The following is a 115343-nucleotide window of genomic DNA, read 5'->3' as shown; positions in this document are numbered from 1 at the left end:
GTCGCCGTGCCGACACCCGGCGTGCGCCCGGGCGCACTTGCGACCGGCCACCGTGTCCCCTGGGATGAGGTGATGACCACGACGACGGACCTCGCCCTGCTCCTCGACGACATCCGCCGCGTCGACGACCGCCTGCGGGACGTGCTCGACGGCCTCACCGACGACGCCGTGCGCGGACCGTCCCGCCTGCCCGGCTGGACCCGGGGGCACGTGCTGGCCCACCTCGCGGGCCTCGGCGCCGGGGTCGCGCGCCAGCTCGAGCACGCGGTGCACCACCAGGAGCGGGTCGACTTCTACGACGGCGGCCGGGCCGGGCGCGACGGCGCGATCGAGGCGGGCGCGGGGGAGTCGGCCGCGCACCACGCCGACGCGGTCCGCGCGACCGTCGACCGGGTCGAGCACGCGCTGGACCGGGTGGGTCCCGAGCTGCTCGACGAGCGCACGGGCTACCGGGACCGGCCGGTGTCGGCGGTCGTCCGGCTGTGGTGGCGCGAGGTCGAGATCCACCTCACCGACCTGGACCTCGGGCCCGACGTCACGCAGTGGTCCGCCGGGTTCCGGGCGCACCTGCACGAGTACCTCGTCGACCGCGTCCCGGCCGGCGTGCGGCTCGACCTCGCCCCGACCGACGTCGACGAGCGCAGGGCGCTGGGCGAGGGCGACGTCGTCACGGTGCGCGGCGCGGCGAACGACCTCGCGGCCTGGCTCGCCGGACGCGAGCCCGCGGGCGCGCTCTCGGCGGAGCGCGGCGGCGTCGTCGTCGCGCTGCCCGAGCTCGAGCCCTGGCCCTGACCGTGTGGGGCCGGCCGGGGCCGCGCGTCGGCGCGCCGCGGTCGCCCGTGGTGCCGCGCGGTCGCGTGCGGCGTCTACCGTGACGCCATGCCCGAGCAGACCCCGCTGACCCTCGTCGAGATGTGGACCGACGGCGCGTGCAAGGGGAACCCGGGCCCGGGCGGCTGGGGCGCGTGGATGCGCTCGGGCGAGCGCGAGCGCGAGCTGTGCGGCGGCGAGGCCACCACGACCAACAACCGGATGGAGCTCACGGCCGTCATCGAGGGCCTGCGCGCCCTGACGCGTCCGTGCGCGGTCACGCTCCACGTGGACTCGACCTACGTCATGCACGGCATGACGCGCTGGCTGCCCGGCTGGAAACGCAACGGCTGGGTGACCGGCGCCAAGGCGCCCGTGAAGAACAAGGACCTGTGGCAGGCGCTCGACGCCGAGGTGCGCCGCCACGAGGTGGCGTGGGTGTGGGTCAAGGGCCACGCCGGGGACCCGGGCAACGAGCGCGCCGACGCGCTCGCCAACCGCGGCGTCGAGGTGGCGCGAGGCGCGGCGGCCGCCGTCTGAGGGACACGGGCGTACCGGCACGCGAGACGCAACGTCCCGGAACTTGATACGCGCGCCGGGGTGCGGGTTACTGGACGGGTGACCACCGACGTCTACACCCACGGGCACCACGAGAGCGTGCTGCGCTCGCACCGCTGGCGGACGGTCGACAACTCGGCCGCCTACCTCGTGCCCCTCCTCGAGCGCGGCCAGCGCGTGCTCGACGTCGGCTGCGGCCCGGGCACGGTGACGACGGACCTCGCCGAGCGCGTCGCGCCGGGGACCGTGGTGGGCGTCGACAGCTCGGCCGCGGTCATCGAGATCGCGCGCGCCTCGGCCGCCGACGTCGCGGGCGTGGAGTTCCGGCAGGGCGACGCGATGGCGCTGCCGTTCGACGACGACGCGTTCGACGTGGTGCACGCGCACCAGGTGCTCCAGCACCTGTCGGACCCGGTGAGCGCGCTGCGCGAGATGCGCCGCGTGACGCGGCCCGGGGGCGTCGTCGCGGTCCGCGACGCCGACTACTCCGCCATGACCTGGTACCCGGCGAGCTCGGGCCTCGACGAGTGGATGACGCTCTACCACGAGGTCACCGAGGCCAACGGCGCCGAGGCCGACGCCGGGCGCCGGCTCCTCTCGTGGACGCGCGCGGCGGGCTTCGACCCCACGGGCATCACGACCGGCGCCGACGCCTGGTGCTGGGCGACCCCCGAGGAGCGCTCCTGGTGGTCCGGGGTGTGGGCCGAGCGCGTGACGTCCTCGGCCTTCGCCCGCCAGGCGGTCGCGTACGGCCTCGCCGACGACGTCGCGCTCGAGGTCCTCGCGGACGCCTGGCGCGCCTGGGGCGACGCCGAGGACGGCTGGTTCGCGGTGCTCCACGGCTGGGTGCTCGCGCGCGCCTGAGCGCCCTGGCCCCGGGCGGCGCGGCCGCGCGGTCAGGTCACGGGCTGCGGCTGCGGCGCCGGACGACGGCCCTCGGGCACGACGGCGTCGGCCACGGTCCCCGAGAGGACGTGCAGGGCGAGCTCGAGCGGTCCCCGGCCCACGAGCGACCGCCACGCCCACGTCGCCGCGAGCGTCACGAGCACGAACGCCACGAGGACGGCGTTGCTCGGCGACCAGACCACGGACGACCCCAGGACGGCGATCGCGACGAGGTGGCCGCAGTACGCCGTGAGGGCGAGCGCGCCCGTCGCCGCGAGCGGCGCGACGACCGCGGGCACGCGGCGGGCGACGACGAGGCAGGCGGCCAGGAGCACGAGCGCGACGCCGACGTTCCCCACGACCTCCGGTGTCGTGTTGGCGTGCGGCTCGATCGACACGAGCGCGCGGCCGAGCGTCAGGCGCGGGTCGAGCGCCGACGTCGCGAGCGCGCCGACGCCGTAGCCGGCGACGCCGAGCACCAGCCCAGCGAGCGCGAGCCTCGCGGGCGTCCCGCGCGCGGCCAGGTCCGTGCGGCCGAGGGCGACCCCGACGAGCAGGTAGGCCATCCACACGACGGCCGGGTAGTGCACGCCGAGCAGCACGTCGAGCGCCTGCGGGAGGCGGGGGATCCCCGCCGCGCGCGTCTCCTCGCCGACGGCGGCCCAGACCACGGGCCCGACGAGCGCGAACGCCGCCGCGGCGGCCAGCAGGGTGGCGCGACGCCAGCGCAGCGCGACGGTGACGAGCGCGAACATCACGGCGTAGGTGGGCAGGATGACCGCGACCGGCGTCCCGAGGCCGATGAGCACGACCCCCAGGGGCCACAGCGCGACCGCCCGGACGAGCACACGTGCGCGCGCGTGCGCGAGGCGCGGGCCCTCGAGCGGACGGGGCCCGCCGCTGAGCAGGGCGGCCGACACGCCCGCGAGCAGCGCGAACGTCGCGGCCGAGCGGCCGTCCGCGACGACGAGCCATCCCGAGGGCGACCAGAAGGGCGGCGCGTCGTGGCCGACGTGCGCGGTGAACATCCCGAGCACGGCGAGCCCTCTCAGGAGGTCGACGCCGACGACGCGCTGCACAGCGGAAGCCTAGGCGCCGCCGTTAGGGTGACGGCGTGCGCATCGCGAGGTTCACGACCGGCGGGGATCCCCGCTACGCCATGGTGGACGGTCCGGAGGGCTCCGAGGAGCTCGTCGTCCTGACCGGAGACCCCATCTACATGCCGGTGCAGCCGACCGGCGAGCGGGTCCCGCTGTCCCGCGACGACGTGCGGCTGCTGGCACCCGTCATCCCGAGGTCGAAGATCATCGGCGTCGGCCGCAACTACGCCGACCACGCGGCGGAGATGGGCAACGAGGTGCCGAAGGCGCCGCTGCTCTTCCTCAAGCCGAACACGAGCGTCATCGGGCCGGACGACCCGATCACGCTCCCGGCCTGGACGCAGGACGTGCACCACGAGGCCGAGCTCGCCGTCGTCATCGGCAAGGTCGCCAAGAACGTCTCGCCCGAGCGCGCGCTCGACCAGGTGTTCGGCTTCACGGTCGCCAACGACGTCACGGCGCGCGACGCCCAGCGCAGCGACGACCAGTGGGCGCGCGCCAAGGGCTTCGACTCCTCGTGCCCGCTGGGTCCGTGGGTCGTCCCCGGGCTCGACGTCGAGGACCTCGCCGTGCGCGCACGGGTCAACGGCGAGACGCGCCAGGACGGCCGGACGTCGCAGCTGATCTTCGACGTGGCCCACCTCGTCTCGTACGTCTCCGAGGCGTTCACCCTGCTGCCGGGCGACGTCATCCTCACGGGCACGCCCGCCGGCGTCGGGCCGATCGTGCACGGCGACGTCGTCGAGGTCGAGGTCGAGGAGATCGGCACGCTGCGCAACCCGGTGCTGCGCCGGGACTGACGCCCGGGACCGGCGTCGGGGCGGGGACGGGCGCCGCGGCGCGAGGGCCCGGCGGCCCGCCACTACGCTGGCGGGACCATGCCTGAGAACCTCGCGACGCCGTCCGCCCCGTCCTCGTCCGCCACCGGCACCGCGGTCCGCGTGCGCTTCTGCCCGTCGCCGACGGGCACGCCGCACGTCGGCCTCATCCGGACCGCGCTGTTCAACTGGGCGTACGCGCGGCACGTCGGCGGCACCTTCGTCTTCCGCATCGAGGACACGGACGCGGCGCGCGACAGCCAGGAGAGCTACGAGCAGCTGCTCGACGCCATGCGCTGGCTCGGGCTCGACTGGGACGAGGGCGTCGAGCTCGGCGGGCCGCACGAGCCCTACCGTCAGTCGCAGCGCCTCGACGTCTACGCCGACGTCGCGCGGCGCCTGCTCGAGGGCGGCTACGCCTACGAGTCGTTCTCGACGCCCGAGGAGGTCGAGGCGCGGCACCGGGCCGCCGGCCGCGACCCCAAGCTCGGCTACGACGGCTTCGACCGCGACCTCACCGAGGAGCAGCGGGCCGCCTACCGTGCGGAGGGCCGCGAGGCCGTCCTGCGCATCCGGATGCCGGAGGACGACGTCGTCTTCACCGACCTCATCCGCGGCGAGCTGAGCTTCAAGGCTGGCTCCGTCCCGGACTTCGTCATCGTGCGCGGCAACGGGCAGCCGCTCTACACGCTGACCAACCCCGTCGACGACGCGCTCATGGGCATCACGCACGTGCTGCGCGGGGAGGACCTGCTGTCCTCGACGCCGCGCCAGGTCGTGCTCTACCGCGCGCTCATGGCCCTCGGCGTCGCCACCGTCGAGCCCGTCTACGGGCACCTGCCGTACGTCATGGGGGAGGGCAACAAGAAGCTCTCCAAGCGCGACCCGGAGTCCAACCTCTTCCTGCACCGCGAGCGCGGGTTCACGCCCGAGGGCCTGCTCAACTACCTCGCGCTGCTCGGCTGGTCGATCGCGCCCGACCACGACATCTTCTCGGTGGAGGAGATGGTGGCCGCGTTCGACGTCGCCGACGTCAACCCCAACCCCGCGCGCTTCGACCTCAAGAAGGCCGAGGCGATCAACGCGACGCACCTGCGCCTGCTGGCGCCCGACGACTTCCGCGGACGCGTCGTGCCCTACCTGCACGCGGCGGGCCACCTCTCCGCGGCCCGGTACGAGGACCTCGACGCGCGCGAGCGCGCCGTGCTCGACGCCGGCGCCCCGCTGGTCCAGGAGCGCATGACGCTCCTCGGCGAGTCGGTCGGCATGCTCGGCTTCCTGCTCGTCGCCGACGCGGACCTCGTGGTCGAGGACGACGCGCGCGCCGCGCTGCGGGACGACGCGGCGGCGGTGCTCGACGCCGCGACCGCGGCGCTCGAGCCGCTCCCCGCCGACGGGTTCACGACCGCGGCGACCCAGGAGGCGCTCACGGCCGCGCTCGTGGACGGGCTCGGCATCAAGCCGCGCTTCGCCTTCACCCCGCTGCGTGTGGCGCTCTCGGGCCGTCGCGTGTCGCCGCCGCTGTTCGAGTCCATGGAGATCCTCGGGCGGGACGCGACCCTCGCCCGGGTAGCGTCGCTGCGCGCGTCGCTCTGAGGCGGGCGGCACGGTGACCGCCGTCGACGGCGTGCTCTTCGACATCGACGACACGCTCGTCGACACGCGCGCGGCGTTCGGCGCCGCGCTCGCGGCGGTCGCCGAGCGGTACCTGCCGCACGTGGGCGCCGACCAGCACCCCGCGCTGCTCGCGACGTGGCGTGCCGACGCGAACGGTCACTACGCGCGCTACACGCGCGGCGAGACGGGCTACGCCGACCAGCGCCGGGTCCGCGCGGAGGAGCTCCAGGAGGCGTTCGGCGGGGCTCCGCTCGGCGCCGACGGCTACGACGCCTGGAACGCCGTGTTCGAGGAGGGCTTCGCGCGCGCCTGGTCCGCCCACCCCGACGCGCACGACGTCGTGCACGCGCTGCTGGGCTCCGGTCTCGCCGTGGGCGCGCTGTCGAACGCGTCGGTCGCCTACCAGACGAGCAAGCTCGAGCGCGTCGGCCTCGACGCGACCGTCCCCATGCTCGTCGGCGTGGACACGCTGGGCGTCGGGAAGCCGGACCCGCGGGTGTTCCTCGAGGCGTGCCGGCGCCTGGGGACCGAGCCCGACCGCACGGCCTACGTGGGCGACGAGCTCGACGTCGACGCGCGGGCCGCCGTCGCCGCGGGTCTGCTGGGCGTCTGGGTCGACCGGCCGGGCCCGCGCCGCGTCCCGGTGCCGGACGACGACGTCGCCGCCGCCCGCGCGGCCGGCGTCCGTGTCGTGGCGTCGCTCGCCGAGCTGCCCGCAGCGCTCGGGCTCACGGCCTCCTGAGTGCGCTGAGCGCGCGGGCCGGCCGGACGGGGGCCGCGCCGCCGTGCCTCAGCGGCCGACCCAGAGCACGACGGCCGCGGTGAGCGCCACGACCACGATGAGGCCGCGCAGCAGGGGCGCGGGCAGCCGCCGGCCCACGCGCGCGCCGATGACCCCGCCGACCGCCGACCCGACCGCGACGAGCCCGGCGATCCGCCAGTCGACGACGCCGCCGACGACGAACACGGTCGCCGAGACGAGGTTCGCCACGCCCGCGAGGACGTTCTTGGCGCCGTTCGCGCGGTGCAGGTCGGTCGTCCAGCCGATGCCGAGCAGCGCGAGCAGGACGACGCCCTGCGCCGCGCCGAAGTAGCCGCCGTAGACCCCCGTCGCGGCGACGCCGAGCGCGAGGCCCGCCGTGAGGGGCAGCGTGACGGCGCCCCGCGCGCCGCCGTCGGCGGGCGCCACGGCCGTCGCGCCGACGTCGGCACCCGCGCGGGCCGCCTCCCGCTCGGCGGCGCGGCGCCGGACGACGGCCGCGACCCGGGGCTGCACGGCCGCGAGCACCGCCGCGAGCACGAGCAGCCACGGCACCACGGCCGTGAACGACTCCGCCGGTGCGACGAGCAGCAGCAGGCCTCCTGCGACGCCGCCGATCGCGGAGAGCACGGCCATGCGGCCGACGACGCCCCACACGCCGCGCAGCTCGCGCCGGTATCCCCAGGCGCCGGTCACCGACGCGGGGACGAGGCCGACCGTGTTCGAGACGTTGGCCGTGAGCGGCGGGACGCCGAGCGCGACGAGCAGGGGGAACGTGATGAGCGTCCCGGCACCGACGACCGTGTTGACCGTCCCGGCGAGGACTCCCGCGACGAGCACGAGGACGAGGTCGAGCCCGCCCACGTCAGCGCCCCGCCGCGTAGGCCTGCATGCCGCGCGGCGTCGCGGCCGCGCGGAGGAGGCCGCCGTCGCGCGCGACGGCGGTGAGGCGGCCCAGCGACCAGGGCCCCGTGACGGTCACCTCGTGGCCGCGCCGGCGCAGGTCGTCGAGCACGTCCGTGCCCAGCCGGTCCTCGGCGTGCAGGCCGCGCAGCTCGAGGTCGCGCGGGGCGAAGGAGGAGACCAGGTGCGTCGTGTGCCACGTGGGCGCGTCGACGGCCTCCTGCAGGCCCTGCCCGTAGACGAGGTGGCGGAGGAGGAAGGGCACCTGCCACTGGTCCTGCTGGTCCCCGCCGGGCGTGCCGCACGCGAGCTCGGGCACGCCGTCGCGCAGCACGAGGGTCGGGCTGAGCGTGGTGCGCGGGCGGCGGCGCGGGCCGAGCGACGACGGCAGACCCTGCTCGACCCAGAACATCTGCGCCCGCGTCGAGAGGGCGAAGCCGAGCCCGGGGACCACGGGCGAGCTCTGCAGCCACCCGCCCGACGGGGTGACCGACACGACGTTGCCCGCCGCGTCGACCACGTCGAGGTGGCACGTGTCCCCGCGGGACGCGCCGTCGGGCCCGACCGCGGGGTCCGTGCGCGCGAAGGTCGGCTCTCCGACCCCGGTGGGACGCGCGCCCGCGGGGACCGCCCCGGTGCGCGCGCGGGCCAGGGCGTCCAGGGCCTGGCGCGCCAGGCGCGGCTCGGCCCCGTCGGGGCTGCCGGGGCGCAGCGCGTCGGACGCCGTCGGGCCGACGAGGGCACGGCGCTGCGCGGCGTAGCGCTCCGACAGCAGTGCGTCGAGCGGGACGTCGGCGTGGTCCGGGTCGCCGTACCAGGCGTCCCGGTCCGCGAGCGCGAGCTTGGCGACCTCGACGACGGTGTGCACGAGCTCGGCGGAGCCCGGCCGGGTGTCGGCCAGGTCCATGCCCTCGAGCACCGTGAGCTGCTGGAGGAGGGCTGGACCCTGGCCCCACGGTCCGGTCTTCGCGACCGTCCGGCCGGCGAACTCGACCGTGGCGGGCTCCTCCTCGCGCACCCGCCATGCCGCGAGGTCGTCCCCCGTGAGGAGGCCGCGGTGCGGCGTGCCCGTCGAGTCCATGACCGCGGTCGCGCAGAAGTGGTCGACCGCCTCGGCGACGAAGCCCTCGTAGAACGCGGCCCTGGCCGCCTCGATGCCCGCCTCGCGGGTCGGCTGCGCGGCCGCGACCCCGGCGAGCCGCTCGAGCGTCGTCGCGAGCTCCTCGTTCCGCAGGACGGCGCCGGGTGCCGGCACCTCGCCGCCCGGGAGGTAGACCGCGGCCGACGTCGGCCAGTGCTCGGCGAGGAGGTCGCGGACCGCGCGGATCGTCGCGGAGGCCTGGGCGAGCAGGGGGTGCCCGTGGCGGGCGTAGCCGATCGCGAAGGCCAGCACGTCGGGAACGCCCCACGTCCCGTACCGGGCGAGCAGGTCCATCCACGTGCCGAAGGCCCCGGGCACGACGGCGGCCAGCAGCCCGGTGCCGGGGACGGCGTCGAGCCCGAGTCCGGCGACGACCTCAGCCGTGGCGGCGGCGGGGGAGGTGCCCTGCCCGCAGAGCACGAACGGCGCGCCGCCCGCGGCGCACCCGATCACGGGGACGTCGCCGCCGAGGCCGTTGAGGTGCGGCTCGACCACGTGCAGCACGAGCCCGGTGGCGACGGCCGCGTCGAACGCGTTGCCGCCGCGCTCGAGGACCGCCATGCCGCTCGCGGTCGCGAGCCAGTGGGTCGAGGCCACCATCCCGTGGGTGCCGACGAGCTCCGGGCGGGTGGTGAAGGCGGTCACGCCCGGCATCGTCGCACGCGCGACGCGGCCCGGCCGCCCGACGCCCGGGCCGCCGACCGTCCGAGCCCGGCGCCCGTCCAGGGCGGGCGCGGGACCGGTCGGGCGCCACCCGCGTTTGGACCTGCGGCGGGCGCTCGGGTAGTGTTCCCCGCCGGTACGAGGTCTGCCTGGCCGCTCCGCGAGGGGCGTCGGGATGGTGGGCCGGATACCCCCATGGGGTATGGTGTAATTGGCAGCACGAGTGATTCTGGTTCACTTAGTCTAGGTTCGAGTCCTGGTACCCCAGCGTTGATCAGCGGTCCGTCAGGACCACCGGTCAGCATGTTGTAAGGTATCGACGTCCTCGCACCGACAGGTGTCCAGGACGGTCCAGGCCCCCATCGTCTAGTGGCCTAGGACGCCGCCCTCTCACGGCGGTAACAGGGGTTCGAATCCCCTTGGGGGTACAGCGGAAGGCCCGGTCACCAACAGGTGACCGGGCCTTCGTCGTCCCACCGCGCGACCGACGCCGCCCGCCCGCACGCGTCGGCACTCCCTCGTCCGCCGAGGTCGCTGGTTCGCGTCGGGGGGGGGGGGGACAACCCCCCCCCCGGCCCGCCACCCCCCCCCGCCACCCCCGGGGGGGGGGGGGGGCCCGCCGGGGTGTGGTGTCACCCCCCCCCGGCGGGGCCCCCCCCCCCCCCCCGCGCCGGGGGCGGGGAGGGTCGGCGGCCGCGCGGCGCCGGCCGCGGACCGTCAGGGGTAGAGGCCGCGGGTGCGGTGGGCCTGGGCGACGCGCTGGACGCCGATGAGCAGCGCCGCGTCGCGCAGCGAGACGTGCTCGCGGCGCGACACCTCCGCGACCGCGTCGTACGCGTGGAGCATGCGCTCCTCGAGCCGCTGCTCGATCTCGGCCTCGGTCCACCAGTACGCCTGCTGCGCCTGCACCCACTCGAAGTAGGACACGATGACGCCGCCCGCGTTGGCGAGGATGTCCGGGACGACGACGACGCCGCGGTCGCCGAGGATCCGGTCCGCCTTCGCCGTCGTCGGGCCGTTGGCGCCCTCGACGACCCAGCGCGCCTTGACCTGGTCGGCGTTCTCGTGGGTGAGCACGCCCTCGACCGCGGCGGGCACGAGGACGTCGACGTCGAGCGTGAGCAGGTGCTCGTTGTCGAGCTCGTCCGCCTCCGGGAAGTCGACGACCGAGCCCGTGCGGCGCACGTGGTCGAGCAGCCGCGGCACGTCGATGCCGCCGCTGCGGTGCAGCCCGCCGTACTGGTCGGACACGGCGTCGACGCGCGCCCCGCCCTGGGCGAAGATCGCCGCTGCGTGCGAGCCGACCTTGCCGAAGCCCTGGACCGCCACGCGCACGTCGGACAGCTCGAGCCCCTGCTCGCGCAGCGCGGCGGTGGTCGAGTGCACCACGCCCTGCGACGTCGCCGTCGCCCGCCCGAGCGAGCCGCCCACCTCGAGCGGCTTGCCCGTCACGACGCCGGGGATGGTGTAGCCCTGGTTGACCGAGTAGGTGTCCATGACCCACGCCATGGTCTGGGCGTCCGTGCCGACGTCGGGCGCCATGATGTCCCGCTCCGGGCCGATCATGGGCATGATCTCGCTCGTGTACCGCCGCGTGACGCGCTCGAGCTCAGCCTGCGAGTAGTTCCGCGGGTCGATCGCGACGCCGCCCTTGGCGCCGCCGTAGGGCAGCTCGACGACGGCGCACTTCCACGTCATCCACATCGCGAGCGCGCGCACCTCGTCGACGTCGACGCTCGGGTGGTAGCGCAGGCCGCCCTTGCCCGGGCCGCGGGAGACGTTGTGCTGGACCCGGAACCCGTGGAAGAGCTCGGTCGAGCCGTCGTCGCGCCGCAGGGGGATCGCGACGTTGATCTCGCGCCGGGGCGTCGCGAGCATCGCGTGCATGCCCTCGTCGTAGCCGAGGCGCCGGATCGCGCCCGAGAGCTGCGTCTGCGCGGTCGCGAGCGGCCCCGCGTGGGTGGGGCGCGCGGAGTCCGGCGCCACGTCCGGGACGCCGCTCGAGAGCGCCGGGTCCGGCTCGTCGTCCGGCTCGGGCGAGCGGCCCGGGTCCGGGTGCGGACCGGCCGCGGCGGGATGGGGGTCGACGACGGTGTCGGCCATGGGTGAGCCTCCAGCAGTGCGGGTGCGGCCTCGTCGCCGCGGTGGCGTGCCCGCCTGGTCGCGGGGCGCCGCCCTCACTCTGTCATCCGGGGCCGGGTGGCGTCGTCCCGGCACGCGTCACCCGACGTACTCGAAGTGCCAGTACTCGGGGTTGGACCCGCCCTGCCGCGCCCACGACGGCGCGACCCAGCCGTACGCCGGACCGTTCGCGACCAGCCAGTCGTAGCGCTCGGAGCCGAACGCGTAGGCCTGCCACTCCCAGGTGTCGAAGGCGAGCCCCGTGCCGTGGTTGGACGTGCCCGGCCGCGCCGCGATCGAGCCGTAGGCCTCGCGCATCTCGACCTGGTCCTCGTAGCTGCGGTACGTCATGTCGATCGCGATGTTCTCGCCGAACTGCGCGCGGAACGCCTCGTTGAGCGACGTGAGGGCGGCGGCCGCGCCCGGGCGGAGCCACTGCTGGTTGCCCTGGGAGTCCTGGCACCAGCCGAGCGGGCTCAGCTGCGAGGCCGGGATGCGCCCGTTGCTGCCGTCGCCCGTCTCCGACGGCGTCGACGTGTAGAACGTCGGGCCGTCGTTCTTCGGCGGCTCGTACGACGCCGGCCCGCCGCAGTCCGGCCCGGCGCCGGTGCTCGGCGGTCCGCCGAGCGTGCGTCCGGAGCCCGCCCCCGTGCCGGGCCGGGGCGCGGCGGCGGCGGCCTCCTCCTCGGCCCGGCGCGCCGCCTCCTCCTCGGCGACGCGCGCGGCCTCGGCCGCGAGCCACTCCTGCTGGGCCTGCGCGACGGCGGCGGCCGCCGCGTCCATCGCCGCGACCGCGGCGTCGAGGTCCGCCGCGACCGGGACGTCGAGCAGGTCCGCGTCGCCGTCCGACGTCGTGCCGGCGGGCGCCGTCGCGAGGAGCGCGCGGACGGCGTCCATCGCGGCGACGAGCGCGACCCGCACCGCGTCGTCGGCGACCTGCGCGGCAGACCCCGCCAGGACCGCGTCCGCCGCCGTGAGCTGCACCTCCGCCGTCGCGACCGACGCCGCCCACGCCGCCGCCGCCTCGCGCTCGGCGCGCCCGCGCTCGGCCTGCTCCCGCGCGGCCCGTTCCCGCTCCGCGCGCTCCTGCTCGGCCGCGAGGGTCGCGGCGGCGGCCTCCCGGCGCTCGGCGGCGTCCGCGGCACGCACCTGCACGACGGCGATCGCGACGCCCAGGGCGAGCACGGCGACCACCGCGGCCGCGCCCGCCAGGCGGACGCGGCGCGGGAGGTCGCTCAGACGGCGCAGCACCGCGACAGTGTCACCGCCCGTGCCGGCGGATGTCGACCGGCGCCCGGGGGCGTGCCTCAGTGCGGCCCGGCGAGGGCGTCGATGCGCGCGACCTCCTCGTCGCTCAGCGCGAGCCCGACCGCGGCGAGGTTCGCCTCGATCCGGCCCTCGTCCGTCGACTTCGGGATGACGACGACCCGGTGGCGCAGGTGCCACGCGAGCACGACCTGCTGGACGGTCGCGCCCTTGGCGCCGGCGATCTCGGCGAGCACCGGGTCGTCGGCGTCGGTCCGCTTGAAGGGGCTGTAGCCCTCGAGCGCGACCTCGCGCTGGGCGTGGCCCGAGACGAGCATGGGGTCGTGGTCGGCCGGGCTCCACGGGATCTGGTTGATCGCCGGCGCCTCGTCGGTCGCCTCGATCAGCTCGTCGATCTGGTCGAGCGAGTAGTTGCTCACGCCGATCGCGCGGACCTTGCCCTCGTCGCGCAGCTCGCGGAAGGCCTGCCAGGTGCTCGGGGTGGCCTGCTTGTGCGGCGGCCAGTGCACGAGCCACAGGTCCACGTACTCGGTGCCGAGCAGGCGCAGGCTCGCCTCGAGCGTCTCGCGCTCGCGACCCGCCGCGTCGGGCGGCAGCTTGGTCGTGACGAAGACGTCCTCGCGGTCCACGCCGGCCGCGGCGATGCCGCGGCCCACCTGGTCTTCGTTGCCGTAGCCGGTGGCCGTGTCGACGTGCCGGTAGCCGACGTCGAGGGCGTGGCGCACGGCGCGGTAGGCGTCGTCGCCCTCGGACTGCCACGTGCCGAGGCCCAGCAGGGGGATGGGGATGTCGCCGGTCGGGGTCCGCAGGTCGATGGTCGGGGTCGATGGCGTCGTCATCCGGCCAGTCTGCGGGACCTCCTGCCCACGCGCACACGGTCCCCGGCGCGTGAGGCTGGGGTCAGCGGCGCCGGACGGCGCCACTGCCACCCACCGGGCCGCAGGCCCGGACCGCCGACCGGGAGATGGTCACCATGCGCGTCCTCGTCGCCGTCGCCTCGCGGCACGGCTCGACCCGGGAGATCGGCGACGCCGTCGCGGAGGCGCTGCGCGACGCGGGCCACCGCGCCGAGGTGAGCGACCCGGACGACGTGGAGGACCTCGACCACGACGCCGTCGTGCTCGGCTCCGCGGTGTACGTCGGCCGGTGGTCGGCGTCGGCGCGGGCCTTCGTGGACCGGCTGGCCACGGCCGCGCCCCGGCCCGTGTGGCTGTTCTCGTCGGGCCCGGTCGGGCGCCAGCCCGTGCCCGCCGACGACCCGGAGGAGGTGCCCTCGCTCCTCGTGCGTCTCGGCGCGCGCGAGCACCGGACCTTCGCCGGGCGCCTCGACACGGGCGGCCTCAGCCTCGCCGAGCGCGCCGTCGTCGCGCTCGTCCGTTCCGAGGCCGGCGACTACCGGGCGTGGGCCGACGTGCGCGCGTGGGCCGAGGGCATCGGCGCCGAGCTGCACCGCGAGGAGGTCCGCCGGCTCTGGACGGGGCCGCTCGCGCGCTCCTGACCGTCAGGCGTCGACGAGGCGTCCGTCCGCGAGCCGCAGCGTCCGGTCGGCCATGGCCTGGAGCGTCGCGTCGTGCGTCGAGACGATGGCGGTCATGCCCTCGGCGCGCACGACGGTGCGCAGCAGCGCCATGACGGTCGCACCGGTCTCGGCGTCGAGCTGGCCGGTCGGCTCGTCGGCGACGAGCAGCCGGGGCGAGTTCGCGAGCGCGCGCGCGATCGCGACGCGCTGCTGCTGACCACCCGAGAGCTCGGCCGGGCGCTGCGCCGCGTGCCGCGTCAGGCCCACGAGCTCGAGCAGGTGCGCGACCCGCTCCTCGCGCTCCGCGGCGGGTGCGCGGCGCAGCCGCAGCGGCAGGCCGACGTTCTCGGCCGCCGACAGCATGGGCACGAGGCCGAACGTCTGGAAGACGAACGCGAGCCGGTCCCGGCGCAGCGCCGTGCGCGCGCGCTCGTCGATCGCGCTCACCTCCGTGCCGTCGACCACGACGCGGCCCGCGGTCGGGCGGTCCAGGCCGCCGACGCAGTTGAGCAGCGTCGTCTTGCCCGAGCCCGAGCGGCCCACGAGCGCGACGAGCTCCCCGCGGGCCACGGTGAAGCTCACGTCGCGGAGCGCGTGGACCTCGCGCGCGGCGCTCGCGTACGTCCGGCCGACGCCCTCGACGACGACCATCGGCGCGTCGTGGGCACCGGCCGTGCCCGTGCTGCCGGCCGTCCCGGTGATCCGGTCCGTGCGCTCCCGGGCCCCGTTCCCCTTCCCGGTGACGGTCGGCGTCCCCGTCATCGCGTCCCCTCCTCGGCGTGCGTGGCCCTGTTGCCCGGGACCGGGGACGACGTCGCCCCGGCGGCGCCGCGCGCGCGGTCCGGGCGACGGCCGTCCGGCCAGATGCCCACGTGGTCGGCCTCGAGCTCGAGCCGGACGCGGTCGCGCAGCCCGAGCGCGCTGCGGTAGTCGGCGGGCAGCTGCAGCCGGCCGACGCGGTCGAGGACCGCGTACTCCTCGGCGATGACCGCGGAGACGCCGTGCTCGTCGACCTCGGTGCGCCGCACGACCTCGGACGCCGTCCGGCCGTCGCGGATCGCGACCGTGCGCTGCACCTGCGTCGAGACGCCGGCGTCGTGCGTCACGACGACGACGGTCGCGCCGAGGTCGGTGTTCGCGGAGCGCAGCGCCGCGAAGACGTCCTCGCCCGTCGCCGAGTCGAGCTCGCCCGTGGGCTCGTCCGCGAAGAGCACCTGGGGCCGGTTGGCGAGCGCGACGGCGATCGCCACGCGCTGCTGCTCGCCGCCCGAGAGCTCGCCCGGCCGGCGGTCCGCCTTCGCGCCCATGCCGAGCGCCTCGAGCAGCTCGGTCGTCCGGCGGCGCCGCGCGCGGGCCCGCGTGCCCGAGAACGCCATCGGCAGCGCCACGTTCTCGGCGGCAGAGAGGTAGGGCAGGAGGTTGCGCGCCGTCTGCTGCCAGACGAACCCGACGACGCTGCGCCGGTAGGTGAGGCGGTCGGACGCCGTCATGCGGAGCAGGTCCCAGCCCGCGACGCGCGCGCGACCCGCGGTGGGCACGTCGAGGCCGGAGAGCACGTTGAGCAGCGTCGACTTGCCGGAGCCGGACGCGCCGACGACGGCGATCATCTCGCCCGGGTGGACGAGCAGGTCGAGGCCCTGGAGCGCCTGCACCTCGATCTGCTCGACCTGGTAGATCCGCACGAGGTTGTCGCACACGACCAGCGCGTCGGCGCCGTACTCGTGGTGCGACCGCTCGGCGGGCCGGGGCTCGGGCCCGTCCGGCGACGTGGGCGCGGTCGCGTCGCGCTGCGCGGTGGTGGTCATCCCGTCTCTCCAACCCTGAGGACCTCGCTGAGCCGGTCGCGTCGGTGCGCGAGCACCTCGGCGAGCACGGCGAGGACGAGCAGCAGGGCCGCGCCGGCGGCGAGACCCCCGATCACGTCGGCGTCGACCGTCGGCGCCGGGACGACGAGGCCGCCCGCGAGGACGTCCAGGCCCAGCGCCGGGGCGAGCACGAGCACGACGAGCACGCCCGAGAGCGTCCCGCCGAGCAGGGCGGCGAGCACGACCGGCGCGAGCTCGGCGAGCGCGAGCCACCACCCCAGCCGCGGGCTCATGCCGAGCGTGCGCAGCATCGACAGCGCGCGGCCGCGCTCGCGCGCGCCGGCGAGCACGGTGGCGACGAGCGCGACGGTGCCGAGCACGCAGACCGCCGCGACCGCGAGCACCATGAGCCGCTCGACGCCCGCGAGGAGCGCGCCCCCGCGGCGGGCCTCGAGCCACTGCGCACGGGTCGTCACGGTCTCGGGCGGGACGCCGAGCGCGGCGACGGCCGCGGCGGTGCCGTCGCCCACCACCCACACCGTGTCGGCCTCGGGTGCCGCTTCCGCGCGCGCCGCCACGGCCTCGAGGTCGACGTACACGTACGGCCCGTCGAGGTAGCCGGCGGGCCCGCCGCTCACGGTCCCCACGACCTCGACCGGGATGTACGAGGCGCCGAGGTAGAGGGCGGTGCCGTCCCCGACGACGCGCGCGGCGAGGTCGGGGTCGACGAGCGCCGGCACGGGGCCCGACGTGCCGGCGGCGCCGCGCAGCGCCTCGAGCGCGTCGGCGTCCCGCGCGGCCGACGCCGCGAGCGCCTCGTCGTCGCGCGCCCCGGCCGCCGCGGCGAGCAGCGCGCCGTAGCCGTCGTCGACCGCGAGCACGGTGACGTCCGCGGCGTCGGTGCCGAGGGAGAAGGACACGCCGCCGGTGACCTTGGCCGAGGCGACCGTGGCGCCGGGCAGGTCGCGCGCGTCGTCGACGCGGTCGAGCGGCACCGCGAGGCCCGTGTCGTCGACGCGCGCGTCGGCGCCGACCCGGTCCCAGCTCGCGTCCTCCTGCCCGGCGCGCACCGTGCCCACGAGCAGGCCGCCCGCGACGGCGAGGCCCATGCCGAGCGTCAGAGCGAGGAGCGGCAGGGGAGCGACCGCCCGCTGCGCGCGGACCGCGCCGAGCAGACCGAGGACGCCCCGCGTGCGCGCGCCGAGCGCGCCGGCGGCGCGGACCGGCCACGGGTAGACGCGCAGCACGTGCAGCGTGACCGCGAGCGCGACGAGCACGGGCCCGGCCGCGAGGAACGGGTCGACGCCGTCGGTGGTGCCCTGGAGCAGGCCACGGCCGCGCAGCGCGACCGTCGCCGCGGCGGCGAGCACCACGACGCCGGCCTCGACGACCAGCCGCCGCACGCGCCGTCGCCGCGCGAGCTGCGCGCGGTCCTGGCGGTTGGCGGGCTCGCGCCGGCCGGTCCAGGCGCGCCGGACGAGCCACGTGGCCTGGGCCGGTCCGGCGAGGAGCGCCACCCCCGCGACGACGACGAGGGGGGTGACGTCGTCGAGCGGGCCCGGCACGAGCAGCGCGGCGGCGAGGAGGCCGGTCGCGACGCCCGCGGCCGTGACGACGAGCGACTCCACGAGCACGCGCAGGCCCACGGCCGGGGCCGAGGCGCCGCGCGCGCGCTCCAGGTGGAGCACGGCGCCGCGGCGCACGACGAGCAGGCGGGCCAGCAGGACGAGCACGACGCCGGCGACGCCGACGACGCCCGAGATCATCACGGACATCTGGGCCAGCGCGGCGCGCGCCTGCGGCGGGTAGGACGCGAGGGCGTCGTCGAGCCCGGTCCGCAGTGTCACCGGCCCGGGTGACAGCTCGCCGGCGTCGGCGCGCAGGGCCGTGAGCTCGGCCGTCACGGCCTGCGCGCGCGCGACCGTGAAGGCCGCGGGGTCGACGTCGAGGCGCACCCGCCCCTCGAAGACGCTGCCCCAGGTCATGAGCCGGTCGACGCCGTCGGGCGCGGCGAGCGCGGTGAGGCGCGTGAAGGCGGACCGGTCGGACCGTTCCCCGCGCGCGACGGGGGACCACGTCTCGGGCACGGCCTCCCAGGCGACGTGCCCGGCGTCCGCGGGCGCCACGACGCCGACCACAAGGAGGCCGGCGGCGGCGCGCTCGTCGGCCACGAGCGGCCCGAGCGGCGCTGCGACGGTGAGCCGCGTGCCGACGTCGAGCGCGGCCGCGTCGGCCGCCGCGGCGGACACGACGACCTCGACCGGGGCGTCGGCGGCCGCACCGGGGACCCGCTCCGCCGGCAGCGCGCCCGCGACGAGCTCGAGGCCCGCGGGGACCAGGGCGACCGCGAGCTCGACCTGGCCGTCGGGGTCGTCCGCCGGGTCGGGCACGCCGTCGCGCGCGAGGAGGGGCGCCGGGGGGCCGACGAGCGTCGGCGTGGCCGCGTCGACGACCGCCGCGAGGCCGGGCGGCAGGCGGTCGGTGAGGTCCTGCGCCCAGGCGGCGAAGGGCTCGGTCCCGGCGAGGGCGGGCGTGAAGCCGCCGCCGGGCGCGCCGACCGAGGACCGCACGTCCACGGCGCTCGCCGCGCCGGCGGCGGTCACCGCGTCCTGGACGCCGGCGTCGACCGTGCCGGCGACGACGCGCGGCCCCCCGACGGCGAGCAGCGTGCTCAGCGCCACGAGGGTCGCGAGCGCGAGGAGCAGGCCCGCGTCCTGCCGCGCGCGACGTCGCCCGAGGAGCGCCGCCGACGCGGTGAGCGAGCGCACGCGGGTGCCGACGCCCGGACGCCCGGGCGGCCCGGCCGCGTGGCGGCTGCTCATCGCTCGTCCCCCAGACGCATGACGGCGGCGGGGTCGGCGGACCGCTGGGTCCGCGCGACCACGAGGACGACCACGGCGAGCACGGCGACCACCTCCAGGGCGAGGAGCGCGACCTGGTCCCACGGGACCGTGACGCGCACGGTGGGCACGGGTCGCGTGCCGGTCGCCGACACGGCCACGAGCGGCCCGACGAGGTGTCCGAGGAGCGCGCCGAGCCCCGTGCCGAAGCCCGCCCCGAGCGTGCACAGGAGCAGCGACTCGAGCCCGACGACGGTCGTCAGGCGCCGGCGCGACAGGCCGATGGCGCGCAGCTGGGCGAACTCGACCGACCGCGCGCGCAGCGAGACGGTCGCGTGCACCGCGAAGCCCACGGCCGCCAGCAGCGCGGCCGCCAGGGTCACGAGCCACAGCGCGGCCTGCGTCGCGACCCGCTGCGGGTGCTCCTGCATCGCGGCGGTGACGTCGACCTGCGCGACGGCCCGGCTCGCGCCGGGCTCGCCCGTCGCGGTGGGCGGCAGGCCGGCGAGGTAGGCGGGCACGTCCTCGGGTGCGACGTCGACCCACCACTCGTCGACGGCGGGCGCCGCCGCACCGGCCCGCACGAGGGCTCGCGTCAGCTGGTGGTGGTCGACCACGACGGACTCGTCGCGCACGAGCGTCGGCACGCGCGGGACGACGTCGGCGACGACCACGGGGACGAGCGCGCCGTCGACGACGAGCTGGAGCCCCTGACCGGGCTCGACGTCGAGCTTGCCCGCGAGGCCCGAGGACAGGACGACGGGCAGGGCCGCGGCGGGCGCCCAGCCCGACTGCGTCACCGACGCCACGCCGAGGACGAGGTCGCTGAGGCGCCCGGAGAGGCGGAACCCGGCCTGGGCGCCGTCGGGCGGGCGGTCCGACGCGAGCTCGAGGGTCCGCGCGGTCGACGACCACCCGAGGTCGGCAGGGACGTCGAGCGGCGCGACGGCCAGCCCGAGCGACGCGAGGTCGAGGGTCCGCCCGGTGCGGTCGACCGCGGCGCCGTCCGGCGCGTCCCGGTCCCCCGCGGGTTCCGGCCCCGCTGGCGCGTCGGACGCGCCGGGCGCCGCCGTTGCCGCCGCGGGCGTGAGCGCTCCCAGCTCGCCGAGCGCGAGGGAGACGTCGAGCTCGGCGAGCGTGACGTCGAACACCGCGCGCGGGTCGGGCGCGAACAGGCTCGCCTGCAGGCCGACGAGCCGCAGCGGCTCCTGCGGGCCCACGACCGCGCGGGAGGACGCGGACCCGGGCTCGCCCGCGGCGGCGGCGTCGTCCGGCTCGGCGCCCGGCAGGAGCGCGTCGACCTGGCGCGCGCGGCCGTCGACCGGGACGGTGCCGAGCTCGACCGTCGAGAGCAGTCCCGTCGCGTCCTCGAGCACCAGGCGCAGGGACGCGGCGACGGGCAGCGGCGTGGCCGCGTCACCCACCCGGACGACGCCCGTGAGCCCGCGCAGGTCGGGGGGCAGGTCCACGCCCGTGGCCGCCGGCACCTCGGCCGCCAGGGCCGCGATGCGTGCGCCCGACACGGCGCCCATGCGACCGCGGTCGAGCGTGGCGCGGCTCGCCGCGGTCAGCGCGAGAAGGTGCACGGGACGGCCGTCCGGCGGCCCCGCGAAGGTCGAGGCGTCGAACGGCGCGAGCTCGGCCTCGCGACGCGCGACCGGCTGGGGGACCGCCGCGACCCCCGGGACCGTGAGCGCGGCGGCCTGGCCGGCGGTCGGCGCCTCGTCCTGCACGACGACCGCCGCGCCCGTCGCGAGCTGCGCCTGGTCGGCCTGCGACTGCCGCCAGGTCGCGAGGAAGGTCTGGCTGAAGGTGCCCACGGCGAGCGCGAGCGTGAGCAGCAGCACGGCCGCCGTCGCACGCGTCGTGCGTCGGCCCACCTCCCACGCGGCGAGCGGGCCGACGACGCCGCGACCGCGCGCGCCGATCCGCTCGGTGAGCCGCGACGCCGCGGGCAGCAGCCGCAGGCACAGGAGCGCGCCCGCGAGCAGGACGACGGCCGGGCCCGCCACGAGGACGGGGTCGACGACGAGGGTGGCCCCCTCGCGCGCGACGGGGCTGCGGTAGCCCTGCAGCTGGGCGTACGCGACGCTCGCCAGCACGACGAGCACGACGTCCAGCCCCGACCGCGCGAGCACCGCGCGCCGGTCCGGCCGCGCCCGGGCCTGCTCGCCCTCGAGGAACGTGCCGGCGCGGCGCAGGAGGGGGCTCACGAGCACGACGGCGACGAGGAGCGCCACGGCCGCCGCGGTGAGCCAGGCGGCCGGGGGCAGCCCGGGGTCCTGCGTGACACCCGCGGCGACCATCGCGGGGCGGCCGGCGAGCAGGAGGTGCACCTGCCGGGCGAGCGGCGGGCCGGCCGCCGCCACGAGCAGGGCGACGAGGGCCGCCTCCGTGGCGGCCAGGCCGAGCAGCTGGCGTCCTCCCGCGCCGCGGGCGCGCATGAGGTTCTGCTCGCCCGCCCGGGCCTCGGCGAGCAGCCGCGCGGTCTGCAGCAGCGCGGCGACGGCGAGCACGACGAGCAGCAGGCCGACGACGAGCACGCTCGCGCGCGTGACGACGACGGCCGTCGCGACGTCCCGCACGAGGTCGGCGAGCGGCGTCGTGAGGCGGACCTGGTCGCCGACGTCGCCCACGCGGGCGACGCCGCGCTCGCCCGCCGAGGCCAGCCGGTCGAGCAGCGGGACGACGTCGGCCACGGCCACACCCGCGAAGTCCGGCGTGTACCGCACGGTGAGGCGCGCGAGCTCGACGCCCGCGGCGTCGAGCGCACCGGGCGCGGCGACGAGCGGCCCGTACGCGTCGGTGACCACGCTGCCGCCGGTGCCCGGCACGACGAAGTCGGGGTCGTGCTGGCGGCCGTCGAGCTCGTCCGCCGACCAGGTCGCCGTGCCGGCGCCGCGCGGCTCGAACACGCCCGCGACCTCGACCTCGAGGCGCTCGTCGACCTCGTCGGCGGGGCCCACCTCGAGCCGGTCGCCGAGGGCGAGCCCCAGGTCGGCGGCGAGGGCGGCCGGCACGGCGACGGGCACCACGCCCGGCGTGGCGGGCGACGCGGGCCACGTGCCCGCGGTGAGGGCGGCCGCGTCCTCGACGCCCTCGACGTGCCCGAGGTAGACGATCGCGGGGATGTCGTCGGCGCGCGGGAGCCGGTGCAGGACGGACTGCTCCACGCCGCGTCCCACGGCCGGAGCCGGCGCCACGAGCGCGGCGACGGCTCCGTCCGCGGCGGTGTGCGCCTCGGCGGCGGGCACCGTGAGGCCCTCGACCGTGACCCGCACCTCGGTGCGCGCCGGGTCCGCGTCCCGGAGCGCCCCGCGGACACCCTGCTCCTCGGTCGAGACGAGCAGGAGAGCGAGGGCGGTGAGCGACGTGCCCACGAGGAGCGCGACCACCGCGACGACGGCGAGCAGGCGCCACTGGGTCGCCGACCGGCGCAGCGCGGTGCGCACGCGCCACGGGCGCAGGTCGCCGCTCACGCGTCCCCGCGCACGCCGCTGGCTCGCATCGTCACCTCGTCGTGGTGCGTCGGACGAGCGTGCCGCAGGCACCCTCGCCCGGGCGGTGGTGACCGCCCGCGACGATGATGCCCGAGCGCTGGTCACGCTCCCACCGTCTGTCCGTCCTGTGGCCGAATCGTGACGTGCGGGCGGACCTCAGGGTCCGGGGCGCGGTCGGGCGGGCGCGGTCGAGCGGCCGCAGCCCTCGCGGCTCAGCGCCCGGCGGCGGCCCCGGCGACGACGGCGACGGCGACCACGAGGCAGCCGACCAGGCCGAGCACCGGGACCGTGCGCGCGAGGCCGCGTCGTCCCGGGAGCGTCAGCGCGGCCGCGTGCGCGACCGCGTAGTAGACGAGGACGCAGCCCGACGAGAGCGCGATCGTGGCGGTGAGGTCGAGCGTCGCGGTGGCCGCGGTGGCGCCGAGGCCGACGAGCCCCTGGGCGACGACGGGCCGGGGCTCGGCCGCCGGCCCGTCGAGCCGCGCGAGGCGGCGCGGCAGCACGCCGTCGCGCGCCATGGCCAGCGCGGTGCGGGACAGGCCCAGCAGCACGCCGAGGCACGAGGCGAGCGCGGCGAGGGTGGCGACCGCGACGACGAGCGCGGGCGGGACGCCGACGGCGGCCGCGGCGTCCGCGACGGGACGCGCGGCGACCGCGAGACGCTCGAGCCCCAGCGTGCGCACGAGCGCCGCGCCGACGAGCGCGTACGTGACGAGCACGACGGCGAGCGCCACCGCGATCGCCCGGGGCAGCGTCCGTGCCGGGTCGCGGACCTCCTCGCCGAGCGTGGCGACGCGCGCGTAGCCCGCGAACGCGAAGAACAGGATGCCTGCGGCGCCGAGCACGCCGAGCGCGTCCGGGCGGACCAGGTCTCCGGCGGCGGGCGCCGTCGCGGCCGCACCGGCGAACGACCGCGCCGCGACGACCGCGAGCGTCGCGAGGACGACCACCGAGACGGCCAGCGTCGCCCGGGCGCCCCGGCGGGCCCCCGCGCACGCGGCCGCCGTCAGCGCGACCACGACGCCGACCGCGAGGACGCGGCGGTGCTCGGGCCAGGCGTAGCCCGCGGCCGTCGTCGCGATCGCGGCGGCGCTGAGCGACTTGCCGACGAGGAACGCGGCGCCCGCGAGCGTCCCCGCGGCGGGGGAGAGCCGCGCGCGGCCGTAGGCGTACGCGCCGCCCGACGTGGGCAGCACGGCCGCGAGCCGCGCCGAGGAGTCGGCGTTGAGCCAGGCGACGACGGCGGCCAGGAGCAGGGCGACCGGCAGGGCCGGCCCGGCGGCCGCGGCCGCGGGCGCGAACGCGACGAAGACGCCCGCGCCGAGCATCGAGCCGACGCCGACCGCGGTCGCGTCGAGCAGCCCGAGACGGCGCGCGAGCCCGGGTCGGGGGTCCGTCATCGGGCGGGTCCGCTCAGGCCGACTCGCGGACGACCACCTCGGCGCCGAAGATGCGCGGCTCGAAGGAGGTGGCCTGGCCGGAGATCTGGTCGAGCAGCAGCTCGCCCGCGACCCGGCTCATCTCGACGACCGGGTTGCTCATGGTCGTGAGCGGGGGAGCGGTCGAGGCCGCGACCCCCAGGTCGTCGAAGCCGATGACCTTGATGTCGCCCGGCACGGTCAGCCCGCGGCGCGCGAGCACGCTCAGCGCGCCCGCCGCCATGAGGTCGGAGGCCGCGAAGACGCCGTCGATGTCGGAGTACGCGTCGAGCAGGCGCTCCATGGCGGCGGCACCGCTGGCCGACGTGAAGTCGCCCCGGACCATCGCCTCGTCCGAGAGGCGGGCGTCCTGGAGCGCCTGGCGCCAGCCCGCGAGGCGGTCGACGCCCGCGGCCATGTCGAGCGGCCCCGCGATCGTCGCGATCCGGCGGCAGCCGCGCGCGATGAGGTGCTCGGTCGCGCGCCGGCCGCCGAGGTAGTTGTTGACGTCGACGTACTGCATCGGGCGCGGCGCGGCCCACGGCCGGCCGACGAAGACGCACGGCAGGCGCGACTCGGCGAGGACCGAGTCGAGCGCGTCGTCGCGGTGGTGGGACACGATGACGGCGCCGTCGACGTGGCCGTTGCGCAGGTAGCGGCCCGTGCGCTGCGCCTCCTCGCCCTTGCGCGCGATGAGGAGGATGAGCTGGATGTCGGTGTCGACGAACGCGGCGCTGAGGCCCTGGAGGGTCCCGGCGAAGTACGGGTCGGTGAGGACCTTCTCGTCGGGCTCGGGCACGACGAGGGCAACCGAGTCCGTGCGCCGGGTCACGAGCGACCGCGCGGCGCGGTTCGGCGTGTACCCCAGCTCGGCGACGGCCGCGTCGACCGCGGCCTGGGCCTCGGGGCTCACCTTGAGGCCGCCGTTGATGGCCCGCGAGGCGGTCGAGCGCGAGACGCCCGCGCGCTCGGCGACCTCCTCGAGCGTCGGCGCGTGGTGCACCCCCGGGAAGGGCGCACCTCCGCCCGGGTGGAGGTCTGCCGTCATCGGCGGTGTCCTTCCTGCGCGCCCGTGGGGGCGGGGGTGGGGTGCGTGGCGGCACCCCGCGATGCCGTGCCCCAGGGGGACGGCCGAGATCGGGGACGGGCGGGTGAGAGCGGTTCCATCCGGGCTGAAGTGTCATGCGGGCGCCGGAGGCGTGTCAACACCTCGCCGCGCGCGTCGGCTCGCGTCCCGCTCAGCACCCTCGGCCCCTCACCCCGGACGGCGCAGCCAGACGGCGGCCGTGCGCTCCTCGGCCGCGATGGCGGCGCGCACCGCCTGCGCCGTCGCCTCCTCGACCGCGCTCGCGAACAGCGGCAGCGACGCCTTGAGGTCGCCCTCGAAGTGCTGGACGGTCGTGCCGTCGTCCTGCGTCTCGAGGCGCAGGGTGCCGGTCATCCGCACCGGTGCGCCGAGGATCTCGACGACGACCGTGCCGCGGCGGCCGGGTCGGTCCGGGCCGCCGGGCGGTTCCCACGCCTCGACCTGCCGCACCTCGAGGCTGCCGCCGACGAGCGAGCGGAACTGCGCCGGGATGCCGTCCGTCGGCATCTGGCGGCGCGTCGTGACGGTGAAGGCCTCGTCCGGCCCGCCGACGACGTCGACCTGCTGCGAGAGGGCGCCCGACGCCCGCACCTTCGCGGCGACGAACTCCTCGTCGGCGAGCATCCGGACAGCGGCGCCGAGGTCGGCGTCGTAGCGGGCGTGTGCGGACAGGTGCACCGGTGCCTCCGGGTCGTGTGCGGTGCCCTGAGGCTAACGCGTCGGGACGGTGCCGCACCGCGCCTCGCCTAGGCTTTCGCCGTGTCCACGCTCAGCGACCTCGTCTCCCGGCACGCCGACCTCGTCCCGGCCGACGTCGAGTGGCTCCACCTGCTCGTGGGCGACTGGCAGCTGATCTCGGACCTCGCGTTCGCGGACCTCGTGCTCTGGCTGCCGACGCGGTCCGGCGACTTCGTCGCCGTCGCGCAGGCGCGCCCGTCGACCGGCGCGACGGTCCACTACGACGACATCGTCGGCAGCAGCGCCCCCGAGGGGCAGCGGCCGCAGCTCGAGCGCGCGCTCGCCGAGGTGCGCATCCAGCGCTCGCGCGAGCCCCGCTGGTTCGGCACCTACGCCGTGCGCGAGGAGGCCGTCCCGGTCGTGCACGGCGGGCGGCCGATCGCCGTCGTCGCGCGGCAGACGAACCTCGGCGGTGCACGCACGCCGAGCCGGCTCGAGCTCAACTACGTCGAGTCGGCGGACGACCTCGTCGCGATGATCTCGCGCGGCGAGTTCCCCGCGCCCAACGCCCCGACGGGCCCGCGCCGCGGCGCGCCGCGCGTGGGCGACGGCCTCATCCGGCTCAACTCCGAGGGCGAGGTGCTCTACGCGAGCCCCAACGCGCTCAGCTGCTTCCACCGCTTCGGCGTCCTCGGCTCGCTCGTCGGCCGCTCGCTCGCGGAGGTGACCACCGAGCTGCTCGAGGAGAGCTCGGCGATGGACGAGTCCCTCCCGCTCGTCGTCATGGGGCGCGCGCCGTGGCGCACGGACGTCGAGGCGCGCGGCGTGTGCCTGTCGCTGCGCGCCGTGCCGCTCACGGAGCACGGGCAGCGGGTCGGGGCCGTGCTCCTGTGCCGCGACGTGTCGGAGCTGCGCCGGCGCGAGCGCGAGCTCATCACCAAGGACGCGACGATCCGCGAGATCCACCACCGCGTGAAGAACAACCTCCAGACGGTCGCGGCGCTGCTCCGGCTCCAGTCGCGGCGCATGACCTCGCCGGAGGCGCGCGACGCGCTCGGCGAGGCGATGCGGCGCGTCACGACCATCGCGCAGGTGCACGAGACGCTGTCCCAGACGCTCGACGAGACCGTGGACTTCGACACCCTCGTGGACCGCAGCCTGCGGCTCGCGGCCGACGTCGCGTCGGCGGGCGCGTCCGTGCGCACGGTCCGCACGGGCACGTTCGGGATGGTGCCCGCGGAGGACGCCACCGCGCTCGCGCTCGTGCTCACCGAGCTCGTGACGAACGCCGTCGAGCACGGGTTCGCGGGCGGGCGGACGGGGACGGTCGACATCATCGCCGAGCGCTCCGGGACGCACCTGCGTGCGGTCGTCGCCGACGACGGCGTCGGTCTCCCGGGCGAGGGCGGCGTGCCCGGCCCGGGCGCGGGCCTCGGCACGCAGATCGTCGGCACGCTCGTCCGCAACGAGCTGCGCGGGAAGATCTCCTGGTCCGCGCGCGAGACCGGCGGGACCCAGGTCGTCCTCGACGTCGACCTGCGCGAGCGCAAGCCGCTGTGACGACGACGACCCCGGCACCGCCGAGGCGGTACCGGGGTCGTGGTGCGCACCGCGGGGTGCGCGACGTCAGGGGTGCGTCAGCCGGCGCGGCGGGCGCGCGCGGTGCGGCGCTTGAGCGCGCGGCGCTCGTCCTCGGAGAGGCCGCCCCAGACGCCCGCGTCCTGCCCGGACTCGAGGGCCCACTTCAGGCACGTGTCGATCACGGGGCAGCGACGGCAGACGGCCTTCGCCTCGTCGATCTGCTGGAGCGCAGGGCCGGTGTTGCCGATCGGGAAGAAGAGCTCCGGGTCCTCGTCCAGACATGCAGCGCGGTGGCGCCAATCCATTCGATGTCTCCTCGGGCACGCAGCGAACCAGAGCCCGGTCAGGGCGTCGGTTCTGGTGGGGGTGGTGCAGGGGCCGTCCTGCGAAGGACGTCCTATGACTGCCATCAAGCCTCACATGGCAGAGCAGGGTGCACAAGGGGTAACGAGAAGGTTTCATCCGCATCACGATGAGTCCTTGGTCACACCCTCGGCGTGGTCCGGACAACCCGCCACGAACCACCCCTGACCTGCTCGGGACCGGCCCCCGACCTGCTCGCCACCGGCTCCCGAGCGCCTCGCGGCCCGGTCGTCGCGGGAGGGTCCCGGGACCGTCCCCGCGGGCGCGCCGGATGCGGCCTACGCTCGGCGCGTGCCCCCCGAACCGCGCCCCGGCGCCGAGCCCGTCGCGCGTCCTGCCGCCGTCGTCGCGCTCGCCGTCCTGCTCCTGGTCGAGGCGGTCGCCGTGGCCGGCGCCGCGGCCGTGGGCGTCCCGTCCGTGGTCACGGGCGGCCGGCCCGCGGTCGCCGGGTTCGTCGTGCTGTGCGCGCTCGGCGTCGCCGCCGCCCTGGTCGCGTCCGCGCGGTCCTTCTGGCGCGGCTCGAGCCGCGCGCGGGGCCCCGCGGCCACGTGGCAGCTGCTCCAGGGCGCGACGGCGTTGACCCTCCTCCAGGCCGGCGTGCTGCGGCCGGTCGCGTGGGCCGCCCTCGCCGTCGCGGCCGCGGTGCTCGCGCTCGTCGTCACCCGTCCGGCGCCGCCGCCCCGCACCCTCTGAGCCCGACGTCGTCGCTGCGGACGACGTGCGCGACCTGCACGGGCACGACGGCCGCTGCGGCGCGCCCGTGGTCGACGACGGCCCCGCGGCCCGGTGCGCGGGGTCGGTCGGGGTCGGCGACGAGCGACAGGTCGACGCCGGCGACGTCCGCCGAGCCGGGAGTCAGGGGTGCGAGCACGAGCGTCGGCGCGGCGCCGCGCAGCGCCGCGAGGGTCCCGCGGTAGGCGCCCGCGGCACGGTCGGTGCGCGCCGCGGCGACGACCGGGACGGCGCCGACGCACGCCGCGAGCGCGTCGTCGAGGTCGGGGGCCAGCGCGTCGACGTCGTCGGCCAGGACGACGACCGGCGCGCGCGGCTGCGAGCGCCCCGACGCGGCCTCCGCAGCGAGCCGGCGCAGCACCGCGGCCGCCTCGGGTCCGGACCCCAGCCGGTGCGTCCCCGGGACGAGCGGCCGGTCGGCCGCGGGCGCGGGCGTGGCGCCGGGCCCGGGCGCGAGCGCGACGACGACCACGCCCGGGCCCAGCCCGGCGAGCACCGCGGCGAGAGCCGTCGAGCGGCCGCTGCCGGGCGGGCCGACGACCAGTGCCCCGCGCGCGACGTCGAGCGTGACCGGCCCGGCGTCGTCACCGCCGAGGCCGACCGCGACGCGCCACGACCCCGGTCCGGACGTCGGCGCCACGCGCGGCACGCGCGCCACGTGCTCGGGCACGGAGCGCAGGCGCAGCGGCGCGGGTCGCCCGCCGCCCGCGGTCCCCTCGTCCGCGGGCGGCGGCCCGTCGTCGGGGAGCGCGACCTGGCACGCGGCCGCGCCCGCCGCGTCGAGCAGCACGCCGCGGCCGGGCCTGCCGCGCACCCCGGCCGCCGCGGGCGGGACCCCGAGCAGCGCCGCGTCGTGGACGTCGACCGCGAGGACGATCCGCGCCGGGCAGAGCTGCGCGAGGCGCACGACGTCGCCCGGCGCGCCTGCGACGGCGACCGCGAGGCCGGCGCGCGCGCCGCGCAGGACCCGCTCGACGAGGCCCGCGCCCGCACCGCGCGGGAGGCGGTCGAGGGCGCGCTGCACGTCGCCGACGTCGTCGACGACGACGAGCGTGCGGGCAGGGGCCGGGTCCGGCCGGGCGGGGGCCGTGACGAGGGTGAGCAGCAGGCGGGCCAGGCGCGCCGGGTCGTCCGTCCCGACGGTCGTGCCGAGCCCGGGGTACCCCCCGAGGCCGCGCGCGGGGCCCCGGTCGCCCGCGCCCGCCGCGGCGACGACGTGGACGTGGGTCCCCTCGGCGAGGGCCGCCCGCACGACCGTGCGCAGCGCCGTCGTGCGGCCCGAGCCTGGCCGGCCCGCCACCGCGAGGGGTCCTGCGTCGGGCCGCCAGCGCAGCGCCCCGCGCGCCGGCACCTCGGGCTGGTCCGTGAGGCCCAGCAGGAGGCCCGCCCCGTCGCCCGCACCGGGCGGGCCGACGGCGCGACGTGCGGCCGACGCGGTGAGACGCGCCGGGAGCGGCTCGAGCCAGACCGGCTCGGGGGCGGCGAGCCCGAGCGCGCCCGCCGCCGCCCGGGCGGCGGCGGCGAGGACCGCGGCGTGGTCGGCCGCGTCCCCGCCGGCCGTGGGCGAGGCGGCGCCACGCGGCGGCGCCCCCCGCCCGTCGGCGCCCACCCAGCGCGCACGCACGGGGGCGTCCGGCGGGGCAGGGGGCTCCCAGGCCCCGGGCGCGAGGGCGGCCCAGGCGGTCTGCACCGTCTCGACCGACGCGTCGCGCCGGAGGACCGCGCGGCCGGGCCGGTCCACGGGCAGCGCGGCGGCGTCGGGCACCTCGACGACGTCGAGCGAGTCGGCGGCGTCGGTGACGCGCAGGCAGACGCGCAGGGCGAGGTTGGCGCGCATCTGCGCGGTGATCGCGCCGGCCGGCCGCTGCGTCGCGAGGACGAGGTGCATCCCGAGCGACCGCCCCTGCGCCGCGAGGTCGACCAGCCCCGGGACGAAGTCCGGCAGGTCGGCGGCGAGCGCCCGGAACTCGTCGACGACGACGACGAGGCGCGGCGGTGCGCCGCCGGCGGCCCGCAGGTCCTCGACGTCGGTGGCGCCCGCCCGCGCGAGGAGGCGCTTGCGCCGCGCGAGCTCGGCGCGCAGCCCCGCGAGCGCCCGGGCGGCGCGCTCGGCGTCGAGGTCGGTGACGAGCCCGACGACGTGGGGGAGGCGGGTGCAGGCGCCGAAGCTGGCGCCGCCCTTGTAGTCGACGAGCACGAGGGCGACATGGGACGGCGGGTGCCGGAGCGCGAGCGCGAGGAGCCACGACTGGAGGAGCTCGGACTTGCCGGCGCCGGTCGTCCCCGCCACCAGGGCGTGCGGGCCGTCGGCGAGGAGGTCGAGCGCGACGACGCGGTCGGTCGCGGCGAGCGGTACCGCGAGCGACCGCAGCGGCGCGCGCCCGTTCACGGCTGCGGTCCACGTGCGTGCCACGTCCGGCGCACCGGGGTCGCCGAGGAGGTCGGCGAGGGCCACCCGCGGCGGCGGCTCGGCGGGGCTGCGGTCGTCGTGCGGGGGCGGCCGCGTCGCCCATGCCGCCGCGAGCCGACGGGCCTGCGCCTCCGGCCAGGCGGGCCCCGCCGTCGGGACCGTCGCGGGCCGGGCGCCGTCGGGGCCGTGGAGCGTCGCCGCGCCGTCGGTCGCGACGTCGAGCGCCCAGCGGCACCACGCCGGTGCTGCGGACCGGTGGGCCGCGAGGACGAGCGCGCCGTCGAGACCGGGGCGGCGCGCCGCCCACCACGCGTGGGCGTCGGCCGCGCCGTCGACGAGCACCAGGTGGTGCGACCCCGGCGGGGGCACCGCGACCGTCCCGTCCCACCGCACCTCGAGCCGACCCCGTGACGCGGCCGCGGGCCGGCGCAGCCACCGCCAGGCGCCCGGCGCGCCGCCGAGCACGCTCACGGCCCCCGGGCACGCCGCGACGGCGGCGACGAGCGCGCGGGCCGCGGCGTCACGGCCCGGCCCGACGAGCGCGAGACCCTCTCCGGCCCAGTCCCACCACGACGGCGGCTCGGGCGTACCGCGCGACGGGTCGTGCGACGGGTCCGTGGGGGCGGCCGCCGCCGCCGCCACCGCGGCCGCGGCCGCGTCGGGGCCGAGGGGAGCCGGACCCGACGGGGTCCGCGCGCGGCGACGCACGCGCTGCAGCGCCCAGCCCGCGCCCGCGGCGAGCGGGCCGGCGAGCCCGAGCGCCAGCAGCGCGGGGCTCCCGGTGACGGCCGCGAGCCCGGCTGCGACCACGAGCGGCGCGACCCACGTCGCGGGCGACGCGCCGCGGTCCGGGGCCGTCCCGCGGGACCGGCCCTCCGCCTCGGGTGACGGCGCCTGTCGTCCGTCGCGCGTGCGGACGACCACCACGCCGTCGCCCACCCGGATCGGCTGCCCGGCCCGCACCCGGCGGCCGCGTCGCCCCACCCGCCGCGGACCCCGCCGCGCCTCGACGACCGTGCCGTTCGCCGACCCGGCGTCGTGCACCGTCCAGCGCGGGGCGCCGCGGCGGGGAGCGTGGGTGCGCAGGACGGCGTGCTGCCGGGACACGGCTGGGTCGGGCAGGGCGAGAAGCCCGGCGGGGTCGGGCAGGGCGAGAAGCCCGCCGGGGTCGGGCGGCGAGGGCGCTCGCCCGACTCGCACGATCCCGTCGCGGCCGGGCACCGCGACGGCGCCCGCGCCGGGCCCGGCCACCACGGCGACGTGCCACGGCGCGGCGGCGGCGAGGGCGGCGGGGTCGGGCCGACCACCGCCCACGGCCAGCACGGCGCCGTCGACGAGCGGTGGCACGCCGGTGACGTGGTCGTCGTCGAGCGCCCGGCCGTCGACCCCGAGCACCGCGTCCGCGAGCTCGGCGGCGCCGGTGAGCCGGACGAGCGCCGCGCGGCACCGGCGCAGGCTCACGCCGTCGGGCAGCTCGACGTCGCCACCGGGCGCCAGGGTCACGTGCATGCGCCGACCCTCGACGCCGCGCCGCCGCGCGGCCACGCGGTACCGCCGGGCCTGGTGACGGCGCGGCCCTCCACAGGCCGCGCCGTCCGTCGGTCACTCGACCGCGAGCGCCCCGACCGGCGACGTGCGCGCGGCGCTGCGGCCGGGCAGCACCGAGGCGAGCAGCCCCGCGAGGAGGGCGACGACGACGACCGCGCCGAGGTCGCGCCACGGCACGGCGAACGAGACCGGGCCCACCTCGCTGAGCAGCGTGCGCGCACCGGCCCAGCCGTAGAGCGTCCCGAGCACCGCGCCGACGACGGCGCCGACCCCGGCGATGAGCATGCCCTCGACGGCGAGCGTCCCGCGCAGCTGCGCGCGCGAGAGCCCGATCGCCCGCAGGGTCGCGTTCTCGCGCCGCCGCTCGAGGACCGACAGCGACAGCGTGTTGGTCACGCCCACGAGGGCGATGACGACGGCGACCGCGAGGAGCGCGACGACCACCGTGAGGAGCGTGTCGACGACCTGCTGGAAGAAGGCGCGCTCGACCGCGCCGCCGACCGTCTCGAGGGGCTCGCCGGTGTCGCTCGCCGCCGCCGTGATGTCGGTGACGGCCGACCGCGCGACGTCGACCGAGGACAGCCGCACCCAGAGCCGGCTCACGCCTGCGTCGGGGTCGAGGCCGGCGAGCACCTCCGGGGTGACGAGGACCGCGGTCCCCGGGAGCTCGGTGACGACGGCCGTGAGCGTGACGACCGCGGCCTCGTCGCTCGTCGCGACGGACCCGCCGGACGCCTCCGCGTCCTCGGCGCCGCCGCGCCCCGGCTCGGCGCCGTCCTCCGGCTGCTCCCGCGGCCCCGGCTCCGCCGTGGCGCTCCCGACGGGTTCGGACGGCTCCACGACGACCGGCTGCCGCCGCACCGTGACCGTGTCGCCCGTGCGGATCCCGCTCCACCCGCTCACCTGGGCGGGGACGACGACGTGCGACCCGTCGAGCCCCGCGAGGTGGCTCGGGTCGTGCAGGACGGCCTGGCCCTCGGCGGGGTCGACGGCGCGCACCTCCATGAAGCTGAGGGGCTCGCCGTCGCCGACGGTGAGCTCGACGACGCTGCCCGTCAGCGGTGCGACGTGCTGGACGCCGTCGACCGCCTCGACGTCCTGCGCGAGGCCCGAGGGCAGGGCGGGCAGGGTGAGCCCGTCGCTGAGCGTCCCGACCGCGACGTCCACGGGGAACTCCTCCTCGAGCGCGGCGGTGAGCGCGGTGCGGGACGTCGCCGCGCCCGTCGCCATCATCGCCACGAGCGTCACGCCGATGAACAGGGCCGCGCTGGTCGCCGCGGTGCGGCGCGGGTTGCGCACGCTGTTGGCGGCCGCGAGACGGGCGGCCGGTCCGCCCGCGCGCGCCAGCACCGTGCCGACGAGGCCCACGAGCCGCGGGACCCAGAACACCGCCCCCAGCACGACGCCGACGAACGACGCCGCCCCGCCGACGACGCCCGCGAGGAGGCCGACGAGCAGGTCGTAGCGCTCCGCGACCACGACGCCGCCGGCCAGCACGAGCGCGCCGCCGACGGCGAGGAGCGCCGCCGTCCACGCGCGGACCCGGCCCGAGCGCTCGCCGAGGCTCGGCGTCCCCGCGGGCCGCAGCGCCGCGAGCGGCGAGACCCGCGTCGCGGCGACCGCGGGCGACAGCGCGGCGAGCACCGTGACGAGCGTCCCGACGAGCACGGGCGTGAGGACCACGGCGGGCGTGACGTGGACCGCCGCCGGGAGGGGGACCTCGGTCCACGTCCGGCCGAGGACGAGCAGCGCTGCCTGCACGAGGGCGAGCGCGGCGACCAGACCGGCGACCGACGCGGCCGCGCCGAGGATCAGCGCCTCGAGCACGACGGACCGGCGCAGCTGCGAGCGGTCCGCACCGACGCAGCGCAGCAGCGCGAGCGTGCGCGTCCGCTGGGCGACCAGGACCTGGAACGTGTTCGCGATGACGAGGGCCGCGACGAGCATCGACACCCCCGCGAAGCCGAGGACGACGGCGGTGAACTGGTTCGCGTCGCCCGTGACCTCGGCGGTGATCGCGCGTGCCTGCTCGTCGATGGTCCGCACGGTCGTGCCCCGCTCGACGACGGCGGCCGCGGTGCGCTGGACGTCGGCGAGCGACGCGCCGTCGTCGAGGGCGACGGCCGCGTACCAGTACCAGGTCTCGGGCGCGCCTGAGGTGCCGGCCCACCAGCGCTCCCAGGTGCGCAGCTGCTCGGCCGTGGCGACGCCGACGCCGCCCGTGCTGAGGAAGGGCGCCTCGGGCATGTCGAGCACACCGACGACCACGAGCTCCTCGTCGCGCTCCTCCCGGACCAGCTCGTCACCGCCGTCGCGCGGCTCGACCCAGCGCTCGGCGGTCATCTCGACGGTGTCGCCCGGCTCGGCCCCGAGCACCTCGGCGACGTCGCGCGGCAGCGCCACCTCGCCCGGCCGGTCCGGCAGCGCGCCCGCGACGAGGGCTCCCGCCTGGAGCGCGGGGTCCTCGGCGACGGGGGAGATGCTCGCGACCGTCTGGCCGTCGGGCCCCGAGAGCTGGATCGACGTCTGGAGGTAGCCGTGCACCGAGCGCACGCCCGGCACCTCGCCGAGCGCGGTGATCGTGCGGTCCACGACCTCGCCCTCGACGACGAGGTCGGCGCCCGCGTAGCCGCTGGTCACCGCGTCGTAGGTGGTGCGGGTCATGATGTCGGCGGCGAGCAGCGTCGCCGCGACGAACGTCGTCCCGATGGTGATCGCGAGGCCTGCGGAGGCGAGACGGCCCAGGCTGCGGCGCATCTGGGCGAGCGTGAGGCGCAGCATCAGCGGGCCGCCGGCTCGTCGAGCGAGCGGAGCGCGTCGAGGCCCGCGAGGACCGCCTCCGGCGTCGGGTCCGTGATGTCACCCGCGATCCGGCCGTCGGCCAGCAGGACGACGCGGTCGGCGTAGGCGGCCGCGGACGGGTCGTGCGTCACCATGATCACGGTGCGGCCGAGCTCGCGCACCGATTGGCGCAGGAAGCTGAGGACCTGCGCGCCCGCGCGCGAGTCGAGGTTGCCCGTGGGCTCGTCGGCGAACACGACGTCGGGCCGCGCGATGAGCGCGCGGGCGATCGCGACGCGCTGCTGCTGGCCGCCGGAGAGCTCGCTCGGCCGGTGGGAGAGCCGGTCGGCGAGGCCGAGCGTGCTCACCAGGATCTCCATCCACGCGCGGTCCACCGGTGCCCCGGCGAGCTCGAGCGGGAGCACGACGTTCTGCTCGGCCGTGAACATCGGCAGCAGGTTGAAGGACTGGAAGACGAAGCCGATCCGGTTGCGGCGCAGCTCGGTGAGCTGACGGTCGTCCATCGCCGTGATGTCGGTGTCGCCGAGGTAGGCGGTGCCCGCCGTCGCGCCGTCGAGACCGGCGAGGAGGTGCATGAGCGTCGACTTGCCCGAGCCGGACGGGCCCATGATCGCCGTGAACGCCCCCGCGGCGAAGTCGACGTCGACCCCGGCGAGCGCCCGGACCGCGGCGTCGCCCGAGCCGTAGACCTTGGTGAGGCCGCGGGCGCGCACGGCGGCCGGGCGCGTGGCCTCGGCGGTCGGCCGGCCCGCCAGGGCGGCGGGGTCGAGGGCGGTGATGTCCACTGGGGTCTCCCGGGGGTGTCGTCGAGCGTCGCGTCGACGCTAGCGACGGCGCCGCGTGCCGGGCGTCGCGCCGCGGCATGGTCCTCGCGCGGACCCCGTCATCCCGCGGGAGGAGTCAGGATCCGGGCCTGACCAGCCCTGACTCGTACGCGGTGACGACGGCCTGGACGCGGTCGCGCGCGCCGAGCTTGGCGAGGATGCGGCCGACGTGCGTCTTGACCGTGGCCTCCGCGACGAAGAGGTCCTGGCCGATCTCGGTGTTCGACCGGCCCCGAGCCATGAGCACGAGCACCTGGCGCTCGCGCTCGGTGAGGTCGGCGAGGCCCGGGTGCGGGGCGGGCTGGTCCGCCTCGGGCAGCGCCGTGACGAGGTGCTCCAGCAGGCGCCGCGTGCTCGAGGGGGCGATGACGGCGTCGCCCGCGTGGACCGTGCGGATCGCGGCGAGCATCTCCTCCGGCGGCGCGTCCTTGAGCAGGAACCCGCTCGCGCCGGCGCGGATCGCGGCGAGCACGTACTCGTCGAGGTCGAAGGTCGTGAGCACGACGACGCGCGGCGTCGGCGCCCCGTCGGCCGTGAGGCGCGCGGTGGCCGCGAGCCCGTCCAGCGTGGGCATGCGCACGTCCATGAGCACGACGTCGCACGGCACCGCGGCGAGCCGGCGCAGCGCCTCGGCCCCGTCGCCGGCCTCGACGACGACCTCGAGGTCCGGCTGGGAGTCGATGACCATGCGGAAGCCCGCGCGGACCAGCTGCTGGTCGTCGACCAGGCCGACCCGGATGGGGCCGGCGGTGCCGCCCGAGCTCCCCGGGTTCGCCGTGCTGATGGTGGTCACGCGGTCTCCTCGGTCGCTGGCGTCCCCGCGTGCTGCGGGGCGTGCGGGCTGCGCGTCGGCAGCGGGATCTCCGCGCGCACCCGGAACCCGCCGCCGGGGCGCGGCCCGACCGCGAGCGTGCCGCCCAGCATGGCAGCCCGCTCGCGCATCCCGAGGACGCCCTGGCCGGCGCCGTCGCCGCCCTGCGCGGCCGCGCCGCGACCGTCGTCGCTCACCTCGAGGACGAGGGACGACGTCGTCCACTGCAGCAGGACGGTCACCGTCGGGCCGGGCCCGGCGTGCTTGAGCACGTTGGTGAGGGACTCCTGGCAGATCCGGTAGACCGTCAGGCCGGTGCCCGGCGGCAGCGGGCGGTCCTGGCCCATGCGCACGAGCGAGATCCGCACGCCGCTCGCGCGCACCTGCTCCACGAGGTGGGCGATGTCGTCGACCGCCGGCTGGGGCGCGAGGTCGGCCACGGGGGGCGGTGCGGGCGGCCCGCCGGGCCCGCCGACGACGACGCCGCCCGGCCCCGCGGTCCGGGCGGCCCCGGCGGACGGTGCCTGCGCGGCGCCGATCTCGGGACGCAGGACGCCGAGCAGCCGCCGCATGTCGGCGAGCGCCGCGCGGCCCGTCTCCGAGATCGTCGTGAGCGAGCGGGTCGCCGCGGCCGGGTCGCTCGCGGCCGCGTACCGGCCCCCGTCCGCCTGCGCGATGATCACCGACAGCGAGTGCGCCACGATGTCGTGCATCTCGCGCGCGATGCGCGTGCGCTCGGCGGCCGTGGCGATCTGCGCCTGCTGGTCGCGCTCGATCTCGAGCCGGCGCGCGCGGTCGACGAGGTTGTCGATGCTCTCGCGGCGCGAGCGCCGCACCAGCGCGAACGCGAAGACGCTGACCGCGAGCAGGGCCACGACGAAGCTGCTCGCGACGCCCGACGCCGGGTCGCCGTCGATCAGCCCGAGGACGGCGCCCAGCAGGCCGGCCCCGACCAGCGCGCCGGTGATCGCCGTGCGGTAGGCCCAGACCGGGCCGTGCACCGTGACCGAGTAGAGCGCGACGAGCACGAGGAGGTCCGCGGGCTGGACCATGGGCACGCCCGCGAGCATGTGCAGCAGGGCGACCGAGTAGACGGTGGCCGCCGACGCCGCGGGGCGCGTCCGGCGCCAGGCGAGCGGCACGACCATGCCGAGGGCGACGAGGACGAGGACCGTGCTGCCCTGCGCCGGTGTGGTGCTCGCGAACGCGGCCGAGGACGGCACGACGACGAGGGCGAGCAGGGCGGCGCCGAGCGCGTCGACCGCGGCGCGGTGGGACACGTCCCAGGCACCCACCCGTTCCCACCAGCGCACGCGTCCAGCGTAGGCGGGCGTGCGCGGCCCGACGTCGCCCCGCGGGCCCACGCGGGCGGGTGCGGCGTCCGCCCCGGGACGGACCGCGCGGCCGACGGCGCGGGGACCGGGCGCCCGGGCGGGACGGTGGCCTAGCATGACGCCATGACCCAGGTTCTCTTGGCCGAAGACGACCCCGCCATTGCCGAACCCTTGGCGCGCGCCCTGGGCCGGGAGGGCTACGAGGTCGTCGTGCAAGGGACGGGTCAAGGCGCCATCGACGCGGCGCCGGGCGCCGACATGGTGATCCTCGACCTCGGCCTGCCCGACATGGACGGCCTCGACGTCGCGCGCTGGATCCGGCAGCACGGCCTGACCACCCCCGTGCTCGTGCTCACGGCCCGCGCGGACGAGGTGGACCTCGTCGTCGGGCTCGACGCGGGCGCGGACGACTACGTGACCAAGCCGTTCCGCCTCGCCGAGCTGCTCGCGCGCGTGCGCGCCCTCCTGCGGCGCTCGCACACGGACGGCTCGGAGGAGGACGACGTCTCGGCCCAGGACGTGCGCATCGACCTCGCGGCGCACCGCGCCTTCCAGGCCGACCGGGAGCTCCACCTGACGGCCAAGGAGTTCGACCTCCTGCGCGTCCTGGTCCGCGACGCCGGCTCCGTCGTCCCGCGCGACACGCTCATGCGCGAGGTCTGGGACTCGGACCCGAACGGCTCGACCAAGACCCTCGACATGCACGTCTCGTGGCTGCGCCGCAAGCTCGGCGACGACGCGAACGCGCCGCGGTACATCTCGACCGTGCGGGGCATGGGCTTCCGGTTCGAGACCGGCGTCGGCTGACGCGACCCGATGCGCCGTCGCGTCCTCCAGGCCACGATCGCGGCGGTCACCGTCGCCGTCGTGCTCCTCGGCATCCCCCTCGCGTTCTACGGCGCACGCCTCCTCGCGGACGCCGAGCTGCGTGAGCTCGCCGACCGGGCCGCCGCGCTGGGTCGGCAGGTCGAGAGCCGCATCGCGACCGACCGGCCCATCGACGACGAGCTGCTCGACGTCTACGTCGGCGGGGAGGGCAACCTGCCCGCGTCGGTCTCGGTCGTCACGGCGGACGGCGCGCGGTTCCAGGCGGGCGAGCCGGTCGAGGGCCGCGCCTACCCGCGTGTGGTGCGCACCGACTCGGGCGCCGTCGTCCTGCTGTCGATCTCCTGGTGGGACGTCTTCTGGCGGTCCGCGCAGGCGGTGGGCCTCGTCGTGGTCGCCGCCGTCGTCGCGTTCGGCGCCGGCATCTCCATGGCGCTGTGGCAGGCGCGGCGGCTCGCGGCGCCGCTCGTCTACCTCGCGGCGAGCGCCGAGCAGCTCGGCTCGGGGCAGGTCCGCCCGCGGCTCGAGCCGTCGGGCGTCGAGGAGATCGACCTCGTCGCCGCCGAGCTCGCCCGCAGCGCGGACCGGCTCGCCGGGCGCCTCGCGGCCGAGCGCCAGTTCGCGGCCGACGCGTCGCACCAGCTCCGCACCCCGCTCACCGCGCTCTCGATGCGGCTCGAGGAGATCGCGGCCGCGACGGAGAAGGAGGAGGTGCGCGAGGAGGCGCGGATCTCGCTCGAGCAGGTCGAGCGCCTCGTGACCGTCGTCGACGACCTCCTCGCGCGCTCGCGCCGCGCCCAGGGCGGCACCACGGAGGCGGTGCACCTGCGCGACGTCGTCGACCAGCAGCGCGAGGAGTGGACGCCGTCCTTCCGGAGCGCGAACCGCCGGCTCGTGGTCGAGGTCCCGGCGGGCATGGCGGTCCTCGCGACCCCGGGCGCGCTCGCTCAGGCCCTCGCGACGCTCATCGAGAACTCCCTCGTGCACGGCGCCGGCACCACGACGGTCCGCGCGCGCCCGTCCGGACCCAGCGGCGCCGTCGTCATCGAGGTGGGCGACGAGGGTCCGGGCGTCGACGACGAGCTCGCGCCGCGGATCTTCGAGCGCGAGGTGACGTCCGGCAAGGGCACGGGCCTGGGACTGGGCCTCGCGCGGGACCTCGTCGCGGCCGACGGCGGCCGGCTCGAGCTCGCGCAGCGCCGCCCGCCCCTGTTCGCGGTGTTCCTCGCGGGCGTGCCGAAGACGCTGGACCCCGACGTCGTCCTGCCGCGCGGGTCGCTCGTCTCGACGCGCACGACGCGCCGCCCCCGGCTGTTCCGCCGCTGACCGGGCCGCCGCCGGGCCGCACGCGCTGGGCGCCGCCGACCCCCGGCCGGCGGCGTTGTTAGGCTCCGCGCTCGTGACAACCGTGGCGGTGGTGGGCGGCGGCCAGCTGGCCCGGATGATGGCGCCCGCGGCGACGGCGCTCGGCGTCGACCTGCGGGTCCTGGTCGAGGGCCCGACGACGTCGGCCGCCCAGGTCGTGCGCGACGCCCCCGTGGGCACCCCGGCGGAGGCCGACGCGGTGCTCGACCTCGTGCAGGGGCCGCCCGTGGCGGACGTCCTCACCTTCGAGCACGAGCACATCCCGGCTGCCACGATCGCCGCGGTCGAGGCGGTCGGCGTCCCCGTGCGGCCCGGGCCGGGCGCCCTGCTGCACGCGCAGGACAAGCGCGCGATGCGCGAGTCGCTCGAGGCGCTCGGCGCCCCGTGCCCGCGCTGGGCCCCGGTGCCCGACGCCCGCGCGCTCGAGGAGTTCCTGGCGGCGTCGGGCGGCGAGGCCGTCGTCAAGACGGTCCGCGGCGGCTACGACGGCAAGGGTGTGCGCGTGGTCCGCGGGGCCGACGAGGTCGCGGACTGGTTCGCCGCCGCGGCCGACGGCGGCCCGGCTCTCCTCGTGGAGGAGAAGGTCCCGTTCGTGCGCGAGCTCGCCGTCCTGCTTGCGCGCCGCCCGTCGGGCGAGGTGCGCGTGTGGCCGGTCGTCGAGACGGTGCAGGTCGGGGGCGTGTGCGCCGAGGTCCTCGCGCCCGCGCCCGGTCTGGACCCCGAGGTGGGCCGCGAGGCGGTCGCGGCCGCCGTCGCCGTCGCGGAGGGGCTCGACGTCACGGGCGTGCTCGCGGTGGAGATGTTCGAGCTGGCCCCCGCCGCGGCGACCGCGCGCGACGGAGCGTCCGGCCGGGTGCTCGTCAACGAGCTCGCCATGCGGCCGCACAACTCGGGGCACTGGACCATCGACGGCGCCGTGACCAGCCAGTTCGAGCAGCACCTGCGCGCCGTCCTCGACCTGCCGCTCGGCGAGACGACGGCGCGGACGCCCTGGTCGGTGATGGCGAACGTGCTCGGCAGCTCGCTCGACCGGCTCACCGACGCGCTCCCGGCCGTCCTCGCGGCCGACCCGGGTGCCAAGGTGCACCTGTACGGCAAGGAGGTGCGGCCGGGCCGCAAGCTCGGCCACGTCACCGTGAGCGGCGACGACCTCCCCGCCGTGCGCGGGCGCGCGGCGCGCGCTGCCGCCCTGCTGCGCGGCGAGCAGTCGGCCACGGCCTGAGACCGCACGCGACCCCGACCGCTCGACCAGGAGGACGGACATGGCAGGCGCACCGCTCGTCGGCGTGGTGATGGGCTCGGACTCCGACTGGCCCGTGATGGAGGCCGCCGCCCAGGCGCTCGCCGAGTTCGACGTGCCCCACGAGGTCGACGTCGTCTCGGCGCACCGCATGCCGCAGGAGATGGTGGACTACGGCCGCACCGCCGCCGAGCGGGGCCTGCGGGTCGTCGTCGCGGGCGCCGGGGGAGCGGCGCACCTGCCGGGCATGCTCGCGGCCGTGACCCCGCTGCCCGTGATCGGCGTGCCCGTCCCGCTCGCGCACCTCGACGGTCTCGACTCGCTCCTGTCGATCGTCCAGATGCCCGCCGGCGTGCCGGTCGCGACCGTGTCGGTCGGCGGCGCCCGCAACGCCGGGCTGCTCGCCGTACGCATCCTCGCGGCGGGTGCGGGCGACGAGGCGGCCGCGCTGCGCGAGCGCATGACCGCGTTCCAGGGCGCGCTGCGCGACCAGGCGCACGCCAAGGGCGAGCGCCTGCGCGCCCGGGCGGGCGGCCGCGGCGCCGTGACGGGCTTCGGCGCCTGACCTCCGGGGCTCGGCGCCCGACCCGGACGCCGAGCCAACCCCGGGCGCTCAGCCCGTCATGTACCCGACGACGTCGACGATGACCCGCGTCCCCGCCCACGGCACCTGGTCGGTGTAGACCACCACCCGGTTCCCGGAGCCGATCCCGGTGACGACCATGTTGGCCACGTCCTCGCCGGGGATGTAGTTGAGGGTCGAGGTGGGCGGCGGCGTCGCGCCCGCGGTGGTGTACGGGAAGACCCGCATGTTGCCCCAGGACCCCGGTGCGACGGCGACGACGTTGAGCACCGCTGCCGTGGCGCCCGCGGGCATGGTGCCCGACGGCAGGGTGACCTCGAGCCGCTTGCCGCCCGTGAGGAACGTGCTGCGGTGGTCGACGAGCCGCTCGGGCTGCACGGGCACGAAGCTCGAGCCGTCGACCGTCCACCCGACGACGTCGAGGTACACGCTCGGCCGGTTCCACGGCACGGTGTCCGACCAGTAGGTCAGCTTGCCGTCGTCGGACAGCTGCACTACGGCCGCGTTCGACTTGTCGCCCGCCAGCGGGTAGTTGAGCGTCGACGTGCTCGGCAGCGCGGTGCCGGCCTCGTAGAGGCGCAGGTTGCCGGCCGAGGTGGAGCCGGCGGCGCCGACGTTGAGGAGCACGGCGGTCGCCCCGGCGGGCACGCCCGCCCGGCCGGTGACCTGGATGGTCACGGCCTCGTGCGGGGCGACGGCGGTCCGCGCCTCGACGCGCTGCGGCATCTGCATGGCGATCTCCGCGCCGGGCATGGTGAACCCGGTGACGTCGATGAGCAGGCCCGCGGTCGCGCCGCGGATGAGGTAGCAGATCTTGCCGTCGGCGGGCAGGGCCACCATGGCCGCGTTGGCCACGTCGCGGCCCGGGTCGAAGTTCACGGTCGCGGCCCAGGGGGCGGGCGTCTGCCCGGTCCCCGCGGTGTCGGGGTAGACGACGACGTGCCCGGGCCCGCGCGGCGCGACGGTCGTGACGTTGACCGCGACGCCGGACGCCCCCACAGGGACGCCCCAGGCGCCCGCGACCTGGACGCACGTCACCTGGTTCGGGGCCGCACCGCCGATGGCGTTGTAGAGGCGCGCCGGGGTCACGGGGACGTAGGCGCGGTCGTCGAAGGTCAGGACCGCCTCGTTCGACGTCGTCGAGCCGCCGGGGGACGTGATGACGACCCGCAGGCGCGCGCCGTGGTCCGCCCGGCGCAGGTTCGACAGGGTGAGCGAGGGGCCTGTGCCGCCGGTCACCGACGCCCACGCCGAGCCGTTCCAGCGCTGCCAGGCCCACGTGGCGTTCTTCACGCCGATCGCCTGGACGCTGAGCGTCACGGAGCCGCCGTCGGGGAAGGAGGTGCTGGCCGGCTGCGTCGTGATCTGGGGCGTGCTGATCACGGTGAGGCCGGCCGCGGCCGACGCGGTCCAGCCGTACGTGTTCGACGCGACCGCGCGGTAGAGCGCGCCGTTGTCGCCCGCGGCGACGACGAACGAGTACGTCGTCGCCGTCGCGCCCGGCACGGTCGTCCAGGTCTTGCCGCCGTCGGGGCTGCGCTGCCACAGGTACGCGGGCGCGGGTGACCCCGTCGCGGCGACGGTGAACGTCGCCTGGTCGCCCACCTCGAGCGTGCCGCCCGTGGGCGAGGTCGTGAAGATCGGGGCGCCCGGGTTGAAGAGCTTGACCTGGTAGCTGTAGCTCGACGCCGCCGCGCCCGCGATGTTGCTCACGGTGACGGTGTAGACCGCCTCCGCCGCCGCGGCGGGAGCGGTCACGCCGGAGACGCGGAACGCGAGCGTGGCGTTGCCGAAGCCGTCCTGGGTGTCGGCGGTGGTGACGGGGAGGGCGGTCCCCGACGGTCCCACCACCGAGACCGTGGCCTTGGAGAAGTCCGACGACGCCGAGGACGAGGTGAGCGACCACAGGCCGCCCGGCTCGAGCGGCGCCGGGAAGTAGCCCGCCGTCGGCCAGGGCACCCAGGCGGGCTTGGTCGCGGACGTGTTGCTGCCGACCTTGATCACGCGGATCGCGTTCGCGGTGTTGGTGCCGTAGCCCGACCCGGTCGACGGGTTGTGCGCGACGCCGATGGCCGACGTCGTGATGGGCGGGTGCAGCATCCAGCGGCGGTGGCCGAGGTTGGTGCCCTGGTCGTTCTTCTCGGTGAGGTAGCCGTTGACGAGCTCGGCCGCCGTGGGCGTCCGGCCGCCCCAGGCGATGCCGATGTTCGACCAGCTCGCGGCGTCCCGCGCGAGCGAGCTCCAGCACGCCCAGGAGCTCGGCGGGTCGTGGCTGATCGTGTCGTTGCGGCTGAACACCAGCGCCGCCGCCTGGGCGCCGTCGGCCATGCCCGGGTCGGTCACGACCGGGTCGAGCCCGGCGAGGCCGCGCGCGAAGTTCCAGGCCTCGAACGTCCGCGCGACCGTCGCGGCCGAGGGTGCGCCGAGCGTGCACGACGACGGCTGGGCGGTCGCGGAGACGGCCGTCGTCGCCGCGGGCAGCCAGCGCGTCTGGTACGCCGCGTCGACGGCGCTGCGGCTCGTGGTGTCGATCGCGATCGACGACGCCGCGGCGGCGGGTGCGGCGCCGACGGGCTGCACGACGGCGGCGGCGGCGACCAGGACCGAGGCGGCGAGGGAGGCGAGGGCTCTGACGTTCACGGGGGTTCTATCGGCACGTCCGGCCACCGGGTGAAGTTGTTCTGCGTCACCTGTTCGGCGCACCGCCCCGGCTCGACGAGCGGGCCCGCGGGGCCCGACGTAAGGTCACGGAATGGTCACGACCACCCCGCCCCGGGTGCGCGTACCGGGCACCACGTCGCCGCGACCAGCCGCAGCCCCTCGTCTGCGCACGCTCGACGGCCTGCGGTTCCTGGCCGCGGCCGGGGTCCTCCTGTACCACTTCACCGCGCGGTGGAGCACCGCGTGGGGCTCCGAGCCGGTCGAGCGCTTCCCGGTGGTCGGGCAGGTCACGACCTACTTCGCGCTCGCCCCCGAGCTGTTCTTCGTCATCAGCGGCTTCGTCATCCTGTGGACCGCGTGGGGCCGCACGGTCCCGGGGATCGTCGCGTCGCGGCTCGCCCGCCTGCTGCCCTCGTACTGGGCGGCCCTCGCCCTCACGAGCGTGCTGCTCCTCGTCCTGTGGCCGGGCGGGAAGGACATCACCCTCGGCGAGGTCGCCGTGAACACGACGCTGCTCCAGGAGCCGCTCGGCGTGCGCCACGTCGACGGCGTCTACTGGACGCTCTGGGCGGAGCTCCGGTTCTACGCGGTGGTTGCCCTCCTCGCCGCGTTCGGCATCACGCGTGCGCGCGTGCTGGCCCTCGCGGTGCTGTGGCCGGTCGCCGGGTCGCTGGCCGACGCGGCGGGCATCCACTGGCTCGCGACGGCGCTGGTGAGCGAGTACGCGCCGCTGTTCGCCGGCGGCATGCTGCTCTACCTCGTCCACCGCGACGGGCACGCGGTGCTCCCGTGGGCCCTCGTCGGGCTCAACGTCGCGCTCGCGGTCGCGCACGTCGTGCCCGCCCAGATGCGCTCGCTCACGCGCAACACGGCGTACGAGCCGTCGGCGGTCCTCATCGGCGGGCTCGTGGTCGGCTGCTTCGCGTCGGTCGCCGTCCTCACGCTGACGCGCCTGCAGCGCCTCGACTGGCCGTTCCTCACGAGCGTGGGCGCGCTCACCTACCCGCTCTACCTGGTGCACGAGCACTGGGGCTGGTGGGTCATCTCGCTCGTGCACGACGTCGTGCCGACGCCCGTCGCGCTCGGGCTCGCGATCGCCGCCTCGGTCGGCCTCGCGCTGCTCATCCACCACGGCGTCGAGAAGCGGGCGGGGCCGGCGATGCGCCGGTGGCTCGAGGACGTCCTGACGCCCCGCGCGCGGCAGGGCGAGCGGGCCGTCAGCCGACCGGCGGCACCCCGCCGACCCGCCCCGCTGGCAGCGAGCCGTCCCTGATCGCGGCCCAGAACCCGGGCGCCTGCTCCTCGTCGAGCCGCACCGCCGAGCCGACGCCGCCCGGGCGGTAGTCGAGGCTCGTCAGCGGCGGCGTGCCCGTGATCCCCTCGGGGCCAGTCGCGGCGCGGAAGGCGAGCGCCAGACGGCCGAGGTCGAGGACGTTCGTGCCGTCGCTCACGGCCATGGCGTCCGTGCCGGCGCGCACCAGCGAGACCTGCCGGCCGGGGTTCACCAGGAGCGACGGCTGGGCGACCGAGCCCGCGACCGCGCTGATGAGCTGCTGCTGACGCCCGGCGCGCCCGATGTCGCCCTCGGGGTCGGCGTGGCGCATACGGGCGAACGCCAGCGCCGTGAACCCGTCGGCCACCTGGCAGCCCGGCGCCGGCCAGACGAGGCCGGAGTCCGCGTCGTCCACGACGTAGTCGAGGCACAGCTCGACGCCGCCCAGCGCGTCGACCACCCCCTGGACCCCGCCGAAGCCGATCTCGACGTAGTGGTCGACGGTGAGCCCGCTGAGCTGCTCGACCGTCTGCACGAGCAGGGCGGGCCCGCCCCACGCGAACGCGGCGTTGAGCTTGTTGGACCCGTTGCCGGGGATGGCGACGTACGAGTCCCGCGGCAGGCTGATGAGCGCCGCGGGTCCCGACGACGGCTGGTGCAGCAGCATGATCGTGTCGGTGCGCGCGCCCTGGGTCTCGGCGTCCTCGATCACGCCCTCGGCGCGCGAGTCGGAGCCCGCGATGAGGTACGTCGTGCCCGGCGTCCCGGCCGCGCCGGACAGCGCGTCGACGTGCTCGAGCCGCCCGTCGGCCCACAGCGCCAGGCCGATCGGCCACGCGAGCGCGAGGACGAGGAGCGCGACGAGCACGAGGCTCGCGCGGCGGGCGACCCGGCGCGCCCCCGCGCGTCCGGGGCCCGGACGCTCCGGGCCCGTCGACGGACCCGGGGGACCGCCCGGGCCCGACGGACCTGCGCCCACCGGCCGGGGCACCCGCACGCCGGCAGGACGCCGGTCGGAGCCCACGGGCGTGGCACCGGCCGAGCCCGCACCCGCCGTGCCCGCCGCTCGGACCGGGCCCTGGCCGGGACGCACCGTGGCCGGGCGTCCGCCCGCGGCGGGAGGGGTGCTCGACGCGCCCGCGGCCTGGCGGGCGGGCGGGCGGGCCGGCGGAGGCGTCCGGCCGCCGCCCGCGGCGGCCGGAGGCGCCCCGGCCTCGTGCACGGGGCGGCGGTCCACCGAGGGCCGCGGCGTGGTCGGGCGGCCCACCGGGCGCGCGGTGCCGTCGGCCGGACGCCGCCCGGCCTGCCCCGGCGCGAAGCTCGGCGGCGGCTCGGGGGCGGGCGGTCGCCCCGCGGCGGAGCGCTGGGCGCCGGGCCGCCCCGGGGTCGCCCGGCCCTGGGGGTCGCGGGGCGTGCCCGGTCGGGCGGGGGGAGGCGGCGGCGCGCTCGCGCGGGTGGGGGCGGGCTGCGCCGCTCCACCGGCGCGTGCCCGGGACGCCGACGGACGCGGCGCGCCGGGCGCCTCGCCCCGCCGGGCCTGCTGGCGGCGCTGGTCGTCGTCTGCCACGTCAGCCGCAGACGGACTGGAGGTCGTCCGGGGTGAACGGGTCGACGCCGGGCGTCGGGGGCGGCGTCGCGGCCACCTCCCCGGGGGCCGGCTCGACAGGCGTGGTCGGGTCCGCGGGCGCGGTCGCGGCGGGGTCGGGCTCGACGGGCGGCGTGGCGACCTCGGGGGTGACGAGCGGCAGGTCCGCCGCCATGTTGGCCCAGATCTGGTCGGCCTCGTCGGCCCAGACGACCTGGTTCGGGTCCTCGGGCCACGACTGGAAGGGCACCGTCATGAAGGTGATGTTCCCACTCGGCACGTCCCGGAGGCTGAACCCGAGCCCGGCCAGTCCGCCGACGTTGCCCGTGACGGGGTCGGCCGTGAGGGACTGCGTCGCGGCGTTGAGGAAGAGGTAGAGCTTGGTGGAGTCGGTCAGCAGGTTCTTCGAGAGCACCTCGTTGGCCGTCGCGGCGAGGAGCTGCTGCTGGCGGCCGAGCCGGTTCGTGTCGGAGCCGTCACCGACGCCGGTGCCCGTCCGCGCGCGGGCGAAGGCGAGCGCCGTGTGCCCGTCGAGCGTCTGCTGCCCCGCGGTGAGCTCGAGGTCCGCCTTGGGGGAGGACATGTCGTTGGGGATGCAGATCGGGATGCCGCCCAGCGCGTCGACCATGTTGACGAAGCCGGCGAAGTCGACGACCACCCACCCGTCGATGGGGACGTTCGTCAGCGACTCGACCGTCTTGATGGTGCAGGCGGCGGCGTCCGAGACCTGGCCGGACTGCGCACCGCGCGAGAAGGCCTCGTTGAACCGGGACTCGGTGGGACCGGCGACCGTGCCGTCCGATCGCGGGCACTCGGGGATGTCGACGTGGGAGTCGCGGGGGATCGAGACGAGGTCGACCCGCTGACGGTCCGCGGAGATGTGCAGGACGATCGTCGTGTCGGACCGCATGCCGCCGTTCTCGCCGCCGAGGTCGGCGTTGGCGCCCTCGCGCGTGTCCGAGCCCATGAGCAGGATGTTGAGCGCCCGGCCCGCGTTGGGGTCGGTGGGGTCGACGGGCTCGGTGCGCACCGGGCGGTCGTCGCCGAGCAGTGCCGTGACGTCGTGCGTCTCGATGTTGTTCTCGAGCCGGACGTAGGCCGTGGCCGCCCCGGTCGCCGCGAAGGAGAGCACGGCGACCGTCGCGAGCGCCGTGACGTGGCGCACCCGGTGCGAGCGCAGGGTGCGCGCGTGCCGGGCGACGCGGGGGCGCCGGGGGGCCGAGTGGCGAGGAGTCACAGGTGCTGATCCTAGGAGCGCGGCCACGCCCCCCGGGGGGACGGCGGCGCAGAATGCGTGGAGAACCTGTGCAGGACGCCCGCCACCCGGGCCGCGACGCTCACGCGGCGGCCCGGGCGGACGGCGTCAGCGGCCGAGCTGGGCGTACTTCGCCTCCGTGGCGTCCTTCTGCGGCCGCCACCAGGCCTCGTTCGCGCGGTACCACTCGATCGTCGCCGCGAGGCCGTCCCGGAAGGAGCCGTAGCGCGGCGTCCAGCCGAGCTCGGTGCGGAGCTTGGTCGAGTCGATCGCGTAGCGCATGTCGTGACCCGGGCGGTCGCTGACCAGGTCGTACGCGTCGCGCGGCTGGCCGGTGAGCTCGAGGATCAGCTCGACGACGGCCTTGTTGTTCTCCTCGCCGTCGGCGCCGATGAGGTACGTCTCGCCGGTCCGGCCGCGCTCGAGGATCGCCCAGACCGCGGAGTTGTGGTCCTCGACGTGGATCCAGTCCCGCACGTTCTCGCCCGTGCCGTAGAGCTTGGGCCGGATGCCGTCGACGACGTTGGTGATCTGCCGCGGGATGAACTTCTCGACGTGCTGGTACGGCCCGTAGTTGTTCGAGCAGTTCGAGATCGTCGCCTGCACGCCGAACGAGCGCACCCACGCGCGGACGAGGAGGTCGCTCGCGGCCTTGGTCGACGAGTAGGGGCTCGAGGGGTTGTAGGGCGTCTCGGGCGTGAACTTCGCCGGGTCGTCGAGCTCGAGGTCGCCGTAGACCTCGTCGGTCGAGATGTGGTGGTAGCGCGTGCCGTGCCGGCGGACCGCCTCGAGCAGCGTGTACGTGCCGATGACGTTGGTCTGGACGAACGGCCAGGGCTCCGACAGGGAGTTGTCGTTGTGCGACTCGGCGGCGAAGTGCACGACGACGTCGGCGTCCGCGACGAGGCGGTCGACGAGCTCGGCGTCGGCGACGTCGCCGCGCACGAACGTGATCTGCTCGGCCACGGGCGCCAGGCTGGCCTCGTCGCCCGCGTAGGTCAGCGCGTCGAGGACCGTCACGCGCACGTCGGGGCGCTCGCGGACGGTCTGGTGGACGAAGTTGGAGCCGATGAAGCCGGCTCCGCCGGTGACGAGCAGACGCACGGGAGACCTCCGGTGACGGGGACGAGGACCGCGTCGAGCCTAGCGACCCGGCACGCCTGCCCTGGGCTCGACGGGGGCCGCGTCCGAGGCCGGCTCGCTGCGCGGCCCCGGTGCCGGGTCGGCGGCCACGGCCGGACGCGCGTCGCGCACGTACGTGCCCCGCATCCGCAGGAACGGCCGCTCGATCGCCGCGTACGTGAGCCACGAGAGCAGCACCGTGAGGGGCAGGACGACGACGAGGCCCGTCGCGAGCGCGGACGTCACCGGCCCGCCGATGCGCACCCACAGCGCGTCGTGGGTCGCGACGAGGCTCACGAGCACGAAGTGGAGGAGGTAGATCGAGTAGCTGCGCTCGCCGACGGCCGCGACGGCCCGGGAGACGCGCCCCGCGTGGCTGCCCACGACCCACGTGAGGGCGACGATGACGACCGCCCACGCGGCGCCCTCGGCGTCGACCCACACCATGCGCCACCACGTCGGCCGGGAGTAGCCGCTGAGCTGGTTGAACACCCACAGCAGGGCGAGGACGGCCAGCGACCCGCCGACGAGGAGCAGCGGCGCGCTGCGCGGGCGGGCGCGGCGCACGAAGACCCATCCGGCGAGCATGCCGAGGAGGAACTGGTCGATGCGGCCGACGATCGAGTAGTAGGTCATCCCGTTGACGTCCAGCGTCTCCGGGGCGAGCGCCCAGGCGAGCCCGCGCAGCGCGACCATCGCGAGGACGAGGCGCACGAGGGCCCCGGGACCGTGCCGGTTGAGCAGGTGCAGGAGGAACGGGAAGAGCAGGTAGAACTGCAGCTCGACCGCGACCGCCCAGAACATCGCGCCCCAGACGCCGCCCACCGCGACGGGGCCGAAGCTGCTCAGCGGCAGCAGCGCGCGCAGGAAGAGCATGAGGTCGAACTGCTGGCTCGCGGCGGTGAGGCCGACGAAGAGCAGCACGAGGTACAGCGGGTAGATGCGCAGGACGCGGTTGCGCAGGAACGGCCCGTAGGCGATGTCCTTGCCGAGTGTCCCGATCGTGAAGATGAACCCGCTGAGCACCATGAACAGGGCCACGCCCGTGTGGCCCTCGAAGAGCAGCGTGGCCGCGGGGTTGGACGAGTGCAGCCACCGGTCCGGCGCCCAGCCGAGCGCGGGGTCGATCGCCTGCGAGACCAGCTGGGTGGAGTGGTACAGGAGCACCAGCACCGCCGCGAAGGCCCTGAGGTGGTCCACCGGGTACAGGTAGGGCCTGTTGGAACCGCGCACGTGCCGTCCGTCCTGGCGCAGGGAGATGACGGGGCCACACCCTACGCGAGGCCTGCGCGAGCCCCGCTCGAGTCCTACGCGGGCCCGGTGCCGCCTCCGTCCGCGCGGTAGGACCCGGTCGGCGCGCCCACGGGCACGAGGAGCCGCTCGACGGCGGCCCGCGTCGTCCTGGCGCGGCGGCCGATCTCGCGCCGGCGCCGGACCATCCGCGGTGCGAGCCGGACGGCGGACGCGAGCGCGCGCCACCGCAGCACGACGTGGTCCCGCGGCTGGCTCCGGCGGACGGTGACGGACGCCGCGGTGAGGACCGCCCGTGCCCACGCCCGGGCGGCGAGCGGCGGCGTCGCGCACTTGAGCAGCATGAGCAGACGGTTGCGCTGGTCGTGGAAGCGGTGCACCGCGCTGCCCTCGCCGCTCGAGGCCGCGTGGCGGTGGTGGGCCACGGCCTCGGGGCAGTGCTCGACGCGGTAGCCGGCCAGGCGCAGGCGCCAGGACAGGTCGGAGTCCTCGTAGTACAGGAAGAAGTCCTCGTCGAAGAGCCCGACGTCGGCGAGCGCGCTCGCGCGGAGCGCCACCGCCGCGCCGCAGAAGCCGAACACCTCGCGCGGCGGGTCGTGGCGGGCGGCGTCGGCCAGCCAGCCGCGGTCGACGCCGTACCCGTCCACCCGGATCTCGTTGCCGGTCGAGTTGACGAGCGTCGTCCCGCCGGCGGGGTCCGCGACCCAGGAGCCGTCGGGCCCGTCGACGCGCCGGTCCGCAGGGTCGTCCGGGCGCGCGGGACGGAAGCGACCCTGCAGGAGCAGGGTCGCGCTGAGCGCCGCGACCTGCGGGTCCGCGGCCTCGAGACGGCGCACGAGCGTCGCGACCAGGTCCGGGTCCGCCACCGCGTCGTTGTTGAGCAGGACGACGTACGGGCTCGCGAGCGCACGCAGCGCGAGGTTGTTGCCGCCGGCGAAGCCCGTGTTCACGGGCGAGCGCACGAGCGCGACCTCGGGGTGGTCGCGGGCCACGAGGTCCGCCGTCCCGTCGGTCGAGGCGTTGTCGACGACGACGACGCGCATCCGCAGCCCGTCGAGGCGCTGCGCCGCGAGGGACGCGAGGCACTCGCCGACGAGGTCCGCGGCCTCGTACGTCACGGTGACGACCGTGACGTCGGGACGCCCGGTGTCCTCACCGGGCGCGGGCCGGGCGGGGTCGGCCGGGACGTGGCTCACGTCGCGTACACCGCGACGGTCGCGTCCGCGCAGGCCGCCCAGGTGAAGCGCGCCGCCCAGGCACGGCGCCCGGCGCGGTCGGCCTCGCCGTCGGGCCCGTCGACCACGGCCTCGAGGGCGCCCGCGAGCGCGTCGGTGTCGGTCGGCTCGGCGAGCACCGCGTGGTCCCCGGCCACCTCCCGGACGGCCGGGATGTCGGCCCCCACCACGGGCCGGCCCGCGGCGAGGGCCTCGAGGACCGGCAGGCCGAAGCCCTCGTCGAGCGAGGGCAGCGCGAGGGCCCGCGCGCCCGCGACGAGGGCGCGCAGCTCGCCGTCGGCGAGGAAGCCGGTGAGGTGCACGCCGGGCCGCGCCCCGAGCGCCGCGGCCCGCCCCGCGGGGCCGGCGAGCACGAGCGCCGGGGCGTCCGGCCGCGCGGCGCGCAGTCGCGCGTGGGCGTCGACGAGCCGCGCGAGGTTCTTGCGCGGGTCGAGCGAGCCCACGAAGACGACGTAGTCGCCCGGGAGCCCGTGCGCGTCGAGCCACGCGGGCGTCGCGGGGACGGCCCGCGCCCACGCCGGCGCGACACCGAGCGGGGTGGCCGTGACGCGGTCGGCCGCGAGCCCGTAGTGGTCGCGCACCGCGGCCGCGACGGCCTCGCTGGGCGTCACGACGTGCGCGCCGCGACCCAGCGCGCGCGGGACCAGGGCGCGGTACGCGAGGCTCGCGTCCGAGACGGTGTCGGCGTGGAGCTCGTACGTGAGGTCGTGGACCGTCACGACCTCACGCGCGCGGCGCGTGGGCGGGGACGTGAAGTTGGTCCCGTGGAACACGTCGGTGCGCCCGACGAGCGCCTCGACCGGCGGGAGGTCCCAGCGGCGCCAGGCCTCGCGCACGAGGCGGGCGGGCACGCGCCGTCCGACCTGGGCGACGCCCGGGGGCAGGTCGGCGATCGCGCCGCCGCGCGCCGTCCACGTCGAGACCTGCACGTGCGCGTCGAGACCGCGTCGCCCGAGGGCGCCCGGCAGCTCGGCGACGAGGTGCTCGACGTAGCGCCCGATGCCGGTCCGCACCCCGAGCAGGGGCGTGGCGTCGAGCGTGATGAGCACGCGCCGATGCTCTCACGGGGTCACACGGCGAGGCGCCCACCGGCCGCTATGCTCCCTGACACGCCATCCCCCAGCGGCCCGAGGACGGTCCGACGATGCCCACGTACGACACCACCGTCGACTCCTCGTTGGCGAACAACTCCCACGCGCTCATGCTCGAGCTCGTCGGGCCCGGCGGGCGCGTGCTCGACGTCGGCTGCGCGACGGGGTACCTGGGCGCGGCGCTCAAGGAGCGGGGGAGCGAGGTCGCGGGCGTCGAGCTCGACCCCGAGGCCGCGGCGCGCGCCGCGGAGGTCCTCGACGAGGTCGTGGTGGCCGACCTCGAGACGGTCGACCTGGTGGAGCGGTTCGGGCCGGAGTCGTTCGACGTCGTGGTGTTCGGGGACGTCCTCGAGCACCTGCGCGAGCCCCTGCGCCTCCTCAGCAACGCCACGGGGCTGCTCCGGCCCGGCGGCTCGGTGGTCATCTCGATCCCCAACGTCGGCCACGCCGACGTGCGCCTCTCGCTCCTCCAGGGCCGGTGGCGCTACTCCGACCGCGGGCTGCTCGACCGGACGCACGTGCAGTTCTTCACGCGCTCGACGCTCCTGGCGATGCTCACCCAGGCGGGCCTCGTGGCGATCGACCTGCGCCGCACCACGGCGCCGCCGCTCGCCACCGAGCTGGGCGTCGACGGCTCGGCCCTGCCCGACGGCGTGCTCGACTGGGTCTCGGGCCAGCCGGACGCGACGACCTACCAGTTCGTGCTCCGGGCCGTGCGCAACGACGCGACGGGCGCGGTCGCCGCGGTCACGGCCGAGCGCGACGCGCTGCGGACCGCCCTCGCCGAGACCGAGGAGGAGGCCGCCGTCCTGCGGGCGCACGTCGCCGACCTCGCGGGCGAGGTCGCGGCCGCCCGGGGCGAGCTGCGCGACCTCCGCTCGACGCTCTCGATGCGTGCGCTCGAGCGGCCGCGCCGCGCCTACGGGGTCCTGCGGCGCGCCGTCGGGCGCTGAGCGGTCCGTCCCCGCGTCCGGTGAGGCGGTCCGCGGCGGCTCCCGGCTGCCCGGACGGGCCGTCGACCCGGTGCCGGTCACATAGGATCGGCGCCATGCTCCCGACCGTTCCCGACGTCGCCGCGCGCCCGGCGCGCCCCGTGCCACCCCGCAGCGACGGTCGGCGGGTCGGGGAGCGATGAGCGTCGCCGTCGGCAACCGCCGCACCCGCGAGCTCCTCCTCAACCTCACGGCACGCGAGGTCAAGGGACGCTACAAGCGCACGGCGCTCGGCAACCTCTGGTCGCTGATCAACCCGATCGCGACCATGGCCATCTACACGGTCGTCTTCGGCGTCTTCATGCGCGTGCAGATCGAGCCGAGCCGGACGGGGCTGCACGTCTTCGCGCTCTGGCTCATGTGCGCGCTCATCCCGTGGGGCTTCTTCGCGGCCGCGATCTCCGGCGGCCTCACCTCGGTCGTCGCCAACGCGAACCTCGTCAAGAAGGTCTTCTTCCCGCGCGAGGTGCTGGTCGCCTCGACGGTCTTCGCGCTCGACGTCACCACGGCGATCGAGCTCGGCGTCCTCGCGACCGCGCTGCTCCTGTTCGGCAACATGGTGCTGCCGTGGCTGCCGATGGCGCTCGTGCTCCTCCTGCTGCTCACGGGGTTCGCGCTCGGCATCGCGCTCATGCTCGCCGTCGCCAACGTCTACTTCCGCGACACCGAGCACTTCGCCGCGATCCTGCTGCAGATCTGGCTCTACGCGACGCCGATCATCTACCCCATGGAGTACGTCGTGCGCGCGCAGGAGTCGCTCAACGGGTGGCTCGCGCAGTGGGACCTCTCGTTCCCGCTCGTCGGCCTCTGGGAGCTCAACCCGATGTACCACTTCACCAACGCCTTCCGGTCGATCTTCTACGACACCGTCTGGCCCTCGGGCGAGGACATGCTCTGGTGCGTCGGCTCCGCGGTGGTCGCCCTCGTCATCGGCGTGCGTGTGTTCCGCCGCTTCGAGCCCCGCCTGGCGGAGGAGCTGTGAGCGCCGCGATCACCGTCGAGGACGTCTCGAAGCGGTTCCGGATCTACAAGGAGCGCAACCAGTCGCTCAAGGCGTCGCTCATGCGCGGCCGCCGCGCGAAGTACGACGAGTTCTGGGCGCTGCGCGACGTCGGCTTCGAGATCCCCGAGGGGTCGACCTTCGGGCTCATCGGCGAGAACGGCTCGGGCAAGTCGACGCTGCTCAAGTGCCTCGCGCGCATCCTCGTGCCCGACCAGGGGCGGATCACGGTCGACGGCTCGATCGCCGCCCTGCTCGAGCTGGGCTCGGGCTTCCACCCGGAGCTCACGGGCCGCGAGAACGTCTACCTCAACGGCTCGATCCTGGGGCTCGGCAAGCGCGAGATCGACGCCAAGTTCGACGAGATCGTCGACTTCGCGGGGATCGGGCAGTTCATCGACCAGCCGGTCAAGAACTACTCGTCGGGCATGTACGTGCGCCTCGGCTTCTCCGTCGCGATCAACGTCGACCCGGAGATCCTCCTCGTCGACGAGGTGCTCGCCGTCGGCGACGCCGCCTTCCAGGCCAAGTGCATGGAGCGGTTCGCCGACTTCCGCGCGGCCGGCAAGACCGTCGTCATCGTCAGCCACGCGATGGGCACCATGCGCACGCTGTGCGACCAGGTGGCCTGGCTCGACCACGGCCGGCTGGTCCGTGCCGGACGCGCGAGCGAGCTCGTCGACGACTACGTCGACGAGACCCACGCCGGCCCGGCGCAGCCGACGCAGGCGCGCGAGCACGGCCGGCACGGCTCGGGCGAGGCCGTCGTCGAGAAGGTCGAGCTCGTGGACGCGTCGGGCACGCCCGTGACGACCGTCCGCACCGGCGACGCGGTCGCGCTGCGCGTGCACTGGCGCGCGCACGAGCGCGTCGCGCGGCCGGTCTTCGGCCTCGCGCTCGAGACGCTCGACGGCACCTACGTCTGGGCGTACCACTCGCGCGACGGGGGTCTCGACGTCGACGCCATCGAGGGCGCTGGGACGGTCGACTGCGCGATCCCGTCCCTGCCGCTCCAGGCCGGCACGTTCGACGTCGTCGCCTCGGTCAACGACTGGACCACGCAGCACACGTACGACCACCGTCGGCAGGTCGCCCGCTTCGACGTCGAGGCGGGCACGCCTCGCGAGTCGGGGGGCATCGTCGCGATGAACGCGGCCTGGGCACCGATCACAGGGGAGCAGCGATGAAGGAGCAGGACGCCACGCACGAGGTGCGCCGCGGCGTGGTCTCGGTGGTCCTCGTCAACTACCGGGGCGCGCAGGACACGATCACCGCGCTCGAGGCGTTCGGCGACGTGGACTGGCCCGCGGACCGGCTCGAGCTGATCGTCGTCGACAACGACTCCGGGGACGGCGGCGCCGACCTCATCCGGGCGGCCGTGCCGCACGCGACCGTCGTCGACGCGGGCTCCAACACGGGCTTCGCGGGCGGCTGCAACCTCGGCGTCGAGCACGCGACGGGCGAGTACGTGGCGTTCCTCAACAACGACGCGCGGCCGGGCGAGGGCTGGGTCCGGGCGGCGGTCGAGGTGCTCGACGCGGACCGCTCGGTGGGTGCGGTGGCGAGCAAGGTCCTCGACTGGGAGGGCGCGCGGATCGACTACGTCGACGGCTCCCTCACCTGGTACGGCATGGGCTACAAGCGCGAGGTCGAGCGGCCCGACACGGGCGAGTGGGACACGGCCAAGGACGTGCTCTTCGGCACCGGGGCCGCGATGTTCGTGCGCGCGGAGCTCTACCGCGAGGTCGGCGGGTTCGACGAGCGCTTCTTCATGTTCTACGAGGACGTCGACCTCGGCTGGCGCCTCAACCTCCTCGGCCACCGCTTCCGGTACGTGCCCGGGTCCGTCGCGTACCACAAGCACCACGTGACGATGAAGAAGTTCGGCAACTTCCGCGAGAGCTACCTGCTCGAGCGCAACGCGCTCATGTCCATGTACAAGAACCTCGACGACGAGAGCCTCGCCGCCGCGCTGCCCGCGGCGATGGCGCTCGCGGTGCGCCGCTCGCTCGCGCGGTCCGACGTCGACGCGACGACGCTCGACCTGCAGCGCTCGCCCGGCGGGGACGACGTCGGCGACCTCTCGCTGCCGAAGATGGCGCTCACGGGGCCGTACGCGATCGACTACTTCCTCGACAACATCGAGTCGCTCGCGGAGTCGCGCCGGCTCCTGCAGTCGTTGCGCCGCCGGACGGACCGGCAGCTGTTCCCGCTCTTCCGCCAGCCGATCGAGCCGGCCTACGGCATCCCGTCCTACCTCGAGGCGCACGCGCGCGTGGTCGAGGCGTTCGGCATCGCCGACCGGTTCGTCGCGCGCCAGCGCGTGCTCGTCGTCACGGGGGAGCCGCTCGCCGAGCGCATGGCCGGGCCCGCGATCCGGGCGTGGGAGATCGCCAAGGCGCTCGCGCCCGAGCACGACGTCCGGCTGGTCTCGACGCGCTCCGCCGCGATCGAGCACGCCGACTTCGCCGTCGAGGCCGCCACGGGGCAGAAGCTCGTCGAGGCGACCGAGTGGGCCGACGTCATCGTCTTCCAGGGCTTCCTGCTCGAGGCCGTGCCGTGGCTCAAGGAGAGCTCGAAGATCGTCGTCGCCGACATCTACGACCCCATGCACCTCGAGCAGCTCGAGCAGGCGCGCGACCTCGGGGCGATCGGCCGCGAGATGGCCGTCCGCGAGACCACGCGCGTGCTCAACCAGCAGATCGGGCGGGCCGACCTGCTGCTGTGCGCGTCGGACAAGCAGCGGGACTTCTGGCTCGGCCAGCTCGCGGCGCAGGGCCGGATCAACCCGTTCGTCTACGACGAGGACGCCACGCTGCGGTCGCTGCTCGCCGTCGTGCCGTTCGGCGTGTCGGACGAGGCGCCCGTGCAGCGGCGGCACGCGATCCGCGGCCAGGTGCCCGGGATCGGCGCGGACGACAAGGTCATCCTCTGGGGCGGCGGGATCTACAACTGGTTCGACCCGCTGACGCTCATCCGCGCGGTCGACCGGCTGCGGCACACCCACCCGGACGTCCGGCTCTACTTCCTCGGCCTCAAGCACCCCAACCCGGGCGTCCCGGAGATGCGGGTCGCGTGGGAGACGCAGGAGCTCGCGGCCGAGCTCGGCCTCACGGGCAGCCACGTCTTCTTCAACGAGGGCTGGGTGCCGTACGACGAGCGCGCGGACTACCTGCTCGACGCGGACCTGGGCGTCTCGACGCACTTCCAGCACATCGAGACGGCGTTCAGCTTCCGCACGCGCATCCTCGACTACCTGTGGGCGTCCCTGCCCATCGTCGCGACCGGCGGGGACACGTTCGACCCCCTCATCACGGGCCACGGCCTGGGCCGCGTCGTGCCGGCGGAGGACGTCGACGCGCTGGTCGCCGCGCTCGAGGAGATGCTCTACGACGAGGGGGCGCGCGAGGTCGCGCGCGCCAACGTGCGCGAGTTCGCGGAGTCCTACCGGTGGTCGCGCGTGCTCGAGCCGCTCATCGAGTTCTGCCGCGACCCGCGCCGCGCGGCCGACGTCGCGTCGCGGTCCGTCGGTGCGCGCGCGCTCGAGGCGCCGCCGACGCCGCGCCTGCGCCCCGACCTCAAGGAGGACCTCGCGCTCGCCAGGGAGTACCTCCAGGCCGGCGGCGTCTCCGAGCTCGCCCGGCGCGCGTCCGGCCGGCTCAAGCGCATGACGGGCCTCAAGCGCTGACCCTGCGGGCCGACGGCGGGTGCCGTCGGCTCAGCGGGTGACGGAGGCGTAGACCTCGGCGGTCCGGCGCGCGGCCTCGGGCCACGAGAACGCGCGCGCCCGCTCGACCGATGCCGCCGCGAGGTCGTCGTGCGAAGGGCCGCACGCCTCGCGCAGCGCACGGGCCAGCGCGTCCGCGTCGCGTGGGTCCGCGAGGAGCGCCGCGTCGCCCGCGACCTCGGCGCACGCGGTCCCGGCGGAGGTCACGACGGGGACGCCGTGGCTCATGGCCTCGAGCACCGGGAGCCCGAACCCCTCGCGCAGGGACGGGAAGCAGAAGGCCAGCGCGCCGGCGTACGCGGCGTGGAGCGTCCGGCGGTCGACGGGGCCGAGGAGGCGGACGCGCGGGTCGGCCTGCGCGGCGCCCGCGGCGCCCGCCTGGTCTCCCCAGCCGCTCGGGCCGACGAGCACGAGGTCGACGTCGCCGCGGCGCGCCTCGGCGAAGGCCCGGAGCAGGGCGGGCACGTTCTTGCGGGGCTCGAGGGTCCCGCACCACAGGACGTAGGGGCGCTCGAGCCCGAAGCGCTCGCGCAGGGCCGTGACCTCGTCCGGGCGGACGTCGGGGACCGTCGCGCCGTGGGGGACGACGTGGACGTCCCCGGCCGGCAGGCCGACGGCGACGCAGTCGTCCGCGGTCGCCTGCGACGGCACGACGACGGCGTCGGCCTCCGCGCGCACGCGCTCGAGCGAGCGCCGGAAGAAGGCGTTCCCGCGGGGCGTGAAGTGGGACGCGTCGTGCAGGAAGGCGACGTCGTGCACCGTGACCACGAGGGGCCGGCGGGTCGGCGGGACCGCCCACGTGGCAGCGTGCACGACGTCGGCCCCGGGCACGAGGCTCTCGGCCCGCGGACGCCCCAGCCGGTTCCACGCCTCGTACAGCGCGGGCCGCGGCAGGCGCGCGTGGCGCACGGGGAACGGCGGCGCCCAGTCGCCCGCGGGCGGCCCGGCGTGCCGCGCGGCGACGCCCGTCACCTCGGCGACGCCCGTCGCGGCGAGCGCCGCCCCGAGCTCGACGACGTACGTGCCCGAGCCCCCTGGCACGGGCTGCCAGAGCTGCTCGGCGGTGAGGGCGACCCTCACGCGGTCGGGACGGTGAACGAGCGGCAGCCGAGCAGGGTGTTCGCGCCCGCGTTGCCGCTGATGCCGTAGACGCACATCGCGTGCACCCCCGCGGCCATCGGCGCCGTCCACACGTAGCCGTGCTTGTCGCCGCGGCGGTAGACCGCGCCCACGTCCGGGCGGGAGAGGTTGGCGTCGATCGCGACGCCGACGCCGTCGACGTACACGTGCGCCTGGGTCGACGCGGCGGTGTCGGGGTCGAAGGTCCAGCCCGCGATCGTCACCGAGCCGGGCGCGCCGCCCGTGGCGGGCGTCGTCGCGACGGTGTCGATCACGCCGAGGGGCGCGGCGTCCGCGAGCGTGAAGCTGCGGCAGCCGAGGAGCGTGTTGTCGCCCGGCGTCGTGTTGATCGAGTACGCGCACATGCTGTGGTTGCCCGGCGCGAGCGGCCGGGTGTGCGACCACCCGGCGGCGGGCCCGCGCCCGTAGACCGCGCCGACGTCGGGTCGGGGCTGGTCCGCGAGGAGGGAGACGCCCACGCCGTCGATGTAGACGTGCACCTCGTTCGGCTGCGTCGTGTCGGGGTCGAACGCCCAGCCCGAGACGGTGACGTCGCCGGCGGTCGTCGCGACGCGGTCGATCACGCCCGTGGGCGGGGTGTTGGTCGTCCGCACCACGAAGGACCGGCAGTCGAGCACGGTGTTGTCCGCCGGGGCGGTGTTGATGCCGTACACGCACATGCTGTGCGTGCCGGCCCCGAGGGTCGTCGTGTAGGAGAAGCCGTGCCGGTCGCCCTTGCCGTAGGCGGCGGCGATGTCCGGCCGCGACAGGTCGGCCCGCAGCGACACGCCGACGCCGTCGATGTAGAGGTGGACGTCGTTCGGCTCGGTGGTGTCGGGGTCGATCGACCAGCCGGTGATCGTCACGGAGCCCAGCGAGGTCGTGACCGAGGTGACGCCGCCGATCGGCACCTGGTCCGGCACGACGACGGTGCCGCAGCCGAGGACGGTGTTGTCCCCGTAGCCGACGCTGATGCCGTAGACGCAGTACGAGCGCGCGCCCGGGCGCACCGGGAAGGACCAGGACCAGCCGTGGGCGTCGCCCAGGCCGAACACCGCGCCGACGTCGGGCCGGGGCTGGTCCGCCTTGATGGCGACGCCGACGCCGTCGACGTAGAGGTGCACGTCGTTGGAGAGCGAGGAGTCGGGGTCGAGGCTCCAGCCGCTGAGGGTCAGGGTCGTGTTGGTCGCGACCACCGAGTCGATGACGCCGATGGGAGCGGCGTTCGTCGCCCCGAACCAGGCGTTGTAGTAGAGCCAGAAGTTGCGGTTGCCGTAGGCGGAGCACGCGTCGCCCGTGCCGTAGCCGGCCGCGAGGGCCGCGTTGTTCGGCTGGTACGGCGTGTAGTTGTACAGGCTCGCGGTGGCCTGGTTCTGGATGAGCACGGCCGACGAGCCGCACGCGACGTTCGGGTGGTACCGGACGTTGTTGACCATGCCCGCCCGGTGGGCGTACTTCGTCGGGCTCAGCGCGTAGTTCCGCAGCTGCCAGGCGGCCTGGTACACCTGGTTGAAGAAGCCGTAGTAGGTCGCGTCGCACGGCGCGGTGTCCGGGCAGCCGAAGCCCATGGCGCTGCGGTAGCGGGTCGCGTACAGGCCCGAGCCGGACGCGGTGACCAGGCTCTGCTCCTTCTGGAGCATGACGAGGATGACCTTGGGGCTGATCCCGCAGGCCGCGCCCACCTTGGCGATGATCTGTGCGGCGGACTCGTTCCCCGTGCCGACGTAGGTGCCCGTGCAGCGGCTGTCCGCGGGGCGCGTGAACGTGTCCGCGCGGAACGCCTTGAGGCACAGCGTGCCGTCGGCGCCGGGGCGGCAGCTCGGGTTCTTCGCGTCGAGGAACGCCTGGATCTCGGGCGCGGACATCGACGTGCCGGCGTAGAACGCGGCGTCGCTGATGATCATGCCGGGGTCGAACGTGGCCGCGGCGGCCGGCTCGGCGCGCTGGACGCCGACGACGGCGCCCACGCAGAGGGTCAGCACGGCGACCAGGGCGGCGACGGCGCGGCGGCCCGCGGACGCGGCGGCCCGGGGGTGCGGGAGGGCTGCGGTGCTCACGGGGCTCACGGGACCTCGATCGTGACGGGGGACGACGTGCCGGTGGCCGTCGCGGACGTGTAGGTGACGGTGGCGTCCCACGGCCCGGACGCGAGCCCGGGCACGGCGAGGGCGCCGCAGCTGGTCGTGGCGGCGTCCGGCGACGCGGGGCCCTCGACCGACAGGACGGTGGCGCCCTGGCGCACCGTGAGGGTGCAGCGGGCGCCGCTCTCGACGAGCGGGACGTACGCGCCGACGGTCGCGGCGGCGGCCGCGGGGTCCCAGCCGTAGAACGTCACGACGACCTCGGTCGGCGTGAGGCCGGGGTCGGGCGCCGGCGGCTCGGTCGGCTGGACGGTGGGCGCGGCCGTCGGCTGCGCCGAGGGCTCGACGGGGGCGACGGTCGGCGCCGCGGTGAGCGTCGGCGTCGGCGTGGGGCTCGCGGTGGCCGAGGCGGTCGCGGACGCGGTGCCCCCGGGCTCCGCCGGGGCGTCCGGACGCAGCGCCACGGCAGCCACGACGCCCACCGCGACGAGCACGAGGACCGCCACGGCGACGGCGACGCGTCGGGACTGACCCATGGGACCTCATCTGTCGGCTCGAGCGGGCGGGGCGGCGCCCTCGGCACCTATCGGCAGGCCGGAGCCCCAGGTCAAGGGGTTCGCGGCGGCCGACACCACCACGGTAGCCCCGGCGCCCGGCGCCGGGCGGGAGGCGCAGCGCGGCGAACGGGTGGTGGAGAGGTGGGGCCGGTCAGGCCAGGACCGCGTCGACCTCGCGCTCGAGGTGCGCCGCGATCTCGAGCGACGCGGTCGCGGCGGGGGAGGGCGCGTTGAGCACGTGCACCTGGCGCGGTGCCCGCTGGACGAGGAAGTCGTCGACCATGCTGCCGTCGCGCTTCATCGCCTGGGCCCGCACGCCCGCGGGCGCGGGCACGAGGTCCTGGACCCGCACCGCGGGGACGAGCTCGGCGAGGCTCGCGGCGAACGTGCGCCGCGACACGGAGCGGAGCACCTCCTTGGCGCCCGGGACGACGTTCTTCACGCCGAGGCGCCACAGCCCCGGCCAGCTGAGCGAGTCGACGACGTCGTGCACGTCGACCGTGCGCCAGCGGTACCCCTCGCGCGCGAGCGCGAGCACCGCGTTCGGTCCGGCGTGGACGCCGCCCTCGGTGGTCTTCGTCAGGTGCACCCCGAGGAAGGGGAAGCGCGGGTCCGGGACGGGGTAGATGAGGCCGTTGACCAGGTAGGACCGCTCGGGGACGAGCTCGAAGTACTCGCCGCGGAAGGGCACGATCCGGGCCTCCGGCTCGAGGCCGGACGCCTGGGCGACGCGGTCGCTCTGGAGCCCCGCGCAGTTGACGAGCGCGTCGGCGCGCACCGTCCCCCGGCTCGTCTCGACGACGACGCCGGTGCCCTCGGGCCGCGCGGAGACGAACGCCTCGGACAGGCGCAGCTCGCCGTCGGCCGCCTCCACCTCGCGCACCAGGGCGCGGCACACGCCGACGTAGTCGACGATCCCGGTGCTCGGCACGTGCAGCGCGGCGACGCACGCGACGTGCGGCTCGTGCTCGCGCGCCTCGGCGGGCGTGAGCGTCGTGGCGGCCACGCCGTTCTGCGCGGCGCGCTCGGCGAGCCGGCGCAGGCCGGGGAGCTGCTGCGCGTCGGTCGCCACGACGAGCTTGCCGGTCGGCACCGTCGTGATCCCGTGCTCCTGCGCGTACGCGCGGATCGAGCGCGCGCCCGCGGCGCTGAGGCGGGCCTTGAGGCTGCCGGGCGCGTAGTAGAGGCCCGAGTGGATGACGCCCGAGTTGCGGCCCGTCTGGTGGAGGGCGATGTCGTCCTCCTTCTCGAGCACGACGACCTGGTCGCCCCGGCGGGCGAGGCGGGCCGCCACGGCGAGCCCGACGATGCCGGACCCGACGACCACGATGCGCGACACGGAGGACCTCCTGAGGTGGGGTGCGCCCGGCGAGCGGGCTGACGGCCGCCTCATCGTAGGCGGAGGCCACCGGCCCCGGCTGGGCCCTTCGGTCGCGCGCGGTCCGATACGCTCGTGCGCCGTGCGTGGACCGTCCGCCGCACGAGGACCCGGAGGGGCGTCGGTGTCAGACCCCAGCGCTGAGCAGCCCGCTGAGCGGGCCGCCGAGCAGCCCCCGACACGGTCCGTGCGGACCGGGGGAGCGGGGAGCGGACCTGACGACCGGTTCACCGTGCGGTCCGAGCGCCTGGCCGCGTCCGGGCACGACGCGGGGGCACGCGGCCGATGGGCTCGCTGGACCGAGCCTCGCCCGGACGGCCTGCCCCAGGTGCGCGTCCTGCTGGGCTTCCCGGCGCTCGTCGCCGTCGTCATGCTCGGCCTCGTCGCGTTCGGCGTCACCGGGTCGTCGTCGGGGATCATGCACTCCTTCTTCGAGACGGGGCCCGACCCGGACCACATCGCGCTGACGCCCCAGGCGATCCGCAGCGACGAGTGGAACGTGCAGACCGTCTACACGGTCTCCCAGGTCGAGGAGGGCCTGCCCGTCGAGAACGAGGCGCTCCCGGGCGGCGTCGACATGACCCTCAACTGGGAGACGCCGTACGCGGAGTGGTCCGCCGCGTTCCGGCCCCACAACGTCGGGTTCTTCGCGCTCCCGCTCGACAACGCGTTCGCCCTCAAGTGGTGGCTGCCCGGCGCCGCGCTCGTCGCGGCGGCCTACATGTTCGTCGTGTCGCTCTGGCCTCGCCGGCCCGTCGCGGCCGCCCTGCTCGCCGTCGCGTTCTACTTCTCGCCGTTCTTCCAGTGGTGGTACCTCCCGCAGACGCTCTGGCCGCCGGCGTGGGCGCTCCTCGTCATGACCGCGGTGGTCTGGACCCAGGCCCTCCCGCGCGGGCGTGCGCGCTGGGGCTGGTCGGCGGCCGTCGGCTACGTCACGGTGACCGCGGCGCTCGGCATCTACGCGCCCTTCCTCATCCCGGTCGCGTACGTCGCGCTCGGCCTCACGGTCGGCTGGGTGCTGCGCCCCGGCACGGGCCTCCCGCTGCGCGAGCGGCTGCGCCGGCTCGTCCCCGTGGCCGTCGGGGGCGCGGCCGCCGCCGTCGTCATGGTCGTCTTCCTCGCGACGCGGCTCGACACCATCCGCGGGTTCCTCGGCACGGTCTACCCGGGCCAGCGCCTCGTCGCGGCCGGCTCGGGCCTCGCGGACACCGACTGGGAGGCCACCTTCCTCGGCCTCTTCAGCCTCGCGCTGCGCGACGGCAGCTCGTACGGGATCCGGCCGAACTCGTCCGAGGCGTCGACCTTCGTCTTCGTCGGAGCGTTCGTCGCCCTGGTCGGCGTCTGGGCGGTCGTGCGCTCGGTCCGCCGCGGCCGGACGGACTGGCCGCTCGTCGCGTCCCTCGCCGTCGGGCTGCTCCTCGTCGCCCACATGTACGTGCCCGGGTGGGACGCGGTCGCCCACCTCCTGCTGCTGGACCGCGTCCAGGCGAACCGCATGGTCATCGGCCTCGGGCTCCTCGGGATCGTGCTCATCGGCCTCGTCGGCCGGTCGCTCGACCGCGAGGGCGCCCCGGCGCCCTGGTGGCTCGCCGTCGGTGCCGCCCTCGCGTCCGTCGGGTTCCACGTCGCGTTCTTCGAGCGCATCGACGGCAACGCGGTGCTCGCCGCGAAGGTCGGGCCGTGGCCCGTGCTCACGGCGGTCTTCGCGCTCGCCGTCCTCCTCTTCGCGCGACGCCGGCCCGCGGCGGGGGCCGCGGCGTTCGCCGCGCTCTCGATCGTCCTCGCCGGCTGGGTCAACCCCTTCTACCGCGGCGTGTACGACATCCGGGAGACCGAGGTCGCGCAGGCGGTCATGGCGCTCGAGGCCGAGCAGCCGGGGACCTGGGCGGGCGTCGGTGGCAGCTACGTCGGGCCGATCCTCACGGAGACGGGCGTCGGCGGCTTCAACGGGTTCCAGAGCGCGCCCGACGTGGAGACGTGGGAGGCGATCGACCCCGAGGGCCGCTACGAGTTCGAGTGGAACCGGTTCGCGAACGTCGGCTGGGTGGTCGACCCGGCCGCGCCGCGCGTGTTCAACCCGGCGGGGGACCAGGTGCGCGTCAACCTCGACTCGTGCGACCCCTACGAGCAGGAGGCCGTGCAGCACGTCCTCAGCGACGTCGAGCTGACCCAGCCCTGCCTCGAGCTCGTCGACGAGGTCACCGCGCCCGGCGCGGTCTACCGCCTCTACTCGGTCGTCCCGCCGTCCGACGAGGCGGCGGGGCAGCCGTGAGCCGTCCGTCCGCCCCGCACCCCGGGTGCGCCGTCGACGCACCCACGGCCCCGCCGGGACGCGGGTCCGGCGGGCCCCTGCACCTATGCTGGACCGGTCGATCGCACAAGGAGCCCCATGACTGACGTCGTCCCCCTCGGCCAGCCCACCGTCGGCGAGGAGGAGCTCGCCGCGATCGCCGAGGTCTTCACGACCGGCTGGCTGTCGGGTGCCGGGCCCTCGTGCCGCGCCTTCGAGCAGGCGTTCGCCGCGACCGTCGGCACGGCGCACGCGCTGGCGACGTCGAACTGCGGCTCGGCGCTGCACCTGGGCCTCGAGGTGCTGGGCGCGGGCCCGGGCGACGAGGTGATCGTCGGCGACTACACGTTCCCCGCGACCGGCCACTCGGTGATGTGGACCGGCGCGACCCCGGTCTTCGCCGACGTCCGCCCCGACATCTGGAGCGCCGACCCGGCGGCCGTCGAGGCCGCGATCACGCCGCGCACGGTGGGCATCCTCGCCGTCGACCCCTTCGGCCAGCCCGCCGACTACGACGAGCTGCGGGCGATCGCCGACAAGCACGGGCTCTGGCTCATGGAGGACGCGGCCTGCTCGGCCGGCGCCACCTACAAGGGCCGGCCCGCCGGCAGCCTCGCGGACGTCGCGACCTTCAGCTTCCACGGCCGCAAGGGCATCACCGCGGGCGAGGGCGGTGCGCTCGTCACCGACCGCACGGACCTCGCCGACCACGCCCGCAAGCTGCACACCTACGGCATCGAGCCCGCGCTCACGCGCGAGGCCAGCACGGACCTGCCGGTGCCGTCGTTCGACGAGGCGGGTTACAACTACCGCCTGTCCGACGTCGCCGCCGCGATCATGCAGGTCCAGCTGCGCCGCCTGCCCACGCTCCTCGCGAACCGCCGTCGTGCGGCCGCCGAGTACGCCGAGCTGCTCGGCGACCTCGAGCTCGTGACGCTCCCGGTGGAGCTGGCGGACCGCGAGCACCCGTGGCAGTCCTACGTCATCACGCTCGACCCGTCGCTCGACCGCGGCGTGGTCGCCACCGAGCTGCGCGCCCGCGGCGTGCAGTGCAACTTCGGCACCTACGCCTCGCACCTGCAGCCGGTCTACGGCCTGAAGCAGCAGCTGCCGGTCTCCGCCGACCTCTTCGCGCGGCACCTCGCGGTGCCGATGCACGCCAACCTCACGTCCGAGCAGGTCCGGACCGTCGCCACGGCCGTGCGCGACGTCGTCACCGCCCCCACAAGCCGCCGCTGACGCGGCGGGATCAAGGAGTCAGTTCGTGGCAGACAAGACCGTCTTCTTCACCGGCGGCGCCGGCTTCATCGGCCTGCACGTGGTCCCCATGCTCCTCGAGAAGGGGTACAAGGTCCGGATCTTCGACAACATGTTCCGTGGCGACCGCGACGCCGTCGCGAAGCTCGCCGCGACGGGCGACGTCGAGCTCATCGACCAGGACGTCCGCTACGGCGGCGCGGTCCACCAGGCGATAAAGGGCTGCAGCCACGTCATCCACTTCGCCGCGGTGTCGATCAACAAGAGCCAGTCGGACCCGTACGAGTCCATGGACATCAACATGATCGGCAACCACAACGTCTTCGCCGCGGCGGCGGACCACGGCGTCGAGCGCCTCGTGTTCGCCTCGAGCGCGTCGGTCTACGGCGACCCGAAGAAGCTCCCCATGCACGAGGACGACGAGCTGTCGCCGCTCACGCCGTACTGCATCTCCAAGCGCGCGGGCGAGGACCTCCTCGGCTTCTACCAGCGCCGGGCCAACCTGTCGTGGATCGCGCTGCGCTTCTTCAACGTCTACGGCCCGGGCCAGAAGACGACGGCGTACTACACCTCGGTCATCAACCACTTCGTCAACCGCCTGCGTCAGGGCGAGGCGCCCGTCATCGACGGCAAGGGCGAGCAGTCGATGGACTTCATCCACGTCCACGACATCGCGCGCTCGGCCGTGCTCGCGCTCGAGGCCGAGAAGGCCAACCTGCCGGTCAACGTCGGCACGGGCATCGACACGTCGATCGCCGACCTCGCGCGCATCCTCATCGACGCCGTGGGCGCCGACGTCGAGCCGATCTTCAACCCGCGCGACGTCCTCGTGAGCCGCCGCGCCGCCGACACCACGCGCGCCAAGGAGATCCTGGGCTTCGAGCCGACGATCGCCGTGCGCGACGGCATGACCGAGCTCATCCGGAACGGCGGCTGATGCCGCCTCGCACGCCGGGGACCCTGCCGCCCAACCCGTACCACGAGCACTCCTGGATCGTCGGCGAGCCGACGATCGGGGAGGGCACGTGGATCGGTGCCTTCACGGTGATCGACGGGTCCGGCGGGCTCACCATCGGCGCCGGCTGCGACATCGCGTCCGGCGTGCACATCTACACCCACAGCAGCGCCGCCCGGTGCGTCTCCGGGCGGCGGCACCCGCAGGTCGACCGTGCCCCGGTGACGATCGGCGACCGCGTGTTCCTGGGCGGCAACGCCGTCGTGATGATGGGCGTGACCATCGGCGACGAGAGCGTCGTCGCCGCGGGCGCCGTCGTCACGCGCGACGTGCCGGCCCGGACCGTGGTCGCCGGCGTGCCGGCGCGGCCGGTGTCGCGCGTCGAGATCGCGGACGACGGCGAGGTGACGTACGTGCCGCTCCCCGCCGACGAGGCGGGGGCCGGTGCGGGCGGAGCCGGGGGCGCAGCCGACGCGAGCGGGGGAGCGCGATGAGGATCGTCGTCGTCAACAACTTCTTCCCGCCGCGCGTGGGCGGGAGCTCGCACCTGTCGGACGCGCTCGCGCGCGGCTACGCGGCCCGCGGCCACGAGGTGCTCGTCGTCACGGCGGCCTACGGCGACGCGCCGGCCGAGGAGGAGCGCGACGGCATCCGCATCGTGCGCATGCCGTCGGTGTCGCTGCCCGAGACGCGGTTCGCCGTGAGCTTCGACATCTCGTTCGCGACGCGGCCGAGCCTGCCCCAGGCCCTGGCCGCGGTGCTGGACGACTTCCGTCCGGACGTCATCCACCAGCACGGGCAGTTCTTCGACCTCACGTGGGCGACGGGCCTGTACGCGCGCAGGCGCGGCATCCCGGCGCTGCTCAGCGTCCACACCCGGCTGGAGAACCCTGCGGCGCTCTACCACGGCGTCTTCCGCACGCTCGACGCGACGATGGTCTGGCCGGTGCTGCGCCGCTACAAGCCGCGCCTCGTCGTCATGGACGTCCTCATGGACGAGTACATCAAGGACCGCTACAAGGGCGGCTACTCGGCGCTCGAGTACATCCCCGTCGGCGTCGACCCGGCGTGGACGACCGGCGGCGACGGCGCGGCAGCGCGGGCGTCGCTCGGGGTCGGCGCGGACACCCCGCTCGTGCTCTCGCTCGGTCACGTCATCCCGCTGCGGGACCGCGTGATCCTCACCGAGGCCATGCCGGCGGTGCTCGAGGAGTTCCCGGACGCCGTGCTCGCCGTCGTCGGGCGCGTCTACTACGACCGCTTCGAGCAGCGCGCGACCGAGCTCGGCATCCGCGACCGCGTGATCTCGGTCGGCGCGGTGCCCAAGGCGCGCGTGCCGGACTACCTCGCCGCGGCCGACGTCGAGTCGCACGAGCAGGGGATCGGGCTCGGCACCGCCACGCTCGAGGCCATGGCCGCGGGCGTGCCCGTCGTCGCCCCGGCGCGCGCGGACAACTTCCCGACCGTGCCCCTGCGCGACCGCGAGCACCTCTTCCTCACCCACGAGGGCGACGTCGACGCCATGGCGACGGCCCTCAAGGAGGCGCTACGCGACCGCACGCGGGCCCGCGAGATCGGGGCCCGTGCGAGTGCCGTCGTGCACGAGTCCTTCTCGCTCGAGCACGTGCTCGACCAGCACCTCGAGGTGCTCGCCGAGATGGCCGCGGAGCGCGCCGCGGCGCGCTGAGCACCAGGGCACCGCGGCGGCGCTCCGCCGGGGACGGACGCACGGAGGGGGCGACCGTGGACGACGCCTCGACCAGGCGACGGGTCACCTACGAGGACTGCGACCACGTCGCCGGGCCGTTCTTCCACGGCACGCGCAACGCGGTCCCCGCGGGCACGGTGCTCGTCCCGGGGCACGGGTCGAACTACCAGCAGGGCCGCGTGTCGAACCACATCTACTTCTCGGCGCTCGTCGAGACGGCCGCCTGGGGCGCCGAGCTGAGCACGGCCCTGGCCGGCGACGCGGGGCGCGGGCACGTCTACGTCGTCGCGCCGGACGGGCCCTTCGAGGACGACCCCAACGTCACGGACACGCGGTTCCCGGGCAACCCGACGCAGTCCTACCGCACCCGGGGCTCGCTGCGCGTCGTGCGCGAGCTGGAGGACTGGGAGGGCCACACCCCCGAGGTGCTCCAGGGCATGCTCGACAGCCTCGCCCGGCTCCGCGAGCAGGGGCTCGACGTCATCGAGGACTGACGCGGCCGGTCCGGTCCGTCGGCCACGGATCGTCGCTACGCTCGCAGCGACGCGTCCGAGCGGAGGTGGCTGATGGTGCGGGTGCCCCGCTCCGCCGGTGCGGCGCTGGTCGCGCTCGCCGTCGTCGTCGCGCCCGGGTGCACGCCCGGCACCGGCGGGGAGCAGCCGACCGCGGTGCCGAGCGCCTCCGGTGCGCCCGCCGGTCCCGCGACCCCGGCCCCGACCGTGACGGTGACGACGCCCCCCGCGCCCCCGGCCCCGGTGCTCCTCACGGACCAGGGGGTCGGCGACGTCGTGCTCGGGTCGGCCGGCGCCTACGACCGGCTCGTGACCGTCCTGGGTGAGCCGACCGAACCCGTCGCGGAGTCCTGCTCCTTCTGGTACGTCAGCTGGGGTGGGCTCACCGTCTACCTCGACGACCCGGCGGGTGCGGCGACCGGCTGGTACCTGGGCGGAGGACCGCTCGCGGACCAGGTCCAGCCGCCGTACGGGGTGTACCCGGGTGATCCGGTCCGCCTCGTGCTGGACGAGGGAGGCGTCATCGAGCCGACGTACTCGTTCGACTCGGACGAGATCGCCGAGTACCGGACCACCGTCGGCGCCTACTCCTGGTACAGCGCGACGGACGACCCGGACTCGCCCGTCTCGAGCGTCTCCGTCGAGAGCCCGGGCTGCGACTGACGTCGTCGTCGTCGTGCCGTCAGGCCTGCGCGGCGCTGACCTCCTTGACCTTCGCCACCACGCGGTGCGAGGGCAGGATCGATGCGCGCTCGGCGTCGGCGTCGACCGTGCCGTCGAGCACGTGGAGGAAGCGCTCGAGCTGGGCCGCGAGCGGCTCCTTGTTCGTCACGAGCTCGGGGATCTCGATGATCGTCTGCTGGCGGTAGCCGCGGCCGTCCTCCGTCGCCGCCTCGCCCGAGACGTGCCGGTACACCGTCACGTCCCTGCGCAGCAGGTCCACCTCGACCATGCGGTCGAGCTCGTGGATCGTCATCGTGCGGACCTTCTTCTGGCCCAGCCGGCTCGCCGACACGGTCGCGACCGCGCCGTCCGAGAAGCCCAGGAGGGCCTCGACCACGTCCTCCGCGCCCGGCACGGACGAGGGGTGGAAGTGGCCGACCGACGCCTCGACCGAGGTCACGTCGCCGTCGAGCACCTGGAGCGCGAGGTCGACGTCGTGCACGAGGAGGTCCCACGCGACGCCCGTCTTGATCCGCGGGGCGTAGGGCGAGTGCCGCGCGCCGTTGACGTGGACGGGGTTCTCGATGACGCTGCGCGCGGTGAGGACCGCGGGGTTGTAGCGCTCGAGCAGCCCGCACATCATCGGGACGCCCGCGCGCTCCGAGAGCTCGAGCAGCTCGATCGTCGCCGGCAGGTCCGCCGTCACCGGCTTCTCGACGAGGAGGGGCAGGCCGGCCTCGAGGACCGTGCGCGCGAGCGGGCCGTGGGCCTCGGTCGCGGCCGCCACGATGACGGCGTCGATGCCCTCGAAGGAGCCGAGCTCGGGCGCCCACGACGCGCCGTAGCGGTCGGCGAGCGCCTGGCCCACCTCGGGGCGCGGGTCGACGATCGTCGCGAGCTCGCAGGCCTCGTTCTGCGCGGTCACGCGGGCGTGGAACGAGCCCATCGTGCCCGCGCCGACGAGCAGGATGCGGGGGAGCGGCGCCACGGCTCAGGCCCCCAGGATGCGGCGGACGGAGTCGACGATGTGCTGCACGTCGACGCCCGACACCTTCGGGTGCACCGGCAGCGAGACGACCTCGGTGACGACCTGCGCGGCGACCGGCACGTCGCTGATCCGGACGCGCGGGTGGTCGCGGTAGCAGTCGTAGTCGAAGACGAGCTTCGGGTAGTAGATGCCGTTGCCGATGCCGGCCTCGGTGAGCTTCGCGATGAACTCGTCGCGCGAGACGGGGGCCTCGGGCGTGATCCGCACCGTGAACTGGTGCCACACGTGCGAGCGCCCCGGCAGCTCGCGCGGGACGACGAGCCCGGGCACGTCGGCGAGGCCCTCGATGAGGGCCGTGGCGTTCTGCTTGCGGGTCGCGACGGTCTGCTCGTAGCGGTCGAGCTGCGGCAGGACGAGCGCGGCCTGGAGGTCCGTGAGGCGGTAGTTGTGACCCGCCATCTCGTACTGGTAGCGGGCACGCATGCCCTGGTTGCGCAGCACGCGCAGGCGGTCGGCGACGTCGTCGTCGTCCGTCGTGATGATGCCGCCCTCGCCCGTGGTGAGGTTCTTGGTGCCGTAGAAGGAGAAGCAGCCGATGCCGAAGCTGCCGGCCGCGCGGCCCTCGAACGTCGCGCCGTGCGACTGCGCCGAGTCCTCGATGAGGGCGAGGCCGCGGCGCTGCGCGAGGTCCGCGAAGGCGTCGGCCTGCACGGTCTGCCCGTAGAGGTGGACCGGCATGAGGACCTTGGTGCGGTCCGTGATCGCGGCCTCGGCGGCCGCGGCGTCGAGGTTGAAGTCCTCGGTCGCGATGTCCGCGAACGTCGCGGTGGCACCGGCCTCGAGGATCGCGTTGAGCGTCGCGACGAACGTGAAGGGGCTCGTCACGACCTCGTCGCCCGGCTGGAGGTCCTGGACCTGGATCGCGGCGACGAGCGCGGTGGTGCCGTTGTTCACGGCCACGGCGTGCTTCACGCCGGTCAGCTCGGCGAAGCGGCGCTCGAACTCGGCGACCACGGGGCCCTGGGCGACCATCCCGGACCGCAGGACCTCGAGGACCTTCGCCTCGACCTCCGGTCCCAGGACGACGGTGGAAATCGGAATCACGCCTGACCTCGCTCTCGCTCCCAATGCTGACGGTCGACGCTATCAGTGGGGCGCAGGGGGACGCGGGTCGACGGTCCCGGCCCCGGTAGGGTGAGGCGGCTGCGCAGGCCCGGGGTGGCACGACGCCCGGACGGCGGCCCGCAGCCGACTCCCGCCCGTACAGGAGGAACCACGATGAGCGCAGGGGCGCCCGTGCGCGCACGCGAGCGGACCCGGCCGTCCGAGGTGACCGCGTGGACCGTGCTCGCGGTGACGGTCGTCGCGTTCGTGGTCTCGCTCGTCGTCGTGGCCCTCGACGGCCACAAGCTGTCGACGGTCGACGAGCACGTGCACCTCGACTACGCCTACCGCCTCCACGAGGGCGTCGTGCCGCTGCGTGGCATGCCCTACTCCGACGCGCTCGTCGAGGAGTGGGCGTGCGGCGTGGGCCACGAGGCGGGGGACATCGCGTACCCGTGCGGCGCCCCCGAGATCGGTCCGGACGTGCTGCCGTCGGGCCGGTGGTCCACCGCGTACATCCACTACCCGACGTACTTCGTCGGCGCCGAGGCCCTCCGACGCGGCCTCGACGCGACCGGGTCCGGGCTCGACGCCGTGTCGGCGTACCGCCTGTCCAGCGCGATCCTGCTCGGCCTCGGCGTGCTCGTGACCGTGGTGGGCGCGCGCGCCGCGGGCGCCCGCGGGTCGCGCCTCGTGCTCGCCTCCCTGGTCCCGGTGGCCGCGTCGTCCATCGCGTTCCTCGGCACCGTGGTCAACCCCATGTCCCTCGCGCTCCTCCAGGGGGCGCTCATCGCGTTCGCGGGCGTCCGCTGGATGCGGACGGGCCGGGGGTTCTGGTGGCTGCTCGCCGCGACGGCGTTCGCCGCCGGGACCGCGGTGACCCACTCGCTGCCCGTCGGCGCGTTCGGCCTCGCGGCCGTCGTCGCGCTCGTCGGACGACGGCGCCTGCGCGTCGACTCCCCGTGGCAGCCGCGCTCGTGGCAGGTCGCCGCCCTCGCCGCCGTCGTCGTGACCCCCGTGGTGGTGTGGGGCAAGGTCATCTCGATGCGCGCGGCCGTGCCGAACGACACCCTCTACGGCTTCGCGGCGCCGGGCGACGCGGCCTCGGTGGTCTCCGGCTTCTTCCGCGAGCTGACGAGCCTGCACGTCGCGTGGCTCGACACGGGTCAGCTCCCGGCGCAGGGCATCGTCCTCGCCCCGTTGCGGGCCGCGGCCGGCGGGCTCACCGGGTGGGTGCCCGTGCTCGTCGCCGGCGCGCTCGTGCTCGCCGCGCTCGGCGCGCTCCGCCGCGGTCCGGCCGAGCTCCTCGCGGTCCCCGGGGCGTCGGCAGGGTCGGCGGCGTCGTCGGACCGTGCTCACGTCGCCGCCGCGCCCGCCGCCGACGACCGGGCCCTGCCTGCGGCCGACGAGGCGCCCGACGAGACCGAGGTCGCTTCGCACGCCGCGCGCGGTCCGCGCCTCGTGCACCCGCTGCTGCTGCTCACGGTCGCGACGCTCCTGACGATCGTGCTCTACCCGCCCGCGCTGCGGACGGCCAACGTCCTCAACTTCGGCTTCGACTTCCCGATCGTGTCGCGCTACTCGATCGGCTTCGGCCCGCTGCTCGCAGTGCTCGTCGCGCTCCTCGTCCCCGGGCGGGCGCTGCCGCGCCTGCTCGCAGGGGTCGCCGTCGTCACGGTGCTCGGCCTGTCCTTCTCCTGGGTCTGACCGACCCTCGCCTCCCGGGAACGGAGACCCCATGACCACCATCCACCCGACCGCCGTCGTCGGCGCCGGGGTCGAGCTCGGCACCGGCAACGTCGTCGGCCCGCACGTCGTCCTCTACGGACCGCTGCGCATCGGCGACGGCAACTGGATCGGCCCCGGCGTCGTCATCGGGACCCCGCCCGAGGTGCGCGGCGTCGAGCACGGGGCCCAGTGGGAGGGCCCGCCCGCCGGGACGGGCGTCGTCATCGGCAGCAACAACGTCATCCGCGAGCAGACGATGATCCACCAGGGGTGGAAGGAGCAGACCGTCGTCGGCGACGACTGCTTCATCATGAACAAGGTCTACATCGCTCACGACACGGTCATCGGCGACGGCGTCACGCTCGCCTCGACCGTGACCATGGGCGGGCACGTCCGTCTCGGCGACCGCGCGAACCTGGGGCTCGGGACCGTCGTGCACCAGCGGCGCGTGGTCGGCCCCGGGGCCATGGTCGGCATGGGCTCCGTGGTGACCCGCGACGTGCCGCCGTTCGCCAAGGCCTTCGGCAACCCGGCCCGCGTGCAGGGCGCCAACACGGTCGGGATGAGCCGGCTCGGCGTCGACGACGCGACCGTCGCGCGCGTGCACGCGGCCTACCTCGAGGGCGCCGGCGTGGACGCCGACGTGCCGGACGCCCTGCGCGAGCACTTCGCGTGGTGGGCCGAGGCCACGCGGACCTCATGACGTACGCTGACCGGACTGTGGAGAACCCCGACGGCGATGCGCCCGCGACCCGCGCGAACCCCGCCCCGAGCACCGCACCCGCGACGGCCGAGCCCGCGCACCTCGAGGAGCCGCACACCATCGCGACGGCCCGGTCCACGAAGGACCGCGTGCTCGTCCTGGCGCGCTGGGTCCTCATCGTCGTCGTCGTGGCCGCCGCGTCGTGGCAGGTCGTGCGCCAGTGGGACGACGTCAGCGTCGCCCTCACGCGCGTGCACCCGCTCACGGCGATCCTCTCGTTCGGCCTCGTGCTCGCGGGCCTCGTCGCGGGCACGCTGAGCTGGCAGACGCTGCTCGACGACATGGGGCCCAAGGTCGGCGTCGCGCGCGGCGGCCAGGTCTGCCTCGTCGGGCAGCTCGGCAAGTACGTGCCCGGGTCGGTGTGGGCGTACCTGCTGCAGATGGAGCTCGGCCGCCAGTACGGCATCGCACGCGCCCGGGTGTTCGCGACGAGCCTCTTCGCCGCCGGCATCGGCGTGGTCGCCTCGCTCGTGCTCGGCCTGGGCGCTCTGCCCCTGCTGCTGAGCGACCAGCGCGACCTGCTCTGGCTCTTCGTCCTGCTGCCCGTCGGCCTCGTGTGCCTGCACCCCAAGGTCATGACGTGGATGGCGTCGCTCGTCTTCCGGGTGCTGCGCAAGCCGCCGCTCGACCACATGCTGCGCCGCCGGGTCGTCGCCCGGTCGTTCGCGTGGGCGCTCGCGTCCTACGTGTGCTTCGGGCTGCACCTGTGGCTGCTCGCGAACTCGATCGTCGACCCGGGCGTCGAGATGATCCTGCTCTGCGCCGGGACGATCGCGATCGGGATGACCGCAGGCCTGTTCGCCGTCGTCCTGCCGTCCGGGGTGGGCGTCCGCGAGGCGATCATCGTCGCCGCGTTCGCGACGCTCATGAGCACGGGGGAGGCGACGGCGCTCGCGCTCGGCTCGCGCATGCTCTTCACCATGGGCGACCTCGCGATCGCCGGCGCCGCGACGGCGCTCGCGGTGCTCGCCCGGCGCCGCTTCGTCGACGTCGACCCGACGGCCGCGGACGTCGCGCGCCCCGTCGCCGGCTGAGCGGCGTGCGCGTCCTGCTCGACGCGACCGCCGTCCCGGCCGACCGGGGCGGGGTCGGGCGCTACGTCGACGAGCTCGTGCCGGCGCTCGTGCGCCAGGGCGCGGACCTCGTCGTGGCGGTCCAGCCGCGCGACCTCGACGTCGTCGGGTCCTTCGCGGCGGGCGCCGAGGTGGTCGCGGCCCCCGCCGCGACCGGCCGGCGGGCGGTCCGGCTCGCGTGGGAGCAGGCGGGCCTGCCCGCGCTCGTGCGCCGGGTGCGCGCCGACGTGCTGCACAGCCCCCACTACACGCTGCCCGCGCTCGCCCCCGTGCCCGTCGTCGTGACGCTGCACGACGCGACGTTCTTCAGCCACCCCGAGGTGCACACCGGCACCAAGGGCCGCTTCTTCCGCGCCGCGACGCGCGTCGCGGTGCGGCGCGCGGCCGCGCTGGTCGTCCCCTCGGCCGCGACCCGCGACGAGGTGCGCCGCTTCACCGGGGCTCCCGCCGAGCGGTTCCACGTGGCGTACCACGGCGTGGACACCGCGGTCTTCCACCCGGTCGACGACGCCGAGCGCCGCCGGGTCGCCGCGTCGCTCGGGGTGACCGGGGGGTACGTGGGCTTCCTCGGCACGCTCGAGCCGCGCAAGAACGTCCCCGCGCTGGTCCGGGCGTGGCAGGAGGTGTGCGCGGACCGCGCCGACCCGCCCGCGCTGGTGCTGGCGGGGGGCAAGGGCTGGGACGACGACGTCGAGCCCGCCCTCGCCGCGGTGCCCGGCCACCTGCGCGCGATCCGCGCCGGCTACCTGCCGTTCGACGACCTCGCCGGCTTCCTGGCCGGCGCGCTCGTCCTCGCCTACCCGAGCCGGGGCGAGGGTTTCGGGCTGCCCGTGCTCGAGGCGATGGCGTGCGGTGCGGCGGTGCTCACGACGCGCGAGCTGTCGCTGCCCGAGGTCGGCGGGGACGCCGTCGCGTACTGCGGCACGGACGAGGCCGAGATCGCGCGCGGCCTGCGCGCGCTGCTCGACGCCCCGCAGGAGCGCGGGCGCCTGGGCGAGGCCGCCCGGCGGCGCGCCGAGGGGTTCACCTGGGACGCGTCCGCCGCGGCCCACCTCGAGGCCTACGCCGCGGCGGTCCGGGCGCCGGGGGCCTGACGCGGCCCTCCCGCGCGCGGCGTCAGCCCCGCAGCGAGGCGACGTACTCCTGGACGGCGTCCCACTGCGGCAGGAGGCCGTCGGCGCGCGCCTGGTCGAGGGTGGGCGCGGCGGCGTCCTTCTCGGAGAGCAGCGGCTCGAGCGGCGACCCGTCGCGGGCCGTCGTCGGCCACGCGATGCCGAGGGCCGGGTCGAGCGGGTGGATGCCGTGCTCGCGGCCGGGCGCGTAGCCCGTCGAGCACAGGTACATGACGGTCGAGCCGTCCTCGAGCGAGAGGAAGGCGTGGCCCAGGCCCTCGGACAGGTAGATGCCGCGGCGGTCGACGTCGTCGAGCAGCACGGCGTCCCACGTGCCGAAGGTCGGCGAACCGACGCGGATGTCGATCGCGACGTCGAGCACCGCGCCCCGCGCGCACGTGACGTACTTCGCCTGGCCGGGCGGCACGTCGGCGAAGTGGATGCCGCGCAGCACGCCCGCCGCGGAGACCGAGCAGTTCGCCTGCTGCAGGTCGAGGGGGTGCCCGACCGCCTCGGTGAAGGCCTCCGCCTTGAACCACTCGAGGAACACCCCGCGGGGGTCCTGGAACTGGCGGGGCGTGATCTCCCACGCTCCCGGGACGGCGAGCTCGCGGATCTGCACGGAGGTCCTCCTTGAGGGTGCGACGGGCCTTCGCGGGCGCGGCCAGCCTAGCGGCGGGCCGCTAGGGTGACGTGCCGGACCCGCGTCGGACGGGGGCCGGGACAGCAGGACGGACGGGACAGGGAGCAGATGTGCGCTGGATCGTGACAGGCGCCCACGGGATGCTGGGGCAGGACCTGGTGGCGCTGCTCCGAGGGCGCGGTGACGACGTCACGGGTGCCGACCGGGACACCGTCGACATCACGGACGAGAGCGCCGTCGCCGCGGCCGTGCGGGGGCACGACGTCGTGGTCAACTGCGCCGCATGGACCGACGTCGACGCGGCGGAGTCGCACGAGGGCGACGCGTTCGCGGTCAACGCCACCGGTCCCCAGCTGCTGGCGCGCGCCGCCCGGGAGGCCGGGGCGCGCATCGTCCAGATCTCGACGGACTACGTGTTCGACGGTGCGGCCGCCGAGCCGTACGCGGAGGACGCTCCGGCGGCGCCGCGCTCGGCGTACGGACGCACCAAGCTCGCGGGCGAGTGGGCCGTGCGCGCCGAGGCACCCGACCACCTCATCGTGCGCACCGCCTGGCTCTACGGCGCCGGGGGCGCGTGCTTCCCCCGGACCATCGCTCGCCTGGCGGCCGAGCGCGGAGGCCTGGACGTGATCGCCGACCAGGTCGGTCAGCCGACGTGGACCCGCGACCTCGCCGACCTCGTGGTGCGGCTGGTGGACGCGGGTGCGCCGAGCGGCCGGTACCACGGCACCGCGTCGGGCCGGACGTCGTGGCACGGCTTCGCGCAGGCGGTCGTCGGGGCCGCCGGCATGGACCCGGACGTCGTCCGGGAGACGACCAGTGACGTGTACGTGCGCCCGGCGCCGCGCCCGGCCTTCTCCGTCCTGGGGCACGCGGCGCTCCGGACGCCGGGCGTCGTCCCGATCGGCGACTGGCGCGAGCGCTGGGCGGTGGCGTTCGACGAGGTGCTCGCCGGCCGCGTCGCCGCGCCCGGGGCGTAGCGGTGACGACGCCGGCCTCCACCGGCACGCCGACCGTCGCCGGGGCGGACCCGGACGCGGTGCCGGCCACCGCGCCGACAGCGACGACCGCCGCGCCGGCCGCGCCGGCCGCGCCAGCCGTGGACCGCCGCAACAGCTTCGACGTCCTGCGGCTGCTGTTCGCGATCTGCGTCATCTACTCGCACGCCTTCGCCCTCGTGGGGCAGGAGGAGCCGACGGCGTGGGGACGCACGCTCGGCAACCTCGGTGTGCACGGCTTCTTCGCGATCAGCGGCTACCTCATCGCGGCGAGCTGGGACCGCAGCCCGTCGCTCACGCGCTTCGGCCTCTACCGCGCGCTCCGCATCGTGCCCGGCGTGGTCGTCGCGATGGTGGTGGCGTTCGCCGTCGCGCGGCCGTTCGGCCAGTACGCGGACAACCCCGTCCCCTTCATCGTCAACGGCCCCGTCTGGACGCTGACGTGGGAGGTCGTGGCGTACGGCGCGCTCGCGCTGCTCGGTCTCACCGGCGTCCTGCGCCCGGGCGCGTTCCCCGCGTTCGCCGGCGCCGCCTGGGTGGTCTACCTCGCGAACATCGGCGCACCGGACGACTTCACCGCCGCCGTGGTGCCGATGCTGCTCATGTTCCTCGGCGGCGCGCTCCTGCACGTGCGGCCCGAGGTGCTGCGTCGCGAGGTCGTCGTGCTCGCGGGGATCGGTCTGGCGCTGAGCGCGAGCCCGCAGGTGTTCGCGTTCCTCGTCGCGGGCGTCACCCGGGTCGTCCCGTTCCTCTTCGCGCCGGCCGTGCCGGCGGACCTGGTGCGCGTCGTCGTCTACCTCCTGTCGTTCCCGGTCGTGGTGGTCGCCCTGGGGCTGTGGCGCACCCGGCTCGTGCTACGGCACGACATCTCGTACGGCACCTACGTCTACGGCTGGCCGGTCGCGCAGGTCGCCGTGGCGGTGGCCCTGCGCAACGAGGTCGACCTGTCGCCCGCCGCGCTGTTCGGCCTCACGCTGGTCGGCACGCTCCCGCTCGCGTACCTCTCGTGGCGCCTCGTCGAGCGCCCGGCCCTCCGGCTGAAGACGCTCGTCGCTCGGCGGGGAGAGGCGTCGCCACCTCGCGACCTGATCATGGCCGGACGCCGCGCACGCCGTGAGCCGTGAGGTGACCGGACGGTGACCGGATCGCTGACCCGTTCGACGTACCGAGCACGACGCGAGACGCTCCGGGGCGCCGGACGTCCCGGCTGGAGTGCAGCGCGCGTGTACTAGAGTCACGCGGTGCGGTGACCCGGACTCGCTGGGTTTCCAGACTCTCGCGCCCGGGGACCCCGCGTGGCTGCGCCCGGACGTCGCCGCTCAGGGAAGGGGGACGACGCGCCATGGCGTCGACTGCGCTGGACCGGCCGGTGTACGTGACGCGGCCGGTGATCCCGCCGTGGGAGAACCTCGAGGCGGCGCTGCGGCGGGTCTTCGACTCCGGCATCCTCACGAACATGGGCCCGGCCCACGTCGAGCTCGAGGAGCGGCTCGAGGGCCGGCTCGGCGCAGGACACCTCTCCCTGTGGAACAACGGCACGACGGCGCTGCTCGGTGCGCTCAGCCAGCTGGACCTGCACGACCAGGCGATCGTGACCCCGTTCACGTTCCCCGCGACGGTCCACGCGCTGAGCCTGCTCGGCATCGAGCCGGTCTTCGCCGACGTCGACCCGCACGACCTCACGCTCTCGGCCGAGAGCGTCGCCGAGCGGCTGACGGACCGGGTCTCCGCGGTGGTGGGGACGCACGTGTACGGCAACTTCTGCGACACGGCGGCGATCGCGCGCCTGCGCGACGAGCGGCGGCCGGACCTGAGGATCGTCTACGACGGCGCGCACATCTTCGGGCGCAGCGGCCCCGTCTTCGACTCGGCCGAGGCCATCGGCGACGTGACGATGCTGAGCTTCCACGCCACCAAGCTCTTCCACACCGTCGAGGGGGGTGCGCTCGTCACGCCGGAGGCCGCCCAGCAGGCCCGCTTCCGGACGGCGCGCAACTTCGGCATCACGGGCGAGGAGTCGGTCGAGGGCGTCGGCCTCAACGGCAAGATGAGCGAGGTCCACGCCGCGGTCGGCCTCGCCGTCCTCGACGTGCTGGACGCCGAGATCGACGCTCGGGCCGCCCTCGCGCGGCAGTACGTGGAGCGGCTCGACGCGGTCGACGGACTCGAGGTCCTCTCGGGCCGAGGGCCGTCCTACCAGTACCTCACCGTCCGCGTGCGGACCGAGGAGGCGTGGACCCGGGACTCCCTGCGCTCGCACCTCCTGGACCACGGCATCGTGAGCCGCAAGTACTTCCACCCGCTGTGCAGCGAGATGGACGCCTACCGCCACCTCCGCTCGGCCGCCGACCTGCCGCACGCGACGGCGGCGGCGCGCGAGTGCCTGGTGCTCCCGCTCTACGGTGAGATGACGCCGGACCTGGTGGACACGATCTGCGACCTGGTCGACGCGAAGCGGGCGGCGGCGTGACGACGGCCGTCCGGCACCAGGAGTCGCCTCCCGCGATCAGCGTCCTGCTCGTCACCTACAACCACGCCGCGTACGTTGAGAGCGCTCTCGACTCGATCGCGGCCCAGGTGACCGGTCGTCCGATCGAGATCGTCGTCGCGGACGACAGCTCGACGGACGGGACGACCGAGATCATCGAGCGGTGGGTCGCGGACCGCCCGGAGCTGCGCGTCGTCGTCCTGCCCCCGGTGGGGAACCTCGGGATCACGAAGAACTACTGGCGGGGCCTCGCGGCGTGCCGCGGCACCTACGTCGCCGTGCTCGAGGGCGACGACCAGTGGATCGCCGCCGACAAGCTCGAGCGGCAGGCCGACGTGCTGGACCAGCACGCTGACCTCGCCATGGTCGCGTGCCGCGTCGTGCTCTACGACTCGGACGCCGAGGACGGGCACGTCGTCCCCCTCATGGGCTCGGACCGCCACCTCAGCCGCGTGACCAGCGCCGAGCTCGCGACGATGAACTGGTTCGCGACCTTCAGCGCCTGCATGTACCGCACGGCGTGCCTGCAGCGGATCTCGCCCGAGGTCTTCGAGCGCGTGAGCTTCGACTGGGCCATCGGGATGGCGGTGACCGAGTTCGGCGACGCCGGCTTCCTGCCGCAGGCGATGACCATGTACCGGACGCACTCGCGCGGCCACTGGTCGGGGAAGTCCGAGCTCGACCGGCTCGACCAGCTGCACGGGCTCATCCCGCAGTACATGGAGATCTTCGGCGAGCGGCTCGCCCTGCCGCTCCAGCAGAACCTGCGGCTCGTGGAGCGGCAGATCCTCCACCTGCAGCACCAGGACCCCGCGCCGCGCCCGGAGCCGGCCGCGCCGCTCGGGTACCCGGTGCCGCGGGTCACCGCGCGCCCGCCGCGGGTCTCCGTCGTCGTCGCGGCCTACAACCACGAGCGCTTCGTCGTCGACGCGCTCAACAGCGTGCTCGACCAGACGTTCGGCGACCTCGAGCTCATCGTGGTCGACGACGGCTCCAAGGACGGCACGTGGGCCGCGATCCAGACCGTCTCGGACCCGCGCATGCGCTCGTACCGTCTCGGCGAGAACCAGGGTGGTGCCGCGGCGCTCAACATCGGCATCCAGGAGGCCCGCGGCGAGTTCGTGGCGGTGCTCAACTCCGACGACATGTGGGCACCCGACAAGCTGCGCCGACAGCTCGCCGTCATGGACGAGCGTCCCGAGCTCGGCGCCGTGTTCACGAGCGCGCGGTTCGTCGACGAGCAGGGCCGCCCGATGCCGGCCGGCTCCGTCCTGCCGTGGCACGACGTGTTCCGCTCGCACAACCGCTCGCAGGCGCAGTGGCTGCGGTACTTCTTCGACAAGGGCAACGCCCTGTGCCACCCGAGCATCCTCGTGCGGCGGCGGTTCTACCTCGAGCACGGGCTGTACGACAACCGCCTGCGTCAGCTGCCCGACCTCGCGATGTGGGTCGAGCTCGTCAAGGCGTACCCGATCCACGTCATGAACACCGAGGACCTGGTCCTCTTCCGCATGCTGACGGAGAGCGCGAACACGAGCGCCGTCACCGAGGTCTCGGTCGCGCGCACCTTCCGCGAGCACCTCATCGTCATGGAGCGCTTCTTCGAGGGCTGCTCGGACGAGATGCTCGTCGAGGGCTTCGCCGACGTCATGGCGTCGGACGTCATCAACACGGCCGAGGACCGCCGGGTCGCCGAGATGCTGCTGTGGCTCAACGCCCCGTGCCCCATGCACCAGATCAACAAGGTCCACGGGCTGCGGATGTTCTACGAGCTGCTGGGCGACGAGCGCTGCGCACGCCTGCTGCGCGTGCGCGAGGGCATCCGCGACCTCACCTTCCACGAGCAGACCGGTGCGCTGCGTGGGTTCGAGGTCTCGGGCGAGGCGCCGTGGACGGCGCTGACGTCCCCGGTCCCGGCCGCGCCGCTCGTCGCCGAGAAGGTGCCCACCCGGGCGCTGCTGCTCATCGTCCTCGACCGGATGAGGCGGACGCCGTTCCGCAGCTGGCCCGTCCGTGTCCGTCACCACCTCGCCCGCTCGCGGTGACCGAGCAGCGCCGGACCGTCGTCCTCGACGACCACTTCCCTGTGCTGTCGTCGGGCTTCCGCGTCGCCGAGTTCACCGAGCTGCTGCGCGCCGACCTCGTGACGTCGGTCCGCACGACGGTCGGGCCGCTCGACGAGCTCGTCGCGGCCTTCGGCGAGCGGTACCCCGACCTCGCGGACCGGGTGCACGCGTACGACCCGACGGCCCTCGCGGACGTCGACCAGGCGTACCTCATCTTCCTCAACAACGCGGCGTACTACCTCGACGACCTCACCGCCGCCGGCGTGCCCTTCGTGCTGACGCTCTACCCCGGCGGCGGGCTCGACGGCACCGACGAGGCGCTCGCCAAGCTCGACCGCGTGCTCGGCTCGCCCCTCCTGCGCCACCTGTTCACGACCCAGCCGCGGGTCGCCGAGATGGTCGCCGCACGGTACCCGCACGTGCCGACGAGCGAGCTCCAGGGTCTCTTCGTCAGCCGCGCGTACTTCCGGCCGGGGCCGGGGGAGCGGACGAACTACTTCGGCGTCGACAAGGAGACGCTCGACCTCTGCTTCGTCGCGCACCGCTACTCGGTGACGGGCGCCGACAAGGGCTTCCCGGAGTTCGCGGCGCTCGTGCCCGAGCTCGCGCGCCGCGGTCTGCCGGTGCGCGGTCACGTCGTCGGTCAGTTCGACGCGTCCGACCTCCCGCCGGGGCACCAGCACCTGTTCGAGATGTACGGCGTGCTCGAGTCGGCCCGCCTCCAGGAGCTCTACGGCGGCATGGACGCGATCGTCTCGCCGAACCGCCCCGGCGTGCTCGCCGTGGGCGCGTTCGACGGGTTCCCGCTCGCGTCGTCGGTCGAGGCCGCGCTCTGCGGCGTCATGGTGGTCGCGACGGACGAGTTCCGTCAGAGCCGCTTCCTGCGTGACGGGCGCGACGCGCTCGTCGTCGTGCCGGACGCCGGCCAGATCGCCGACCGGCTCGTGCGGCTCCTGCGTGAGCCGGGAGGCATCCGGCGTGTCGCCCAGTCCGGGCTGCGCAAGGTCCGGCACGTCTACGCGCCCGCGCGCCAGCTCGACGTGCGGGCGCCCGTGCTCCGGGGGGACCTCGGGTGATCGTCGCCGCCGACGGCACGCCCGTCACCCGGTACGGCGTCGTGGGCGCCGGCGCGCAGGCGCGCGAGACCCAGGAGTGGGCGGGCGCGGCCGCCCGCTGCGTGTTCCTGGCGGTCGACCCGGCGTGGGTGGACCCGGCGGCGGGCCTCGTGGACGTGACCTCACCGGACGACGCCCACCGCGAGCTCCCGGTCGTCGCGGCGGTGGGCGCCCCCGGCCTGCGGCGTGAGCTCCTCGCGCGCTGGCCGGGCACCGCCCTCGCGACCGTGGTCGCGGACAGCGCGGTGGTGTCGCCGACCGCACGCCTGGGGGCGGGCACCGTCGTCGGCCCGACGGCCGTCCTCTCGTGCGACGTCGTCGTAGGTGCGCACGGGCTGGTCAACATCGGGGCGACCCTGAGCCACGACACTGTGCTGGGCCACCACGTGACGATCAGCCCCGGGGCGCACGTGGGGGGCGGGTGCACGATCGGGGACGGGGCCTTCGTCGGGATCGGTGCGACCCTGCGTCAGGGTGTGCGCGTCGGGGCGGGCGCGGTCGTCGGTGCGGGCGCGGTCGTCGTGCGCGACGTGCCTCCGCTCGAGGTGCACGCAGGGGTGCCCGCACGACGGCTCAGGGTGCTCGACGACTGGCTCCGCACGATCCGGTGACGGGCTCCTCGGGACCGGCCTCGCCGCCGGTCCCGCCGCCGTGTCAGCCCTCGCCGGCCGCGGCGACCCTGGCGCGCAGGAGGTGCTTGCGGCGTCCCGACCCGTTCCAGAAGACCGCGTAGTCGTTGAACGTGTCGACCCGGGCGTAGAGCAGCGTCATCTGCGTGCTGACGAGGTCGACGGCGGGCTTCACGGACGTCCAGGAGATGTCGTCCATGACCAGGAACCCGCCGGGCGCGAGCAGCGGGACGTAGTCCCGGACGTCCTGCATCACGGGTGCCGTGTCGTGGTTCCCGTCGATGTGGACGAGACCGAACGGCCCCTCGAGGACGCGCGCGGCGTCGTGCGACGTCGCGCGGACGATCCGGGCGTGCTCCGCGAGCCCGAAGCGGTGGCGCATGGCGTCGACCGTGTCGTGCACCGCGTCGAAGTCCGTCGTGCGGACGAACTGGTCGATCTGCTCGGCCAGCTCGGGGTGGTCGACCTCGTGCGCCTCGGCGCTCGAGTACGGGTCGACGCCGTGGACGACACCGCCGGTGTGCCGGTGCGCGACGGCCTGCGGGAAGAACGACCGTCCCCGGTAGACGCCGATGTCCACCGAGCGCGTGATGCGGTGCGAGACGAGGAGGTCCGCGAGCACGGTGCCCTTGGAGAGGCTGCAGCCGCCTCCGAAGTCGATCGGGATCTCGTCCAGGACCTCGGCGACCTCGTCCCGCAGGCGGCTGAGGCGCATCCGCTCAGCCGCCGAGCTCGATGAGCCCCAGCAGGTACGTCCCGTAGCCGGACTTCACGAGCTTCTCGGCGCGCTCGCGCAGCTCGTCGTCGGACAGGAAGCCCTGGCGCCACGCGACCTCCTCGGGCGAGCCGATCTTGAGGCCCTGCCGGTGCTCGACGGTCCGGACGAAGTCCGAGGCCTCGAGCAGCGAGTCGAACGTGCCCGTGTCGAGCCACGCGGTCCCGCGGGGGAGCACCTCGACCTGCAGGCGGCCCTGCTCCAGGTACACGCGGTTGACGTCGGTGATCTCGTACTCGCCGCGCGCCGAGGGCTCGAGGTCGCGGGCGATCGCGATGACGTCGTTGTCGTAGAAGTAGAGGCCCGGCACGGCGTAGCTGCTCTTGGGCTTCGTGGGCTTCTCCTCGAGCGAGAGCGCCTTGCCGGTCTCGTCGAACTCCACGACGCCGTACGCCGTCGGGTCCGCGACGCGGTAGGCGAAGACGGCGCCGCCGTCGATCTCGGAGAAGCGCTGGAGCCGCGAGCCGAGGCCGCCGCCGTAGAAGATGTTGTCGCCGAGCACGAGCGCGGCCGAGTCCGTCCCGACGAAGTCGGCGCCGAGCACGAAGGCCTGCGCGAGGCCGTTGGGGACCTCCTGGACCTGGTAGGAGATCGAGATCCCGAACTGGGACCCGTCCCCCAGGAGGCGGTGGAACTGCTCGGCGTCGTGCGGCGTCGTGATGACGAGCACGTCCCGGATGCCGGCAAGCATGAGGGTCGACAGCGGGTAGTAGATCATCGGCTTGTCGTACACCGGGACGAGCTGCTTGCTCACGCCCTGCGTGATGGGGTGCAGCCGGGTGCCGGACCCGCCGGCCAGGATGATTCCGCGCATGATCCCCATTGTTGCCCATGCGGGGGTCCCGCCAGGACCGGACGGTCAGGTCCTGGCGGGGGAGGTCACCTCACGAGGCGGGTCAGGGAACCACGACGGTCCGGCACCCGAGCAGCGTGTTCGCCCCGGCAGCGGTGTTGATGCCGAACGCGCACACGCTCCGCGAGCCGGCCGGCACGGCCACGCTGTGGCTGTAGCCGTGCTTGTCGCCGCGGTTGTAGACCGCCGCGACGTCGGGCCGCGAGCGGTCGGCCCACAGCGAGTACCCCACGCCCTCGACGTAGATGTGCACCTGGTTCGACGCGCTCGTGTCCGGGTCCAGCGTCCAGCCGGTGATCGTCAGGCGTCCCGCGGAGGTCGTCACGGCGTCGATGACGCCGATCGGCGCCGCGTCGGGGACGACGACGGTCCGGCAGCCGAGCAGCGTGTTCGCGCCGGCGGCGGTGTTGATGCCGTAGACGCACAGGTCGTGCCGGCCCGGGGCCGCGGGCACGACGTACGACCAGCCGTGCTTGTCGCCCTTGTTGTAGACCGCCGCCACGTCGGGCCGGGACTGGTTCGCGAGGAGCGAGACGCCCACGCCGTCGATGTAGATGTGCACCTCGTTCGACGCCGAGGTGTCGGGGTCCAGCGACCAGCCGCTGAGCGCGAGCTGGGTGTTCGTCGTGGTGACCGCGTCGATCACGCCGATCGGCGCCGCGTCCGGCACGACGATGGTCCGGCAGCCGAGGAGCGTGTTGTCGCCCGGGCCCGTGTTGATGCCGTGCGCGCACACGCTGTGCGGCCCGGGTCGGGCGTTCGTCGTGAAGGTGAACCCGTGCTTGTCGCCCTTGCCGTACCGGGATGCGAGGTCGGGGCGGCTCACGTCGGCGACGAGGGCCGTCCCGACGCCGTCGACGTACAGGTGGACCTGGTTCGACGCGGTCGTGTCGGGGTCGAGCGTCCAGCCGGTCACGGTGAGCGACGTGTTGGTCGCCGTGACCTGCTCGATCGCGCCGATGGGAGCGGTGCGGGCCACAGCGCCCGAGGACACCGTGCGGCACGCGAGGACGGTGTTCGCGCCGCCGCCCGTGTCGATGCCGTAGACGCACACGCTGTGGTCCCCGGGGCCGGCCGGCGTCGCGTAGCTGAAGCCGTGCTTGTCGCCCTTGTTGTAGACCGCGGCGACGTCCGGCCGGGACTGGTTCGCGAGCAGCGAGACGCCCACGCCGTCGACGTAGATGTGCACCTCGTTGGACGCGGTCGTGTCGGGGTCGAGCGTCCAGCCGGACACGGTCAGGGTGGTGCCGTTCGCGACGATCGAGTCGACGGCGCCGATGGGCGCGCTGTTGCGGACCGTGACGTTGCGGCAGCCGAGCGAGACCGTGGTGCCCTCGCCGACGTTCACCGCGGCGACGCAGACGGTCACGGTGCCGGACGCCGCGGGGATGGTGGCGGCGAAGCCGTGGTTCGGCCCGACGGCCGGGAACTGGCTGCCGATGTCGGCGCGGGGGCGGTCCGCGGCGACCGAGGCCACGTGGGCCCCGTTGACGCGGACCTCGACGGTGATGGGCGCCGCGGTCTCCGGGTCGAAGGCCCAGCCCCCGACGCTGATCGAGCTCGAGGTGGTCGACGTCGACTCCCAGGTGCCCCGCGGCGACACCGAGACCGCCGCGTTGGCGAGGTCCGCGACGCGCGCGTTGAGGTAGGGGAGCAGGTCGTAGAGGTTCTGCCCGGGGCACGACGTCAGCTGCGCGTCGCGGTGCCCGTAGATGGTCGGGAAGTTCACCACGGTGCCCTCGGGCCACTTCGACGCCCCGCCGCCCGAGACCATCTGCACGGTGGTGCCGGCCGTGATCCCGTGGATCGAGAACTTCCACGCGATGAGGCTCGCGAGCGCGTTGGTGAGGACGTCGGGGACGAGGGCCGCGCCGTACTCGCCGATGGCCGCGATGCCGATGGTGCGGCTGTTGAAGCCGCCCGTGTGGACGCCCACGACGGTGCTCGTGATGCCGCCCGCGCGGCCCTCGTAGATGGTGCCGAAGCGGTCGACGAGGAAGTTGTAGCCGAGGTCGCACCAGCCGCGGCCCCCGGCCGCCTCGGCGCGCGTGTGGTACTCGTAGAAGCCGCGGATGAGCCCGGGCACCGAGTCCTGCGAGTAGCCGTTGGCCGACGCGGTGTGGTGCACCGCGGCCGCGTCCATCGAGGTCGAGAAGTCGGGCACGCACGTCTTGAGCGACTCGTCGGCGCCCCACCCTGCCCGCGAGACGATCGCCGGCTGCCCGGGCACCGGCACGGCGGCCGCGGCGACCGCGTTCGCGTCGGCGGCGCTCTCGCCCGGGTCGATGAGGACGGCCTTGAGGCCGGTCACGGTGCCCTGCTCGGCCTCGGCCCAGAGCTGCACGCCGTCGGCGTCGATCGCGACGATCGGGTCCGTCGCGCCCCGCGTCGTCGCGTCGGCCGCCTCCTGGCGGTTCGCGTCGGGCGCGACGTCGGACGCGCCGACCGCCTCCCAGTCGGTCCAGACGTCCGCCTGGCGCACGCGGTAGCGCACGACGACGCCCTCGAGCTCGGGCGACGGGTCCCAGGTGACCCCGAGGACCGAGAAGGGGGCGGTGTCGAGCTCGGCGGTGAGGACGTCGGGCGCGGGCGCGCCGGCCGTCCCGGCGGCGTCCTGCGGCGCGCTCTGCGCGGACACGCCACCGGTGTCCTCGGCCGGCGCCGGCGCCTCGGCCGGCAGCGCACCGAGCGCCTCGGGGGCGACACCCGCGAGGTCGAGCTCGGCGACCTCGACCTCGGGCACGTCGGTGCGCGCGGGTGCGGCGGGGAAGCCCGCCCAGGCCGCGGTCGGCAGCAGGGTGCCGGCGGTCGCGACGGCGACGGCGGCGGCGATGACGGACCTGGACATGCGTGGGACCCCCGAGCGGTGTGAGGGGTCCAGGGGAACACCTCGGGGGGTGTCCCGACCAGGGGACACACCGGACACCTGGTCGCCGGCGTGCCGGAGGGCGCCCGTGCGGCGCCGGCACATCCCGGGCGCACCGGGACGACCCGGGCGGGCGCGCCCGGACCGCTCAAGTCGGGTGCCGGGCTGCCGATGCTCACCGAGGCGCACCGTGCGCCGCCGGAGGGGGCAGTGGTGCGACGACGCGGTGCGGTGACGGTCCTGGCGCTCGTGGCGTGCGCGGGCGTGGCGTGGCCGGCCCAGGCGGCCCCGCCGCCCGCGGCCGCGTCGGGTCCCGTCGCGGCGGTCCCGGTGGTGTCGGCGCCGACGTCGGCGTCGGCGTCGGACGACCCGACCACCGGACCCGTGCCCGACCGCGAGGCCGTCGCCGAGCCTGCGGCGCCGCCGCTCGAGGCCGCCGCCCCGGAATCCCTCCTCGTGCGGTTCGAGCCCACGGTCTCGGCGGGCCAGGAGCGGGACGCGCTGGCGGACGCCGGGACGGCGCCCGCGCAGGAGGAGCTGCCCGGGGACGTCGTCGTCGTGCCGGTCGGGGACCAGGACGCGGCCGCGCTCGCGGCCGAGCTCGAGGGCGACCCGCGCGTGGCCGAGGTCGCCCCCGACCACGTGCGCGCCGTGACCGCCTGGACGGACGACCCCGAGCTCGACGTCGCGTGGCCCTACATCGACCTCGTCCGGCTCCCGCGTGCGTGGGACGTGACGACGGGCACGGGCGTCGTCGTCGCGGTGCTCGACACGGGTGTCGCCCCGCACCCCGACCTCGCAGGCGCGCTGCTGCCCGGGTGGGACGCGGTGAACGGCGACGCCGACGCGACCGACGACCACGGCCACGGGACCGCCGTCGCCGGCGTCGCCGCCGCGCGCGGGGACAACGGCATCGGGAGCGTCGGCGCGGCGTGGGGCGCGTCGGTCCTGCCCGTCAAGGTGCTCGACGCGAGCGGCCGCGGCACCGACGCCGACGTCATCGAGGGCATCGGCTGGGCCGTGGACCACGGCGCCGACGTCATCAACCTCTCCCTCGGCGGGCCCGGCGAGTCGCCCTTCCTGCGTGACGCCGTCCGCTGGGCCGTCGACCGCGGCGTCGTCGTCGTCATGGCCTCGGGCAACTCCCGCACGGGCGCCGTCGAGTACCCGGCCGCCTACGCCGCCCAGATCGACGGCGCGCTCGCGGTGGGAGCGGTCGACGACGACGGCACCCTCGCCCCGTTCTCGAGCTGGGGCGACGAGGTCACGGTCGTGGCGCCGGGCGTCGCGATCGCGGCCCCGCACCGCGCGGGCGGCATCGCCTACCCCAGCGGCACCTCGTTCTCGACGCCGCTCGTGAGCGGCGTCGCGGCCCTCGTCGAGGCCCAGGCCCGGCGGACGCCCGCGCAGGTCGAGGCGGCGATCACCTCGACGGCGCGCGACGCCGGGCCGCGCGGCACCGACCCGTTCTACGGCCGCGGCGTGCTCGACGCCGCGGCGGCGCTCGGCACCGTGCGGTCGGTGCCGCTCGACCGCCTTGTCGGCGACGGCGGCGCGGACGACCTGCTGGAGGGCGCGGTCCCGCTCGCGGTGGGTGCGCAGGCGGCCGTCCGCGAGGGCGCGCTCGAGACCGAGGGGGACGCCGACTGGGTCCTCGTGCAGCCGTCGTCGCCCGAGGACCGGCACGCCCTCCAGGTCCAGGTCACGCCCGCCCCCGGCTTCGTCCACGCGGACGTGGCCGTCGAGATCCGGGACGGCGACGGGCGCCTCCTGTCGAGCAGCCTCGGCACGACGTACGTCGAGGTCGACGCGACGGGCCCGTGGTTCGTGCGCGTGGCCGCGGAGTCCGGCGCGCCGGGCGTCGGCAGCTACCGCGTCGTGGCGCGGCGCACCGACGTCCAGCCGGCCGGCCCGCTCGTGTTCGCGGCCCCCGCGACGCTCTCGTCCAGCGCTGCGGGCGACGTCACGGACACCGTCCTCGCCGAGGTCACCGGCGACGGGGTCCTCGACGTCGTCCGGTCCACGGTGCACTGGGTCGCGCTGCCGGGCGGCGGAGCGGGGATCGCCCCGGCCGTCCGCGTCCTGCCGGGCCTCGCCGACGGCCGCTTCGGGCCCCACGTCGACGTGCGCCTCGGGACCGAGCGCGGCCTGCGCCCGCAGGTCGGGGCCGCGGACCTCGACGGCGACGGCGTCGCCGAGGTCTACGCGACCGCGAGCGCCGGGACGGCCGACGACGGGACGTGGCGCGTCCGCGCGGACGGCGGCGTCCTCGTCGCGGACCGGGTGGACACCACGGGCGACCTGCGGGTCGGGAGCGCGGGCGTCGTGCCGTCCGGCGACGCGGAGGCGCTCGTCGCCTCCGCTGCGCCCGGGGTCGCGGTGCTGCGCGGCGACGGCGCCGGCGGCGTCGCGGTCGAGCGCTTCCCCGCCGCGGGCGCCGCGCCGCACGGCCTCGTCGACGTCGACCGCGACGGGCGCGACGACGTCGTGTCCGCTGACGGGACTGTCCTGCTCCGCGCCGCCGACGGCGCGTTCGCGCCCGGGACGCCGGTCCCGGCGGCTCCCGGCGCGACGTCCCTCGTCGGCGCCGACGTGGACGGCGACGGGATCGAGGACGTCGTGAGCGTGCGGTACGGCTCCGTGGTCCTCGCGCACGGCGGCCGCGGGTTCGCCGCGCCGCTCACCTTCCTCGACGTCACGGCCGCCGCCACCCCCGCGCCGGCCGACATGGACGGCGACGGGCGCAGCGACCTCGTGGTCCCGTCCTCGAGCGGCTGGGTGCTCCTCGGGCAGCGGGCCGACGGCACCTTCGCGGGCGCGCAGTACGTGTCCGGGGGCGGCCCCTCGTCGCAGCCGGCCTCCGGTACCCGGACGACGGTCCGTGACCACGACGGCGACGGCGACGCCGACCTCGTCTACGCCCGGGCCGACGGCGGGATCGGGCTGCTCGCGCAGGTCGACGCGTGGCCGCCCCTGCTCGGCGCCTGGGTCGAGGGCATCGACCCGGCTCGGCACGCGAGCGGCGTGGCGACGAACGCCGTCGTCGCGGTCCGCACGGGACCGGACGTCGCGCCCGGGTCCGTGGGCACCGGCACGGTCCGCCTCGTCGACGGCGCGGGCGTGACCGTCCCGTCGACCGTCGGGTTCGACGCGGCCGCGGGCGTCGCCACGCTGCGGCCCACCCAGCCGCTGGTCCGGGGCTCGCACTACGAGGTGGTCGTCGCCGGGCTCACCGCGACGGACGGCTCGGTCCAGGACCGGCCGGCGCGGAGCTGGTTCACGGTCGCCGCGGGCGGCGAGCGGTTCACGCCGGTCGCGCCCTCGCGCGTGCTCAACACCATCGCCGGGGTCGGGGCGTCGGGCCGCGTCACGCCGGGCGCCCCGATCACCGTCGACCTCTCGCCCTACGTGCCGCCGGAGGCGACCGCCGTCGTGCTCAACGTCACCGCGGTGACACCGTCGGCCGTGGGCAACGTCCGGGTCTACCCGACCCCGGCGACGCCCGGCCCGCCGCCGATGATCTCGAACCTCAACGTCGTGCCGGGCGTCGACCAGCCCAACCTCGTCACCGTCATGCTGGGCGTGGGCCAGTCGATCACCCTGGCCAACGACGGCATGCTCGCGCACCTGCTCGGCGACCTCGCGGGCTACTACAGCCCGGGCGGCGCGACGGCGTACGAGCCGGTCGACCCCGTCCGGCTCACGCACTGGGCCGGCAGCGCGCCGGGCACGGTCCTGCGCCGCGTCCCCGCGGGGCAGTGGGTCGACCTCACGGTCGCGGGCGTCCAGGGCGTGCCGGTGGACGCGAGCGCCGTCGTCCTCAACGTCACCGGCGTCGCGCCGTCGACGTGGACGAACGTCCGGGTCTACCCGACCCCGGCCGCGTCCGAGGACCAGGAGCCGCCGTTCGTCTCGAACCTCAACCTCGAGCCCGGCCGCGACCAGCCCAACCTCGTCACGGTCCCCGTGGGCGACGGGGGCAGGGTGCGCCTCTACACGCAGAGCGCCGACGTGTCGCTCATCGCCGACCTCGCCGGCTACTACGCGCCGACCGGCGACCACGGGTTCCACCCGCTCGAGCCGGCGCGGATCGTCTGGTCGGGCGGCGGCATCGGCCTGCCCGGGCCGCTGCAGCCGGGCGTCACGGTCCACGCCGCGGTCGCCGGGCAGGGGGGCGTGCCGTCGTCGGCGACCGCCGCGGTCCTCAACGTCACGGCGGTCTACCCGCAGGGGGTCTCGAACGTGCGCGTCTTCCCGCGCCGGACGCCGACCGTCGTGCCGTTCGTGTCCAACCTCAACCCGGTCTTCGCTCGCGACGAGCCGAATCTCGCGATCGTCCGACTGGGTGACGCGGGGCAGGTGTCCGTGTTCAGCGAGAGCGCACGAACCAACCTGATCATGGACGTAGCGGGGTACTTCACCCACTAGGGTGGGCGCGACCGCCGACGGTCGCCCGCTCGCGGCGCGTCGGCGCGGGCGGTCCGACCCCCGGCCGCCCCCACCGGCCGAGCCCGACGGACGCGGACGGAACGAGGGACGATGCACCAGCTGCACGGCGCCCCCCGGCACTACGCCTGGGGCTCGCGGACCGCGATCCCCGAGCTGCTCGGCGTGCCCCCCGCCGACGGACCGACCGCCGAGATGTGGTTCGGCGCGCACCCCGCCGCGCCCTCGCTCGTCGACCTCCACGGCGAGGCCGTGCCGCTGGACGCCGTCATCGCGCGGTCGCCCGGGGACGTCATGGGGGACGACGTCGTCGCGCGCTTCGGCCCGTCGCTGCCGTACCTGCTCAAGGTCATCGCGGCCGAGCGCCCGCTCTCGCTCCAGGTGCACCCCACCATCGCCCGCGCCCGCGAGGGGTTCGACGCCGAGGAGGCCCGCGGCGTCCCCGTGGACGACGCGCGCCGCAACTACCGCGACCCCAACCACAAGCCCGAGCTCGTCTATGCCCTCACCCGCTTCGACGCGCTCTGCGGCTTCCGTGCCCCGCGCCGGGCCGCCGAGCTGCTCGCGGGCCTCGACGCCCCGCTCGCGACCGAGCTGCACGGCCTGCTCACCGCGCAGCCGACCTACGAGGGCATCCGCACGGCGTTCCGGAGCCTCCTCGAGCCCGACCTGCGCCCGCCGGCCGAGGCCGTCGACGAGGTCGCGCGGGCGTGCCGGCGCCGCCTCGAGGACGGGTCGCCGTCGCCGCGCGCCGACCGCACGGTCGTCCGGCTCGCCGAGGCCTACCCGGGGGACCCGGGCGTCGTCGTGTCCCTCCTGCTCAACCCCGTGACGCTGGAGCCGGGCGAGGCGATGTTCGTCCCCGCGGGCGGGGTGCACGCGTACCTCAAGGGCGTCGCGGTCGAGGTCATGGCGAACTCGGACAACGTGCTGCGCGCGGGGCTGACCGCCAAGCACATCGACATCCCCGAGCTGCTCGCGAACGTCGACTACGTCGCGGCCCCGCCCATCCGCATCGCGCCCGAGCGCTTCTACGGCGCGAGCAAGGTCTTCTACGCGCCGGTCGACGACTTCGAGCTCTCGGTCACGACCGTCGTCGACGGCGGGACGCACCACCTGCCCGGGCGCGGCCCGCGCGTGCTGCTGTGCCTCGACGGGGAGGTCACCGTGGCCGCCGCCGGGGACGCCTCGCTGACCCTGACGCGCGGCGACGCCGCCTTCGTGCCCGCCGCCGACGGCGCGCTCAGCGCGGTGGGTCGTGGCACGGTCGTCCAGGCCGACGTGCCCTGACCCCCGGACCGCGTCGCCGGCTCAGCCCGTGACGCGCTCGCCCGCGACGAGGGCCTCGCGCCGCGCGGGCGTGCCGGCGAGCTCCGCGGTCACCGCGGGGGCGAGCAGGACGACCGACCCGTCGTCCGCGAGCGCGGCGAGGGCCGCGCCGAGGACCGCGTCCACGCCGTGGTCCGTCGGCTCGAGCAGCACGCGCTCCGGGCCGGGGGTGCGGCGCAGGCCCGCGCCCGCCGCCGTGGCCCACCCGAGCAGCGCGGCGTGCGTCGCGCCGTCGGCGGCGCCCGGGCCGGCGACGGCGGGCGCGGCCGCGTCCCTGGGCGGCACGAACCCGAGGGCGTCGCCGTAGGTCATGACCGACGACGCCGCGTCGAGCGCGCCGGTCGGCAGCTCGCCCTCCCAGCGCCGCGCGAGCGCGGGGAGGGCGACCGCGACGACGTCGGGGCGCCCCGCACCGGGGTGCGCCTGCGGGCGGTCCGTGACGACGACGTCGCACGGCACGGCGTCGGCAGCGTCGGCACCGTCGGCCGCTCCTCCCGGCCCGCGGCCCGTGAGGACGACGCACGCGCCCGCACGCCAGGCCGCGAGCGCCCACACCACGGTGCGCCAGTGCGGGGGCAGGTCCACCAGGACCCGGGTGCCCGGGCCGGCGTCGAGCTCCTCGACGAGCAGGTTCGTCGTCTTGGTCACCCAGTTGACGAGCACGTGGCCGGAGAGCTCGATGCGCTCGCCACCCGGTCCGTACCAGGTGAGGCGCGGCCGGCCCGGGTCGGCCTCGAGCCGGTCGAGGAGGTGCGGCAGGTCGCGGGCGGGGGAGGGCGTGGGCACGCGCCGAGCCTACGGGGCGCCGCCGGGCCCGCCGGAGGTGCCGGGTGAGCCCGCGGCGCGTCCGAGGACGAGCACGTGCGGGTGCGGCCGCCCGCGGTCGAGGCGGCGCGTCGCGACCGCGAGGCCGAGCCCGCGCAGCCAGCCCGCGACGGTCGCGGGCGGCACGAAGTCGAACTCGCTGCCGGCGGTGATGCGCAGCACCTTGACCGCGAGCGTCTCCTGCGCCGTGTTCCAGCGCACCTTCCACGCGGGCTCGGTGCCCATCTCCTTGACCACGACGAGGCCACCGGGCGCGAGCTGCTCGACGGCCTCCGTGAGGAGCCGGCGCTGCTCGGACTCGGGCAGCAGGTAGAGCACGTCGACGAACGCGACGGCGTCCCACGGACCCGCGGGCACGGCGCCCGAGACGGCCACGTCGAACTCGAGGTTCGGCACGCCGCGGGCCGCCTCGCGCGCGTGGCGGATCTTCTCGGCGTCGATGTCCACACCCAGCACGGTGCGGCCCGGGTCGGCGAGCGCGGCGCACGCGCTCACCAGGCCGTGGCCGCACCCGATCTCCACGACGCGGCCGCCCGCGGGCAGCTCCGCGACCACCTCGGCCAGGGGCGCCGTCGCCCAGCGCACCGCGACGTGCGCGCGCACCGCGGCCGGCGCGCCGCGGAACAGCCCCCGGGCGCGCCGGCCGACGGCGGCGGCCGACGGGCGCGGACCGCGCGCCGCGCTCACGCGAGCCCCGCGAAGCCGGTGAGCCGGTAGCCCGCGCGCGCCACCGCGTCGCGGGTCGTGGGGTCCGTGAGCATGTCCAGCTCCTCGCTCCAGCGGTAGCCCCAGGCGAAGCGCCCGAGGTCGGGGTCGCCCGGCTCGCCGGGGTGGGTGTTGATCTCGGCGTGCGGGGCGCCGCGGCGCGCGAGCGCCGTGAGCGCGGCCTCGAACCGCGCGCGCGTCAGGGCGCCCGCCTCGTCCAGCCCCGCGTAGTCGGCCGGGGCGGCCAGGCCGGCCCGCCGCAGGGCGCGCCCGAGCCGCCGCGCGAGCAGCGCGACGCCCGGGCGCACGAGGCCGGCGCGGGCGCGCGGCAGCCGGACGGCCGGGACACCGTGCTCGCGGGCGAGGGCGGCGACGACGTCGCCGACGACGGGCCACAGGTGCGTGTGCTGGTGCGTGTCGAGGTGGGTGAGCGGCAGCCCGACGCCCGCGACCCGCTCGAGCTGGGCGCCGAGCTCGCGCCGCACGTCGGCGGGGTCGATCCGGCCCGCCAGGCCGCGGGCCACGACGGTCCGGTAGCCCAGCGGCAGCGCGCCGCGCCGGTCGACCAGCGTCGGGATCTCCCGGGCCGTGAGCAGGGGCGGGTCCTCGCCGACGAGCGCGAGGTGCGCGCCGAGCTCGAGCGTGGGCGTCGCGCGGAGCATGCGCGCGGCGTCGTCGAAGGCGCGTCCGACCGCGAGCAGCGACGTCGCCGTGACGACACCCTCGAGGTGCGCGCGCCGGACGGCGCGGTTGACCCCGGGCGTGAGGCCGAGGTCGTCGGCCGTGACGACGAGCGGGCGCAGGGCGGCGTCGCGCGCCGGGACGCTCACGGCCGCTCGGCGCGGGCGTCCGCCGGCGTGACCTTCCGCAGGTCCGCGCGGATGGCGACCATCTCCCGCAGCATCGTCCGGATGACGCCGAACGAGGAGAGGGTCGAGACGCCGCGGGTGCGGGGGAAGTAGTCGACGCCGATCTGCAGGATCGTGAACCCCGCGCGCTGGGCGCGGACCACGAGCTCGGCGTCGATGAACGAGCCCTCGCTGAGCAGCGTGACGTGGTCGAGCACGCGGCGACGGCACAGCTTGAACGCGAAGTTGATGTCGCGCAGCCGGGTGCCGAACATCGCCTTGATGAGGAGGTTGTAGACGAACGAGTAGACCGCGCGCCGCGGGCCCTCGCCGGTGCGGTCGTGGCGGTACGCGCTCACGACGTCGGCCTCGTAGGTCTGGAGCACGCGCAGCGCCCGCTCGAGCTCGCACATCTCGAACGGCAGGTCGGCGTCGGTGTAGAGCACGACGTCACCCGTCGCGGCCGCGAACCCGCTCTTGATCGAGCCGCCGAGCTTGCGGTTGCGCTCGTGGTGGACCACGCGCACGTGCCGGTCCGCCGCCGCGAGGGCGTCGGCGAGCGCCGGAGTCGCGTCCGTCGAGGCGTCGTCGACCACGATGATCTCGTAGTCGAGGACCGTCCCCGCCTCGACGAGACCGTGGCACACGGTCGCGGCGGCGCCCACGGCGCGGTGGATGTACTCCTCCTCGTTCCACATGGGGAAGAAGATCGACAGCCGCTCGAAGGGCTCGGGCGGTGCGAGCGCGGAGCGGGCCGCGCCGGTGTGCGGGTCCGGGGCGGTCATGAGACGAGCACCGAGCGGCCGAAGAGCCCCGTGAGGACCACGAGGAGCACCGCGGACAGGCCGAGCGCGAGCGGCCGCAGCCACCGTTGCGGCCGGGTCGCGAGGAGGTCGCCCGCCGCCGCCATGGCGGGGAACGCGACGAGGACGTACCGACCCGTGCCCATGAAGTCCTTCGTTCCGAGGATGGGGATGAGGAGCACCACGGCCGTGTAGGCCGCATAGCCCCAGCCGAAGAGCCGCCACACGCGCCGCAGGAGCAGCACCGCGGCCAGGCACGCGAGCGCCTGGAGCGTGAGGAGCGCCGCGATGGGGTAGGGGCCCCGGACGAGCGTGGCGAGGTACGCGACCTTGAACCACGTGCGCGGGCCCACGCCCTGGTTCCAGCCGGGCGCGGCCTCGACCGCCACGAACGCGAGCGGGTCGCCGAACTCGAGCCAGAGGAACACGCACCACGCGGCGAGGCCGGCGCCGGACAGCAGCACGGTCGCGTGCCGGGGGCGCACGTCGCGCAGCGCGGCGACGAGCTCGCGCCACGCGCGGCGCGCGCGGGAGCCGACGACGTCGGTCGAGCGGTCGAGCCCGCCGTCCCGCGCGGCGCGGTCCTCGGCCAGCAGCTCGAGCGTGCGCACGACGAGCCCGACCGCCACCGCGACGCCGACGGGGCGGCCCGCCGTCGCGAGCGCCCCCACGAGCCCGGCGGCCCAGTACCAGCGGCGCTCGAGGAGCAGGAAGGCGCCGACCGCCGCGAGGAGGAACAGCGAGTCCGCGTACACCGCGCCGTAGAGGAAGAGCGCGTACGGGTAGACCATGATCATGGCGATCGCCGTGATCGCGGACGCGCGCGGCAGGCGGGCCCAGACCCAGCGCCCGAAGAGGAGGACCGCGAGCGCCCCGGCGGCCACGGCGAGCAGCGACCCCGCGACCTGGTGGTCGCCCAGGAGCGCTCCCAGCCCGCGCATCGCCATCGGGTAGACCGGGAAGAAGGCGATCGACGACTGCTGGCCCGGGACGTAGAAGTACCCGCTCGTCGCGATGTACCAGTACCAGCCGGCGTCGTACTGGAACCACCCGTCGAGCCACGAGGGCCCGGTCAGGACGGGGGACGGGTCCGGCGTCCGGAACCGGTTGGACCACCCGACGACGGCGGTGAGGCCGACCGCCACGACGACGAAGGCCAGGAGCACCCGGGGCCACGGGTAGCGGGTCCGGGGGACCGCGACGTCCGGTGCACCGGGCTGCTCCCCGCCCGGCGCCCGGTCCTGCGCGCTGCTCGCCCTGCCGCTCTCGCCCGTCACGCTCTCGACACCCCTGCCGGCACCCGCCCCTGCGCGGCGCCGCGGGACTCGCGGCGCTCCTGGGGCAGCATAGGGACCGTGGGCGGCCCGCGACGGGACGTCCGTGACTCGGAGGCGCGCGCGTCTCGGACCAGGGGGACGCGTGGGGACCGCTCTGATCGCCGTGCTCGCGGCCGCCGTGTGCAGCGGGGCCGCGACCGTCCTCCAGGCGCGCGCGGCCCGCCGCGTGAGCGTGCGGTCGGGGCTCGACGCCGGCCTGCTCGTGCGCCTCGCGACGCAGCCCTCCTACGTCGTCGCGCTCGCGCTCATGGCGACCGGGTTCCTGCTGTCCTTCTGGGCGCTGCGCACGCTGCCGCTGTTCGTCGTGCAGGCCGGCCGGGCCTCGAGCCTCGCGGTCGCCGCCGTGCTCGCCGCGGTCGTGCTCGGCGCGCGGCTCAGCCGGCGCGACGTCGCCGCCCTCGCGGCCGTGACGGCGGGGCTCGTGGCGCTCGCAGGGACGGCCGGCGGGTCGGGCGACCCGCGCGCGCTCCCGGTGCTGGCGATGGTCGCCGCGGGGGCAGGCGTCGTCGTGCTCGCGCTCGCCGCGGCCCGCGTCCGGCCGCTCGCCCGCGGCGGTCTCGTGCTCGCCGTGCTCGCGGGCGTCGCGTTCGCGCTCATGGCGCTCGCGGCCCGCGGCCTCGGCGACGGGGCGCCGCTCGAGCTCGTCGGGCGCCCCGCGGTCTGGGTCATGCTCGGGACCGGCGTCGTCGGCCTCTCCCTCGCCGCGACCGCCCTGCAGCGCTCGCCGGTCGTGCCTGCGACCGCCCTCATGGTCGCCACCGAGACCTGCCTCGGCGCGCTCCTCGGCATCGCGCTCGTGGGGGACCGGTGGGCGCCGGGCGCCGCGCCCCTCGTCGCCGGCGGCTTCACCGCGGTGCTGCTCGGGGCGCTCGCCCTGGCCCGGTTCGGGGCGCCCGACCGCGCGCCCGCGGGCGCGACGTCGTCGGCGGCCTGACGCGGGCCGGCCGCGAGCGGACGACGCCGCGGGGGCACGTCCGTGGCCCCGCGCGGGGCTGCCGCGCCCGGATCGTCGCGATTTCACCCGGTGCAGGCTGCGCGCGGGCGCCGATCTACCACTCCTCGGCTTGACTCGCACGGATGACACGCGTGTAATTCCACCAAGGCACTTCTCGCTCGGCGAACGCCGTACCCGCTCCGGTCCCTCCGACTCCTGTCCGACGGACCCGGCACGGAGCACGGAGCTCGGCGCGGCGAGCATCGCACGAGGGTCCGACACGCTCGGTCCCCCCGGCGGGGACGAGGTGCCGGGCAAGGGCCAGGTACGACGACGACGAGACACGCGGCCGGCAGCGGACGCACGGCAACAGGCAACCGACGGGCAACCCTGAGGGGCACCGCAGCGGGCACGGAGGCTGGACATGTGGAACTTGCTCGATGACGACGCAGCGTTCCCGACCGAGGTCGCGACGGGCGTCGCGCCGGTCGTCCCCCTCTTCGGCGCCGCCGACGACGAGACGGCGCTGAGCTGGCAGGAGCGCGCGCTGTGCGCCCAGACCGACCCCGAGGCGTTCTTCCCCGAGAAGGGCGGCTCGACGCGCGAGGCCAAGAAGGTGTGCACGGGCTGCGAGGTCCGCGCCGAGTGCCTCGAGTACGCGCTCGCGCACGACGAGCGGTTCGGGATCTGGGGCGGGCTGTCCGAGCGGGAGCGTCGCAAGCTGAAGAAGCGCGTCGTCTGACCGCGGCCCGCATGCGCCCCCGGGCGCACGACGGACAGATGGCCCACCCATGAGCCAGGTCACCCCCCAGGTCCCCGCGCCGTCCCCCCGGCCGCGGGTGGCCGCGGTGACCGCGGTCCTGGTGACCCGCGGGGTCACCGAGTACGTCGAGGAGTCGCTCGCCGCGCTCCTCGCCCAGAGCCGACCGCCCGAGCGCGTCCTCCTCGTGGACGCCGCCGCGTCCGACGCCGACGACCACGCCGGCGAGACCCTGCACGCCGTCCTCGCGCGCGTGCGCGCGGCCGCGGCCGACGCCGGCGCGCCGGCACCCGGCGTGCCGCCCGTGCCGCCCGTGCGGCTCGTCGAGGCGCACGGCGCGCGGACCTTCGGGCACGCGGTCCGCCGCGCGCTCGCGGCCGACGACGACGCCGCCGCGGCCGGCCCGTCCGGCCCTGCCGGACCGCCCGCCTGGCTGTGGCTCCTGCACGACGACAGCGCCCCGGAGGCGACCGCGCTCGCCGAGCTGCTGCGCGCGGTCGAGGCCGCACCGTCGGTCGCCGTGGCGGGGTGCAAGCAGCGCACGTGGGGGAGCCCGGTGCGCGTCCTGGAGGTCGGGCTCTCGACGTCGCGCTTCGGCCGGCGGATGACGGGCATCGACGAGCCTGAGGTCGAGCAGGGCCAGCACGACGGCCGCGAGGACGTCCTCGGCGTCGGCATCGCGGGCGCCCTCGTCCGGCGCGACGCGTGGGACGACCTCGGCGGGACGGACCCGGCGCTCGGCCCCTACGGCGACGGCCTCGACCTGTCGCGGCGCGCGCGCCTCGCGGGGCACCGCGTCGTCGTCGTGCCCCGCGCGGTGGTGCGGCACGCGCAGGCGTCGCTCGCGCTGCCCGTCGGCGGAGCCGTGCTCAACCGGCCGGGCTGGGACGCGCGCCGGTCCGCCCAGGCCCGCCGCGAGGCGTTCGTCCACAGCCAGCTCGTGGGCGTGCCGCTGGGCCTCGTGCCCGTCGTCGCGCTCCTCGCCGTCGCGAGCGGCGTCGTGCGCGCGCTCGGCCGGTTCGTCACGAAGGAGCCGCACCTCGTCGTCGCCGAGCTGCTGGCACCGTGGGCGGTGCTCGTGCGGTCCGACCGGGTCGTGCGCGCCCGGCGGGCGGCGACCCGGACCCGACGCACGCGTCGCGCGGCCCTGCGGCCCCTGCAGGAGACCTGGCGCGACGTCGTCCGGCAGCTGCGGGACCGCCGGCTCGCCGCGGCCGAGCGCCGGCGCCTGCGCCGGACGCCGAGCGAGCTCGAGATCGCCGAGCTCTCGGCGCTGCGCGCGCGCCGGCGCGGGACGCTCGCGGTCGTGGTGGTGGGCGCCGTCGCGGTCTCGGCGGCGGTGCTCGGGCCGCTGATCACGCGCGTCCTCGCGGGGGAGCGGCTCACGGGCGGCGACCTCGCCGCGGGCGACGCCGACCGCGGCGCGCTCTGGGCCTCCGCCACGTCCGGCTGGGTCGCGGGCGGGCTCGGGCACCCGGGGCCGAGCGACCCGTTCCTCCTCGTCCTCGCGCCGGTCGCGGCCGTGCTCGGCAGCGCGGGCCTCGCCGCCGCGGTCCTGCTGCTGGGCTCGGTCGTGCTCGCCGCCGCCGGGGCGTGGTTCGCGGCCGGTGCCGTGACGCGCTCTGTGGTCCTGCGGGCCTGGGCCTCGCTCGTCTGGACCGCGGCACCGGCGCTCCTCGTGGGGCTCGCCCACGCCCGCCTCGGCGCGGTCGTCGCGCACGCGGCGCTGCCGTGGGTCGCGCTCGGCGTCGCACGGGCGGTCGGCCACGCGCGCGTCGACGTCGTCGAGTCGGGCCTCGTCGGGGCGCAGCGCGTCGGCGGCCCCCGCGGCGACGAGCCCGCGCGCGCACCGCACGAGGCCGAGCCGTCGCTCGCGGCGGCGGCCGGCGCCGGCCTCGCCCTCGCGGTCGTGGTCGCCGCCGCCCCCGTCCTCCTGCCGGCCGGCCTGCTCGCGCTCCTCGTGGTGGCGGCGGCGGTGCGCCGACGTCGCCGGCTCGTCTGGGTCGCCGTGCCGGCCCTCGTGCTCCAGGCGCCCACGGTGCTCGACGCCGTGAGCGAGGGGGCCGACGGCTGGCGCGTGCTGCTCGCCGCACCCGGCGTGCCCACCGCCGCGTCCGCCGCCGAGCCGTGGCAGCAGCTGCTCGGCTGGCCCACCGCGGCGCCTGCCTGGGTGGACCTGCCGGACGTCGCGTCCGGCGTCGTGCCCTACGCGCTCACGGGCGTCGTGGCGGTCGTGGCGCTGCTCGGCCTCGTCGTGCCCGGCCGGCGGGGCCGCGCCGCGCGCGCCGCGTGGCTCGTCGCCGCGTGCGGGCTCGCGGCCGGCGTCGTCGCCGGCGCCGTCCACACGGGGGTCGCGGACGTGCCCGGGGACGCGCCCGGCACCGTGCTGGCGCCCGGGTGGGCGGGTCCCGGGGTGAGCCTCGCGCTGCTCGGCCTGCTCGTGGCGGCGCTCGTGGGCGCGGCCGGGCTGCGGACCGTCGTGGGCCGCCACGCCTTCGGCTGGCGGCAGGTCACCGCCGGCGTGCTCGCGGTGCTGGCCGTCGTGGCGCCCGCGACCGTCCTGGGCGCGTGGACGTGGCACTCCACGGGCGCGCGCGACCTCGCCCTCACCACGAGCGCGGTCCCCGTCGTGCCCGCGATCGGCCGTCAGCTCCAGGCCTCGCCCGACGACGTCCGGGTGCTGCTCCTCGAGCCGGGCCCCGACGAGCAGGTCCGCGCGACCGCCCTGCGGCACGACGGCGTCCAGCTCACGGAGGTCGGCCGGTCCGTGACCGCGCGCGCCGTGCGCGGCGCCCCGGACGCTCCGGCGGCCGTCGCGGCCGACGCGGCCGACACCGAGCTCGCGGGGACCGCGGCCCGGCTCGCGTCGGGCGCCGCGGGCGACGTCGCCGCGCAGCTCGCGCGTCTCGGCGTCGGCGCCGTCCTCGTGCCGCCGGCGGGGGACGACCCCCAGGCCGCCGCGGCGCGCGCCGCCGTCGTCGGCCGCGTCGACGCGACGGCCGGGCTCGAGCGCGTCACCGAGACCGAGTCGGGGATCATCTGGCGCGTGGCGGGCGCCCAGGCCGGCACGACGACGGCGCGGGCCCGCCTCGTGACGCCTGCCGCGGACGCGCCGGGCGCGGGGGAGACCCCCGGCAGCCAGGCGGTCGCCGTCCCCGCGCACGAGCGGGTCGTCGACGCCCCCGTGGCCGCCGGCGACCCGGAGCGGCTGCTCGTCCTGGCCGAGCGGGCGGACCCGGGCTGGCGCGCCTGGCTCGACGGCCGGCCCCTGCGCTCGGTCGAGAGCTCGTGGCGCCAGACGTTCGAGCTCGGCGACGGGTCCGGTCAGCTCACGGTGCGCTACGACCCGGGCGGACGGACGCCGTGGCTCGCCCTGCAGGGCCTCACGCTGCTCGTGACCGTGCTGCTGGCGCTCCCCGTGCGCCGTCGTCGAGGAGGTCCGCGATGACCGAGCTGGGCCTGGCCGCGCGCGTGCGCCGGACCGCCGTGCGCACCCTCACCGGGGCCGGCGTGCTGCTCGTCGCCGGCGCGGTCGCGGCCGCCCCGGCGCTCTGGCCCGTGGCGTCCCCCGCGGAGCCCGACGCCGTCGCGCTCACGGCCGTCGACGTGCCGCCCGCGCCGACCACCCTCGTGTGCCCGGGTCCGCTGCGGCTGCCCACCGAGCCGGAGCCGGGCGGCGACGTCCTCTACGACCCGCAGTTCGACCCCTCGCCCGAGGCGTCCGCGAGCGTCCTCACCGCCGTGAGCGTGCCGCCGGAGCCCGGCGGGGACGCCGCGGCGGGCGAGCTGCGCCCGCTCGTGGCGGGCACCACGGCCCTGCCCGCGACGCCCCTGGACCCCGCGCCCGACGGCGCCGTCGCGTCCGTCGTGCCCGACACGGCGCTGGTGGTGGCGACGCAGGCGGCGAGGGACCGGCCGGCCTGGTCGGCGGGGGCCGTCGGCGTGACGACCACGACGGGCGACCTGCGCGGCCTCGCGGCGGCGTCGTGCCGCGCGCCGTCGGCCGAGACGTGGCTCGTCGGGGGCAGCACCGCGCTCGGCTCGAGCGCGCGCCTCGTGCTCCAGAACCCGGGCAGCACGCCCGCGAGCGTCCGGCTCGAGCTGTGGGGGCCCGGCGGCGCGGTCGAGCTCGCGGGGTCGCCCGAGTACCTCGTCCCGGCCGGGTCCGAGCGCGTCGTGCTCCTCGAGGGCGTGGCCGCCGAGCAGGCGCGCGTCGTCGTCCGGCTGACGGCCTCGGGCGGCCTCGTCACCGGCTACCTCCAGGACAGCCAGCTGCGCGGCCTCGTGCCGGCGGGCGTCGACCTCGTGGTCGCGGGCACCGGACCGGCGGAGCGCCAGGTCGTGCCCGGCGTGTCCGTGACGACGACGGCGATCGACGGCGCGGACACCGCGGCGCTGCGCCTGCTCGCGCCCGGCGACGAGGGCGGCACCGCCTCGATCTCCCTGCTCGGCCCGGGCGGCGCGGTCGCCCTGCCCGGCGCGGACGAGGTCGAGCTGCGCGCGGGCGAGGTGCTCGACGTCCCGCTCGCCGGCCTCGCGGAGGGTGCCTGGACCGCCGTCGTCACGAGCGACGTCCCGGTCGTCGCCGGCGCGCTCGTCACGCGCGGCCAGGGCGTCGGTCTGCCCGACGCGGGCACGCTCGCGCGGGCGCCGCTCGACCGCGCGTGGGCGCCGGCGCTCCTGCCGGGCACCAGCGGCGCGCTCGCGCTGCCCCTGGGCGACGGGGCGCTCACCCTCGGTGCGGTGACGCAGGCAGGGGTGTCCGGCCCCGCCCGCGCGACGCTCGACGTCCTCGGCGCGTCGGGCGACGTGCTCGCGACGCACGGGCTGACGCTCACCTCCGGCGCCACGGCGTCCGTCCCGCTCGCCGACCTGCTGCCCGACGACGCGGCCGCGGGGGCCCGTGCGGCGGCCCTCGTGCTGCGCACCGACGACCCGCGGGTCGTGTGGGCCGCGGTGCTCGAGCGCGCCGACCCCGCCGGGGGCATGATCGCGGTGCTCAGCCCGGTCGCGCCGCGGACGGCCCAGCCGGAGGTGCTCGTCCAGGTCGGCTGAGCAGGAGGCCGGGTCAGCGCGCGGCGCGCAGCTCGAGCGCCTGGCGCACGGCGAGGCCGACGCGGATCGCGACGCGCACCGGCCACTGGTACCACCGGTGGTACCGGCGCGAGAGGTACCGCGCCGCGGATGCGTGGTGCGCCCGGATCATGGGCGCCGGGCGGTCGCGCCACGACGTGCCGCCGACGTGCGTCACGGTGACGCCCGGGACGTGCACGTTGGCCCAGCCGGCGCGCCCGAGCCGCTCGCCCAGGTCGAGGTCCTCGAAGAACATGAAGTAGCCCTCGTCGAAGCCGCCCACCTCGGCGAACGCCTCGGCGCGCAGGAGCAGGCACGCGCCCGACAGCCAGCCCGCGGGGCCCTCCGTCGTGGCGACGTCCTCCTGGCGGCGCTGGTAGCCGCGCGTCCAGGGGTTGGTGGGCCACAGCCGGCCGAGGAGCGCGTGCCCGACGCCCTGGGTGAGCGACGGCAGCGCGCGCGCCGACGGGTACCTCGTGCCGTCCGGGTTGAGGATGCCCGGGCCGAGCGCCCCGGCGCGCGGGTGGCGCGTGGCGGCCTCGAGGAGGCCGTCGAGGCTGCCCGGGTGCCAGACGATGTCCGGGTTCGCGACGACGAGCCAGCCCTCCGCCAGGCCGCGCGCGCCGAGGTTGGCCGCACGGCCGTAGCCGAGGTTGCCGCCCGCCGGGAGCACGCGGCCGCCGTGGGCGCGGGCGATGCGCTCGCTGACGGTCGCGTCGGTGCCGTTGTCGACGAGGACGAGGTCGACCTCGCGCGTGGTCGCCGTCGCGAGCGAGCGCGCGAAGTCCTCGAGCTCCTCGCCGGGGTGGTACGTCACGCAGACGACCCGCAGGGGCGCCGGGGCGGGCACGGGGGAGGGAGCTGCCATGGTGCCGACCACCCTAGACGGCACGGCGGGGACGTCCGACGGGCTCAGGAGCGGTACCCCGGGTCGACGTCCTCCGGGGCGCGGGCGAGGAGGTGGGCGACCTGCTCGACGAGGACGTCGCGGACGAGGTCCGCCAGGTCGGCCTCGTCGACCGCGCGCGTCTCGAGCGGCCGGCGGTAGACGACGATCCGGGCGGGCAGGCCGGCGTCGGCCGGGAAGCAGCGCCCGAGCGGGACGCCGCCGTGCTCCCACGGCGCGGGCTGGGACGGCGGGACGTCCTCGACCGCGAACTCGGTGCCCTCGAGCTGCGCCGACCAGCGGCGCTCGAGGCGCTCGACCGCGGACAGGACGTGGTCGTCGAACCGCTCGGCGCGCGAGCGGTAGCCGGGCAGGGTGGTCGGCAGCAGCGGGCCGCGCAGGCCACGGCCGCGACGGTCCCGGCGGCGGAGGGCGAGGGCCGGCCCTGCCGAGCGGCGCTGGACGGTGCTCACGCGTCGATCCTAGGTCGGTCGCGGCGCGTGCGCGGCGCATGCGGGTGCTCGCGGGCGTGTGGCGGCGTGGTGAAGGGCGCGTGTCGGTCCGCGCAGGTACTCTCACGCCTGTGAGGTCCGGACGTCAGTGCTCCCGCAGCGCGTGCGGTCGAGCCGCCGTCGCGACGCTGACGTACGTCTACTCCGACTCGACGGCCGTGCTCGGACCGCTCGCGCAGCTCGCCGAGCCCCACTCGTACGACCTGTGCAGCGAGCACGCCGAGCGCCTCACGGCCCCGCGCGGGTGGGAGGTCGTCCGGCTCACGCCCGAGTTCGTGCCGACCGGCCCGAGCCCCGACGACCTCGTGGCGCTCGCCGAGGCCGTGCGCGAGGCCGGTCGTCCGCGGCCCGCGGTGGCCGTCGCCGAGCCCGTGCCGGCGGCGTCCGAGATCACCCGGCGAGGTCACCTGCGCGTGCTGCGGGGAGAGGGCTGACGTGGTCGACCCCGCGGCGGCGGACGGACCGCGCCCCGACGTCTGCTCGACGTGCGGGAGCGCGGAGCTGACCCGCCTGCCGATGGTGCTCACCGACGGCACGGACGTCACCTTCGTCTCGTGCCACCGCTGCGAGCGCCGCGAGTGGCTGACCCTCGGCGCGGACGGCTCCTGGGAGAGCCTGCCGATCGAGGCGGTCATCCAGCGGTCGGCCCGCAAGCCCCGCTGACCGGGCGCGCTGACTAGGCTGCGGGCCGTGACCTCTGCGACCCCGCCCGACCTCAGCACCCTGATCAAGGCCTACGACGTGCGCGGCGTCGTCCCCGAGCCGTTCAGCCCCGAGGTCGCGCGCGCGATCGGTGCCGCGTTCGCCGACGTCGTCGTGCTCCCGGGTCGGGCGGACGGCGCGCCCCGCCCGCGCGTCGTGGTGGGCAACGACATGCGTCCCTCCGGGCCCGAGCTCGTGGCCGCGTTCGCCGGCGGCCTCACCGCGCGCGGCGTCGACGTCGTCACGATCGGCCTGTGCTCGACCGACGGGCTCTACCACGCGTCCGGCGCGCTCGACGTGCCGGGCGCGATGTTCACCGCGAGCCACAACCCCGCGCAGTACAACGGCATCAAGATGTGCTGGGCGGGCGCCCGCCCCGTCGGCGAGGACTCGGGCCTCGGCGCGATCCGGACGCTCGCGGCGCAGTACCTCGTCGAGCCGCCCGCCGTCGCCGACGAGCAGGGCACGGTCAGCGACCGCGAGATGCTCGCCGAGTACGCGGCCTTCCTGCGCTCGCTCGTCGACCTGCGCGAGGCGCGGCCGCTCAAGGTCGTCGTCGACGCGGGCAACGGCATGGGCGGGCTCACCGTCCCGGCGGTGCTCGGCGAGGCGGCCGGCCTGCCCGCGCTGCCGTTCGACGTCGTGCCGCTGTACTTCGAGCTCGACGGGACCTTCCCCAACCACGAGGCGAACCCGCTCGAGCCCGAGAACCTGCGCGACCTCCAGGCCGCGGTCGTCGAGCACGGCGCGGACATCGGCCTCGCGTTCGACGGCGACGCCGACCGCTGCTTCGTCATCGACGAGCGGGGCGAGCCCGTGACGCCGTCGGCCATCACGGCCCTCGTGGGCCTGCGCGAGGTCGCGCGCGAGCGCGCCGCGGGCCGCACGCCGACGGTCATCTACAACCTCATCAGCTCCAAGGTCGTGCCCGACCTGCTCGACGCCGCGGGGGCGCGCACGGTGCGCACGCGCGTGGGCCACTCGTTCATCAAGGCGGAGATGGCCCGCAACGACGCCGTCTTCGGCGGCGAGCACAGCGCGCACTACTACTTCCGCGACTTCTTCTTCGCCGACACCGGCATGCTCGCGGCGATGCACGTGCTCGCGGCCCTCGGTCAGGCGCGCGCCGCCGACGGTCGGCCGCTCACGCTCAGCGAGCTGTCCGAGGCCTACGAGCCGTACTCCGCGTCCGGGGAGATCAACTCGCGCGTCGAGGACGTCGCGGCCGCGCGGGCCCGCGTCGTCGAGGCGTACGTGACGCAGCAGGGCGCGGGCCCCGTCGAGGTCGACGAGCTCGACGGCCTCACGGTGTCGCACTGGGACGCCCAGCCGCGCTGGTGGTTCAACCTGCGGGCGTCGAACACCGAGCCCCTGCTGCGGCTCAACGTCGAGGCGGCGGACGAGGACATCATGACCAAGGTCCGCGACGACGTCCTCGCGCTGGTGCGCGACGCGGGCGCCGGCGCGGCACGCTGAGCCGGCCCTGCCGGCGGAACCGGAGGACGCCATGACCGACCCCGCCTCGTGGGTGCGCGACATCCTGCGCTGCCCGGCGTGCGGCTCGACCCTCGCCGACGGGACGGCCGTCGACGGGTCGCCGCAGCTCGTGTGCCAGGGCCAGGCGTGCGCCCTGGCCTACCCGGTGCGCGACGGCATCCCCGTGCTGCTCGTCGAGGAGGGCGTCCCGTCGGGCGGGACGGTCTGAGGCACGTCGCGTACGATGGCCGTGCTTGGCGCAGGTGATGCCGTCGGCCCGGAGGGGCCGCGCCGGGCTCGCACCGTCCGCCCTGCCGCGCCCCGCGCGGCGGTGGGCACGTCGCGACCCTGAACCGCCCGACCACCGACCGCACCCCTACCGCACGCCCGCCGCGCTGCGGCCGGGGTGCCGAGACCTCGAGGTGACCATGACCACCACCACCACCCGCGCCGCCGCGCGCTTCGACGAGCAGCCCGGCGTCTTCAAGGTGCGCGACCTGAGCCTCGCCGAGGCCGGCCGCCACCAGATCCGCCTCGCCGAGCACGAGATGCCCGGCCTCATGGCGCTGCGCGCCGAGTACGCCGACGCCCAGCCCCTCGCGGGGGCGCGCATCGCCGGCTCGCTCCACATGACGGTCCAGACCGCCGTCCTCATCGAGACGCTCGTCGCGCTCGGGGCCGAGGTCCGCTGGGCCTCGTGCAACATCTTCTCGACCCAGGACGAGGCCGCGGCCGCGGTCGCCGTCGGCCCGCACGGCACGCCCGAGGCGCCGCAGGGCGTCCCGGTGTTCGCCTGGAAGGGCGAGACGCTCGAGGAGTACTGGGACTGCACCGAGCAGATCCTCACGTGGCCGGGCGGCACCGGCCCGAACATGATCCTCGACGACGGCGGCGACGCGACCCTCCTCGTCCACAAGGGCGTCGAGTTCGAGGCCGCGGGCGCCGTGCCGGCCGACGGCGCACCGGGGGAGCCGGGCTACTCCGAGGAGCTCAACCTCATCCTCGGCGTGCTGCGCCGCTCGCTGGCCCAGGACGGTCAGCGCTGGACGCGCGTCGCGCAGGACATCCTCGGCGTCTCCGAGGAGACGACGACGGGCGTGCACCGCCTCTACCAGCTGCACGAGGCCGGCCAGCTGCTCTTCCCGGCGATCAACGTCAACGACTCGGTCACCAAGTCGAAGTTCGACAACAAGTACGGCATCCGCCACTCGCTGCCCGACGGCATCAACCGCGCGACCGACATCCTCATGGGCGGCAAGGTCGCCTTCGTCGCCGGCTACGGCGACGTCGGCAAGGGCGCGGCCGAGGCGCTGCGGGGCCAGGGCGCGCGCGTCGTCGTGAGCGAGGTCGACCCGATCTGCGCGCTCCAGGCGGCGATGGACGGCTACCAGGTCGTGCGGATCGAGGACGTCGTCGGCGAGGCCGACTTCTTCATCACGACGACGGGCAACCGCGACGTCGTCACGGCCGAGCACATGGCCGCGATGAAGGACAAGGCCGTGGTCGGCAACATCGGCCACTTCGACAACGAGATCGACATGGCGGGCCTCGCGGCCGTCCCGGGCGTGACGCGCACCGAGATCAAGCCGCAGGTCCACGAGTGGACGTTCGCGGCCGAGGGCGACCGCCCCGAGCACTCGATCATCGTCCTGTCCGAGGGCCGCCTCATGAACCTCGGCAACGCGACGGGCCACCCGTCGTTCGTCATGAGCAACTCGTTCTCGAACCAGGTCATCGCGCAGGTGGAGCTGTTCACGCGCCGGGACGCATACCCGGTCGGCGTCTACCGCCTGCCCAAGGTGCTCGACGAGAAGGTCGCGCGCCTGCACCTCGACGCGCTCGGCGTGCGGCTCACCGAGCTCAGCAAGACGCAGGCCGAGTACCTCGGCATCGACGTGAGCGGCCCGTACAAGCCGGAGCACTACCGCTACTGAGGCCGGGGCGTCGCGCGACGCCTCCCGACCACCGACGCAGGGGCTCGCGGGTGACCGCGGGCCCCTGCGTCGTGCCCGCAGGCGCAGGCCGCATGCCCGTGCTCCCGCGTGACGTGGGGTCCGGGCCATACTCGGGCGATGGGACGTGGGGGACGCTCCGTGCTGCTCGTCGCGCTGCTGTGCGTGTCGGCGACGGCGTGCTCGCTCGCGTCCGGGGAGCCGAGCCCCGCGCCGGGCGGCGGCCTCACCGAGCGGGGGCCGGCCGTCGAGACCGACGCCGCGGCGACCGCGCCGGACGCAGCGCCCTCGGTCGCGCCTGCGCCCCTCGCCGCCCCGCCCGCGCCGGCGGCCGTGCCCACGCCCATGTTCCGGTCGGCGGTCGGGTCGATCACGCCCGAGCTCGCGGACCGGATGACGCCGTCGTCGTGGCGGGCCGGCTGCCCCGTCCCGCTCGAGGACCTGCGGTACGTCACCGTGAGCCACGTGACCTTCGACGGCACGGTCGCGACCGGCGAGCTCGTCGTGCACGCGGACGTCGCCGACGGCGTCGTCGGCGTGTTCGCGACGCTCTTCGCCGAGCGGTACCCCGTGCGGTCGATGCGGCTGGTCGACGACTTCGGCGGGGACGACACCGACTCGATGGACGCGGACAACACCTCGGCGTTCAACTGCCGCGCGATCACCGGCGGCACGGAGTGGTCGGAGCACGCGTACGGGCGCGCGATCGACCTCAACCCGGTCGAGAACCCCTACGTGCTCGGGCGCCACGTCGCCCCGGACGCCGGTCGGGGCTACGCGGACCGTCCGGACCTGCCCGGGGTGATCCACGCGGGCGACGTCGTCGTCGAGGCGTTCGCGGCGGCAGGCTGGCAGTGGGGCGGGTCGTGGGACAGCCCCGTCGACTACCAGCACTTCAGCGTCTCGGGACGCTAGGCGCGTCCGGCGGGCGTCAGACCGCCGGGTCCGGGACGGCGTGGGGGAGGCGGTGCAGGAGGACCGCCTCGGCCGCGGCGGCGCGCGCCGCCTCGGAGGCGTGCGCGAACTCGCGGTCCCGGCGCTCCGCGAGCACGGCCGCGATGAAGCGCTCGGGGTGCGTGCCGAGCGGAGGTCCCGGGGCCACGTAGCGCTCCATCTCCCCGGCGATCTGGTCGCCGAGGCGCACGCGCGAGGCCTGGTGCAGGGTCGCCGCCCGGCCGAGGAACTGCCGGGCCGAGAGCGCGAGCCCGTCCGGCAGGCGGCGGATGTCCGCGTTGCGCGCCCAGGCGGCGAGCTCGTGCGGCATGGTGAGGGGCGGCAGCGCGCGCTGGCCGCCCCGCACGCGGACCGCGTAGGTGCCCGCGAGCATGTCGCCGAGCCGCTTGCCCTTGGGGTGCACGAGCGAGGCGATGATGGCGACGCCGCCCGAGGTGAACCACAGCTCGAGGACGCCCACGAGCGCCCGGATGACGGCGTGGCGCACCCGGATCGGGCCGCCGTCGTCGCGCACGATGCGCAGGCCCAGCGCCAGCTTGCCGAGCGAGCGGCCGCGCGTCAGCGTCTCGACCGTCGCGGGGATGACGACGAGCACCATGACGAGGAGGGTGATCGCGAGCGCGGCGCCGGCCGCCTCGTCGAGGTTCCTGCCCGCGGTGCTCGCCACGAGGATGAGCACGACGCCCAGGACGCCGAGCGCGACGACGTCGATGAGGGCGCCGAGCATCCGGGTCGCGAACGACGCGGGACGTGCGTCGAGGGCGACGCCCTCGCCGATGACGATCTCGTCCTGCACCCCGCCGCCCTCCGTCGTCCCGCCTGAGCAGGAGAGTACCGGCCGGTGTGGCAGGCTTTCGGCCGTGGACCTCGACGCGTTCTCCGCCGTGCACGCGCCGACGTGGGCGCGGCTCGACGAGCTCTCGCGCCGGTCCGGCCTCAGCGGGGCCGAGGCGGACGAGCTGGTCCGCCTCTACCAGGAGG

General features: G+C 76.1%; 92 protein-coding genes and 2 tRNA genes (1 of these 94 running past the window's edge). 50 read left to right on the top strand and 44 right to left on the bottom strand.

The features are described 5' to 3' along the window. Nucleotides 1–72: 72 nt before the first annotated feature. The 3 genes from JIG38_RS09915 to JIG38_RS09905 all read left to right on the top strand — a co-directional run bounded on the left by JIG38_RS09915 (nucleotide 73) and on the right by JIG38_RS09905 (nucleotide 2232). The gene (locus JIG38_RS09915; RefSeq protein WP_199423633.1) at nucleotides 73–792 is read left to right on the top strand and encodes a maleylpyruvate isomerase family mycothiol-dependent enzyme; all 720 of its coding nucleotides are present in this window, start codon (nucleotides 73–75) and stop codon (nucleotides 790–792) included. Nucleotides 793–879: 87 nt separating this feature from the next. Further along, nucleotides 880–1350 (top strand): ribonuclease HI, encoded by a 471-nt coding sequence (gene rnhA / locus JIG38_RS09910; protein WP_199423632.1) that lies wholly within the window; start codon nucleotides 880–882, stop codon nucleotides 1348–1350. 78 nt (nucleotides 1351–1428) lie between these two features. Then, nucleotides 1429–2232: a methyltransferase domain-containing protein gene (locus JIG38_RS09905; protein WP_199423631.1), complete on the top strand. Its 804-nt coding sequence runs from the start codon at nucleotides 1429–1431 to the stop codon at nucleotides 2230–2232. A gap of 32 nt (nucleotides 2233–2264) precedes the next feature. Here the strand turns inward: JIG38_RS09905 and JIG38_RS09900 are convergent, their stop codons facing one another. Continuing rightward, on the bottom strand, nucleotides 2265–3332 hold the full coding sequence (locus JIG38_RS09900) for a heparan-alpha-glucosaminide N-acetyltransferase domain-containing protein (RefSeq protein ID WP_199423630.1): 1068 nt from the start codon (nucleotides 3330–3332) through the stop codon (nucleotides 2265–2267). A gap of 35 nt (nucleotides 3333–3367) precedes the next feature. Here JIG38_RS09900 and JIG38_RS09895 point away from each other — a divergent pair, with 35 nt between their 5' ends. From JIG38_RS09895 to JIG38_RS09885, 3 genes are all read left to right on the top strand, one after another. After that, a complete protein-coding gene (locus JIG38_RS09895) occupies nucleotides 3368–4153 on the top strand; it encodes a fumarylacetoacetate hydrolase family protein (RefSeq protein WP_199423629.1) in 786 nt (261 codons plus the stop codon). A gap of 78 nt (nucleotides 4154–4231) precedes the next feature. Beyond that, nucleotides 4232–5767: a glutamate--tRNA ligase gene (gltX, locus tag JIG38_RS09890; RefSeq protein ID WP_199423628.1), complete on the top strand. Its 1536-nt coding sequence runs from the start codon at nucleotides 4232–4234 to the stop codon at nucleotides 5765–5767. Nucleotides 5768–5780: 13 nt separating this feature from the next. Then, nucleotides 5781–6530: an HAD family hydrolase gene (locus JIG38_RS09885; RefSeq protein WP_199423627.1), complete on the top strand. Its 750-nt coding sequence runs from the start codon at nucleotides 5781–5783 to the stop codon at nucleotides 6528–6530. Nucleotides 6531–6578: 48 nt separating this feature from the next. Here the strand turns inward: JIG38_RS09885 and JIG38_RS09880 are convergent, their stop codons facing one another. Further along, nucleotides 6579–7412 carry a sulfite exporter TauE/SafE family protein gene (locus JIG38_RS09880; protein ID WP_199423626.1) on the bottom strand — a complete coding sequence of 278 codons (834 nt, stop codon included), beginning with the start codon at nucleotides 7410–7412 and terminating at the stop codon, nucleotides 6579–6581. A gap of 1 nt (nucleotide 7413) precedes the next feature. Next, nucleotides 7414–9246 (bottom strand): gamma-glutamyltransferase family protein, encoded by a 1833-nt coding sequence (locus JIG38_RS09875; protein WP_199423625.1) that lies wholly within the window; start codon nucleotides 9244–9246, stop codon nucleotides 7414–7416. A gap of 205 nt (nucleotides 9247–9451) precedes the next feature. Here JIG38_RS09875 and JIG38_RS09870 point away from each other — a divergent pair. Together JIG38_RS09870 and JIG38_RS09865 are read left to right on the top strand one after the other, a co-directional pair. Further along, nucleotides 9452–9523: transfer RNA gene (locus tag JIG38_RS09870), tRNA-Gln, on the top strand. Between the two features lie 87 nt (nucleotides 9524–9610). Further along, nucleotides 9611–9683, top strand: a tRNA-Glu gene (locus JIG38_RS09865). A gap of 289 nt (nucleotides 9684–9972) precedes the next feature. On the opposite strand, the gene JIG38_RS09860 is transcribed toward JIG38_RS09865, so the two are convergent. The 3 genes from JIG38_RS09860 to JIG38_RS09850 form a co-directional block, all read right to left on the bottom strand. Next, nucleotides 9973–11358 (bottom strand): Glu/Leu/Phe/Val family dehydrogenase, encoded by a 1386-nt coding sequence (locus tag JIG38_RS09860; RefSeq protein ID WP_199423624.1) that lies wholly within the window; start codon nucleotides 11356–11358, stop codon nucleotides 9973–9975. Between the two features lie 117 nt (nucleotides 11359–11475). Beyond that, nucleotides 11476–12627 (bottom strand): M15 family metallopeptidase, encoded by a 1152-nt coding sequence (locus JIG38_RS09855; protein ID WP_199423623.1) that lies wholly within the window; start codon nucleotides 12625–12627, stop codon nucleotides 11476–11478. A 56-nt stretch (nucleotides 12628–12683) separates the two neighbouring features. Further along, a complete protein-coding gene (locus JIG38_RS09850; RefSeq protein ID WP_199423622.1) occupies nucleotides 12684–13481 on the bottom strand; it encodes an aldo/keto reductase in 798 nt (265 codons plus the stop codon). Between the two features lie 134 nt (nucleotides 13482–13615). On the opposite strand from JIG38_RS09850, the gene JIG38_RS09845 reads away from it, so the two are divergent. Beyond that, complete coding sequence (locus tag JIG38_RS09845) at nucleotides 13616–14140, top strand: flavodoxin domain-containing protein (RefSeq protein ID WP_199423621.1); 525 nt, start codon at nucleotides 13616–13618, stop codon at nucleotides 14138–14140. Nucleotides 14141–14143: 3 nt separating this feature from the next. On the opposite strand, the gene JIG38_RS09840 is transcribed toward JIG38_RS09845, so the two are convergent. The 7 genes from JIG38_RS09840 to JIG38_RS09810 form a co-directional block, all read right to left on the bottom strand. Continuing rightward, complete coding sequence (locus tag JIG38_RS09840) at nucleotides 14144–14812, bottom strand: ABC transporter ATP-binding protein (protein WP_199423729.1); 669 nt, start codon at nucleotides 14810–14812, stop codon at nucleotides 14144–14146. Between the two features lie 107 nt (nucleotides 14813–14919). After that, nucleotides 14920–15966, bottom strand: coding sequence for an ABC transporter ATP-binding protein (locus tag JIG38_RS09835; RefSeq protein WP_199423620.1), 1047 nt, complete (start codon nucleotides 15964–15966; stop codon nucleotides 14920–14922). Beyond that, complete coding sequence (locus JIG38_RS09830) at nucleotides 15963–18788, bottom strand: FtsX-like permease family protein (RefSeq protein ID WP_199423619.1); 2826 nt, start codon at nucleotides 18786–18788, stop codon at nucleotides 15963–15965. The genes JIG38_RS09835 and JIG38_RS09830 overlap by 4 nt, the downstream gene beginning before the upstream one ends. Then, nucleotides 18785–22285, bottom strand: a complete 3501-nt coding sequence (locus JIG38_RS09825) for an ABC transporter permease (protein WP_199423618.1) — start codon at nucleotides 22283–22285, stop codon at nucleotides 18785–18787. The genes JIG38_RS09830 and JIG38_RS09825 overlap by 4 nt, the downstream gene beginning before the upstream one ends. 233 nt (nucleotides 22286–22518) lie before the next feature. Further along, complete coding sequence (locus JIG38_RS09820; protein WP_199423617.1) at nucleotides 22519–23706, bottom strand: APC family permease; 1188 nt, start codon at nucleotides 23704–23706, stop codon at nucleotides 22519–22521. A gap of 13 nt (nucleotides 23707–23719) precedes the next feature. Next, nucleotides 23720–24772 (bottom strand): LacI family DNA-binding transcriptional regulator, encoded by a 1053-nt coding sequence (locus tag JIG38_RS09815; protein ID WP_199423616.1) that lies wholly within the window; start codon nucleotides 24770–24772, stop codon nucleotides 23720–23722. Between the two features lie 207 nt (nucleotides 24773–24979). After that, entirely contained in the window at nucleotides 24980–25489 is a 510-nt protein-coding gene (locus JIG38_RS09810; protein ID WP_199423615.1) for a DUF2505 domain-containing protein, read from the bottom strand. A gap of 81 nt (nucleotides 25490–25570) precedes the next feature. Here JIG38_RS09810 and JIG38_RS09805 point away from each other — a divergent pair, with 81 nt between their 5' ends. Continuing rightward, complete coding sequence (locus tag JIG38_RS09805) at nucleotides 25571–27049, top strand: sensor histidine kinase (RefSeq protein WP_199423614.1); 1479 nt, start codon at nucleotides 25571–25573, stop codon at nucleotides 27047–27049. Between the two features lie 77 nt (nucleotides 27050–27126). On the opposite strand, the gene JIG38_RS09800 is transcribed toward JIG38_RS09805, so the two are convergent. After that, a complete protein-coding gene (locus tag JIG38_RS09800; protein WP_182111789.1) occupies nucleotides 27127–27375 on the bottom strand; it encodes a WhiB family transcriptional regulator in 249 nt (82 codons plus the stop codon). A gap of 349 nt (nucleotides 27376–27724) precedes the next feature. On the opposite strand from JIG38_RS09800, the gene JIG38_RS09795 reads away from it, so the two are divergent. After that, complete coding sequence (locus JIG38_RS09795) at nucleotides 27725–28126, top strand: hypothetical protein (RefSeq protein WP_199423613.1); 402 nt, start codon at nucleotides 27725–27727, stop codon at nucleotides 28124–28126. Here the strand turns inward: JIG38_RS09795 and JIG38_RS09790 are convergent. The 5 genes from JIG38_RS09790 to JIG38_RS09770 form a co-directional block, all read right to left on the bottom strand. Continuing rightward, on the bottom strand, nucleotides 28092–32084 hold the full coding sequence (locus JIG38_RS09790) for an FtsK/SpoIIIE domain-containing protein (RefSeq protein WP_199423612.1): 3993 nt from the start codon (nucleotides 32082–32084) through the stop codon (nucleotides 28092–28094). The two genes, JIG38_RS09795 and JIG38_RS09790, sit on opposite strands and share 35 nt — an antisense overlap. A gap of 93 nt (nucleotides 32085–32177) precedes the next feature. Then, nucleotides 32178–34904, bottom strand: coding sequence for an ABC transporter permease (locus JIG38_RS09785; protein ID WP_199423611.1), 2727 nt, complete (start codon nucleotides 34902–34904; stop codon nucleotides 32178–32180). Further along, entirely contained in the window at nucleotides 34904–35704 is an 801-nt protein-coding gene (locus tag JIG38_RS09780) for an ABC transporter ATP-binding protein (protein ID WP_372419886.1), read from the bottom strand. Before JIG38_RS09780 ends, JIG38_RS09785 begins: the two co-directional genes overlap by 1 nt. A 121-nt stretch (nucleotides 35705–35825) precedes the next feature. After that, nucleotides 35826–36542 carry a response regulator gene (locus JIG38_RS09775; protein WP_307844776.1) on the bottom strand — a complete coding sequence of 239 codons (717 nt, stop codon included), beginning with the start codon at nucleotides 36540–36542 and terminating at the stop codon, nucleotides 35826–35828. Continuing rightward, a complete protein-coding gene (locus JIG38_RS09770; protein WP_199423610.1) occupies nucleotides 36539–37873 on the bottom strand; it encodes a sensor histidine kinase in 1335 nt (444 codons plus the stop codon). The genes JIG38_RS09775 and JIG38_RS09770 overlap by 4 nt, the downstream gene beginning before the upstream one ends. A 144-nt stretch (nucleotides 37874–38017) precedes the next feature. Here JIG38_RS09770 and JIG38_RS09765 point away from each other — a divergent pair, with 144 nt between their 5' ends. The 4 genes from JIG38_RS09765 (at nucleotide 38018) to purE (ending at nucleotide 41889) form a co-directional block, all read left to right on the top strand. Further along, complete coding sequence (locus tag JIG38_RS09765) at nucleotides 38018–38701, top strand: response regulator transcription factor (RefSeq protein ID WP_199423609.1); 684 nt, start codon at nucleotides 38018–38020, stop codon at nucleotides 38699–38701. 9 nt (nucleotides 38702–38710) lie between these two features. Then, the gene (locus JIG38_RS09760; RefSeq protein ID WP_199423608.1) at nucleotides 38711–40045 is read left to right on the top strand and encodes a sensor histidine kinase; all 1335 of its coding nucleotides are present in this window, start codon (nucleotides 38711–38713) and stop codon (nucleotides 40043–40045) included. Between the two features lie 115 nt (nucleotides 40046–40160). After that, the gene (locus tag JIG38_RS09755) at nucleotides 40161–41306 is read left to right on the top strand and encodes a 5-(carboxyamino)imidazole ribonucleotide synthase (protein ID WP_233404765.1); all 1146 of its coding nucleotides are present in this window, start codon (nucleotides 40161–40163) and stop codon (nucleotides 41304–41306) included. A gap of 40 nt (nucleotides 41307–41346) precedes the next feature. After that, entirely contained in the window at nucleotides 41347–41889 is a 543-nt protein-coding gene (gene purE, locus JIG38_RS09750; RefSeq protein ID WP_199423607.1) for a 5-(carboxyamino)imidazole ribonucleotide mutase, read from the top strand. A 48-nt stretch (nucleotides 41890–41937) separates the two neighbouring features. Here the strand turns inward: purE and JIG38_RS09745 are convergent, their stop codons facing one another. Continuing rightward, nucleotides 41938–44547, bottom strand: a complete 2610-nt coding sequence (locus tag JIG38_RS09745; protein ID WP_199423606.1) for a CAP domain-containing protein — start codon at nucleotides 44545–44547, stop codon at nucleotides 41938–41940. Between the two features lie 112 nt (nucleotides 44548–44659). Between JIG38_RS09745 and JIG38_RS09740 the strand changes: the two genes are divergently transcribed. Next, complete coding sequence (locus JIG38_RS09740) at nucleotides 44660–45841, top strand: acyltransferase family protein (protein ID WP_199423605.1); 1182 nt, start codon at nucleotides 44660–44662, stop codon at nucleotides 45839–45841. On the opposite strand, the gene JIG38_RS09735 is transcribed toward JIG38_RS09740, so the two are convergent. From JIG38_RS09735 to JIG38_RS09710, 6 genes are all read right to left on the bottom strand, one after another. Continuing rightward, nucleotides 45786–46709 carry an LCP family protein gene (locus JIG38_RS09735; protein ID WP_307844775.1) on the bottom strand — a complete coding sequence of 308 codons (924 nt, stop codon included), beginning with the start codon at nucleotides 46707–46709 and terminating at the stop codon, nucleotides 45786–45788. The genes JIG38_RS09740 and JIG38_RS09735 overlap by 56 nt on opposite strands. 700 nt (nucleotides 46710–47409) lie before the next feature. Beyond that, entirely contained in the window at nucleotides 47410–48663 is a 1254-nt protein-coding gene (locus JIG38_RS09730) for an LCP family protein (protein WP_307844774.1), read from the bottom strand. Nucleotides 48664–48789: 126 nt separating this feature from the next. After that, the gene (rfbB, locus tag JIG38_RS09725; RefSeq protein WP_199423603.1) at nucleotides 48790–49785 is read right to left on the bottom strand and encodes a dTDP-glucose 4,6-dehydratase; all 996 of its coding nucleotides are present in this window, start codon (nucleotides 49783–49785) and stop codon (nucleotides 48790–48792) included. A gap of 39 nt (nucleotides 49786–49824) precedes the next feature. Continuing rightward, nucleotides 49825–51003, bottom strand: coding sequence for an acyltransferase family protein (locus JIG38_RS09720; protein WP_199423602.1), 1179 nt, complete (start codon nucleotides 51001–51003; stop codon nucleotides 49825–49827). A gap of 107 nt (nucleotides 51004–51110) precedes the next feature. Beyond that, nucleotides 51111–52250 (bottom strand): glycosyltransferase family 2 protein, encoded by a 1140-nt coding sequence (locus JIG38_RS09715; RefSeq protein WP_199423601.1) that lies wholly within the window; start codon nucleotides 52248–52250, stop codon nucleotides 51111–51113. Further along, nucleotides 52247–53338 (bottom strand): glycosyltransferase family 4 protein, encoded by a 1092-nt coding sequence (locus JIG38_RS09710; protein WP_199423600.1) that lies wholly within the window; start codon nucleotides 53336–53338, stop codon nucleotides 52247–52249. Before JIG38_RS09710 ends, JIG38_RS09715 begins: the two co-directional genes overlap by 4 nt. 95 nt (nucleotides 53339–53433) lie before the next feature. On the opposite strand from JIG38_RS09710, the gene JIG38_RS09705 reads away from it, so the two are divergent. The 4 genes from JIG38_RS09705 to JIG38_RS09690 all read left to right on the top strand — a co-directional run bounded on the left by JIG38_RS09705 (nucleotide 53434) and on the right by JIG38_RS09690 (nucleotide 59060). Next, complete coding sequence (locus JIG38_RS09705) at nucleotides 53434–54333, top strand: class I SAM-dependent methyltransferase (protein ID WP_199423599.1); 900 nt, start codon at nucleotides 53434–53436, stop codon at nucleotides 54331–54333. 178 nt (nucleotides 54334–54511) lie between these two features. Next, complete coding sequence (locus JIG38_RS09700) at nucleotides 54512–55354, top strand: ABC transporter permease (protein ID WP_199423598.1); 843 nt, start codon at nucleotides 54512–54514, stop codon at nucleotides 55352–55354. Then, nucleotides 55351–56559 carry an ABC transporter ATP-binding protein gene (locus JIG38_RS09695; protein ID WP_199423597.1) on the top strand — a complete coding sequence of 403 codons (1209 nt, stop codon included), beginning with the start codon at nucleotides 55351–55353 and terminating at the stop codon, nucleotides 56557–56559. Before JIG38_RS09700 ends, JIG38_RS09695 begins: the two co-directional genes overlap by 4 nt. Then, the gene (locus tag JIG38_RS09690) at nucleotides 56556–59060 is read left to right on the top strand and encodes a glycosyltransferase (protein ID WP_199423596.1); all 2505 of its coding nucleotides are present in this window, start codon (nucleotides 56556–56558) and stop codon (nucleotides 59058–59060) included. The genes JIG38_RS09695 and JIG38_RS09690 overlap by 4 nt, the downstream gene beginning before the upstream one ends. Nucleotides 59061–59090: 30 nt before the next feature. On the opposite strand, the gene JIG38_RS09685 is transcribed toward JIG38_RS09690, so the two are convergent. The 4 genes from JIG38_RS09685 to lhgD form a co-directional block, all read right to left on the bottom strand. Beyond that, the gene (locus JIG38_RS09685; protein WP_199423595.1) at nucleotides 59091–60179 is read right to left on the bottom strand and encodes a glycosyltransferase family 4 protein; all 1089 of its coding nucleotides are present in this window, start codon (nucleotides 60177–60179) and stop codon (nucleotides 59091–59093) included. Beyond that, nucleotides 60176–62275 (bottom strand): hypothetical protein, encoded by a 2100-nt coding sequence (locus tag JIG38_RS09680; RefSeq protein ID WP_199423594.1) that lies wholly within the window; start codon nucleotides 62273–62275, stop codon nucleotides 60176–60178. Before JIG38_RS09680 ends, JIG38_RS09685 begins: the two co-directional genes overlap by 4 nt. 5 nt (nucleotides 62276–62280) lie before the next feature. Next, on the bottom strand, nucleotides 62281–62835 hold the full coding sequence (locus JIG38_RS09675; protein ID WP_199423593.1) for a hypothetical protein: 555 nt from the start codon (nucleotides 62833–62835) through the stop codon (nucleotides 62281–62283). Between the two features lie 172 nt (nucleotides 62836–63007). Further along, entirely contained in the window at nucleotides 63008–64195 is a 1188-nt protein-coding gene (gene lhgD / locus JIG38_RS09670; protein ID WP_307844771.1) for an L-2-hydroxyglutarate dehydrogenase, read from the bottom strand. Nucleotides 64196–64466: 271 nt separating this feature from the next. Between lhgD and JIG38_RS09665 the strand changes: the two genes are divergently transcribed. The 7 genes from JIG38_RS09665 to JIG38_RS09635 all read left to right on the top strand — a co-directional run bounded on the left by JIG38_RS09665 (nucleotide 64467) and on the right by JIG38_RS09635 (nucleotide 71619). Then, nucleotides 64467–66506, top strand: a complete 2040-nt coding sequence (locus JIG38_RS09665) for a DUF7657 domain-containing protein (protein WP_199423591.1) — start codon at nucleotides 64467–64469, stop codon at nucleotides 66504–66506. 117 nt (nucleotides 66507–66623) lie between these two features. After that, on the top strand, nucleotides 66624–67763 hold the full coding sequence (locus JIG38_RS09660; protein ID WP_199423590.1) for a DegT/DnrJ/EryC1/StrS family aminotransferase: 1140 nt from the start codon (nucleotides 66624–66626) through the stop codon (nucleotides 67761–67763). A gap of 25 nt (nucleotides 67764–67788) precedes the next feature. Then, entirely contained in the window at nucleotides 67789–68718 is a 930-nt protein-coding gene (locus tag JIG38_RS09655) for an NAD-dependent epimerase/dehydratase family protein (RefSeq protein ID WP_199423589.1), read from the top strand. Next, nucleotides 68718–69230 (top strand): acyltransferase, encoded by a 513-nt coding sequence (locus JIG38_RS21020; protein ID WP_199423588.1) that lies wholly within the window; start codon nucleotides 68718–68720, stop codon nucleotides 69228–69230. Before JIG38_RS09655 ends, JIG38_RS21020 begins: the two co-directional genes overlap by 1 nt. Beyond that, complete coding sequence (locus JIG38_RS09645) at nucleotides 69227–70423, top strand: glycosyltransferase family 4 protein (RefSeq protein ID WP_199423587.1); 1197 nt, start codon at nucleotides 69227–69229, stop codon at nucleotides 70421–70423. Before JIG38_RS21020 ends, JIG38_RS09645 begins: the two co-directional genes overlap by 4 nt. 56 nt (nucleotides 70424–70479) lie before the next feature. Continuing rightward, nucleotides 70480–70938 carry an NAD(+)--rifampin ADP-ribosyltransferase gene (gene arr, locus JIG38_RS09640; RefSeq protein WP_199423586.1) on the top strand — a complete coding sequence of 153 codons (459 nt, stop codon included), beginning with the start codon at nucleotides 70480–70482 and terminating at the stop codon, nucleotides 70936–70938. A 72-nt stretch (nucleotides 70939–71010) separates the two neighbouring features. Next, nucleotides 71011–71619, top strand: a complete 609-nt coding sequence (locus JIG38_RS09635) for a hypothetical protein (RefSeq protein WP_199423585.1) — start codon at nucleotides 71011–71013, stop codon at nucleotides 71617–71619. 19 nt (nucleotides 71620–71638) lie between these two features. Here the strand turns inward: JIG38_RS09635 and JIG38_RS09630 are convergent, their stop codons facing one another. Beyond that, on the bottom strand, nucleotides 71639–72607 hold the full coding sequence (locus JIG38_RS09630; RefSeq protein ID WP_307844768.1) for a Gfo/Idh/MocA family protein: 969 nt from the start codon (nucleotides 72605–72607) through the stop codon (nucleotides 71639–71641). Nucleotides 72608–72610: 3 nt separating this feature from the next. After that, nucleotides 72611–73711 (bottom strand): DegT/DnrJ/EryC1/StrS family aminotransferase, encoded by a 1101-nt coding sequence (locus JIG38_RS09625; protein WP_199423584.1) that lies wholly within the window; start codon nucleotides 73709–73711, stop codon nucleotides 72611–72613. A 174-nt stretch (nucleotides 73712–73885) separates the two neighbouring features. Between JIG38_RS09625 and JIG38_RS09620 the strand changes: the two genes are divergently transcribed. From JIG38_RS09620 to JIG38_RS09605, 4 genes are read left to right on the top strand one after another with little or no spacing between them, the layout of a single operon-like run. Beyond that, nucleotides 73886–75418, top strand: a complete 1533-nt coding sequence (locus JIG38_RS09620) for a hypothetical protein (protein ID WP_199423583.1) — start codon at nucleotides 73886–73888, stop codon at nucleotides 75416–75418. A 31-nt stretch (nucleotides 75419–75449) separates the two neighbouring features. Then, nucleotides 75450–76142 carry an acyl-ACP--UDP-N-acetylglucosamine O-acyltransferase family protein gene (locus JIG38_RS20705; RefSeq protein ID WP_199423582.1) on the top strand — a complete coding sequence of 231 codons (693 nt, stop codon included), beginning with the start codon at nucleotides 75450–75452 and terminating at the stop codon, nucleotides 76140–76142. Beyond that, the gene (locus JIG38_RS09610; RefSeq protein ID WP_199423581.1) at nucleotides 76139–77236 is read left to right on the top strand and encodes a lysylphosphatidylglycerol synthase transmembrane domain-containing protein; all 1098 of its coding nucleotides are present in this window, start codon (nucleotides 76139–76141) and stop codon (nucleotides 77234–77236) included. The genes JIG38_RS20705 and JIG38_RS09610 overlap by 4 nt, the downstream gene beginning before the upstream one ends. A gap of 5 nt (nucleotides 77237–77241) precedes the next feature. Next, nucleotides 77242–78369, top strand: coding sequence for a glycosyltransferase family 4 protein (locus tag JIG38_RS09605; protein WP_199423580.1), 1128 nt, complete (start codon nucleotides 77242–77244; stop codon nucleotides 78367–78369). A 22-nt stretch (nucleotides 78370–78391) separates the two neighbouring features. On the opposite strand, the gene JIG38_RS09600 is transcribed toward JIG38_RS09605, so the two are convergent. Further along, a complete protein-coding gene (locus JIG38_RS09600; protein WP_199423579.1) occupies nucleotides 78392–79009 on the bottom strand; it encodes a dTDP-4-dehydrorhamnose 3,5-epimerase family protein in 618 nt (205 codons plus the stop codon). A gap of 131 nt (nucleotides 79010–79140) precedes the next feature. Between JIG38_RS09600 and rfbD the strand changes: the two genes are divergently transcribed. The 6 genes from rfbD (at nucleotide 79141) to JIG38_RS21010 (ending at nucleotide 86308) form a co-directional block, all read left to right on the top strand. Further along, nucleotides 79141–80010, top strand: coding sequence for a dTDP-4-dehydrorhamnose reductase (gene rfbD / locus JIG38_RS09595; protein ID WP_199423578.1), 870 nt, complete (start codon nucleotides 79141–79143; stop codon nucleotides 80008–80010). A gap of 2 nt (nucleotides 80011–80012) precedes the next feature. After that, nucleotides 80013–81152 carry an acyltransferase family protein gene (locus tag JIG38_RS09590; protein WP_199423577.1) on the top strand — a complete coding sequence of 380 codons (1140 nt, stop codon included), beginning with the start codon at nucleotides 80013–80015 and terminating at the stop codon, nucleotides 81150–81152. 218 nt (nucleotides 81153–81370) lie between these two features. Next, a complete protein-coding gene (locus JIG38_RS09585; protein WP_199423576.1) occupies nucleotides 81371–82498 on the top strand; it encodes a DegT/DnrJ/EryC1/StrS family aminotransferase in 1128 nt (375 codons plus the stop codon). Then, nucleotides 82495–84561 (top strand): glycosyltransferase family 2 protein, encoded by a 2067-nt coding sequence (locus JIG38_RS09580; RefSeq protein ID WP_199423575.1) that lies wholly within the window; start codon nucleotides 82495–82497, stop codon nucleotides 84559–84561. The genes JIG38_RS09585 and JIG38_RS09580 overlap by 4 nt, the downstream gene beginning before the upstream one ends. Next, nucleotides 84558–85658 (top strand): glycosyltransferase, encoded by a 1101-nt coding sequence (locus JIG38_RS21015; RefSeq protein WP_199423574.1) that lies wholly within the window; start codon nucleotides 84558–84560, stop codon nucleotides 85656–85658. The genes JIG38_RS09580 and JIG38_RS21015 overlap by 4 nt, the downstream gene beginning before the upstream one ends. Further along, on the top strand, nucleotides 85655–86308 hold the full coding sequence (locus JIG38_RS21010) for an LbetaH domain-containing protein (protein WP_199423573.1): 654 nt from the start codon (nucleotides 85655–85657) through the stop codon (nucleotides 86306–86308). Before JIG38_RS21015 ends, JIG38_RS21010 begins: the two co-directional genes overlap by 4 nt. A 43-nt stretch (nucleotides 86309–86351) precedes the next feature. Here the strand turns inward: JIG38_RS21010 and JIG38_RS09565 are convergent, their stop codons facing one another. The 3 genes from JIG38_RS09565 to JIG38_RS09555 all read right to left on the bottom strand — a co-directional run bounded on the left by JIG38_RS09565 (nucleotide 86352) and on the right by JIG38_RS09555 (nucleotide 90802). Beyond that, a complete protein-coding gene (locus JIG38_RS09565) occupies nucleotides 86352–87041 on the bottom strand; it encodes a class I SAM-dependent methyltransferase (protein WP_199423572.1) in 690 nt (229 codons plus the stop codon). A gap of 4 nt (nucleotides 87042–87045) precedes the next feature. After that, complete coding sequence (rfbA, locus tag JIG38_RS09560) at nucleotides 87046–87915, bottom strand: glucose-1-phosphate thymidylyltransferase RfbA (protein WP_199423571.1); 870 nt, start codon at nucleotides 87913–87915, stop codon at nucleotides 87046–87048. Nucleotides 87916–87997: 82 nt separating this feature from the next. Next, nucleotides 87998–90802 (bottom strand): N-acetylmuramoyl-L-alanine amidase, encoded by a 2805-nt coding sequence (locus JIG38_RS09555; RefSeq protein ID WP_199423570.1) that lies wholly within the window; start codon nucleotides 90800–90802, stop codon nucleotides 87998–88000. Nucleotides 90803–91033: 231 nt separating this feature from the next. On the opposite strand from JIG38_RS09555, the gene JIG38_RS09550 reads away from it, so the two are divergent. Next, entirely contained in the window at nucleotides 91034–95248 is a 4215-nt protein-coding gene (locus JIG38_RS09550) for a S8 family serine peptidase (RefSeq protein WP_199423569.1), read from the top strand. 111 nt (nucleotides 95249–95359) lie between these two features. Continuing rightward, complete coding sequence (gene manA / locus JIG38_RS09545; RefSeq protein ID WP_199423568.1) at nucleotides 95360–96556, top strand: mannose-6-phosphate isomerase, class I; 1197 nt, start codon at nucleotides 95360–95362, stop codon at nucleotides 96554–96556. 21 nt (nucleotides 96557–96577) lie between these two features. Here manA and JIG38_RS09540 read toward each other — a convergent pair whose 3' ends face one another. From JIG38_RS09540 to JIG38_RS09520, 5 genes are read right to left on the bottom strand one after another with little or no spacing between them, the layout of a single operon-like run. Beyond that, nucleotides 96578–97381 carry a TIGR03089 family protein gene (locus JIG38_RS09540; protein WP_307844765.1) on the bottom strand — a complete coding sequence of 268 codons (804 nt, stop codon included), beginning with the start codon at nucleotides 97379–97381 and terminating at the stop codon, nucleotides 96578–96580. Between the two features lie 9 nt (nucleotides 97382–97390). Then, nucleotides 97391–98107 (bottom strand): class I SAM-dependent methyltransferase, encoded by a 717-nt coding sequence (locus JIG38_RS09535; protein ID WP_199423567.1) that lies wholly within the window; start codon nucleotides 98105–98107, stop codon nucleotides 97391–97393. Continuing rightward, nucleotides 98104–98955 (bottom strand): carbohydrate deacetylase, encoded by an 852-nt coding sequence (locus JIG38_RS09530; RefSeq protein ID WP_199423566.1) that lies wholly within the window; start codon nucleotides 98953–98955, stop codon nucleotides 98104–98106. Before JIG38_RS09530 ends, JIG38_RS09535 begins: the two co-directional genes overlap by 4 nt. Continuing rightward, the gene (locus JIG38_RS09525) at nucleotides 98952–99758 is read right to left on the bottom strand and encodes a glycosyltransferase family 2 protein (protein ID WP_199423565.1); all 807 of its coding nucleotides are present in this window, start codon (nucleotides 99756–99758) and stop codon (nucleotides 98952–98954) included. Before JIG38_RS09525 ends, JIG38_RS09530 begins: the two co-directional genes overlap by 4 nt. After that, nucleotides 99755–101053, bottom strand: coding sequence for a hypothetical protein (locus tag JIG38_RS09520; RefSeq protein WP_199423564.1), 1299 nt, complete (start codon nucleotides 101051–101053; stop codon nucleotides 99755–99757). The genes JIG38_RS09525 and JIG38_RS09520 overlap by 4 nt, the downstream gene beginning before the upstream one ends. A gap of 142 nt (nucleotides 101054–101195) precedes the next feature. On the opposite strand from JIG38_RS09520, the gene JIG38_RS09515 reads away from it, so the two are divergent. From JIG38_RS09515 to JIG38_RS09500, 4 genes are all read left to right on the top strand, one after another. Beyond that, a complete protein-coding gene (locus tag JIG38_RS09515; protein WP_199423563.1) occupies nucleotides 101196–102047 on the top strand; it encodes a hypothetical protein in 852 nt (283 codons plus the stop codon). Nucleotides 102048–102471: 424 nt separating this feature from the next. After that, the gene (locus JIG38_RS09510) at nucleotides 102472–102789 is read left to right on the top strand and encodes a WhiB family transcriptional regulator (RefSeq protein WP_199423562.1); all 318 of its coding nucleotides are present in this window, start codon (nucleotides 102472–102474) and stop codon (nucleotides 102787–102789) included. A gap of 49 nt (nucleotides 102790–102838) precedes the next feature. Beyond that, the gene (locus tag JIG38_RS09505; RefSeq protein WP_199423561.1) at nucleotides 102839–106255 is read left to right on the top strand and encodes a glycosyltransferase; all 3417 of its coding nucleotides are present in this window, start codon (nucleotides 102839–102841) and stop codon (nucleotides 106253–106255) included. Next, the gene (locus tag JIG38_RS09500; protein ID WP_199423560.1) at nucleotides 106252–107862 is read left to right on the top strand and encodes a DUF5719 family protein; all 1611 of its coding nucleotides are present in this window, start codon (nucleotides 106252–106254) and stop codon (nucleotides 107860–107862) included. Before JIG38_RS09505 ends, JIG38_RS09500 begins: the two co-directional genes overlap by 4 nt. Before the next feature lie 13 nt (nucleotides 107863–107875). On the opposite strand, the gene JIG38_RS09495 is transcribed toward JIG38_RS09500, so the two are convergent. Together JIG38_RS09495 and JIG38_RS09490 are read right to left on the bottom strand one after the other, a co-directional pair. Further along, nucleotides 107876–108748 carry a glycosyltransferase family 2 protein gene (locus tag JIG38_RS09495; RefSeq protein WP_199423559.1) on the bottom strand — a complete coding sequence of 291 codons (873 nt, stop codon included), beginning with the start codon at nucleotides 108746–108748 and terminating at the stop codon, nucleotides 107876–107878. 44 nt (nucleotides 108749–108792) lie between these two features. Further along, nucleotides 108793–109239, bottom strand: a complete 447-nt coding sequence (locus tag JIG38_RS09490) for a metallopeptidase family protein (protein WP_307844764.1) — start codon at nucleotides 109237–109239, stop codon at nucleotides 108793–108795. Nucleotides 109240–109349: 110 nt separating this feature from the next. On the opposite strand from JIG38_RS09490, the gene JIG38_RS09485 reads away from it, so the two are divergent. From JIG38_RS09485 to JIG38_RS09460, 6 genes are all read left to right on the top strand, one after another. Beyond that, entirely contained in the window at nucleotides 109350–109712 is a 363-nt protein-coding gene (locus JIG38_RS09485) for a DUF3499 domain-containing protein (protein ID WP_307844763.1), read from the top strand. Nucleotide 109713: 1 nt separating this feature from the next. Next, the gene (locus JIG38_RS09480; protein ID WP_199423557.1) at nucleotides 109714–109941 is read left to right on the top strand and encodes a hypothetical protein; all 228 of its coding nucleotides are present in this window, start codon (nucleotides 109714–109716) and stop codon (nucleotides 109939–109941) included. Nucleotides 109942–109959: 18 nt separating this feature from the next. Beyond that, nucleotides 109960–111456, top strand: coding sequence for a phosphomannomutase/phosphoglucomutase (locus JIG38_RS09475; protein ID WP_199423721.1), 1497 nt, complete (start codon nucleotides 109960–109962; stop codon nucleotides 111454–111456). Nucleotides 111457–111487: 31 nt separating this feature from the next. After that, complete coding sequence (locus JIG38_RS09470; RefSeq protein ID WP_199423556.1) at nucleotides 111488–111685, top strand: Trm112 family protein; 198 nt, start codon at nucleotides 111488–111490, stop codon at nucleotides 111683–111685. Between the two features lie 199 nt (nucleotides 111686–111884). Further along, nucleotides 111885–113390 (top strand): adenosylhomocysteinase, encoded by a 1506-nt coding sequence (ahcY, locus tag JIG38_RS09465; protein WP_199423555.1) that lies wholly within the window; start codon nucleotides 111885–111887, stop codon nucleotides 113388–113390. Nucleotides 113391–113528: 138 nt separating this feature from the next. After that, a complete protein-coding gene (locus tag JIG38_RS09460; protein ID WP_199423554.1) occupies nucleotides 113529–114323 on the top strand; it encodes a M15 family metallopeptidase in 795 nt (264 codons plus the stop codon). 16 nt (nucleotides 114324–114339) lie between these two features. Here JIG38_RS09460 and JIG38_RS09455 read toward each other — a convergent pair whose 3' ends face one another. Next, nucleotides 114340–115158 carry an RDD family protein gene (locus JIG38_RS09455; protein WP_199423553.1) on the bottom strand — a complete coding sequence of 273 codons (819 nt, stop codon included), beginning with the start codon at nucleotides 115156–115158 and terminating at the stop codon, nucleotides 114340–114342. A 64-nt stretch (nucleotides 115159–115222) separates the two neighbouring features. On the opposite strand from JIG38_RS09455, the gene JIG38_RS09450 reads away from it, so the two are divergent. Further along, on the top strand, nucleotides 115223–115343 hold the start of the coding sequence (locus JIG38_RS09450) for a stage II sporulation protein M (protein ID WP_199423552.1). The gene runs 875 nt beyond the window's last position; only the first 121 of its 996 coding nucleotides appear in the window; its start codon is at nucleotides 115223–115225; its stop codon lies beyond the right edge, outside the window.

It is taken from the genome of Actinotalea solisilvae, assembly GCF_016464425.1.
GTDB lineage: Bacteria > Actinomycetota > Actinomycetes > Actinomycetales > Cellulomonadaceae > Actinotalea > Actinotalea solisilvae.
Note: the sequence above shows the minus strand (reverse complement) of the source record. Positions and strands in the feature narration are given on the sequence as shown.

Excerpts from the sequence above, each read along its gene's own strand:
- JIG38_RS09760 (WP_199423608.1), top strand. The coding sequence starts at position 38,711 with ATGCGCCGTCGCGTCCTCCAGGCCACGATCGCGGCGGTCACCGTCGCC.
- JIG38_RS09565 (WP_199423572.1), bottom strand. The coding sequence starts at position 87,041 with ATGCGCCTCAGCCGCCTGCGGGACGAGGTCGCCGAGGTCCTGGACGAG.
- JIG38_RS09820 (WP_199423617.1), bottom strand. The coding sequence starts at position 23,706 with ATGACGGACCCCCGACCCGGGCTCGCGCGCCGTCTCGGGCTGCTCGAC.
- JIG38_RS20705 (WP_199423582.1), top strand. The coding sequence starts at position 75,450 with ATGACCACCATCCACCCGACCGCCGTCGTCGGCGCCGGGGTCGAGCTC.
- rfbA (WP_199423571.1), bottom strand. The coding sequence starts at position 87,915 with ATGCGCGGAATCATCCTGGCCGGCGGGTCCGGCACCCGGCTGCACCCC.
- purE (WP_199423607.1), top strand. The coding sequence starts at position 41,347 with ATGGCAGGCGCACCGCTCGTCGGCGTGGTGATGGGCTCGGACTCCGAC.
- JIG38_RS09645 (WP_199423587.1), top strand. The coding sequence starts at position 69,227 with ATGAGGATCGTCGTCGTCAACAACTTCTTCCCGCCGCGCGTGGGCGGG.
- JIG38_RS09790 (WP_199423612.1), bottom strand. The coding sequence starts at position 32,084 with ATGCACGTGACCCTGGCGCCCGGTGGCGACGTCGAGCTGCCCGACGGC.
- JIG38_RS09915 (WP_199423633.1), top strand. The coding sequence starts at position 73 with ATGACCACGACGACGGACCTCGCCCTGCTCCTCGACGACATCCGCCGC.
- JIG38_RS09850 (WP_199423622.1), bottom strand. The coding sequence starts at position 13,481 with ATGACGACGCCATCGACCCCGACCATCGACCTGCGGACCCCGACCGGC.
- JIG38_RS09505 (WP_199423561.1), top strand. The coding sequence starts at position 102,839 with ATGAGCCAGGTCACCCCCCAGGTCCCCGCGCCGTCCCCCCGGCCGCGG.
- JIG38_RS09845 (WP_199423621.1), top strand. The coding sequence starts at position 13,616 with ATGCGCGTCCTCGTCGCCGTCGCCTCGCGGCACGGCTCGACCCGGGAG.
- JIG38_RS09840 (WP_199423729.1), bottom strand. The coding sequence starts at position 14,812 with ATGGTCGTCGTCGAGGGCGTCGGCCGGACGTACGCGAGCGCCGCGCGC.
- JIG38_RS09690 (WP_199423596.1), top strand. The coding sequence starts at position 56,556 with ATGAAGGAGCAGGACGCCACGCACGAGGTGCGCCGCGGCGTGGTCTCG.
- JIG38_RS09620 (WP_199423583.1), top strand. The coding sequence starts at position 73,886 with ATGAGCGCAGGGGCGCCCGTGCGCGCACGCGAGCGGACCCGGCCGTCC.
- manA (WP_199423568.1), top strand. The coding sequence starts at position 95,360 with ATGCACCAGCTGCACGGCGCCCCCCGGCACTACGCCTGGGGCTCGCGG.
- JIG38_RS09510 (WP_199423562.1), top strand. The coding sequence starts at position 102,472 with ATGTGGAACTTGCTCGATGACGACGCAGCGTTCCCGACCGAGGTCGCG.
- JIG38_RS09555 (WP_199423570.1), bottom strand. The coding sequence starts at position 90,802 with ATGTCCAGGTCCGTCATCGCCGCCGCCGTCGCCGTCGCGACCGCCGGC.
- ahcY (WP_199423555.1), top strand. The coding sequence starts at position 111,885 with ATGACCACCACCACCACCCGCGCCGCCGCGCGCTTCGACGAGCAGCCC.
- JIG38_RS09830 (WP_199423619.1), bottom strand. The coding sequence starts at position 18,788 with ATGAGCAGCCGCCACGCGGCCGGGCCGCCCGGGCGTCCGGGCGTCGGC.
- JIG38_RS09705 (WP_199423599.1), top strand. The coding sequence starts at position 53,434 with ATGCCCACGTACGACACCACCGTCGACTCCTCGTTGGCGAACAACTCC.
- JIG38_RS09875 (WP_199423625.1), bottom strand. The coding sequence starts at position 9,246 with ATGCCGGGCGTGACCGCCTTCACCACCCGCCCGGAGCTCGTCGGCACC.
- JIG38_RS09800 (WP_182111789.1), bottom strand. The coding sequence starts at position 27,375 with ATGGATTGGCGCCACCGCGCTGCATGTCTGGACGAGGACCCGGAGCTC.
- JIG38_RS09525 (WP_199423565.1), bottom strand. The coding sequence starts at position 99,758 with ATGACCGCCCCGGACCCGCACACCGGCGCGGCCCGCTCCGCGCTCGCA.
- JIG38_RS21020 (WP_199423588.1), top strand. The coding sequence starts at position 68,718 with ATGCCGCCTCGCACGCCGGGGACCCTGCCGCCCAACCCGTACCACGAG.
- JIG38_RS09755 (WP_233404765.1), top strand. The coding sequence starts at position 40,161 with ATGATGGCGCCCGCGGCGACGGCGCTCGGCGTCGACCTGCGGGTCCTG.
- JIG38_RS09460 (WP_199423554.1), top strand. The coding sequence starts at position 113,529 with ATGGGACGTGGGGGACGCTCCGTGCTGCTCGTCGCGCTGCTGTGCGTG.
- JIG38_RS09500 (WP_199423560.1), top strand. The coding sequence starts at position 106,252 with ATGACCGAGCTGGGCCTGGCCGCGCGCGTGCGCCGGACCGCCGTGCGC.
- JIG38_RS09675 (WP_199423593.1), bottom strand. The coding sequence starts at position 62,835 with ATGGGTCAGTCCCGACGCGTCGCCGTCGCCGTGGCGGTCCTCGTGCTC.
- JIG38_RS09585 (WP_199423576.1), top strand. The coding sequence starts at position 81,371 with ATGGCGTCGACTGCGCTGGACCGGCCGGTGTACGTGACGCGGCCGGTG.
- JIG38_RS09470 (WP_199423556.1), top strand. The coding sequence starts at position 111,488 with ATGACCGACCCCGCCTCGTGGGTGCGCGACATCCTGCGCTGCCCGGCG.
- JIG38_RS09815 (WP_199423616.1), bottom strand. The coding sequence starts at position 24,772 with ATGACGGCAGACCTCCACCCGGGCGGAGGTGCGCCCTTCCCGGGGGTG.
- JIG38_RS09740 (WP_199423605.1), top strand. The coding sequence starts at position 44,660 with ATGGTCACGACCACCCCGCCCCGGGTGCGCGTACCGGGCACCACGTCG.
- JIG38_RS09610 (WP_199423581.1), top strand. The coding sequence starts at position 76,139 with ATGACGTACGCTGACCGGACTGTGGAGAACCCCGACGGCGATGCGCCC.
- rnhA (WP_199423632.1), top strand. The coding sequence starts at position 880 with ATGCCCGAGCAGACCCCGCTGACCCTCGTCGAGATGTGGACCGACGGC.
- JIG38_RS09635 (WP_199423585.1), top strand. The coding sequence starts at position 71,011 with ATGGTGCGGGTGCCCCGCTCCGCCGGTGCGGCGCTGGTCGCGCTCGCC.
- JIG38_RS09835 (WP_199423620.1), bottom strand. The coding sequence starts at position 15,966 with ATGACCACCACCGCGCAGCGCGACGCGACCGCGCCCACGTCGCCGGAC.
- JIG38_RS09765 (WP_199423609.1), top strand. The coding sequence starts at position 38,018 with ATGACCCAGGTTCTCTTGGCCGAAGACGACCCCGCCATTGCCGAACCC.
- JIG38_RS09700 (WP_199423598.1), top strand. The coding sequence starts at position 54,512 with ATGAGCGTCGCCGTCGGCAACCGCCGCACCCGCGAGCTCCTCCTCAAC.
- gltX (WP_199423628.1), top strand. The coding sequence starts at position 4,232 with ATGCCTGAGAACCTCGCGACGCCGTCCGCCCCGTCCTCGTCCGCCACC.
- JIG38_RS09495 (WP_199423559.1), bottom strand. The coding sequence starts at position 108,748 with ATGGCAGCTCCCTCCCCCGTGCCCGCCCCGGCGCCCCTGCGGGTCGTC.
- JIG38_RS09660 (WP_199423590.1), top strand. The coding sequence starts at position 66,624 with ATGACTGACGTCGTCCCCCTCGGCCAGCCCACCGTCGGCGAGGAGGAG.
- JIG38_RS09860 (WP_199423624.1), bottom strand. The coding sequence starts at position 11,358 with ATGGCCGACACCGTCGTCGACCCCCATCCCGCCGCGGCCGGTCCGCAC.
- JIG38_RS09785 (WP_199423611.1), bottom strand. The coding sequence starts at position 34,904 with ATGCTGCGCCTCACGCTCGCCCAGATGCGCCGCAGCCTGGGCCGTCTC.